Origin of the sequence: Streptomyces lacaronensis (genome assembly GCF_047337785.1) — a bacterium.
GTDB lineage: Bacteria > Actinomycetota > Actinomycetes > Streptomycetales > Streptomycetaceae > Streptomyces > Streptomyces lycopersici.
On sequence record NZ_JBLHDK010000003.1, the window covers coordinates 2,384,953 to 2,500,295 of the forward strand.

The 115,343-nt window shown below is 70.9% G+C and carries 67 protein-coding genes and 2 pseudogenes (2 of these 69 only partly in view); 24 read left to right on the forward strand and 45 right to left on the reverse strand.

From position 1 onward, the window contains the following. From ACMTAK_RS10495 to ACMTAK_RS10520, 6 genes are all read right to left on the reverse strand, one after another. Positions 1-855 carry the 5' portion of a LacI family DNA-binding transcriptional regulator gene (locus ACMTAK_RS10495; RefSeq protein ID WP_413805959.1) on the reverse strand. The gene continues 213 nt to the left of window position 1, outside the view, so the window shows 855 of its 1,068 coding nt (coding positions 1-855); its start codon is at positions 853-855; the stop codon falls past the left edge of the window. After that, positions 852-1,679, reverse strand: coding sequence for a carbohydrate ABC transporter permease (locus ACMTAK_RS10500; RefSeq protein WP_086880469.1), 828 nt, complete (start codon positions 1,677-1,679; stop codon positions 852-854). The genes ACMTAK_RS10495 and ACMTAK_RS10500 overlap by 4 nt, the downstream gene beginning before the upstream one ends. Before the next feature lie 17 nt (positions 1,680-1,696). Continuing rightward, the gene (locus tag ACMTAK_RS10505; protein ID WP_413805960.1) at positions 1,697-2,635 is read right to left on the reverse strand and encodes a carbohydrate ABC transporter permease; all 939 of its coding nucleotides are present in this window, start codon (positions 2,633-2,635) and stop codon (positions 1,697-1,699) included. 52 nt (positions 2,636-2,687) lie between these two features. Beyond that, the gene (locus ACMTAK_RS10510) at positions 2,688-3,977 is read right to left on the reverse strand and encodes an ABC transporter substrate-binding protein (RefSeq protein ID WP_413805961.1); all 1,290 of its coding nucleotides are present in this window, start codon (positions 3,975-3,977) and stop codon (positions 2,688-2,690) included. A gap of 258 nt (positions 3,978-4,235) precedes the next feature. Next, the gene (locus tag ACMTAK_RS10515) at positions 4,236-5,732 is read right to left on the reverse strand and encodes a carboxylesterase/lipase family protein (protein WP_413805962.1); all 1,497 of its coding nucleotides are present in this window, start codon (positions 5,730-5,732) and stop codon (positions 4,236-4,238) included. A gap of 40 nt (positions 5,733-5,772) precedes the next feature. Beyond that, complete coding sequence (locus ACMTAK_RS10520) at positions 5,773-6,675, reverse strand: MBL fold metallo-hydrolase (RefSeq protein ID WP_413805963.1); 903 nt, start codon at positions 6,673-6,675, stop codon at positions 5,773-5,775. Positions 6,676-7,040: 365 nt separating this feature from the next. Between ACMTAK_RS10520 and ACMTAK_RS10525 the strand changes: the two genes are divergently transcribed. Both ACMTAK_RS10525 and ACMTAK_RS10530 read left to right on the forward strand, forming a co-directional pair. Beyond that, the gene (locus tag ACMTAK_RS10525) at positions 7,041-8,435 is read left to right on the forward strand and encodes an endo-1,4-beta-xylanase (protein WP_413805964.1); all 1,395 of its coding nucleotides are present in this window, start codon (positions 7,041-7,043) and stop codon (positions 8,433-8,435) included. Between the two features lie 45 nt (positions 8,436-8,480). Further along, positions 8,481-9,230: a polysaccharide deacetylase family protein gene (locus ACMTAK_RS10530; RefSeq protein ID WP_413805965.1), complete on the forward strand. Its 750-nt coding sequence runs from the start codon at positions 8,481-8,483 to the stop codon at positions 9,228-9,230. Here ACMTAK_RS10530 and ACMTAK_RS10535 read toward each other — a convergent pair. The 11 genes and pseudogenes from ACMTAK_RS10535 to ACMTAK_RS10585 all read right to left on the reverse strand — a co-directional run bounded on the left by ACMTAK_RS10535 (position 9,217) and on the right by ACMTAK_RS10585 (position 59,343). Continuing rightward, complete coding sequence (locus ACMTAK_RS10535) at positions 9,217-10,590, reverse strand: cation:proton antiporter (protein WP_413805966.1); 1,374 nt, start codon at positions 10,588-10,590, stop codon at positions 9,217-9,219. The genes ACMTAK_RS10530 and ACMTAK_RS10535 overlap by 14 nt on opposite strands. A gap of 203 nt (positions 10,591-10,793) precedes the next feature. Further along, complete coding sequence (locus ACMTAK_RS10540; RefSeq protein WP_413805967.1) at positions 10,794-11,996, reverse strand: ABC transporter permease; 1,203 nt, start codon at positions 11,994-11,996, stop codon at positions 10,794-10,796. Continuing rightward, positions 11,993-12,757, reverse strand: a complete 765-nt coding sequence (locus tag ACMTAK_RS10545; protein WP_413805968.1) for an ABC transporter ATP-binding protein — start codon at positions 12,755-12,757, stop codon at positions 11,993-11,995. The genes ACMTAK_RS10540 and ACMTAK_RS10545 overlap by 4 nt, the downstream gene beginning before the upstream one ends. Continuing rightward, the gene (locus ACMTAK_RS10550; protein WP_413805969.1) at positions 12,754-13,908 is read right to left on the reverse strand and encodes a peptidoglycan-binding protein; all 1,155 of its coding nucleotides are present in this window, start codon (positions 13,906-13,908) and stop codon (positions 12,754-12,756) included. The genes ACMTAK_RS10545 and ACMTAK_RS10550 overlap by 4 nt, the downstream gene beginning before the upstream one ends. Continuing rightward, positions 13,905-14,510, reverse strand: a complete 606-nt coding sequence (locus tag ACMTAK_RS10555; RefSeq protein WP_413805970.1) for a hypothetical protein — start codon at positions 14,508-14,510, stop codon at positions 13,905-13,907. Before ACMTAK_RS10555 ends, ACMTAK_RS10550 begins: the two co-directional genes overlap by 4 nt. Before the next feature lie 296 nt (positions 14,511-14,806). Then, the gene (locus ACMTAK_RS10560) at positions 14,807-15,376 is read right to left on the reverse strand and encodes a hypothetical protein (protein ID WP_413805971.1); all 570 of its coding nucleotides are present in this window, start codon (positions 15,374-15,376) and stop codon (positions 14,807-14,809) included. Between the two features lie 17 nt (positions 15,377-15,393). After that, on the reverse strand, positions 15,394-25,650 hold the full coding sequence (locus tag ACMTAK_RS10565) for a non-ribosomal peptide synthetase (RefSeq protein WP_413805972.1): 10,257 nt from the start codon (positions 25,648-25,650) through the stop codon (positions 15,394-15,396). Position 25,651: 1 nt separating this feature from the next. Next, positions 25,652-46,180: a non-ribosomal peptide synthase/polyketide synthase gene (locus ACMTAK_RS10570; RefSeq protein WP_413805973.1), complete on the reverse strand. Its 20,529-nt coding sequence runs from the start codon at positions 46,178-46,180 to the stop codon at positions 25,652-25,654. Then, positions 46,177-56,997, reverse strand: a pseudogene (locus ACMTAK_RS10575) (amino acid adenylation domain-containing protein); the annotation flags it as partial. The gene ACMTAK_RS10570 and the pseudogene ACMTAK_RS10575, both read right to left, overlap by 4 nt. Before the next feature lie 87 nt (positions 56,998-57,084). Next, positions 57,085-59,082, reverse strand: coding sequence for an ABC transporter ATP-binding protein (locus tag ACMTAK_RS10580; RefSeq protein ID WP_413812849.1), 1,998 nt, complete (start codon positions 59,080-59,082; stop codon positions 57,085-57,087). Between the two features lie 54 nt (positions 59,083-59,136). Further along, positions 59,137-59,343, reverse strand: a complete 207-nt coding sequence (locus ACMTAK_RS10585) for an MbtH family protein (RefSeq protein ID WP_020866836.1) — start codon at positions 59,341-59,343, stop codon at positions 59,137-59,139. Between the two features lie 220 nt (positions 59,344-59,563). Between ACMTAK_RS10585 and ACMTAK_RS10590 the strand changes: the two genes are divergently transcribed. Beyond that, the gene (locus ACMTAK_RS10590; protein WP_413805975.1) at positions 59,564-60,217 is read left to right on the forward strand and encodes a response regulator transcription factor; all 654 of its coding nucleotides are present in this window, start codon (positions 59,564-59,566) and stop codon (positions 60,215-60,217) included. A 401-nt stretch (positions 60,218-60,618) separates the two neighbouring features. After that, a pseudogene (locus tag ACMTAK_RS10595) lies at positions 60,619-61,416 on the forward strand (sensor histidine kinase); the annotation flags it as partial. Between the two features lie 40 nt (positions 61,417-61,456). Here the strand turns inward: ACMTAK_RS10595 and ACMTAK_RS10600 are convergent. From ACMTAK_RS10600 to ACMTAK_RS10630, 7 genes are all read right to left on the reverse strand, one after another. Further along, positions 61,457-62,389 (reverse strand): alpha/beta fold hydrolase, encoded by a 933-nt coding sequence (locus tag ACMTAK_RS10600; RefSeq protein ID WP_413805976.1) that lies wholly within the window; start codon positions 62,387-62,389, stop codon positions 61,457-61,459. A 2-nt stretch (positions 62,390-62,391) separates the two neighbouring features. Then, entirely contained in the window at positions 62,392-63,885 is a 1,494-nt protein-coding gene (locus tag ACMTAK_RS10605) for a tryptophan 7-halogenase (RefSeq protein WP_413805977.1), read from the reverse strand. A 77-nt stretch (positions 63,886-63,962) separates the two neighbouring features. Next, positions 63,963-65,240 carry a (3,5-dihydroxyphenyl)acetyl-CoA 1,2-dioxygenase DpgC gene (gene dpgC, locus ACMTAK_RS10610; RefSeq protein ID WP_413805978.1) on the reverse strand — a complete coding sequence of 426 codons (1,278 nt, stop codon included), beginning with the start codon at positions 65,238-65,240 and terminating at the stop codon, positions 63,963-63,965. After that, complete coding sequence (gene dpgB, locus ACMTAK_RS10615; RefSeq protein ID WP_413805979.1) at positions 65,237-65,896, reverse strand: enoyl-CoA-hydratase DpgB; 660 nt, start codon at positions 65,894-65,896, stop codon at positions 65,237-65,239. Before dpgB ends, dpgC begins: the two co-directional genes overlap by 4 nt. A 14-nt stretch (positions 65,897-65,910) precedes the next feature. After that, positions 65,911-66,984, reverse strand: a complete 1,074-nt coding sequence (dpgA, locus tag ACMTAK_RS10620) for a 3,5-dihydroxyphenylacetyl-CoA synthase DpgA (protein ID WP_413805980.1) — start codon at positions 66,982-66,984, stop codon at positions 65,911-65,913. An 80-nt stretch (positions 66,985-67,064) separates the two neighbouring features. Continuing rightward, positions 67,065-68,438 carry an aminotransferase-like domain-containing protein gene (locus tag ACMTAK_RS10625; protein WP_413805981.1) on the reverse strand — a complete coding sequence of 458 codons (1,374 nt, stop codon included), beginning with the start codon at positions 68,436-68,438 and terminating at the stop codon, positions 67,065-67,067. Between the two features lie 148 nt (positions 68,439-68,586). Then, positions 68,587-69,732 carry a prephenate dehydrogenase gene (locus ACMTAK_RS10630; RefSeq protein WP_413805982.1) on the reverse strand — a complete coding sequence of 382 codons (1,146 nt, stop codon included), beginning with the start codon at positions 69,730-69,732 and terminating at the stop codon, positions 68,587-68,589. A gap of 190 nt (positions 69,733-69,922) precedes the next feature. Here ACMTAK_RS10630 and hppD point away from each other — a divergent pair, with 190 nt between their 5' ends. Further along, a complete protein-coding gene (hppD, locus tag ACMTAK_RS10635; RefSeq protein WP_413805983.1) occupies positions 69,923-71,059 on the forward strand; it encodes a 4-hydroxyphenylpyruvate dioxygenase in 1,137 nt (378 codons plus the stop codon). Next, positions 71,043-72,188: an alpha-hydroxy acid oxidase gene (locus tag ACMTAK_RS10640; protein ID WP_413805984.1), complete on the forward strand. Its 1,146-nt coding sequence runs from the start codon at positions 71,043-71,045 to the stop codon at positions 72,186-72,188. The genes hppD and ACMTAK_RS10640 overlap by 17 nt, the downstream gene beginning before the upstream one ends. 199 nt (positions 72,189-72,387) lie before the next feature. Here the strand turns inward: ACMTAK_RS10640 and ACMTAK_RS10645 are convergent, their stop codons facing one another. Together ACMTAK_RS10645 and ACMTAK_RS10650 are read right to left on the reverse strand one after the other, a co-directional pair. Further along, positions 72,388-73,362 (reverse strand): ParB/RepB/Spo0J family partition protein, encoded by a 975-nt coding sequence (locus ACMTAK_RS10645; protein ID WP_413805985.1) that lies wholly within the window; start codon positions 73,360-73,362, stop codon positions 72,388-72,390. A 541-nt stretch (positions 73,363-73,903) separates the two neighbouring features. Continuing rightward, on the reverse strand, positions 73,904-74,506 hold the full coding sequence (locus tag ACMTAK_RS10650) for an LmbU family transcriptional regulator (RefSeq protein ID WP_413805986.1): 603 nt from the start codon (positions 74,504-74,506) through the stop codon (positions 73,904-73,906). 213 nt (positions 74,507-74,719) lie between these two features. Between ACMTAK_RS10650 and ACMTAK_RS10655 the strand changes: the two genes are divergently transcribed. Then, complete coding sequence (locus tag ACMTAK_RS10655; protein ID WP_413805987.1) at positions 74,720-75,085, forward strand: DNA gyrase inhibitor YacG; 366 nt, start codon at positions 74,720-74,722, stop codon at positions 75,083-75,085. Here the strand turns inward: ACMTAK_RS10655 and ACMTAK_RS10660 are convergent. The 6 genes from ACMTAK_RS10660 to mhpD all read right to left on the reverse strand — a co-directional run bounded on the left by ACMTAK_RS10660 (position 75,075) and on the right by mhpD (position 81,546). Continuing rightward, positions 75,075-76,118, reverse strand: a complete 1,044-nt coding sequence (locus ACMTAK_RS10660; protein ID WP_413805988.1) for an LLM class flavin-dependent oxidoreductase — start codon at positions 76,116-76,118, stop codon at positions 75,075-75,077. The two genes, ACMTAK_RS10655 and ACMTAK_RS10660, sit on opposite strands and share 11 nt — an antisense overlap. A gap of 54 nt (positions 76,119-76,172) precedes the next feature. Next, on the reverse strand, positions 76,173-77,516 hold the full coding sequence (locus tag ACMTAK_RS10665; protein ID WP_413805989.1) for an MFS transporter: 1,344 nt from the start codon (positions 77,514-77,516) through the stop codon (positions 76,173-76,175). 373 nt (positions 77,517-77,889) lie between these two features. Continuing rightward, positions 77,890-78,561 (reverse strand): TetR/AcrR family transcriptional regulator, encoded by a 672-nt coding sequence (locus ACMTAK_RS10670; protein ID WP_413805990.1) that lies wholly within the window; start codon positions 78,559-78,561, stop codon positions 77,890-77,892. A 92-nt stretch (positions 78,562-78,653) separates the two neighbouring features. Next, the gene (gene dmpG / locus ACMTAK_RS10675; protein WP_413805991.1) at positions 78,654-79,754 is read right to left on the reverse strand and encodes a 4-hydroxy-2-oxovalerate aldolase; all 1,101 of its coding nucleotides are present in this window, start codon (positions 79,752-79,754) and stop codon (positions 78,654-78,656) included. Continuing rightward, positions 79,751-80,716, reverse strand: a complete 966-nt coding sequence (locus ACMTAK_RS10680) for an acetaldehyde dehydrogenase (acetylating) (RefSeq protein WP_413805992.1) — start codon at positions 80,714-80,716, stop codon at positions 79,751-79,753. The genes dmpG and ACMTAK_RS10680 overlap by 4 nt, the downstream gene beginning before the upstream one ends. Further along, positions 80,713-81,546, reverse strand: a complete 834-nt coding sequence (mhpD, locus tag ACMTAK_RS10685; RefSeq protein ID WP_413805993.1) for a 2-keto-4-pentenoate hydratase — start codon at positions 81,544-81,546, stop codon at positions 80,713-80,715. The genes ACMTAK_RS10680 and mhpD overlap by 4 nt, the downstream gene beginning before the upstream one ends. Positions 81,547-81,856: 310 nt before the next feature. On the opposite strand from mhpD, the gene ACMTAK_RS10690 reads away from it, so the two are divergent. Continuing rightward, a complete protein-coding gene (locus tag ACMTAK_RS10690; protein WP_413805994.1) occupies positions 81,857-82,099 on the forward strand; it encodes an alpha/beta fold hydrolase in 243 nt (80 codons plus the stop codon). A 47-nt stretch (positions 82,100-82,146) separates the two neighbouring features. Beyond that, complete coding sequence (locus ACMTAK_RS10695; RefSeq protein WP_413805995.1) at positions 82,147-82,398, forward strand: alpha/beta fold hydrolase; 252 nt, start codon at positions 82,147-82,149, stop codon at positions 82,396-82,398. Between the two features lie 13 nt (positions 82,399-82,411). Here ACMTAK_RS10695 and ACMTAK_RS10700 read toward each other — a convergent pair whose 3' ends face one another. Next, entirely contained in the window at positions 82,412-83,542 is a 1,131-nt protein-coding gene (locus ACMTAK_RS10700) for a 50S ribosomal protein L11 methyltransferase (RefSeq protein ID WP_413805996.1), read from the reverse strand. Positions 83,543-84,037: 495 nt separating this feature from the next. Between ACMTAK_RS10700 and ACMTAK_RS10705 the strand changes: the two genes are divergently transcribed. Both ACMTAK_RS10705 and ACMTAK_RS10710 read left to right on the forward strand, forming a co-directional pair. Continuing rightward, complete coding sequence (locus ACMTAK_RS10705) at positions 84,038-85,915, forward strand: LamG-like jellyroll fold domain-containing protein (RefSeq protein ID WP_413805997.1); 1,878 nt, start codon at positions 84,038-84,040, stop codon at positions 85,913-85,915. A 198-nt stretch (positions 85,916-86,113) separates the two neighbouring features. Then, on the forward strand, positions 86,114-87,238 hold the full coding sequence (locus ACMTAK_RS10710; RefSeq protein ID WP_413805998.1) for an alpha/beta fold hydrolase: 1,125 nt from the start codon (positions 86,114-86,116) through the stop codon (positions 87,236-87,238). Positions 87,239-87,257: 19 nt separating this feature from the next. Here the strand turns inward: ACMTAK_RS10710 and ACMTAK_RS10715 are convergent, their stop codons facing one another. The 3 genes from ACMTAK_RS10715 to ACMTAK_RS10725 form a co-directional block, all read right to left on the reverse strand. Next, positions 87,258-87,878 (reverse strand): class I SAM-dependent methyltransferase, encoded by a 621-nt coding sequence (locus ACMTAK_RS10715; protein WP_413805999.1) that lies wholly within the window; start codon positions 87,876-87,878, stop codon positions 87,258-87,260. Between the two features lie 80 nt (positions 87,879-87,958). After that, the gene (locus ACMTAK_RS10720; RefSeq protein WP_413806000.1) at positions 87,959-88,171 is read right to left on the reverse strand and encodes a DUF397 domain-containing protein; all 213 of its coding nucleotides are present in this window, start codon (positions 88,169-88,171) and stop codon (positions 87,959-87,961) included. 1 nt (position 88,172) lies between these two features. Next, entirely contained in the window at positions 88,173-89,003 is an 831-nt protein-coding gene (locus ACMTAK_RS10725) for a helix-turn-helix domain-containing protein (protein WP_413806001.1), read from the reverse strand. A gap of 255 nt (positions 89,004-89,258) precedes the next feature. Between ACMTAK_RS10725 and ACMTAK_RS10730 the strand changes: the two genes are divergently transcribed. Continuing rightward, entirely contained in the window at positions 89,259-89,570 is a 312-nt protein-coding gene (locus ACMTAK_RS10730) for a hypothetical protein (RefSeq protein ID WP_161559247.1), read from the forward strand. A gap of 7 nt (positions 89,571-89,577) precedes the next feature. Beyond that, positions 89,578-90,684, forward strand: a complete 1,107-nt coding sequence (locus tag ACMTAK_RS10735) for an NAD(P)-binding domain-containing protein (protein WP_413806002.1) — start codon at positions 89,578-89,580, stop codon at positions 90,682-90,684. Here the strand turns inward: ACMTAK_RS10735 and ACMTAK_RS10740 are convergent. After that, a complete protein-coding gene (locus ACMTAK_RS10740) occupies positions 90,655-91,665 on the reverse strand; it encodes a LacI family DNA-binding transcriptional regulator (RefSeq protein ID WP_413806003.1) in 1,011 nt (336 codons plus the stop codon). The two genes, ACMTAK_RS10735 and ACMTAK_RS10740, sit on opposite strands and share 30 nt — an antisense overlap. A 288-nt stretch (positions 91,666-91,953) precedes the next feature. On the opposite strand from ACMTAK_RS10740, the gene ACMTAK_RS10745 reads away from it, so the two are divergent. Both ACMTAK_RS10745 and ACMTAK_RS10750 read left to right on the forward strand, forming a co-directional pair. After that, the gene (locus tag ACMTAK_RS10745) at positions 91,954-93,426 is read left to right on the forward strand and encodes a sugar porter family MFS transporter (protein WP_413806004.1); all 1,473 of its coding nucleotides are present in this window, start codon (positions 91,954-91,956) and stop codon (positions 93,424-93,426) included. After that, the gene (locus tag ACMTAK_RS10750) at positions 93,423-93,782 is read left to right on the forward strand and encodes a universal stress protein (protein ID WP_413806005.1); all 360 of its coding nucleotides are present in this window, start codon (positions 93,423-93,425) and stop codon (positions 93,780-93,782) included. The genes ACMTAK_RS10745 and ACMTAK_RS10750 overlap by 4 nt, the downstream gene beginning before the upstream one ends. An 82-nt stretch (positions 93,783-93,864) precedes the next feature. On the opposite strand, the gene ACMTAK_RS10755 is transcribed toward ACMTAK_RS10750, so the two are convergent. The 8 genes from ACMTAK_RS10755 to ACMTAK_RS10790 form a co-directional block, all read right to left on the reverse strand. Further along, positions 93,865-94,884, reverse strand: coding sequence for a LacI family DNA-binding transcriptional regulator (locus ACMTAK_RS10755; protein ID WP_413812850.1), 1,020 nt, complete (start codon positions 94,882-94,884; stop codon positions 93,865-93,867). A 116-nt stretch (positions 94,885-95,000) separates the two neighbouring features. Beyond that, the gene (locus ACMTAK_RS10760) at positions 95,001-96,026 is read right to left on the reverse strand and encodes a LacI family DNA-binding transcriptional regulator (RefSeq protein ID WP_413806006.1); all 1,026 of its coding nucleotides are present in this window, start codon (positions 96,024-96,026) and stop codon (positions 95,001-95,003) included. A gap of 2 nt (positions 96,027-96,028) precedes the next feature. Continuing rightward, on the reverse strand, positions 96,029-97,450 hold the full coding sequence (locus ACMTAK_RS10765; RefSeq protein ID WP_413806007.1) for a BNR repeat-containing protein: 1,422 nt from the start codon (positions 97,448-97,450) through the stop codon (positions 96,029-96,031). Positions 97,451-97,668: 218 nt separating this feature from the next. Then, positions 97,669-97,989: an L-rhamnose mutarotase gene (locus tag ACMTAK_RS10770; protein ID WP_413806008.1), complete on the reverse strand. Its 321-nt coding sequence runs from the start codon at positions 97,987-97,989 to the stop codon at positions 97,669-97,671. Between the two features lie 11 nt (positions 97,990-98,000). Next, on the reverse strand, positions 98,001-99,074 hold the full coding sequence (gene rhaS, locus ACMTAK_RS10775) for a rhamnose ABC transporter substrate-binding protein (protein ID WP_413806009.1): 1,074 nt from the start codon (positions 99,072-99,074) through the stop codon (positions 98,001-98,003). A 29-nt stretch (positions 99,075-99,103) separates the two neighbouring features. Beyond that, positions 99,104-100,075, reverse strand: a complete 972-nt coding sequence (locus ACMTAK_RS10780) for an ABC transporter permease (protein WP_211832937.1) — start codon at positions 100,073-100,075, stop codon at positions 99,104-99,106. After that, positions 100,072-101,115 carry an ABC transporter permease gene (locus tag ACMTAK_RS10785; protein ID WP_413806010.1) on the reverse strand — a complete coding sequence of 348 codons (1,044 nt, stop codon included), beginning with the start codon at positions 101,113-101,115 and terminating at the stop codon, positions 100,072-100,074. Before ACMTAK_RS10785 ends, ACMTAK_RS10780 begins: the two co-directional genes overlap by 4 nt. Further along, entirely contained in the window at positions 101,112-102,863 is a 1,752-nt protein-coding gene (locus ACMTAK_RS10790) for a sugar ABC transporter ATP-binding protein (protein WP_413806011.1), read from the reverse strand. Before ACMTAK_RS10790 ends, ACMTAK_RS10785 begins: the two co-directional genes overlap by 4 nt. Positions 102,864-103,093: 230 nt before the next feature. Here ACMTAK_RS10790 and ACMTAK_RS10795 point away from each other — a divergent pair, with 230 nt between their 5' ends. From ACMTAK_RS10795 to ACMTAK_RS10835, 9 genes are all read left to right on the forward strand, one after another. Beyond that, positions 103,094-106,294 (forward strand): alpha-L-rhamnosidase, encoded by a 3,201-nt coding sequence (locus tag ACMTAK_RS10795; RefSeq protein ID WP_413806012.1) that lies wholly within the window; start codon positions 103,094-103,096, stop codon positions 106,292-106,294. A gap of 30 nt (positions 106,295-106,324) precedes the next feature. Beyond that, the gene (gene rhaI / locus ACMTAK_RS10800; RefSeq protein WP_413806013.1) at positions 106,325-107,485 is read left to right on the forward strand and encodes an L-rhamnose isomerase; all 1,161 of its coding nucleotides are present in this window, start codon (positions 106,325-106,327) and stop codon (positions 107,483-107,485) included. A gap of 344 nt (positions 107,486-107,829) precedes the next feature. Then, complete coding sequence (locus ACMTAK_RS10805; RefSeq protein WP_413806014.1) at positions 107,830-109,869, forward strand: bifunctional aldolase/short-chain dehydrogenase; 2,040 nt, start codon at positions 107,830-107,832, stop codon at positions 109,867-109,869. A 95-nt stretch (positions 109,870-109,964) separates the two neighbouring features. Then, positions 109,965-111,515, forward strand: a complete 1,551-nt coding sequence (locus tag ACMTAK_RS10810) for a rhamnulokinase (protein ID WP_413806015.1) — start codon at positions 109,965-109,967, stop codon at positions 111,513-111,515. After that, positions 111,506-112,258: a (Fe-S)-binding protein gene (locus tag ACMTAK_RS10815; protein WP_413806016.1), complete on the forward strand. Its 753-nt coding sequence runs from the start codon at positions 111,506-111,508 to the stop codon at positions 112,256-112,258. Before ACMTAK_RS10810 ends, ACMTAK_RS10815 begins: the two co-directional genes overlap by 10 nt. A gap of 29 nt (positions 112,259-112,287) precedes the next feature. Beyond that, positions 112,288-113,772: a lactate utilization protein B gene (locus tag ACMTAK_RS10820; protein ID WP_413812851.1), complete on the forward strand. Its 1,485-nt coding sequence runs from the start codon at positions 112,288-112,290 to the stop codon at positions 113,770-113,772. Positions 113,773-113,864: 92 nt separating this feature from the next. Continuing rightward, positions 113,865-114,515, forward strand: coding sequence for a LutC/YkgG family protein (locus tag ACMTAK_RS10825; RefSeq protein ID WP_413812852.1), 651 nt, complete (start codon positions 113,865-113,867; stop codon positions 114,513-114,515). 177 nt (positions 114,516-114,692) lie between these two features. Then, complete coding sequence (locus ACMTAK_RS10830; protein ID WP_413806017.1) at positions 114,693-114,884, forward strand: hypothetical protein; 192 nt, start codon at positions 114,693-114,695, stop codon at positions 114,882-114,884. 47 nt (positions 114,885-114,931) lie between these two features. Further along, a protein-coding gene (locus tag ACMTAK_RS10835) for a penicillin-binding transpeptidase domain-containing protein (protein WP_413806018.1) crosses the window boundary here: on the forward strand, positions 114,932-115,343 show its beginning. The gene runs 1,190 nt beyond the window's last position; only the first 412 of its 1,602 coding nucleotides appear in the window; it begins with the start codon at positions 114,932-114,934; its stop codon lies off the right edge, out of view.

Consider the following 115,343-nt stretch of genomic DNA (forward strand, 5'->3'; position numbering starts at 1 on the left):
GACGCGCAGCCCGGCGCGCTGGGCCGCGCCGATACCGCACATCGCCATCGAGTCGTTGGCGTAGACGATGGCGGTGGCGCGGTCGGCGGCGTCCAGCAGGGCCTGGGTGGCGGCGACGGCGGACACTTCGGTGAAATCGGTGTGCAAAACCGCGTAGGGCCGCAGGCCCGCCTGCCGGAGCGCGGTCTCGAAGACACCGCCGCGCAGCCGGGTGTGCCTCAGATCGGCGGGGCCCGCCACATAGGCGATCCTCCGGTGTCCGAGCCCGAGCAGATGGCGGACGACCTCCTCGACGGCGGCGTCCTGGTGGCCGAGGCCGACGCGGGGCACGGCGGCGGTCCGGTCGGGGGGACCGAGCAGCACGGCGGGCAGGCCGAGGCGGGCCAGCAGGGCGGGGCGCGGGTCGTCGGCGCGGGCGTCGGTCAGGACGGCGCCGTCGACGCGGCCCTCGGCCGCGAGCCGTTTGTAGAGGGCGTTCTCCTCCTGGGCCCCGGCCACCAGGTGCAGCAGCAGACCGTAGCCGCGCGGCGCCAGTTCGCCCTCGATACCGGTGATCAGCTCGCTGAAGTGCGGGTCCGCGCCGAGCACATCGGTGGGGCGCCGGACCACGAGGGCGAGGGTGCGGGTGCGGGCGCTGCGCAGGGCGGCGGCGGACGCGCTCGGCGACCAGCCGAGCTCCGTCGCGGTGTCCAGGATGCGCTGCCGGGTGGCCTCCGACAGCCGGCCCTTGTCGTTGAACGCCTGGGACACGGCCGCGGTGGACACCCCGGCGGCGGCCGCCACCTGTTTGATGGTGGGGCGCCGTCCGGGTTTCGCGGCGGTCGTGCTCACGCCCTGACCGGCGGTCGTGCTCACGCCTTGACCGCCCCGTTGATGAGCGCCTGCTGCATGCGTTTCTGGAGCACCGTGTAGACGACCCATACGGGGATCAGGGTCAGGACGGTACCGGCGGTGAGGACCCCGTAGTCGGTGCCGGTGATGGCCTTGAGAGTGGGCAGGGCCACCTGCACGGTGCGCTGCTCGGGGTCGGGGCCGATGATGATCAGCGAGTACAGGTATTCGTTCCAGAAGGTGAGGAAGTTCAGCAGGAGCACGGTGGCGATACCGGGCAGGCACATCGGTATGTAGATGTGGCGCAGCACCGTGTAGGTGGACGCCCCGTCCATCCGGGCGGCCTCCTCCATCTCCCTGGGGATGGTCCGCATGAACTGCACCAGGATCACCACCGACAGTGGCATCGCCGTCGCGGGCAGGAAGAAGACCATGAACAGCCGGGTGTGGAACAGTCCGGTGGCGGCGGCGAGCAGGAAGGTGGGGAAGAGCGCCGCGAACGTCGGGATCAGGAAGCCCAGCGAGAAGACCTTCTCCATCGCCGAGGCGAGCCGTCCCGTCGAGCGGGCGAGCGCGAACGCCGCGGGCAGCGCCAGCAGCAGGGTCAGCGCCAGGGCGAGGACCGTCACCAGGGCGGAGTTGACGACTGCCGTGCCCAGGTCGGCGCTGTCGTAGGCGGTGCGGAAGTTGCCGAAGCCCAACGACTCCGGCAGCGCGAAGGGATGGGCGAAGATCTCCTCGTTGCTCTTGAACGCGGAGGCGAGGAAGTAGTAGAGCGGCACGATCAGCAGTACCGCGTAGGTCCACACCAGGATGTGCGCGGGCAGCCAGCGTTTGCCGAGTTTCATGGTGAGCCGCCTTAAGGTCAGTAGTTCTGGCGGAACGCGCGGCGGATGGCGAGCAGCCCGACGAGCCCGGCCAGGAAGAGGATGACGCCGACGGTCTGGCTGTAGCCCAGGTCGGCCGCGATGAACGCCTTCTGGTAGACGAGGAACGACAGCGTCGTGGACGAGCTGCCGGGACCGCCCTGGGTGAGCAGCAGCACGTGCTGCGCCGAGCCGAAGAGGGTCCACAGGAACTGCAGCATGGTGACGACACCGACGTAGTCGCGGATCACGGGGAAGTGGATGCGCCACATGGTCCGCCAGTGTCCGGCCCCGTCCAGCTGGGCCGCCTCGCCGAGGTCATCGGGGACGCTGTCGAGCCGGGCGGCGAACAGGACGGCGGTGAAGCCGATCCCGCTCCACACATCCAGGGCGATGAGACAGGCCAGGGCCGTGGACGGCGAGGCGAGCCAGGCGTCGGTGAGCGAACCGAGCCCCACCGACTGGAGCGCGCCGTTGGCCAGCCCGTCCGGGGACAGCGCCGCGTAGAACACCATGGCCTTGGCGGGGGTGGAGATCAGGCCGGGGATGAACAGCAGATAGCGGATCACCCGGTGTCCGGGCGGCTTCTGCGCCACGTAGTAGCCCAGCATGTAGGCGCACGCGATCATGATCGGCAGCGCCACCGCCAGCTGGACGGCGGTGTTGCGCACCGCGTCCCGGAAGACGGGGTCGTCCAGGACGGTGCGGACGTTGCCGAGCCCGGCGTACGACACCGGCTGGAGCATGCCCGGCCAGTGCAGGGCGGCGATCACGAAGATGGCGATCACCGGGCCGATCATGAAGACCGCGTACCAGACCAGCGCCGGTACGGCGAGGATCGTGCCGCCCTGCCGGGGTGTGCCGATACGGCCTGTGGTGGCGGACGGTGCGGAGTGGCGGATCGCGGCCCCGCCCGGGGGCGACGTCAGCGTCGTCATGAGGTGGCTCCCGTGGAGTCGGGCTCGGGATATGAGCGAACGGGCGGGCGGTTCACGCGGAGCGGTACGCGGTCTCGAGCGCGGCGCGGACCTTCGCGGCGCTGGTGCCGCGGGTGAAGGAGGTGCTGGTCGCGGTGATCAGCGGCTGGGCGGCGGCGGGCGGGACGTACACATCGGGCAGCAGCGCCTGGCTCACCGTCGAGCCCAGCCGCTGTGCGGCCGCGACCAGCGGGAAATCGGTGCTGACGGTGTGGGAGCGGAGCGCCATGTCGCGGCCGCTCTCCTTGATGAACCGGTCGACGGTGTCGGGCCGGTACATGAAGCGCAGGAACTTCTCGACGGCGTCGATCTTCTTGGTGCCGTTCGGGCTGATCCAGAAGCCGATCAGGGTGTAGGTGCGCAGGATGGTGGGCTTGTCGTGCGCGGCGCCGTCCGCCAGCGGCCACCCGCCGACCTCGGTGTGCCGGGCCACCTTCGGTGGCACCTTGGCCAGCGCCGATGACATCGCCGACTCGATGGCCGCGGCCTGCGTGTTGAACTGCGTGGTCATCGAGTCCGAGGTGAGGCCCTGGGCCTTGTCGGCGAAGACGCCCGCGTCGCGCAGTGTCACGAAGTACTCGATGCCCTGCCGGGCGCCCTTGGCTCCGAAGTCTCCCGTGGAGTAGGCGTGCCGGGCCTCGTCCTCGGTGAGGAAGGTCTGGATGATCTGGGCGAGCAGCTTCTGCCCGGTCCAGTCGTTGCCACCGACGGTCACGGGCGCGATCCCCTTGGCGCGCAGCTTGCGGGCCGCGGCGATCAGTTCGTCGCCCGTGGTGGGTATCGCGTCGACGCCCGCCCGGTCCAGCAGGGCCCGGTTGTAGGCGATCGGCCAGTTGGTGGCGAAGTAGGGGAAGGCGCGCACTCTGCCCTTGGCGTCGGTCCACTCGGCGAGAGCCTGCGGGAGCACACGCTTCCGCAGCCCCCAGTCGTCCAGATAGCCCTTGACGTCGACCGTGGCGCCGACGTCCGTCCACGCCAGCGTCTTGTCGTAGAGGTTGACCATGACGACGTCCGGCTCCTTGCGGGCCAGCCGCGAGGTCTCGTAGACCTGCGCGAGGTCGTCGCCGTTGATGAGGTTCTTGACCTTGAGTCCCGGATTCTCCTTGCGGAACCGGTCGAGGGCCGCGAGGTAGGTGGGCGATCCCGGGGCGGTGGTGCCCAGCTGGCTGTGCACGACGAGCGTATCGGGATCGGAGTCCGCCCCGGTGAGCGCGGAGCAGGCGGAAAGGCCGGGCAGGACGGTCGCGGCGGCGAGGCCGGAACCGGCGGCGAGGAAGCCGCGCCGAGTCAGCGGTGAGTGCACTGCGGGGGTCTCCAACCAGGCGGTTAACGAGTGGTTAATCGATCTACCTCGAGGGTGTGAGGAATGTAGGAGCCACTTCGCCTCTGGTCAAGCCCTTGCCGGGGCCCAAAACGCGTCGGACCCGCGAACCCCATCCGCCGCGGGGAGCGGATGGGGTGCGGGTCGCGTGTGCCGCGGTTGGGTGGGGGCGCGCGTGGTGCGGGTCGCCCGTGATGCGGTTGGGGGCGGGTCGCCCGTGCTGGCGCGCCCGTAGTGGCGCTATTCCCAGGCCAGCCGTACCTGGGCGCCGGGGTCCGCCACCTGCGTCCATGTCTCGGCGATGCGCATGGTCGTCCTGCGCACGCTGTCGTACGGCGGCCAGCCGGGGTCGCCCGTCCTCGCGAACCGGATCCAGGTGGAGTGGACACGGGAGGCGAGGTCGGCGGGCGGCTCGGTCGGGCCGAGGATCGCCTCGGGTCCGTGCAGCCGCGCCGGCTCGGTGCGGTCGAACACGAACGGCAGCTCCATGACGTGCGAGGCGCCGAGCCGGCCGTCCAGCGCCTCCGACCGCCAGGCGAACTCGTAGACATGGGTCCGCGACGAGGGGTGCTGGGCGTGGGCGGTCGCGAGCCGCCGGGTGCCCGCGCCGAACAGGGCGTCCGTCATGATCGCGGCCCGCAGCTCACCCGGGGACGCCCCGGGCCGCTCCCGGCGGTAGACCTCCACCAGCTTCTCGGGGACGGGGTGGGAGCGTGCCGCCGTGGCGTGGACGTCCTCCTCGGTCGAGGATGTGAGGTGGCCCGACGGGGCCAGATAGAGGTTGCCCTCCTCGGCGGTCGTGCCGAGCAACAGATCGATGCCCGCGCCACGTCCGGTGGCCACGGCCTCGGCCGGCTGCTGGTCCAGGACGAGGCTGAACGTGCTCAGGCCGATCAGCGGGTCGAAGCGCCCGTCGACCGCGAGATCGATCCCGGCGAGTTGGGGCATGGCCTCCACGAAGCGCTCGTCGGGGATCGACGCCAGCGCCTCCGCGGTCCCGGTGGTCCCCAGGACGCGGGCGAGGGCCTGGGTGACCCGGCTCGCCTGGGCGCGGCTGAACGCCCCCAGGCCGCTGCCGCTCTGGATGATCGCCCGCTGGAAGAGCCCCTCGGCCCGTGGGTCGGCCACCACCGCGCCCACGATGGTGGCGCCCGCCGACTGGCCGAAGAGCGTCACCCGGGACGGGTCGCCCCCGAAGGCCGCGATGTTCTCCCCGACCCAGCGCAGCGCGGCGATCACATCCAGCAGGCCCCGGTTGTCGGGGGCGTCGGGGAGGTGCAGAAAGCCGGGTATCCCGAGCCGGTAGTTGAGGGTGACCAGGACGACGCCGTCCCGGGCGAAGGCGGTGCCGTCGTAGAGCTCGGACCGGGTGGACCCGGCCACGAAGCCGCCGCCGTGCACGAACACCATCACGGGCAGGTCGTCGCGTGTGGTGTCGGGCGTCCAGATGTTCACCGCGAGGTAGTCCTCGCCCGGGACCCAGCCCTGTCCGAAGTACGGGGACATGTCGAGGCGGCCGAACGCGTCGCGTCTCGGCTGCGGTGCCGTCGGGCCCGCGGCGGTGGCGTCCCGGACCCCGTCCCAGGGCGGGTGCGGCCTCGGCGGGGCGAACCGGGCGGCGCCCTGTGGTGGGGCGGCGTACGGGATGTGCCGGAAGACGGCGGCGTGCTCCTCCTGGCGGCCGCGGACCGCGCCGTGGGAGGTCGCGACGACGGGGGCGGTGGTGTGGTTCGTCATGCGTGGTGTGTCTCTTCCTCGGTATCGCTCCGGCCGCCGGTCACAGCGTTGCGAAGGCGGCCCATTCCTTGACGGCGAACGTGCTGCCCTCGCGGCGCACCTCGGCGGCGCCGTGGCCGCCCAGGTGGGCCGGGAAGACCAGGTGGTTCTGATCGGCGGCCCGGCCGAGGATCCGGCGGCGGGTGGCACGGGATTCCGCCGGGTCCTCGCAGAAGCAGCTGTTGGTGTCGGGATCCGCGATCTGCACCGGGCTGTGCAGCAGGTCCCCCACGAAGAGCGCGCGGTCGCCTCGGGAATCGAGGGCGAGCACGGAGGATCCCGGTGTGTGTCCGGGGGCGAGCTCCAGACGGAGATTGGCGTCGATATCGAGGCCGCCGTCCCACAGCAGCGCCTTGCCCGCTTCCCGGATGGGGGCGACGGAATCCTCGAAGACATTCTGATTGCCCCTGCCGAGCAGCGGCTTGTGCTCATTCTCCGGATTCCAGAACTCGAAGTCACGCTCCGGGATGAGATACGTGGCGTTGGGGAAGGTCGGCACCCACTGCCGACCGTCGAGACGGGTGTTCCAGCCCACGTGGTCGACGTGCAGATGGGTGTTGACCACGATGTCGACGTCCTCCGGCCGCACCCCGGCCCTGGCGAGATTCCCCAGGAAGTCGGTGTTCAGATAGCTCCACACCGGTGCGTACGGCCGGTGCTTGTGGTTGCCCACCCCGGTGTCGACGAGAATGGTCTTGCCCTCACTGCGCAGGACCCAGGTCTGAATCGCGGACCGCACGCTATCGGTGCCGGGGTCGTAGAAGTCCGGGACCAGCCAGGAGGCATTGTCCTTCCAGACCTCCTCAGGGCTTTCCGGAAAGAAGGTCCGGGGCGTCAGGTCGACGGATCCGAAGTATTCCTCGACGCGTGTGACGCTGACGTCACCCAGGGTTATCTGCTGCATGGATGTCTGCCTCGTTCATGAGAAGTCCGATTCGCAGCAGAATCCTCGTCGGGGTGGGTCATGGGCGGTATCCGTCACCTGACTGCAGTCGCTGACGGAGGCGGGCAGCACGACCGATAACACGTCATCGCGACACCGAAAACTTTTCGGAGGCTGGCGGGGTGAGATCCTTTGCGGTGTCGATGACCACGCGCGCACCTCGAAGAGTCGCAGATCAGACCCGAAGTGCCAGCAGCGTCTGCGAGAGTTTCTACCGGAATCATTCCGGAAGAAGCGTTGACGTTGTGTCAGCCGCGCAGCATACTCCGCATCGATCGTCGCCCATCGGCACACCACTGCCACCCGCCCCCGAAGAAGGGACAGCAATGGTCATCGATTCCCGTCAGGCCCGTCAGGAACGGGGAGATCGCCGTCCTCGGTTACGCGTCCGAAGGGCGTTCAGCCTCGGCGTCGTCGGCCTCCTCACCGCGGCCGGTGTCCTGGCCCTGTCCGGTCCCGCCAGCGCCGCGAGCACCCTCGGCGGCGCGGCGGCGGCCAAGGGCCGCTACTTCGGCGCCGCCGTGGCCGCCAACCACCTCGCCGAATCCCCGTACGCCACCACGCTGGACACCGAGTTCAACGCCGTCACACCCGAGAACGAGATGAAGTGGGACGCCGTCGAAAGCTCCCGCAACTCGTTCAACTTCGGCAGCGCCGACCAGATCGTCGGCCACGCCCAGGGCAAGGGCATGAAGATCCGGGGCCACACCCTGGTCTGGCACTCCCAACTCCCCAGCTGGGTGGGCGGTTTGAGCGCCACCGAGCTGCGCTCGGCGATGAACAACCACATCACCAAGGTGATGCAGCACTACCAGGGCAAGATCTACGCCTGGGACGTGGTCAACGAGGCGTTCCAGGACGGCAACAGCGGTGCGCGGCGCAGTTCACCGTTCCAGGACAAGCTCGGCGACGGCTTCATCGAGGAGGCGTTCCGCACCGCGCGTGCGGCCGACCCCGGCGCCAAGCTCTGCTACAACGACTACAACACCGACGGCCAGAACGCGAAGAGCAACGCCGTCTACAACATGGTGAAGGACTTCAAGGCGCGCGGTGTGCCGATCGACTGCGTCGGCTTCCAGTCGCACTTCAACGGCCAGTCCCCGGTCCCCGGTGACTACCAGCAGAACCTCCAGCGCTTCGCCGACCTCGGCGTCGATGTGCAGATCACCGAGCTGGACATCGAGGGCTCCGGCTCGGCCCAGGCCGACAGCTACCGCCGTGTCACCCAGGCGTGTCTGGCCGTGTCCCGCTGCACCGGCATCACCGTATGGGGAGTCACCGACAAGTACTCATGGCGCGCCAGTGGCACCCCGCTGCTGTTCGACGACAACTACGCCAAGAAGCCCGCTTACACCGCGGTGCTCACCGCGCTGGGCGGCACCAGCGGCGGAGGCGGTGGCGGTGGCGGCGACGGCAAGTCGTGCACCGCGTCGTACTCCGAGACGCAGCGGTGGGGCGACCGTTTCAACGGCAAGGTGACGGTGACGGCCGGATCCTCCGCCATCAGCGGCTGGACGGTGACGGTGACCGTGCGTTCGGCGCAGAGCGTCTCCACGACCTGGAACGGCACTCCCAGCTGGGACAGCGGCGGCAAGGTCATGACGATGAGGCCCAACGGCAACGGCAACCTGGGCGCCGGGTCGGCCACCAGCTTCGGCTTCACGGTCATGGCCAACGGGGACTGGTCGGCCCCCACCATCGGCTCGTGCACCGCGTCGTAGCCGACCGGCAGGGGACCACACCACACCCGCACTTCAGGAGGGACCATGACCGGACGCGGAAAGGCCGTGGCAAGACGCGTAGGCACGAGAAGCACCCGGAAGGCGCGGCGGTTCGCACTCGTCGCCGCGGCCACGGCCGCCCTTGCGGGGTTCTCCGCCGCCCCGTCGCCCGCGGCCACGCACACCGAGAGCGCCTGGGCCAACTGCCCCAATGGGTACGTGGGTCTGACGTATGACGACGGGCCGAATCCGGGGTCGACCCAGGCGCTGCTCAACGCCCTGCGGGCGGGTGGCGCGAAGGCCACCTTCTTCATCTGGGGGCAGCACGCCGACCAGTATCCGGACCTGCTCAGGGCCGAGCAGGCGGCGGGTATGTGGATCGCCAATCACACCACCTCGCACTCCCATCTCACCCAGATCGGCGAACCGGCGGCGTACAACGAGATCGCGGGCGCCCAGAACACCATCCGGCGCATCACCGGACAGACACCCACCCTGTTCCGGCCGCCCTACGGGGAGACCAACGCGCAGGTCAGGGCCGATGAGGCCCGTCTCGGGCTGACCGAGGTGCTGTGGAGCGTGGACTCCCAGGACTGGAACGGGGCCGGCACTCAGCAGATCGTCCAGGCCGCCGCCACCATGCGGGCGGGCAGCATCATCCTCATGCACGACGGCGGATACCAGACCACGGTCGCCGCCGTGCCGCAGATCCTCAGCGGACTCGCGGCACGTGGGCTGTGCCCCGGCAGGATCACCGCCGGGGCGGGTGGCGGCGCGGTCGTCACGGCTCCCTGAGCGCCGTATCCGGCTGACCGCTTCCGGTCGCGTCGCGCGGCAGCGGCCGTGGACCTGCCTCTGCCTCCGCCGCGCCACCGGCGCCCCCGTGTTCGCCACCGCGGCAGGCGGTGCGCGACGGGGGCGCCGGCAACAGGCGCTGGAGCAGCGGGCCGGTCATCATCGTGGTGACCACGGCCATGGCCACCATCACGGTGAAGACGCGGCCGTCGATGACACCGAGGCCCAGGCCCACGTTGAGCAGGACGAGTTCGGTGAGCCCGCGCGCGTTCATCAGCACGCCCAGGGTGATGGACTGCCGTGGAGTGGCCCCGGTGAGCCGGGCGGCGGCCGCGGCGCCGATGAACTTGCCCGCGCAGGCCGCGACGAGCACGGCGAGCAGCATGGCCAGGCCCTGGCCGCCGAGTCCCTGGAAGTTGACGGACAGCCCGGTGACGGTGAAGAAGACCGGGAGCAGCAGCAGGCTCGACTGCTCGATGCGCGCGGGCGCCTCCGGGGCGTGGGCCTCGAGCAGGCGACGCGGTACGACGGCGCCGAAGACGAAGGCGCCGAACACGGTGTGCAGCCCCATCGCGTCGGTGGCCCAGGCCGACAGCAGCAGGCCGCTGAACACCACGCCTTGGACCACTGTGCCGTCCCGGTTCCAGGCCCGCTCGACCGCCAGCAGCCGGTGCAGTGCGGGCTTGACCACATACAGCATGCCGAGGACGAAGAGGGCGGACAGCAGCGCCATCCGGGCGAGCGGCCAGGAGCCGTCGGCGTTCACCACGACGACCACGACGGCGAGGATGCCCCACGCCAGCAGGTCCTGGAGGGCGGCGCAGGCGAGCGCCATGGTACCGATGCCCTCCCGGGCCAGACCGTGGTCGGTCAGAATGCGGGCGAGCACCGGGAAGGCCGTGATGGACATGGCCGCGCCCAGGAACAGCGCCGGGCCGAGCAGCCCCATCCGCCCCCGCTCGGTGAGGCCCCAGGACGCGAAGGCGACGGCCAGGCCCGTGCCCAGGGCGAACGGCAGGGCGACGGAGCTGAGCGAGACCGACACCACCTGACGGCCCCGGCCGCGCAGTTGCGCCACATCGAGGTGGTATCCCACTCCGAACATGAAGAGCACGAGGCCGAGTTGGGCCAGCAGCTGGAGGAAGGGGCGGGCCTGGTCCGGGAAGAGGACCGCGGTCGGATTCCCGGGGAGCAGCCCCAGCAGACTGGGCCCCAGCATCAGGCCCGCGGCGATTTCCCCCAGCACCGCCGGCTGCCGCAGCCGCTGGGCGATCCGCCCGCAGACGATGGCCGCGGGCACGACCACGGCAAGGCCGATCAGCACATCACGGATGGTCTCTTCCAGCACACTGCCACTCATCGCCATGGCCCTCCCCGTCACCGGTTGCGCCCAGTCTCGGGGAGCCAAACTCCCATACCGAAATGTGCACTTGGACGTCTGGACGCAGGGCCGGCGCCGACCGCGTGCCATCACGCTGGCCGTGCGCGTACATGTCCCGCCCGTATCGGGCAGCCCGAAGCCCGGCACCGGGACGGGGGATCCACGGTGCCGGGCGGCTCGGTTCAGACCGTGCGCAGCGCCTCCGTCGGTGGCATCCGGGCCGCCCGCAGCGCGGGCAGCAGCCCGGCGATCGCGCCGATGGCCACGGCCGCGCCGAGTCCGCCCGCCCAGGCGAGCACCGGGACGACGGTCTCCCAGCCCTTGACGCCCGCGTAGACGAACGTCGCCAGCGTGCCCAGCACCACCCCGACCGCGCCACCGAGCATGGCGAGCAGGATCGCCTCGGAGAGGAACTGCAACCGGATGGTGCCACGGGTGGCGCCGAGCGCCCGCCGCAGGCCGATCTCCGAGCGGCGTTCGAGCACGGAGATCACCATGGTGTTGGCGACTCCGATGCCCCCGACGAGCAGGGCCACCGCCCCCAGCCCGAGGAACAGCCCGTCCAGCGCCGACCGCGCGGCGGCCCGGGCCTCGAGCGCGGCCGACGGCTGGGTGACACTGACCTCGCTGGGGTTCTGCGGGTTGGCCGTGGCGGCCAGGACGTTGCGGACCTCCTTGACCTGGTCGGTGTCCGACCGTACGTACACCGTGGAGGGGTGGCCGTCGAAGTCCAGGTACTTCTTCGCGGCCTCGTAGCCCACCAGCACCGCAGAGTCGATCTCCGGGGTCAGCTTCGCGGGCTTGAGCACCCCGGACACGTAGAACCACTGGCCGCCGACCCAGATGCGCATGCCGGGGTGGATCCGGGAGACGCCCAGCCGGCTGGCGGCGTCCCAGCCGAGGACGGCCACCGGCTGCCGCGCGGTGGCGGCGTTGAGGTATCTGCCCTGGGCCATCGAGGTGCGCACCGCGGCCGGGAGGCGCAGGCTGGCGGCGTTCACCGAGAGGGAGTTGGTGTTGAGGCTCGGGATGTGCGGACTGCGGTACGCCTCGGCGTCGGTCTTGCCGGTGCTCTGCACCGCCTCGACCGGGCCGATCCGGGAGATCATGCCCGGCGCCTCGACGGGGAGCTTGGCATCCCCGCCACCCAGCGACTGGCCCGGAGTGACCTTCAGCAGATTGGTGCCCAGCTTGTCGATCTCGGCGAGCAGCCCGGCCTGTGAGGAGGACGACAGCCCGAGCACCGCCACCATCGCGGCGACGCCGATGGCGATGCCCAGCGCCGACAGGGCGGCCCGCATCCGGCGGGTGCGCAGGCCCACGCTGGCGGTCCGGCCCAGGTCGGCGGGGTGGAGCCGGCCGGGGGCGGGGGCCGTGGAGGTCATGGCAACCGCCTCTCGATGTCCAGCGGGTCCTCCGCCGACATGACATCGGCGACGATGTGGCCGTCGAGCACCTCGATCCGGCGCGGCAGCCGGGCGGCCAGCTCCCGATCGTGGGTGATCATGACGATGGTGGTGCCCTCGGCGTTGAGCTCCTTGAACAGCTTGAAGATCGCGGCACCCGCGACGCTGTCGAGGTTGCCGGTGGGCTCGTCGGCCAGCACGATCGCCGGATCACCGGCCAGGGCGCGGGCGATCGCCACCCGCTGCCGCTCGCCACCCGACAGCTGCGACGGCCGGTGGTGGATCCGGTGGCTGAGGCCGACCCGGTCCAGGGCCACGGCGGCCGCCGACAGCCGGGCCGGGCGCCGGACGCCCGAGTACAGCATCCCGTCGGCCACGTTCTCCAGTGCCGTGGCGTGTTCGGCCAGGAAGAACTGCTGGAAGACAAAGCCGATCCGGGTGGCGCGCAGCCCGGCCAGCGCCCGGTCGGACATCGCGGCCACGTCCTCCCCCACGACCCGTACCGTTCCGGAGGTCGGCCGGTCCAGGGTGCCCATGACCTGCAACAGGGTCGACTTGCCGGAGCCGGAGGGGCCCACGATGGCCACCAAATCACCCCGGTGGACGGTGAATCCGGCCCCGTCCAGCGCCACGACCGGGGAGGCGCCCGGATAGACCTTGGTCACGTCCTCCAGTTGCAGTACCGCCTCGCCGGTGGTCCGCACGTCGACCGGCCGCGTCTCGGTCTCCACGCCGGTCATGACGCGGGCACCGCGATCTTCTGGCCGACCTCGAGTCCGGCGCCGCTGACCTCCACCTTGCCCTCGCTGTCGTCGAAGATCCCGGTGCGCACCGGGATCAGCTTGTGCTTGCCGCCCGCGTCGACGACCTCGACGGCGTAGCCGCCCCCGGCGAGCGCCAGCAGCGCGTTCACCGGCACCGACAGCACGTCCTTCACGGTGTCGGAGACGATGGCCACCTGGACGGGCGCCTGGTCGAGCCCGCCCGTGGCCTTCGGGTCCTTCGGCTTGATCTGCACCTCGATGGTGGTCTTGTCGTCGACCTGCTTCGCCACCTTCCCCACCGACGACACCTCGCCATCGGTCGACTTGCCGTTGGGGAGGGTGATGGTCACCTTGTCGCCGACCGCCACTCCGGTCTGCTGGCTGGCGTTGAGCTCGACGGTGACCTGCCGCGTGGTCGAGGAGACCTGCAGCACGTTCTGCCCCTGCCCGGCCGGGCCGCCGCGTACGGCCCCGGACTTGATGACCCGGACCTCCTCGGCGGGCAGGAACACGGCCTGCCCGAGCGACAGTTCACCCGTCTCCTTCAGACCGACGTCGTCCTGGAGCTCCTTGAGGGCGTAGAAGGTCTGCATGCTGAAGTAGTCCGAGTCGGGGTCGATCTGCGCCTTGGTGGCGTACTTGAGGCTGACGAGCGCGGCGTTGAGCTGCCGCACATCGGCGCCCTCGGCGCCGTAGGCCAGATCGCGGTACACCGGCTCGGCGGCGCCCTGGAGCATCACCACCGGCTTGCCGCTCACACGGTAGAGCACCTCGCCCTGGCTGATCACATCGCCCACGGCGGGCAGCCTGGTGATGGTGCCCTTGGCGTTGTTGACGACGTCGTACGAGCCCGCGTAGCCGAGCGTCCCGTTCTCCAGGGTGCGGGCCGACAACGACCCCTTGGTGACCTTCGCCAGCCCGGTGGGGGCGCTGGTCCTGGCCGACGAGTCCTTCTCGGACTTCTTGAACGGATCGGCCACGACGACGCCCGCGCCCGCCGCGACCACGATCGCCACGACGACGATCGCGGTCAGCCCGCGCCGCTTGCGCCGCGCCGGTGGTGGCGCGCTCTGCCGCTCCGGGGGGCTCGCTTCCTCGTCCTCGGTCGGGGTCTGGGTCGCACTCACTCCGAGCCCCCACCGGGCTTGTTGGGCTCCATGTTGCGCAGGGACTCGGGCTGGTACTGCTTGCAGCCGTCCTCCGCCTTCTTGAACTGCGGAGTGGTCGGGTCGACTTCCAGCTTGAAGCCACCGCTCTCGTCCGGGTCGGGGAAGCTGGGCACGCCGTTCTTGCGCATGCACTTGGCGTACTTGAGCTTGTCCTCGGTCGGCCACACATCGCCCGGACCGCCGCCACCTTCCTGCGGGGGCGGGGCCGGCATGTACTGCTTGCAGGCTTTCTCGGCCTTCTGGAACTCCGACGACTGCGGGTCGATTCCGGCGCCCATGCCCTCACCGGGCTTCGGGTCCTTGAAATCGGGCAGGCCGTTCTTCCGCATGCACTCCGCGAATTTCAGCCCGTCGCCTTGTGTACCGGCCTCCGGCTTCTTCGACTGCGAGTCCTTCCCGGAGCCCACGCTGGCCACGCTCTTATCGGGTTCGTCGCTGTCGCCACAGGCAGTGGCGAGCAGGGCGACCCCGGTCAGCAGCGCCGCCAGTGCGGTGGTGCGCCGCAGCCTCTTCTTGGGTGCGGCACTGCCATCCGACGGCCGCTCCGTGATAATCACCATGCCACTGTCCCCATTCCTTCGGGATTTCCTGTACCTCCTGTTTTAGCGAGGGGGCGGTTTCGCCGAGGTTTCAGTGGGGGTTACGGCTGAGATGCGCAGGTCCCGGCGCGCCGGGCATGCGGAAGCCCTGGTCTGCCGGGCATGCGGAAGCCCCGGGCCGCCGAACGGGTGGTCCGGCGGCCCGGGGCAGAGGCGGCACCCGGCAGGGCACCGCGCGGGATTACGCGCAGAGGGCCGACGTGGGCCTGCGCGGGGCAGGGCGGGGCAGGGCGGGGCCGGGCGGGACGCGCACGGGGTTACGCCGGGCCCGGCGCCCCTGCGGGCAGGTGCTGCTGACAAGCCTTGTGGGCGTCCCGGAACTCGGGTGACTTGACGTCGATCCCGGCCTCCTCGGGGGCGAAGCCGCCGCCCTTCGGGTCGGGGAAGTCGGGCACGCCGTTCTTCCGCATGCAGTCCACGTACTTCGTCAGATCGGGCATCCCACCGGGCGGCGGGGAAGCCCGGCGCCCTTCGGGCATCAGCCGCTCACAGGCTTTCTCCGCCTTCTTGTACGCATCGCCCTTGACATCGATACCGCTGCTCGGGTCGAGCAGAATCGAGCCGTCCGCGGCGGGATCGGGAAAGTCCGGCACGCCGTTGTCCCGAAGGCATTCGACGAAGGCCATGCCTTTGGCCCTCTTGTCCCCCGCCGCGGCGCTGCCGGAGGACTTCGGGGAATCGTCGGAGCCGAGCGCGAAACCCAATCCGCCCGCCACCATAGCGATCGCCAGAGCGGCCCCCAGCGAAACGAGCAGAATGCCTAATCTGCCCTGTCGACGCGTGCCCTCGGGCGGCTCGCCCGCGGCCGCGTTCTCCTTCTCGTCCATACTCTTTCCACCCTCTCCTAATTCTTCGTCAGCAGCTGCGCGGAAATGAGCCGACCGATCGTTTCAAGGGGCTCTCCGGTGAGCATCCCGTCGTGATCGGAGGCGATCCGGACCGGTTCGACATGCCCGTCGACGTACGGCGCCCAGCTGTCCGGAGCAAGCGGCGCGGGAGCCGACGCGGGCCGACCCTCCGTGGCGACGAAGAGCAGCAGATCTCCGCGGAAGACGCCGGGCGTGTGGTGCTGGAGCAGCCGGTTGTTGTTGGCGTTGACCCTCTGGATCTCGGAGAGCATCCGCACCCGCTTGCGCCGCCCGCCGCGGGGCCCTTCGCCGGGCTCGTCGGCGGGCGCGTCGGGCTCGTCGGCGGGCGCGTCGGGCTCGTGGGGCGCGTCGGGCGCGCCGGTCGGTTCCGCCTCGTCTACGCCGGGGTAGCCATCGAGGCTGGCCAGGAGGTCCACCGTTTCGCCCCGCTGCTGGAGCAGCGCCGCCATCGCATGGGCCACGGTGCCACCGAACGACCAGCCGAGGAGGTGATAGGGCCCGGCCGGCTGCACGGTCCGAATCCTCGCCACGTAGTCCGCGGCCATCTCCTCGACCGTCCGCGGCAGTGACTCATCCGTGCCGAACCCGCGAGCCTGCAACGCGTAGACCGGGCGGTCCGGCGGCAAGTGGTCCGTGAGTTCCGCGTAGCAGCGCCCCAGTCCGGTGCTCGGGTGGACACAGAACACAGGCGGTCGGCCGCCTTCGGTCCGGAGCGGCAGCAACAGGCCGGTGCCGTCTGAGTCGGTGCGGGCGGTGCCGTCCTCCGTAGCGTCGAGCAGCCGGGCCACGTCGGCCACGGTCGGAGCGGTGAACAGCGCGCGGATGCTGACCTCGGCGCCGAGGACGGCACGGATCTGGGCGATCAGCTTCATCACGAGGATCGAGTCGCCGCCCAGCTCGAAGAACGACGCCTCGGCACCCACCTCCTCCAGACCCAGCACCTCGGCAAACAGCATGCACAGGCGCTCCTCAGTGGGCGTCTGCGGACCACGTCCCGCCGTCGCCGCGCCGGTGAAGTCAGGAGCGGGGAGGGCGGACCGGTCCAGCTTGCCGTTCACCGTAATGGGCAGCGCGCCCAGCGTCACGAACACGGCCGGGACCATGTAATCGGGCAGCCGGCCAGCGAGGAACGTCCGCAACTGCGACACATCCACCGCGTCATCCGACACGACGTAAGCAACCAGCCGCTTGTCCCCGGCACGGTCCTCCCGAGCGATCACCGCCACCTGACCAACGCCCGGGTGGGCGGCGAGGACGGTCTCGACCTCACCGGGCTCGACCCGGAAACCACGCACCTTCACCTGATCATCCACCCGGCCACCGAAGACGAGCTGCCCATCCGCGGTCCACTTGACGAGGTCACCCGTGCGATACATCCGCCCACCAGTGAACGGACACGCCACGAAGCGCTCCGCCGTCAGCCCGGCACGACCGAGATAGCCACGCGCGAGGCCCGGCCCCGCGACATACAACTCACCCAGCGCCCCAACGGGGACCGGGTGAAGACGCTCATCGAGGACGAAAGCCCGGGTGTTGGTGATGGGCCGCCCGATGGGCACCGGGCCCGATCCGGACGCCTCCAAGGGCTCACTCACCGTCGCACACACGGTCACCTCGGTCGGACCATACGCATTGACCATCCGCCGCCCCGACGCCCACCGCTCCACCAACCCCGGCGGGCACACCTCACTGGCCACCACCACCGTGCCCAGGCTCCCGGGCAACTCCTCCACCGTGGCCAGCACCGACGGCGACACCGTCACATGCGTGACACCGAACTCCGCCGCCACCTCGCTCAACGACCCATGGGGCGGAAGCCTGTCCGGGTCCGCCATCACCAGCGCGGCGCCCGAGAGCAACGCCATGAACAGCTCCCACACCGAAGCGTCAAAGCTCAACGAGGCCAGCTGCAAAACCCGCGCATCAGCACCCACCGCGAACCGCTCGATCTGCGCGCCGACGAGGTTCCCGATACCGCGATGCGTCACCGCCACGCCCTTGGGACGGCCCGTCGACCCCGACGTATAAATCACATACGCCACGTCGTCCACGCTCACGGAGACCACCGGCGCCGGGGGCGCGTCCGCCGATTGAACTGCCGACGGATCCCACATCAGGCACTCCACCCCGGCCGGAACCAACCCCCGTGTCCCCTCGGAGCAGAGGACCAGCGCAGGCGCCGAGTCCTCGACCATCCACCCGATCCGCTCCACCGGATACGCCGGATCCACCGGCACAAACCCCGCCCCGGCCTTGGCAATCCCCAGCAACACCGCCACCACATCCACCGACCGCTCCAACACCACAGCGACCAGATCACCGCGCCCCACACCCCGCGCCCCCAACACCCCCGCCACCCGCTCCGACCGCTCCCTCAACCCCGCATACGACCACTCCTCACCACCCGCACCCACCACCGCCACCGCATCCGGCGACAGCTCGACCCGCTCGTCGAACAACTCCGCCAACGGCCGCACGGGAACGTCCCGCTCGGTGGCGTTCCATCCCCCCAGCACCCGCGCCCGCTCCGCGCCACCAAGCACCTCGAACTCACTCACCCGAACGGAAGGGTCGGCCGCCACCTGCTCCAGTGACCGCACCAGCCGCTCGGCCAGCACCTCCACCGTCCGTTCGTCAAAGAGGTCGGTGGCATAGAGGAACGCGCCGCGGATCCCGCCCGGATTGCCGTCGTCGTCGCGGTGCTCGGCCAGATCCAGGGCCAGATCCACCCGTGCCGAAGCCTCCGCACCCGACTCCAACGGACGCACACCCAACCCCGGCAGATCCCACAGCCGCCCCTCACCCCCAGGCGCCCCCTGAAGCCCCAACGACACCTGAAACAGCGGATTACGCCCCAACGACCGAGCCGGATTGAGATCCTCCACCAGCCGCTCGAACGGCACATCCTGATGGGCATACGCGTCCAGATCCGCCTCCCGCACCCTGGACAGCAACTCCACAAAACTCGGGTCGCCACTCACATCACTCCGCAAGACGAGTGTGTTGACGAAGAACCCCACCAGCCCGTCCAAGGCCGCATCCCCACGCCCCGCCACCGCCGTACCAACAGGAATGTCCTTCCCCGCACCCATCCGCGACAGCAGGGCGGAGATGGCGGCGTGCATCACCATGAACATCGTCGCCCCGCCCCGTTGGGCGAGTCCCGTGAGCTGGGCATGGGTTTCCGCGGTGATGGCGACCGGCACTTCGCCACCGCGGAAGGACGACACCGCCGGCCGGGGCCGATCCGTCGGCAGGATGAGCTCCTCCGGCGCACCGGCCAGCGCCTCCCGCCAGTAGCCGAGCTGGCCACTGATCACACTCTCCGGATCCTCCAGATCGCCCAACACCTCACGCTGCCACAGCGCATAATCCGCGTACTGCACCGGCAACGGCTCCCACCCCGGCGCACGGCCCGCCCGCCGCGCCCCATACGCCACCCCGATCTCCCGACCCAACACGCCCATCGACCAACCATCAACCGCGATGTGATGCGCCACGATCAACAACACAAACTCCGACGGACCCGTCTTCAACAACCGCGCCCGCCACGGCAGATCCACGCTCAAGTCAAAGCCTCGGGCGGCATAGCCGCCGAGTACCTCCCGCAGGTGTTCCTCCGCGGTCTCCACCACGATCAGCGGCGGCCGCCCCGCCTCGCCCGTCAGCACATGCTGGCGCGGTTCACCATCGGTCTCGGGAAAGACCGTACGCAGACTCTCGTGCCGGTCGGCGACGTCCCCGAGCGCCGCCTCCAGAGCGACCCCGTCGAGCTCGCCGGAGAGCCGGAGCGCCAGCGGGAGGTTGTACACCGCACCGTCGCCGACGCCTTCGAGGCGGTTGAGGAACCACATCCGCTGCTGGGCGTACGACAGCGGCAGCACCTCCGGGCGCGGCCGAGCGGTCAGTGCCTGCTGGGCGGTGCTGTCCTCCGTAGCGTCGAGCAGCCGGGCCACGTCGGCCACCGTCGGAGCGGTGAACAGCGCACGGATGCTGACCTCGGCGCCGAGGACGGCACGGATCTGGGCGATCAGCTTCATCACGAGGATCGAGTCGCCGCCCAGCTCGAAGAACGACGCCTCGGCACCCACCTCCTCCAGACCCAGCACCTCGGCAAACAGCATGCACAGGCGCTCCTCAGTGGGCGTCTGCGGACCACGTCCCGCCGTCGCCGCGCCGGTGAAGTCAGGAGCGGGGAGGGCGGACCGGTCCAGCTTGCCGTTCACCGTAATGGGCAGCGCGCCCAGCGTCACGAACACGGCCGGGACCATGTAATCGGGCAGCCGGCCAGCGAGGAACGTCCGCAACTGCGACACATCCACCGCGTCATCCGACACCACGTAAGCAACCAGCCGCTTGTCCCCGGCACGGTCCTCCCGAGCGATCACCGCCACCTGACCAACGCCCGGGTGAGCGGCGAGGACGGTCTCGATCTCACCGGGCTCGACCCGGAAACCACGCACCTTCACCTGATCATCCACCCGGCCACCGAAGACGAGCTGCCCATCCGCGGTCCACTTGACGAGGTCACCCGTGCGATACATCCGCCCACCAGTGAACGGACACGCCACGAAGCGCTCCGCCGTCAGCCCGGCACGACCGAGATAGCCACGCGCGAGGCCCGGCCCCGCGACATACAACTCACCCAGCACCCCAACGGGGACCGGGTGCAGACACTCATCGAGGACGAAAGCCCGGGTGTTGGTGATGGGCCGCCCGATGGGCACCGGGCCCGATCCGGACGCCTCCAAGGGCTCACTCACCGTCGCACACACGGTCACCTCAGTCGGACCATACGCATTCACCATCCGCCGCCCCGACGCCCACCGCTCCACCAACCCCGGCGGGCACACCTCACTGGCCACCACCACCGTGCCCAGGCTCTCGGGCAACTCCTCCACCGTGGCCAGCACCGAAGGCGACACCGTCACATGCGTGACACCGAACTCCGCCGCCACCTCGCTCAACGACCCATGGGGCGGAAGCCTGTCCGGATCCGCCATCACCAGCGCGGCGCCCGAGAGCAACGCCATGAACAGCTCCCACACCGAAGCGTCAAAGCTCAACGAGGCCAATTGCAAAACCCGCGCATCAGCACCCACCCCGAACCGCTCGATCTGCGCGCCGACGAGGTTCCCGATACCGCGATGCGTCACCGCCACGCCCTTGGGACGGCCCGTCGAGCCCGACGTATAGATCACATACGCCACATCATCGACATCCACCGAAACCGCAGGCGCGGGCTCCGCCAGCGGATCCGACGGATCCCACACCAAGCACTCAACCCCGGCCGGAACCAACCGCCGTGTCCTCTCGGAGCAGAGGACCAGCGCAGGCGCCGAGTCCTCGACCATCCACCCGATCCGCTCCACCGGATACGCCGGATCCACCGGCACAAACCCCGCCCCGGCCTTGGCAATCCCCAGCAACACCGCCACCACATCCACCGACCGCTCCAACACCACAGCGACCAGATCACCGCGCCCCACACCCCGCGCGCCCAACACCCCCGCCACCCGCTCCGACCGCTCCCTCAACTGCGCATACGACCACTCCTCACCACCCGCACCCACCACCGCCACCGCATCCGGCGACAGCTCGACCCGCTCGTCGAACAACTCCGCCAACGGCCGCACGGGAACGTCCCGCTCGGTGGCGTTCCACTCCTCCAGCACCCGCGCCCGCTCGCCCGAGCCCAGCACGGCGACCTCACTCACCCGAGCCGCGGGATCCGAGGCGATCTGCTCCAACACCCGCACCAGCCGCTCCGCGAGCACCTCTACCGTCTGCTCATCAAAGAGATCGGTGGCATACAGGAACGCACCGTCAATCCCCCCCGGATTACCGTCGCCATCGCGGTGCTCGGCCAGATCCAGGGCCAGATCCACCCGTGCCGAAGCCTCCGCACCCGACTCCAACGGACGCACCCGCAACCCCGGCAGATCCCACAACCGCCCCTCACCCGCAGGCGCCCCCTGAAGCCCCAACGACACCTGAAACAGCGGATTACGCCCCAACGACCGAGCCGGATTGAGATCCTCCACCAGCCGCTCGAACGGCACATCCTGATGGGCATACGCGTCCAGATCCGCCTCCCGCACCCTGGACAGCAACTCCACAAAACTCGGGTCGCCACTCACATCACTCCGCAAGACGAGTGTGTTGACGAAGAACCCCACCAGCCCGTCCAAGGCCGCATCCCCACGCCCCGCCACCGCCGTACCAACAGGAATGTCCTTCCCCGCACCCATCCGCGACAGCAACAGCGCCAGCGCCGCCTGGACGACCATGAACATCGTGGCCCGCCCGCGCTGGGCGAGCGCCACCAGTCGGGCGTGGACCTGCGGGCTCACCCGGACCGGCACGGATCGGCCGCGGAAGGAGGACACAACGGGACGGGACCGGTCCACGGGCAGGATGAGCTCCTCCGGCGCACCGTCCAGCGCCTCACGCCAGTAGCCGAGCTGGCCACTGATCACACTCCCCGGATCCTCCAGATCGCCCAACACCTCACGCTGCCACAGCGCATAATCCGCGTACTGCACCGGCAACGGCTCCCACCCCGGCGCACGGCCCGCCCGCCGCGCCCCATACGCCACCCCGATCTCCCGACCCAACACACCCATCGACCAACCATCAACCGCGATGTGATGCGCCACGATCAACAACACAAACTCCGACGGACCCGTCTTCAACAACCGCGCCCGCCACGGCAGATCCACGCTCAGGTCAAAGCCTCGGGCGGAGTGCGCCATCAGGGTCTGCGGCAGTTCCTGCTCCACCGTTTCCACGACCACGAGGGACGGTCGGCCGGCGCCACCCGTCAGCACGTGCTGACGCGGTTCGCCATCGGTCTCGGGAAAGACGGTACGTAAACTCTCGTGCCGGTCGGCGACGTCTCCAAGCGCCGCCTCAAGAGCACCCCTGTCGAGCTCGCCGGAAAGCCGGAGCGCCAACGGCAGGTTGTAGCCCGCGCCTTCCCCCACGCCTTCGAGGCGATTGAGGAACCACATCCGGCGCTGGGCGTACGACAGGGGTACGGCGTCCGTCCGGGGGCACGGCAGCAGCGCGGGGCGGGCCCGGCCGTCCGCGTTGCCTTCTTCCTCGATACGGCGGGAGAGCAGGGCGACCGTGGTGGCGGTGAAGAGCTCACGGATGGTGATCCGGGTGTCGAGCACCGCCCGGAGCCTGGCGATGAGCCGCATCGCCAGGAGTGAATCACCGCCGAGCTCGAAGAACGAGGCATCAGCGCTGACCCGCTCCACGCCGAGCACCTCGGCGAAGAGCCCACAGAGGATCTCTTCGTTCGGGGTGGCCGGACCCCGGCCCGCCACGGTGGCTGTGGCGTCGGGCGCCGGGAGCTTCGCGCGGTCCAGCTTGCCGTTGACCGTCAACGGAAGCGCATCCAGCACGACGACGGTCGGGACCATGTACTCCGGCAACCGGCCCGCAGCGAACTCCCGCACGCCCGCCACGTCCAGCTCCCCATTGGGGACCACGTACGCGACCAGCTGCTTGTCCCCCGGCCCGTCCTCCCGGACCACCACCGCAACCTGACCCACACCCTCAAAGGCGGCCACCACTGCCTCGATCTCGCCGGGCTCCACGCGGAATCCACGGACCTTGACCTGCTCATCGACGCGCCCCGCGAAGACCAGATCACCCTCTTCGGTCCACTTCGCCAGGTCGCCGCTGCGATACATCCGCCCACCCGGGGCAGCGAACGGACACGCGACGAACCGCTCGGCCGATAGCCCCGGACGACCGATATAGCCCCGGGCCAGACCCGCACCGGCGACATAGACCTCGCCGATCACACCGACGGACACCGGTCGAAGGAACGGATCCAGCACGAACACCTTGTTGTTGGGCAGTGGCCGACCGATAGGGGGCGCAGCCTCCAGCCCAGTCTTCAGTGCGGTCGCGGTGGCTGTGGTGATGACGGTGGCCTCGGTCGGCCCGTAGGTGTTCCACACCCGCGCACCCGCCGACCACCGGCCGGCCAGCTCCGCACTCAACCGCTCCGCACCCAGCACCCAATTGCCCACACCCGGCACGGCATCCGGATCCAGCACCCCCAACAGCGACGGCACCACACTGGCCACCCGCGCCCCACACCGGCCGATCATCTCCGCCAGCGCCCGCGGATCCTTACGCTCCTCCGCACTCGCCACCGCCAACGTGCCACCAGCGGCCAGCGTCACCACCACATCGAGAACAGCGGCGTCAAAGCTGAACGACGCGAACTGCAACGCCACCACACCCGCGTCCATCCCCAACACCGGACGCATCGCCTCGGCCAGATTCACCACGCCACCATGCGCGACAGCCACACCCTTCGGCCGCCCCGTCGAACCCGACGTATAGATCACATACGCCAACTGCTCCGGCACAATGACCGTCCCCAGCGGCTCCGCCGAGAAGGCATCGGCGCCCTCGAGAAGGACCGCGCGAGCATCACCCAGCGGGACGCCATCAAGACAATCGACCGTGCCCAGGACCACCTCGGCACCACTGTCCGCGATCACAAACCCCAGCCGGTCCGCCGGATACTCCGGATCCAACGGAACGAACGCACCACCGGCCTTCCACACCGCCAACTCCGCCACCACCATGTCCACGGACCGCGCCAAACACAACGCAACCCGCGACTCCCGACCCACCCCCACACCACACAACAACCGAGCCAACCGATTCGCCCGCTCGTCCAACTCCCCATACGACAACGCCTCACCACCACACCGCACCGCCACCACATCCGGCGCCACCCCAACCCACGCCTCAAACCGCTCCACAACCGAACCGCCGGACACCGCAGCCCCCGTGGCATTCCACTCCTCCACCACCCGAGCCCGCTCCACCTCCCCCAACACATCCAGCCGACCGACCAACGTCTCCGGATCGGCCGCCATCTGCCCAAGCACCCGGAGCACCTGGTCGACCAGCCCCTGGGCCGTCTCCTCGTCGAACAGGTCCGGCCGGTAGCTCAGCCGCATGCCCAGGCCGCCGCTCGGGCCGACCACCAGGCCGAGCGGGTAATTGATCGACTCCCGGAGTCCATGCTCGGTGAACTTCAGGCCGCCCGGTCCGCGTCGTTCGACCTCATCGCCCGAAGGCTTGTCGCCCGAAGGCTTGTCGCCGGGCGGCTTCCGGGCGTTCGTGCCCGAGGGGAAGCTCTCGAACGCCATGATGGTGTCGAACGTCGCCCCGGGTCCGGCCTGCCGCTGGATGTCACTGAGGCTCAGGTACTGGTAGTCAACCAGCGCCGCCTGCTCGGCCCGCAGCTCCGCCAGCAGTTGGGCCACCGACTGCGCCGGGTCGAAGCGGACGCGTACGGGCACGGTGTTGATGAAGAGCCCCAGCATGCTCTCCATGCCCGGCAGGTCCAGCGGCCGTCCGGCCACGCTGGCGCCGAACACCACATCCCGTCGGCCGGTCAGCTTGCCGACGACGAGAGCCCAGGCGACCTGAACGACGGTGTTCAGCGTGAGGCCGTGGAGGCGGCGCGTCAGGTCGCGCAGCGCCTGGTCCAGCTCCTCGCTCGCCCTGCCGGACACCATGGCGGAGTGGGCCGGCGCCCCGTTGTACTCGGCCGGAGCCACCAGCGTGGGCTCATCCGCCCCGGCCAGCGTCTTCCGCCAGGCCGCCATGGCCTCTTCCTTGTTCTGGCGGGCGAGCCAGGCCAGATACTCGCGGTACGGGGTGACGGGCGGCAGACCGTGTGCGCTGCCCCCGGCCTCGTAACACGTCCACAACTCCCGCATCAGCACCGGCAGCGACCAGCCGTCCAAGAGGATGTGATGCAGCGTCACCATCATCCGGTACTCGTCCGGCCCGACCCTGACCAGCAACACCTTCAGCAACGGCGGCACCGCCAGGTCGAAACGCCGCTCCCGCTCCTCGATCCCCAACCGCTCCGACTCCGCACGGGCGGTATCCGCGTCCAGCCCGGACAGATCCTCCTCCCGCCACGGCAGGGTCACCCGGCGCATGACGAGCTGGACCGGGGCTCCGGAGGCGCGCCGCTGGAATCCGGCGCGCAGGCTCTCGTGGCGGTCGAGCAGCGCCTGCCAGGACGCCCGCAGCACCGCGGAGTCCAGCTTGCCCTCCAGGCCGGTGATCATCTGCTCGACGTAGACGTCGATGCCCTCCTCGTCGTACACCGCGTGGAACAGCAGGCCCTCCTGCAGCGGCGACAGCGGCCATACCCCCACCAGAGCGGAGTCGGTCATCTCAAGCTCCTTCGTCCATCTGCTGCGCTGTCGCTTCGAACTCGTCCAACTCGCTCTGGCTGATGTCCACCAGCGGGAAGTCGGAGGGGGTGTAACCACCGATACCGGTGTCGGCGTCGACGTCCGTGGTGTGCGTGGCCAGTCCGGTGAGCATCGCGGCCCAGCCGTCCAGCAGGCTCCGGGCGGCGGACTCCGCCAGCAGCTCGGACGGCCAGGACACGATGAGGGTGAGCCGGGGGCCGTCGGGCAGGTCGTGGACGACGCCCATGACCTCCAGGGCGTGCATGACCGGGATCCGGTCGTTGGCGCCGCCGCCTCGGCCGCCGTCGCCGACGGTCTGCCAGGCATGGTGCTCGACGTGCTGCTGACCCTGTTTGCTCTGGTTCTGCCGGCCGGGGAATCGGCCCAGGTAGTTGAAGCCGATCTGGGCGGTGGGCAGGGCGGCGAGCGCGGGCGCGGTCTCGGGGTTGAGATACCGGAGCATGCCGTAGCCGAGCCCATCGCCGGGGACGGCGCGGAGCTGTTCCTTGATGCGCTTGATGGCCCGTCCCGCCGCGGCCCCGCCGGAGCGCAGCTCCATGAGGTCGGCGACGCCGATGTCCAGCCGCACCGGGTAGCCGCTGGTGAACCAGCCGACCGTGCGCGTCAGATCCACACCCTCCGCCAGCGGGACCCGGCCGTGGCTTTCGAGATCCAGCAGGACCCCGGCCGTGTCCTGGCCCTGGCGGCGGCGCCACTCGGCCAACGCCGCGGTCAGGCCGGTTAGCAATACATCGTCGACGCCCGCGTGGAACGCGGTCGGCACGCTGGTCAGCAGCGCTGATGTGACCTCCGTGGACACCTTCACCGACAGCTGCCGGACGGTGGCGCCGAGGTCCCGCTCCGGATCCACGGGTCGCGAGGTGAGGAGGGGGTCGTGGCCGCCCAATTGCCGGGTCCAGGCGGCGAGTTCGGCGAGCCGCGGTTGGCCGGTGGCTTCGGTCCGCAGGGCGCGGGCCCAGTGCCGGAAGGAGGTGGGCACCGGCTCCAGCACGACCTCACGGCCGGCGGCCAGCTCCGTATACGCCTCGGCCAGATCGGGAACCAGGACGCGCCAGGAGACACCGTCCACCACCAGGTGGTTGAGGAGTATCAGCAGCCGTCCGGGGGTATCCGGTCCGAGGTCGAACCAGACCACCTGCATCATCACACCCGCTCGCGGATCGAGCCGGTCCGCGGCCGCCCGCGACTGCTCGGCGATCAGGCGATCGAGGTCAACCCCAACCGTACTGGCATCGATCCGGTGTATCCACGGGGCCACGGACACGGTCGAGGGGACGAGGAGTCGGGCGGCGGGCTCGGTCTCCAGTCGCGCCCGCAAAATGTCGTGGTGATCGACCACCGCCTGAACGGCAGCGGTCAGCGTCTCCAGCCGCGTCCCCGCCGGAGCCACCACCGCCGTGGACTGGAACACCGCACCTATACGCTCTGCTCCGGCCCGGTCCAGCAGCTCATGCATCACCGGGGTCAACGGCACCTCACCCGTGCCCGGGTCGCCACTCCCCTCCAGGCCACCGGGGGCAGAAGCATCACGGGCCACCAGCGCCAGCTCCGCCGGGGTCCGTCGCTCGAACACCTGCCGGGCGCTGACCACCAGACCGGCCTTGCGCGCCCTCGACACCAGCAGCATCGACATGATCGAGTCACCGCCGAGCTCGAAGAACGACGCGTCGGCACTGACCTCATCGAGCCCAAGCACCTCGGCGAAAAGCCCACAGAGGATCTCTTCGGCGGGGGTGGCCGGGCCCCGGCCCGCCACGGCGACCGCGGCGTCGGGGGCGGGGAGCGCGGCGCGGTCCAGCTTGCCGTTGACGGTGAGCGGCAGCGCGTCCAGCACGACGACGGTCGGGACCATGTACTCCGGCAGCCGCCCAGCGGCGAACGCGCGTACCGCCGCCACGTCCAGTTCCCCATCGGGGACCACGTACGCGACCAGCTGCTTGTCCCCCGGCCCGTCCTCCCGGACCACCACCGCAACCTGACCCACACCCTCAAAGGCGGCCACCACTGCCTCGATCTCGCCGGGCTCCACGCGGAAGCCACGGACCTTGACCTGCTCATCGACGCGCCCCGCGAAGACGAGGTCGCCATCGGCGGTCCACTTCGCCAGGTCGCCACTGCGATACATCCGTCCGCCCGGGGCAGCGAACGGACACGCGACGAACCGCTCGGCCGATAGCCCCGGACGACCGATATAGCCCCGGGCCAGACCCGCACCGGCAATATAGACCTCGCCCGCGACGCCCACCGGGACCGGCTTGAGGAACTGGTCGAGCACGTAGACGCGGGCGTTGGGGAGGGGACGGCCAATCGGCGGGGCCTCCTCCAGCGCGGCGTCCAGCGCGGTGGCGGTGGCTGTGGTGATGACGGTGGCCTCGGTCGGCCCATAGGTGTTCCACACCCGCGCACCCGCCGACCACCGCCCCGCCAGCTCCGCACTCAACCGCTCCGCACCCAGCACCCAATTGCCCACACCCGGCACAGCATCCGGATCCAGCACCCCCAACAGCGACGGCACCACACTCGCCACCCGCACCCCACACCGGCCGATCATCTCCGCCAGCGCCTGCGGATCCTTACGCTCCTCCGCACTCGCCACCGCCAACGTGCCACCAGCGGCCAGCGTCACCACCACATCGAGAACAGCCGCGTCAAAGCTGAACGACGCGAACTGCAACGCCACCACACCCGCGTCCACCCCCAACACCGGACGCATCGCCTCCGCCAGATTCACCACCCCACCATGCGCGACAGCCACACCCTTCGGCCGCCCCGTCGAACCCGACGTATAAATCACATACGCCAACTGCTCCGGCACAATGACCGTCCCCAGCGGCTCCGCCGAGAAAGCCTCGACACCCTCCAGAAGGATGGCGCGAGCATCACCGAGCGGAACCCCATCAAGGCAATCGCCCGTGCCCAAGACCACCTCGGCACCACTGTCCGCGATCACGAACCCCAACCGCTCCCCCGGATACTCCGGATCCAGCGGAACGAACGCCCCACCCGCCTTCCACACCGCCAACTCCGCCACCACCATCTCCACCGACCTCGGCAGACACAGCGCAACCCGCGACTCCCGACCCACCCCAGCCCCGCTCAACAACCGCGCCAACCGATTCGCCCGCTCGTCCAACTCCCCATACGACAACGCCTCACCACCACACCGCACCGCCACCACATCCGGCGCCACCCCAACCCACCCCTCAAACCGCTCCACAACCGAACCGCCGGACACCGCAACCCCCGTGGCATTCCACTCCTCCACCACCCGAGCCCGCTCCACCTCCCCCAACACATCGATCTCACTCACCCGCACCCCCGGATCAACCGCCACCGCCTCCAACACCCGCACCAACCGCCCCACCAACCCCCGCGCCGTACCCTCATCAAACAAATCCACCGCAAACAGCAACGCCCCACCCAACCCCGCCGGCGCCCCCACACCATCACGGTGCTCGATCAGCGTGACCGACAGATCGAAGCGGGCCACGGGGTCCGCGGTCGACGGCAGCGTGTCGACCTCAAGGCCGGGCAGCTCCCACTCCTCCGGCGCGGCGCCCTGGAGCGCCAGCATGACCTGGAACAGCGGGTTGCGCGCCAGCGACCGCTCCGGGCTCAGCACATCCACCAGCCGCTCGAACGGCACGTCCTGATGCGCGTACGCGGCCAGATCGGCTTCCCGCACCCGCGCCAGCACCTCGTTGAACGTCGGGTCGGCGCTGACATCCGTCCGTAAGACCAGCGTGTTGACGAAGAACCCGGCCAGGGCGTCCATGGCCTGGTCGCCACGGCCTGCGATCGCGGTGCCGATGGGGATGTCCGTGCCCGCGCCCAGCCGGGTCAGCAGCACGGCCAGTGCGGCCTGGGCGACCATGAACATGGTGGCGTTGCCCTGCTGGGCGGCCGCCACCAGCCGGGCGTGGGTCTCGGCGTCCACACGCAGGGGCACCGTGCCGCCTCGGAAGGAGGACGTGGGCGGGCGCGGCCGGTCGGTCGGCAGCGTCAGCTCCTGGGGGGCGTCGGCCAGGGCCGCGCGCCAGTAGTCCAGCTGACCGCTGATCACGCTGTGCGGGTCCTCGATGTCGCCCAGCACTTCGCGCTGCCAGAGCGCGTAGTCCGCGTACTGCACCGGCAGCGGCTCCCACCCCGGCGCGCCACCCGCCCGACGGGCGGCGTACGCCACGCCGATGTCCCGCGCGAGTACCCCCATCGACCAGCCGTCCACCGCGATGTGATGTGCCACGAACAGCAGCACGTACTCCATGGGCCCGGTCGCCAACAGGCGGATGCGCCACGGCAGATCGGCGCTCAGCTCGAAGCCGCGCCCGGAGTGCGCCGCGAGTGTCGTTCCGAGCTCGTCCGGTGTGGTCTCCACGACGATCAGCGGCGGCCGACCCGCGTCACCCTCCAGCACCTGCTGCCGGGGCTCACCGTCCGTCTCGGGGAAGATCGTGCGCAGGCTCTCGTGCCGGTCGGCGACATCGCCCAGCGCGGCCTCCAGGGCGGCGATGTCCAGGTCTCCCGATATCCGCAGCGCCAGCGGCAGGTTGTAGCCCGCGCCTTCGCCGACGCCTTCGAGCCGGTTGAGGAACCACATCCGCTGCTGGGCGTACGAGAGCGGCAGCATCTCCGGCCTCGGCCGCGGCGTCAGCGCCGCCCGGGTGGCGCCGTCCTCGCGGGCGTCGAGCAGCCGGGCGACCCCGGCCACCGTCGGCTCCGTGAACAGCCTGCCGATCCCGATGTCGGAGTCCAGCACCGACCGGATCCGGGCGAGCAGCCGCATGGCGAGCAGAGAATCGCCACCCAGCTCGAAGAAGGAGTCCTCCGCGCCGACCCGCTCCAGGCCCAGCACCTCGGCGAAGAGCCCGCAAAGGATCTCCTCGGTCGGAGTGGCCGGGCCCCGGCCGGAGGTGCTACCGGCGAAGTCGGGGGCGGGGAGTGCGGCACGGTCCAGCTTGCCGTTGGCGGTGACCGGGAGGGCGTCGAGGGGGACCAGGGCGGCCGGGACCATGTACTCGGGCAGCCGCTCGGCCATGTAATCCCGCAGCCCGGCCAAGCCACTTTCGCCGTTGCCGTCGGGTACGACGTAGGCCACGAGCCGCTTGTCGCCCTGCCGGTCCTCACGCACGACGACCGCGACCTGGCCCACGCTCCCGTACGCGGCGAGCACGGCCTCGATCTCACCCGGCTCCACCCGGAAACCACGGATCTTCACCTGCTCATCCACCCGACCCGCGAACACCAGCTCACCATCGGCCGTCCACCGCGCCAGGTCGCCCGTGCGATACATCCGCCCACCCGTGAACGGGCACGCTACGAAGCGCTCCGCCGACAGCCCCGGCCGACCGAGATAGCCGTGAGCGAGCCCGGCACCCGCGAGATAGAGCTCGCCCTTGACGCCCGGGGGCACGGGGTTGAGGTACTCGTCGAGGACGAAGGCCTTGGTGTTGTCGCGCGGCCGACCGATCGGCAACACCGCCGGAGCCACCGCCTCCGGAGCCACCGCGTACGTCGTGGCACACAGCGTGGCCTCGGTCGGACCGTACAAATGCCGGACCACGATCCCCGGGCAAGCGGCCTTCACCTGAGCCACCGCACCAGCAGGCACCACATCGCCACCCGTCAACACCTCCGCCAGCCCCGACAGACACTCCGGCGACTCCTCCGCCAGCACACCGAACAAACCAGCCGTGACATGCACAGCGGTCAACCCATACGCCTCCACCAAACCCGCCAACACCACCGCATCCACCCGACCCGGCGGCGCCACCACCACCCGACCACCACTGACCAACGGCACCCACACCTCAAACACCGCCGCATCAAACGCATGCGGCGCATGCATCAACACACGCCCACGCGCCGCCTCACTCCAACACCCATCCACCACCAACGCGGCCACCGCACCATGGCTGACCGCCACACCCTTCGGCACACCCGTCGAACCAGACGTGAACATCACATACGCCACATCCTCCGCCGAAACCACCACCCCCGGCACACCCTCCGCCCCACCAAACAACTCATCCACCACCACCGCACCCGGCACCCCAAGACCCCGATCCGCCACCACCAAACCCACCTGCCCCAACACCAACCCCCGCCGCACCACCGGCCACCCCACATCCACCGGCACAAACCCCGCCCCCACCCGTGCCACACCCAGCCACACCGCCACCAACTCCACCGACCGCTCCATCACCACACCCACCAGATCACCCCGCCCCACACCCCGCGCAGCCAACGCACCCGCCACCCGATCCGCACGCTCAGCCAACTCGCCATACGACCACTCCCGGCCATCCACCCCCACCACCGCCACCGCATCCGGACAAGCAGCCACCCGCGCCACGAACAACTCCACCAACGACACCCCGGACACCAAACGCTCAGTGGCATTCCACTCCCCCACCACCCGCGAACGCTCACCCACACCCAACACATCAACCCCACTCACCCGCACCCCAGAATCCACCGCCACCTGCTCCAACACCCGCACCAACCGCCCCGCCAACAACCGCACCGTCCCCTCATCAAACAGATCCGTCGCATACAGCAGCCCACCCACGAGCCCGGCCGGATCGCCTTCGCTGTCGCGCCGTTCGGCCAGGGTCAGCGACAGGTCGAACTTCGCGGTGGACTCCTTCGAGGTGGCCTCCAGCGGCCCGACCCGCAACCCGGGCAGATTCCAACGGCCCTGGGACGCGGGCAGGTTCTGGAGGACGAGCATGATCTGGAACAGCGGGTTTCGGGAGAGCGATCGGGTGGGGTTGAGATCCTCGACCAGCCGCTCGAACGGCACATCCTGATGCGCGTACGCCGCCAGATCGGCCTCCCGCACCCGGGCCAGCAGCTCATCGAAGCCCGGGTCGGCGCTCAGATCGGTGCGCAGCACCAGCGTGTTGACGAAGAAACCGGCCAACCCGTCCAACGCGGCGTCACCACGGCCCGCGGTCGCCGTGCCGATGGGGATGTCCGTACCAGCGCCCATCCGCGACAGCACAACCGTCAGCGCCGCGTGTACGACCATGAACATCGTCGCCCGGCCACGCCGCGCCAGCTCCACCAGCCGGGCGTGGGTCTCCGCGTCCACCTCCACCGGCAGGGTGCGCCCGCGGAACGACGGCGCGGCCGGTCGGGGCCGGTCCGTCGGCAGGTCCACCTCCTCCGGTGCGCCGGCGAGCGTCCGCCGCCAGTGGTCCAGCTGGCCGCTGATCACACTCTGTGGATCGCCCAGGTCACCGAGCACCTCACGCTGCCAGAGCGCGTAGTCCGCGTACTGCACGGGCAGTGGCTCCCAGCCCGGGAGTCGGCCCTGGTGGCGGGCGGTGTAGGCGGTCTCCAGGTCCTGCGCGAGCACGCCCATCGACCAGCCGTCCACCGCGATGTGGTGCGCCACGATGAGCAGGACGCAGTCCGTGGGGCCGGTCCTGAGCAGCCGGATCCGCCAGGGCAGATCGACGCTGACATCGAAGCCGCGGCCCACATGGGCCGTAAGGGCGTCGGCGATCTCGTCCTCGGTGGTGTCCACCACGACCAACGGCGGCCTGCCCGCGGCACCTTCGAGCACCTGCTGACGCGGGACGCCTTCGCTCGCCGGATAGACCGTGCGCAGGCTCTCATGCCGCTCGGCGACGTCGCCCAGCGCGGCCTCCAGCGCCGCGAGGTCCAGTTCGCCGGACATCCGCAGGGCCAGCGGGAGGTTGTACGCGGCCCCATCGCCCGAGCCTTCGAGCTGGTTGAGGAACCACATGCGCTGCTGCTCGAACGACAGCGGCAGCACCTCCGGCCGGGGCCGCGAGATCAGTGCGGCGTGCGTCTGCCCCGTTGCCGCGTCGACCAGCCGGGCCACACCGGCGGCCGAGGAGGCGGCGAAGAGCTCCCCGATGCTGAGCTCCGCGCCCAGGACGGCGCGGATGCGGGCGATGAGCCGCATGGCGAGCAGGGAGTCGCCGCCCAGCTCGAAGAAGGACGCCTCCGCGTCCACCCAGTCCAGCCCGAGCACCTCACCGAAGACCCCGGCGACGATCTCCTCGACCGGGGTGGCGGGGCCGCGCCCGGTGGCGCCGCCGAACTCCGGGACGGGAAGCGCGGTGCGGTCCAGCTTGCCGTTGGCGGTGACGGGGAGGGTGTCCATGGCCATCACGGCCGCCGGGACCATGTACTCGGGCAGCCGCTCGGCGACGTACTCCCGCAGCCCGGCCAAGCCACTTTCGCCGTTGCCGTTGGGTACGACGTAGGCCACGAGCCGCTTGTCGCCCTGCCGGTCCTCACGCACGACGACCGCGACCTGGCCCACGGCCTCATGCGCGGCGAGCACGGCCTCGATCTCACCCGGCTCCACCCGGAAACCACGGATCTTCACCTGCTCATCCACCCGACCCGCGAACACCAGCTCACCATCGGCCGTCCACCGCGCCAGGTCGCCCGTGCGATACATGCGTGCGCCCGGCTCGGCGAAGGGCGCGGCCACGAAGCGCTCGGCCGTGAGGCGGGGGTGTCCCGTGTACCCACGGGCGAGTCCGGCTCCGGCGAGATAGAGCTCGCCCCTCACTCCGACGGGTACGGGCTTGAGGTACTCGTCGAGGACGAACGCCTTGGTGTTGTCGCGCGGCCGACCGATCGGCAACACCGCCGGAGCCACCGCCCCCGGAGCCACCGCGTACGTCGTGGCACACAGCGTGGCCTCGGTCGGACCGTACAAATGCCGGACCACGATCCCCGGGCAAGCGGCCTTCACCTGAGCCACCGCACCAGCAGGCACCACATCGCCACCCGTCAACACCTCCGCCAGCCCCGACAAGCACTCCGGCGACTCCTCCGCCAACACACCGAACAAACCAGCCGTGACATGCACAGCGGTCAACCCATACGCCTCCACCAAACCCGCCAACACCACCGCATCCACCCGACCCGGCGCCACCACCACCCGACCACCACTGACCAATGGCACCCACACCTCAAACACCGCCGCATCAAACGCATGCGGCGCATGCATCAACACACGCCCACGCGCCGCCGCACTCCAACACCCATCCACCACCAACGCGGCCACCGCACCATGGCTGACCGCCACACCCTTCGGCACACCCGTCGAACCAGACGTGAACATCACATACGCCACATCCTCCGCCGAAACCACCACCTCCGGCGCACCCTCCGTCCCACCGAACAACTCATCCACCGCCACCGCACCCGATACACCCAACCCTCGATCCGCCACCACCAAACCCACCTGCCCCAACACCAACCCCCGCCGCACCACCGGCCACCCCACATCCACCGGCACAAACCCCGCCCCCACCCGTGCCACACCCAGCCACACCGCCACCAACTCCACCGACCGCTCCATCACCACACCCACCAGATCACCCCGCCCCACACCCCGCGCAGCCAACGCACCCGCCACCCGATCCGCACGCTCAGCCAACTCGCCATACGACCACTCCCGGCCATCCACCCCCACCACCGCCACCGCATCCGGACAAGCAGCCACCCGCACCGCGAACAACTCCACCAACGACACCCCGGACACCAAACGCTCAGTGGCATTCCACTCCCCCACCACCCGCGAACGCTCACCCACACCCAACACATCAACCCCACTCACCCGCACCCCAGAATCCACCGCCACCTGCTCCAACACCCGCACCAACCGCCCCGCCAACAACCGCACCGTCCCCTCATCAAACAGATCCGTCGCATACAGCAGCGAGCCCATCAGCCCCCTCGGCGAGCCCTCCTCGTCGCGGCGCTCTGCCACCGTCGCCGACAGATCGAACCGGGCCGCCGGAGAGGCGGCCGGGAGACCGCTCACCTCCAGACCGGCCAGCTCCCACGGCCGACGGCCCTGCGGCAGGTTCTGCATCGTGAGCGACACCTGGAAGAGCGGGTGCCGGCCCAGCGACCGGGTGGGGTTGAGATCCTCGACCAGCCGCTCGAACGGCACATCCTGATGCGCGTACGCCGCCAGATCGGCCTCCCGCACCCGGGCCAGCAGTTCGGTGATCGACGGGTCGCCGCTCAGGTCGGTGCGCAGCACCAGCGTGTTGATGAAGAACCCGGCCAACCCGTCCAGCGCCGCGTCACCACGGCCCGCCGTCGCCGTGCCGATGAGGATGTCCGTACCCGCACCCATCCGCGACAGCACAACCGTCAGCGCCGTGTGCATCACCATGAACATCGTCGCCCGGCCACGCTGGGCCAGCTCCACCAGCCGGGCGTGGGTCTCCGCGTCCACCTCGAACGGCATTTCGCCGCCGGTGAAGGAGGACACCGCGGGTCGGGGCCGGTCCGTCGGCAGGTCCACCTCCTCCGGTGCGCCGGCGAGCGTCCGCCGCCAGTAGTCCAGCTGTCCGCTGATGACACTCCGCGGGTCGCCGAGGTCGCCCAGCACCTCGCGCTGCCACAGGGCGTAGTCCCCGTACTGCACCGGCAGCGGCTCCCACCCGGGCGGTCGGCCCGCGCGCCGGGCCGCGTAGGCCGTGCCGATGTCGCCCGCGAGGATGCCCATCGACCAGCCGTCGGCGGCGATGTGGTGGACGGCGCCCATGAGGACGTACTCGGCGGGACCGGTCACCACAAGCCGTACGCGCCAGGGCAGTTCGGCGCGGACGTCGAACGGCTGGTTCGCGTACGCCGTGAGCTGCGCGGGCACCTCGTCCGCGGCGGTGTGCAGCACCGTCAGCGAGGGACGGCCCGCCGCGCCGTGCAGGATCCGCTGGCAGGGGACGCCCGCGGTCTCCGGGAAGGTCGTGCGCAGGCTCTCATGCCGGTCGGCGACATCGCCGAGGGCGGCTTCCAGCGCGGGGATGTCGAGGTCGCCGGAGAGGCGGAGGGCCAGGGGGAGGTTGTACGCGGCTCCCTCACCGGTGGTTTCGAGCCGGTTGAGGAACCACATCCGCTGCTGCTCGAACGACAGCGGCAGCACCTCCGGCCGGGGCCGCGCCGTCACCGGCGCCCGGGACTCGCCCCCGAGTTCGCCCACCAGCTGGGCGACGCCGGCGACGGTGGGGGTGGCGAACAGATCGCCGATGCTGACCTCTGTGTCGAGGACGGCGCGGATGCGGGCGATGAGCCGCATGGCGAGCAGGGAGTCGCCGCCCAGCTCGAAGAAGGAGGCGTCGGCGCCGACCCACTCCAGGCCGAGGATCTCGCCGTAGAGGCTGCTGAGGATCTCTTCGGTGGGCGTGGCCGGACCGCGCCCCTCGGCGGCCTCGGTGAAGTCCGGTGCGGGGAGCCCGGCATGGTCCAGCTTGCCGTTGACGGTGACCGGGAGCGCGTCCAGGGCGACGACCGCGGCGGGGACCATGTGGTCCGGCAGGCGCTCGGCCACGTACTCCCGCAGCCCGGCGGTATCCACATCCCCATCAGGGACGACGTACGCCACGAGCCGCTTGTCGCCGGGGCGGTCCTCCCGTACGACGACGGCGACGTGGCCGACGCTCCGGTGTCCTGCGAGGACGGCCTCGACCTCACCCGGCTCGACGCGGAAACCACGCACCTTGACCTGGTCGTCCGCACGGCCGCCGAAGACGAGTTGGCCGTCCGCGGTCCACTTGGCGAGGTCGCCGGTGCGATACATCCGCTCATGCGTGAACGGGCAGGCGACGAACCGCTCCGCGGTCAGCCCGGCGCGGTCGAGGTAACCGCGCGCGAGCCCCGGCCCCGCGACATACAGCTCACCCAGCACACCCACGGGGACCGGCCGGAGTTGCTCGTCCAATACGTAGACGGCGGTGTTGGCGATCGGACGGCCGATCGGCACCGGGCCGGACGGCTCCAGAGGAGCGCTCATCGTCGCGCACACGGTCACCTCGGTCGGCCCGTACGCATTGACCATCCGCCGCCCCGGCGCCCACCGCTCCACCAACGACAACGGGCACACCTCACCCGCCACCACCAGCGTCCGCACACTCCCCGGCAACTCCTCCACCGTCGCCAACACCGACGGCGGCACCGTCACATGCGTAACACCGAACTCCGCCACCACCTCACCCAACGACCGCTTCGGCGGCAACCCGTCCGCACCCACCATCACCAACGCGGCACCCGACAACAACGCCATACACATCTCGGACACCGCCGCGTCGAAACTCAACGACGCCAACTGCAACACCCGCGCATCAACACCCACCGCAAACCGCTCAATCTGCGCCGCCGCCAGATTGCCAACGCCACGATGCGTCACCGCCACACCCTTCGGCCGCCCCGTCGACCCCGACGTGTAGATCACATACGCCACATCATCGAGGTCCACGGACACCGCGGGCGCCGGTCCACCCTCCGCTGACGAGTCCCACACCAAGCACTCCACTCCGGCCGGAACCAGCCCCCGGGTCTTCTCCGAGCACACGACGAGCGCAGGCGCCGAGTCCTCGACCATCCACCCGATCCGCTCCACCGGATACGCCGGATCCACCGGCACAAACCCCGCCCCCGCCTTCACCACCCCCAACAACACCGCCACCGCATCCGGAGACCGCTCCAACACCACACCCACCAGGTCACCGCGCTCGACACCCCGCGCGGCCAACACCCCTGCCACCCGATCCGACCACTCCCTCAACTCCGCGTACGACCACTCCTCACCACCCACACCCACCACCGCCACCGCATCCGGGGAGACGGCCACCCGCTCGTCGAAGAGCTCGCCCAAGGGCCGCACCGGCACATCAACAGCGGTCGCGTTCCACTCCTCCACCACCCGCCCCCGCTCCCCACACCCCAGCACCTCAACCCCGCTCACCCGAACCGCCGGATCCAAGGCCACCTGTTCCAGGACCCGCACCAGCCGCTCCGCCATCGCATGCGCGGTGTCCTCGTCGAAGAGGTCCGTGGCATACAGCAGATCGCCGTCGATTCCCGCCGGGCTGCCCTCGCCGTCCCGGTGTTCGGCCAGGGTCAACGACAGGTCGACCCGGGCCGCCGCGGCCCCGGGTGTCATCGGCCGCACCTCGACGCCCGGCAGTTTCCACTGCTGGGGCGGCATCGTCTGCACGGAGAGCATCACCTGGAACAGCGGGTGCCGGGCCAGTGAGCGGGTGGGGTTGAGTTCCTCGACGAGGTGCTCAAAGGGCAGATCCTGGTGTGCGTAGGCGGCCAGGTCGGTCTCCCGCACCCGGGCCAGCAGCTCCGCGAAGGTCGGGTCACCGCTCACATCGGTCCGCAGGACCAGCGTGTTGACGAAGAAGCCGGCCAGCCCGTCCAGCGCCGCGTCACCACGCCCCGCGACCGCCGTGCCGATCGGAAGGTCCTTCCCCGCGCCCATCCGCGACAGCAACAGCGCCAGCGCCGCGTGGACGACCATGAACATCGTGGCGTCGCCGCTTCGGGCGAGCTCCACGAGCCGGGCATGGGTGGGCACCTCGATCCGTACCCCGGCCGCCCCACCACGGTGCGAGGACACCGCGGGCCGGGGACGGTCGGCCGGAAGCGCCAGCTCCTGGGGCGCGTCGGCCAGGGCCCGCCGCCAGTGGTCCAGCTGGGCGCTGATCAGGCTGTCGGGGGTCTCCAGATCGCCGAGGAGACGGCGCTGCCAGAGCGCGTAGTCGGCGTACTGCACCGGCAGCGGCTCCCACACCGGCGCCCGACCCTCCCGACGGGCGGCGTACGCCACTTCCAGGTCCCTGACCAGCAGGTCCATCGTCCAGCCGTCCACCGCGATGTGATGCGCCACGATCAGCAGGACGTACTCCGCGGGAGCGGTCTTCAACAGCCGGATCCGCCACGGGAGGTCGGTGCTGAGGTCGAAGCGCTCCTCGGTCTGCTCGGCGAGCACCTGCTCGACCCGGTCGGCGGAGGTGTCGAGGACGACCATGCGCGGGCGTCCGGCCGAGAGTTCGAGGACGTGCTGGCGCGGCACACCGTCCGTTTCGGGGTAGACCGTGCGCAGGGACTCGTGCCGGTCGGCGAGGTCGCCCAGGGCGGTTTCGAGGGCGGGCAGGTTGAGGTCTCCGGAGACGCGGTGGCGCAGTGGCAGGTTGTACGCGGCCTCGCCGCCCTCTTGGGCCTCCTCCATCTGGTTGACGAACCACATCCGCCGCTGCCCGAACGACAGCGGTACGACCTCCGGCCGGGGCTGCGGGGTGAGCGCGAGCCGCGTACCGCCCCCATCGGTGAGCTGCCGGGCGACCCCGGCGACGGTCGGTTCGGCGAACAGTTGCCGGATGCTCAGCTCGGTGTCCAGGACGGCGCGGACCCGGGCGATCAGCCGCATGGCCTGCAACGAGTCTCCGCCCAGCGCGAAGAACGACGCGTCGACGCCGACCTGGTCGAGGCCGAGGATGTCGGCGAACAGCCCGCACAGCGCCTCTTCGATGGGAGTGGCGGGGGCGCGGCGGCCGGTCAGGCCCGCGTAGTCGGGGGCGGGCAGGGCGTCGCGGTCGAGCTTGCCGTTCACCGTGACGGGGAGGGAGTCGAGCGTCATCACGGCGGCCGGAACCAGGTGGTCGGGCAGCCGTTCCGCCACGTACTCCCGCAGTCCGGCCGTGTCCGCGTCCTCAACGGGGACGACGTAGGCGACGAGGCGACGGTCCCCGGGGCGGTCCTCGCGGACCACGACGGCGGACCGGCGGACGGCCGGGTGGGTGGCCAGGACGGCCTCGATCTCGCCGGGTTCCACCCGGAAGCCGCGGATCTTGATCTGGGTGTCGGCCCGTCCGACGACGACGAGTTGGCCGTCGGGGGTCCAGTGGGCCAGGTCCCCCGTGCGGTACATCCGCCCGCCGGGGGCGCCGGGTTCGCCGACGGCGGCGAACGGGCAGGCCACGAAGCGCTCGGCGGTCAGCGCCGAGCGGCCGAGATAGCCGCGGGCCAGGCCGGGGCCGGCGAGGTAGAGCTCTCCCGTGACACCGGCGGGGACGGGCTGCAGGAACTCGTCCAGGACATACGTCTGCCCATTCTCGAGCGGGCGCCCGATCGGCACCGGGGCGTCGGCGTCGGCCGGGGTGAGCGGGTCGCTCAGGGTGACGCAGACGGTGGCCTCGGTGGGACCGTACGCGTTCAGCATCCGCCGACCCGGCGCCAGCCGTGCCACCAGCGCGGGCGGGCACACCTCGCCCGCGGCGGCGACGGTGGTCACGGTGGCGGGCAGCTCGTCGGCGGCGGCGAGCACGGACGGCGGCGCGGTCAGATGTGTGACGCCGAACTCGGCGGCGACATCGGCCAGCGACCCGTACGGCGGCAGCATGTCCCGGTCCGCCATGACGAGAGTGGCCCCGGCGGGCAGCGCGGTGCAGAACTCGGCGAACGCGGCGTCGAAGCTGGGCGAGGCGAATTGCAGAACGCGTGCGCCGGGCCCGGACCCGAACCGGGTGATGTGGCTCGCCGCCAGGCTGCCCACTCCGCCGTGGGTGACCACGACGCCCTTCGGGGTGCCGGTGGAACCGGAGGTGTAGATGACGTAGGCGGGGTGCGCCAGCCGCTGCGGCCGGACGCGGTCGGCGTCGCCGGGGGCGGTGGCCGGGCGTGTCGCCAGCGCGGCGGTCACCTCCGGGGCGTCGAGGACCAGGCGGGGCGGCGTGTCGGCGCCCAGCACCGCCTCGGTCCCGTCCGTGCACAGCAGCAGCTTCGGCCGGGCGTCGGCCAGCATGAACGCGATCCGCCGCGCCGGATACCGGGGGTCTATGGGCAGATAGCCCGCGCCCGCCTTGACCACGGCCAGCAGCACGGCCATCAGCTCGACGGACCGCTCCATGGCCACGCCGACCAGATCCTCGGGGCCGATGCCACGGGCGATCAGCTCATGTGCCAGCCGGTTGCCGCGCTCCTCCAGCTGTGCGTACGTCAGGCCGTGCTCCGCCGCCCCGACGACGGCCAGGGCATCGGGGGTCCGCCGCACCTGTGCCTCGAACAGCGCGGCCAGCGTGCCCTCCGGCACGCTGCGGGCCGTGTGGTTCCAGTCCTGGACGACGGTGCGCCGCTCGGCCGGGTCGAGGATCCGAAGCCGGCTGAGGGGCACGGTGGGATCGGCGGCGATCTGCTCCAGCACCGCCGCCAGCCGCCGGGCCAAAGCCTGGGCGGTGGCCTCGTCGAACAGTTCGGTGGCGTAGAAGATGTCGCCGCCGATTCCGGCCGGACGGCCGTCCTCGTCGCGGTGTTCGGACAGGTCGACGGACAGATCGAAGCGAGCGGCGAGGGAACCTGGCGGCGTGGGCCGGACCTGGAGGCCGGGCAGGTCCCACTGCGCGGGCGGGACGTTCCGCAGCGACAGCATGACCTGGAACAGCGGGTTGCGGGACAGCGAGCGCGAGGGCGCGAGATCCTCGACGAGATGCTCGAAGGGCACGTCCTGGTGGGCGTAAGCGGCCAGGTCGGTCTCGCGCACCCGGGCCAGGAGTTCGGTGAAGGCGGGGTCGCCGCTCAGGTCGGTGCGCAGCACGAGCGTGTTGACGAAGAAGCCGGTCAGCCCGTCCAGCGCGGCGTCGCCCCGGCCTGCGGTGGCCGTGCCGATGGGAATGTCCGTGCCCGCGCCCATCCGGGCGAGGAGCGCCGCCAGCGCGGCGTGCACCACCATGAACACCGTGGCTCCGCCGCGCTGGGCAAGGCCGACGAGGCGGGCGTGGGTGGGGGCGTCGATCCGTACGGGCACCAGGCCGCCCGCGTACGAGGACACCGCCGGACGCGGCCGGTCGGCCGGAAGCGCCAGCTCCTGCGGCGCGTCGGCGAGGGCGTCGTGCCAGTAGGCGAGCTGATCGCTGAGCAGGCTGTCCGCGTCGCCCCGCTCCCCCAGCAGCCGCCGCTGCCAGATGGCGAAGTCGGCGTACCGCACCGGCAGCGGCTCCCAGACCGGCGCCCGGCCCTGCCGACGGGCGGCGTAGGCCGTGCTGAGGTCCCGGGCGAGGACGCCCATCGACCAGCCGTCGGCGGCGATGTGGTGCGCCACGATGAGCAGCACGTACTCGGTGGGTCCCGTGACCAACAGCCGTGCCCGCCACGGCAGTTCGGTGCCGAGCTCGAAGCCGCGGCCGGCGTGTGCGCTCAGCTCCGCCTCGACTTGGTCCGCGGGGAGGTCGACGATCACGAGTGGCGGATGCGCCGCGGGGCCGTCCAGCACCCGCTGCCGCGGTACGCCGTCCGTCTCCGGGAACACCGTGCGCAGGCTCTCGTGGCGGTCGGCGACGTCGGCGAGGGCGGCTTCCAGCGCGCCGGTGTCGAGATGGCCGGAGAGGCGTAGCGCGAGGGGCATGTTGTAGACGCCCCCGGCGCCCCTGGCGGCCGCTCCATCCTCCGCCCCCTCGGCTCCCCCGGCGGCCTCCGCCCCCTCGGCGCCCTCCGCGTCCCCTGTGCCCAGGCCGGTGGTCGCGAGCCGGTTGAGGAACCACATCCGCTGCTGCCCGTACGACAGCGGCAGGTGCTCGGGGGGCTGGGGGCGCGGCTGTGGCTCCAGCGGTGGCCGTGCGTCGCCGTGCTCGGCGTCGATCCGGCGGGCGGTGTCGGCGACGGTCGGGGTGGCGAACAGATCGGCGATGCGGAGTTCGCTGTCGAGGACGGGGCGGATGCGGGCGATGAGCCGCATGGCGAGGAGGGAGTCGCCGCCGAGCTCGAAGAAGGAGGTGTCGGCGGCCACTTGGTTCAGCCCGAGGACTTCGGCGAAGAGCCCGCAGAGGATCTCCTCGGTGGGCGTGGCGGGCGCGCGGCCCTCGGGGGCGCCCTCGGTGTCGGGGGCGGGGAGTGCGGCACGGTCCAGTTTGCCGTTGACGGTGAGCGGCAGCGCGTCGAGCGGCACGATGGCAGGGATCATGTACTCGGGCAGCCGGTCGGCGGCGAGGCGGCTCAGGCCCGCCAGGTCGAGTTCGCCGCTGGGGACCACATACGCGACGAGGCGCCGGTCCCCGGGGCGGTCCTCGCGGATGACCACGGCGGCCTGGGCCACGGCCGGGTGACCGCTGAGGACGGCCTCGATCTCGCCGGGCTCGACACGGAGGCCACGGACCTTGACCTGCTCATCGACCCGTCCTGCGAAGACCAGATCACCCTCTTCGGTCCACCTGGCCAGATCGCCGCTGCGATACATCCGGCCGCCCGGGGCGGCGAAGGGGCAGGCGACGAATCGCTCGGCGGACAGGTCCGGTCGACCGATATAGCCCCGGGCCAAGCCCGCACCGGCGATGTACACCTCGCCCGTGACGCCCACGGGCACCGGCTTGAGGAACTGGTCGAGCACGTAGACGCGGGCGTTGGGGAGGGGACGGCCAATCGGCGGGGCCTCCTCCAGCGCGGCGTCCAGCGGAGTGGCGGTGGCGGTGGTGATGACGGTGGCCTCGGTCGGCCCGTAGGTGTTCCACACCCGCGCACCCGCCGACCACCGGCCGGCCAGCTCCGCACTCAACCGCTCCGCACCCAGCACCCAATTGCCCACACCCGGCACAGCATCCGGATCCAGCACCCCCAACAGCGACGGCACCACGCTCGCCACCCGCACCCCACACCGGCCGATCATCTCCGCCAGCGCCCGCGGATCCTTACGCTCCTCCGCACTCGCCACCGCCAACGTGCCACCAGCGGCCAGCGTCACCACCACATCGAGAACAGCGGCGTCAAAGCTGAACGACGCGAACTGCAACGCCACCACACCCGCGTCCACCCCCAACACCGGACGCATCGCCTCGGCCAGATTCACCACGCCACCATGCGCGACAGCCACACCCTTCGGCCGCCCCGTCGAACCCGACGTATAAATCACATACGCCAACTGGCCCGGCACAATGACCGTCCCCAGCGGCTCCGCCGAGAAGGCCTCGGCATCCTCCAGAAGGATGGCGCGGGCGTCGCCGAGGGGGATGTCGGTGAGGCAGTCGGCCGTACCGAGGACCACTTCGGCACCACTGTCCGCGATCACGAACCCCAACCGCTCCCCCGGATACTCCGGATCCAGCGGAACGAACGCACCACCCGCCTTCCACACCGCCAACTCCGCCACCACCATCTCCACCGACCTCGGCAGACACAGCGCGACCCGCGACTCCGGACCGACGCCCACTTCGGTCAGAAGCCGCGCCAAGCGATTCGCCCGCCGGTCCAACTCCCCGTACGACAGCGCCTCTTCACCGCACCGCACCGCCATCACATCCGGCGCCGCCGCAACCCGCGCCTCGATGCGCTCCACGATCGAACCGGCGGGCAGTGTGGTCTCGGTGGCATTCCACTCCGCCACTCGCGACCACTCCGCCTCCCCCAGCACATCGAGCCGACCGACCAACGTCTCCGGATCGGCCGCCATCTGCCGCAGCACCCGCACCAGGCGGTCAAGGAGCCCCTGAGCGGCCTCGGGGTCGAACAGGTCCGGGCGGTAGTCCAGCCGCAGCCGCAGCGCCTCCGTCGGGTGGACACCCAGCGACAGCGGGAAGTTGGTGGACTCCCGCATCGCCGTGCCGGTGATCCGCAGCCCAGCGGTCGCCGCCGTGGAGTCCTGCGCCCCAAGGGGGTGGTTCTCGAACGCCATGATGGTGTCGAAGGTCGCGCCGGGCCCGGCCTGCCGCTGGATCTCGGTGAGGCTCAGATGCTGGTGGTCCAGCAGCCCCGACTGCCGCTCCTGTAGCTCCGCGAGCAGCTCGGCGACCGTACGCGCCGGGTCCAAGCGCACCCGAACGGGCAGCGTGTTGATGAAGAGCCCCAGCATGCTCTCCATGCCGGGCAGGTCGGCGGGGCGCCCCGCCACCGTCGCGCCGAACACCACATCGCGGCGGCCGGTGAGCCGACCGAGCACAATGGCCCAGGCGGCCTGGATCACGGTGTTCAGGGTCAGGCCGTTGCGGCGGGCGAGGTCCCGCAGCCGGCCGGCGAGTTCCGCCCCGGCGTCGGTGGCGGCCTTGCCGGAGGCGACCGGGGCAGTGGACGGTCCGCCCGGTGCCACCAGCGTCGGCTCGTCCGTGCCCGTCAGCTCCTGTCGCCATGCGCTCCGCGCGGCTTCCTTGTCCTGGCGGGCGAGCCAGGCGAGGTAGTCGCGGTACGGGGTGACGGGCGGGAGGCCACGGGTGCCGCCCCCGGCCTCGTAACACGTCCACAACTCCCGCATCAGCACCGGCAGCGACCAGCCGTCCAGCAGGATGTGATGCAGCGTCACCATCATCCGGTGCTCATCCGGCCCGACCCTGACCAGCAACACCTTCAGCAACGGCGGCACCGCCAGGTCGAAACGCCGCTCCCGCTCCTCGATCCCCAACCGCTCCGACTCCGCACGGGCGGTATCCGCGTCCAGCCCGGACAGATCCTCCTCCCGCCACGGCAGCTCCACGCCCCGGGCGATGACCTGCACCGGCTGCGCCACCCCGGCCAGCTGCCGAAAGCCCGCGCGCAGGCTCTCGTGCCGGTCGAGCAGGGCCTGCCACGCGTCGCGCAGCACCGCGGGGTCCAGCTTGCCCTCCAGGTCAAGCACGAGTTGCTCGACATAGACGTCAATGCCACGCTCGTCGTACACCGCATGGAAGAGCAGACCCTCCTGCAGCGGCGACAGCGGCCAGACGTCCTGGACTCGCATCTGAGTCATCGTGCTCCCCCCTTGTCCGCGAGTTCCGCTTCGAGCGCGTCGATCTGGCTCTGGTCGAGCGTGATGAGTGAGAAGTCCGACGGTGTGTGGCCGCCGCCGGAGCCGGTGGTGTGGGTGGCGAGGCCGGTGAGCATCGCCAGCCAGCCATCGGCGAGTCGTCGCATGTCGTCGGTGTGGTGGAGGTGCTGGGGCCAGGCGAGTGTCAACGTGAGCAGCGGGCCGTCCGGCAGGTCGCGGACCAGGCCGACGGCCTCCAGGGCGTGCGCCAGCGGGACCTCGTCGCCCACTCCGCCGCCGAGGCCGCCTTCGGCGGCGGCGGACCAGGCGGCGGCCGTCTGCTCCGGTGTCCCGTCGGCGAAGCGGCCCAGGTAGGTGAAGCCGATCTGGGCGGTGGGCAGGGCGGCGAGGGTGGGCGCGGTCTCGGGGTTGAGATGGCGGAGCAGACCGTGGCCGAGGCCGTCGCCCGGGACGGCGCGGAGCTGTTCCTTGATGTGCTTTGCGGCCCGTCCCGCCACCGGCCCGCCGCCGCGCAGCCCGGCGAAGTCCTGTGTGGCGGGGTCGAGTCGTACGGGGTACGTGCTGGTGAACCAGCCCACCGTACGGGCCAGATCGAGACCGCCGGACGTCCGGCCGTGGCCTTCCACGTCCACGAGGACCCCGCCCTCCGTGCTCTGCCCACCGTGCCGCCGCCACTCCGCGACGGCGGAGGCGAGGGCGGTGAGCAGCACATCGTCGATCCCGGCGTGGAAGGCGGCCGGGACCGCCGTCAGCAGGGTGGCGGTGAGCTCCGACGGGGCCGTCACGGAGACCCGCCGCAGCGTGGCGCCCACGTCGCGGACCGGGTCCAGGGGCCGATCGCCGAGTGGCGCGTCGGAGCCGCGCAGCAGCCGGGTCCAGGCGGGGAGTTCGGCGAGCCGCGGTTGGCCGGTGGCTTCGGTGCGCAGGGCGCGGGCCCAGTGCCGGAAGGAGGTGGGCACGGGCTCCAGCACGACCTCACGGCCCGCGGCCAGGTCCGCGTATGCCTGGGCGAGGTCCGGGATGAGGATGCGGAGGGAGAGCGTGTCCACGGCGAGGTGGTGGACGGTGAGCAGAAGCCGTCCGTGGGTGCTCGGGCCGAGGTCGAACCAGACCACCTGCGCCATCACCCCGGCCTGCGGATCGAGCCGGTCCGCGGCGGCCCGCGACTGCTCGGCGATCAGGCGCTCGAGGTCGGCCCCGACGCCGCCGGCGTCGACTCGGCGCACCCACGCGGCCACGGAGACGGTCGGGGGGACGAGGAGGCGGGCGGCGGGCCCGGTGTCCAGTCGGGCCCGCAGAATGTCGTGGTGTTCGACCACCGCCTGAACGGCAGCGGTCAGCGTCTCCAGCCGCGTCCCCGCCGGAGCCATCACCACGGTCGACTGGAACACCCCACGTACGCGCTCCGCTCCGGCCCGGTCCAGCAGCTCATGCATCACCGGGGTCAACGGCACCTCGCCGGTGCCCGTGTCGCCGCCCTCCAGACCATCGGCAGTGGCCACATCACGGGCCACCACGGCCAGCTCCGCCGGAGTGCGCCGCTCGAACACCTGCCGGGCGCTGACCACCAGACCGGCCTTGCGCGCCCTCGACACCAGCAGCATCGACATGATCGAGTCACCGCCGAGCTCGAAGAACGACGCGTCGGCACTGACCTCATCGAGCCCAAGCACCTCGGCGAAAAGCCCGCAGAGGATCTCTTCGGCGGGCGTCCGGGCGGCCCGGCCCAGCACCATCTCGGCACTGGAGGGGGCGGGGAGCGCGGCGCGGTCCAGCTTGCCGTTGACCGTCAAGGGGAGCGCGTCCAGCGCCATGACGGCCGGGACCATGTACTCCGGCAGCCGGTCCGCCGCGAACTCGCGCACGGCCGCCACGTCCAGCTCCCCGTTGGGGACCACGTAGGCGACCAGTTGCCCATCCCCTGGCCCGTCCTCGCGGACCACCACCGCAACCTGTGCCACGCCCTCACAGGCGGCCACGACCGCCTCGATCTCACCCGGCTCGACGCGGAAACCACGGACCTTGACCTGCTCGTCCACGCGGCCCGCGAAGACGAGATCACCCTCTTCGGTCCACTTCGCCAGGTCGCCGCTGCGATACATCCGCCCGCCCGGGGCGGCGAAAGGGCAGGCGACGAACCGCTCCGCGGAGAGCCCTGGCCGACCGATATAGCCCCGGGCCAGACCGGCACCGGCGATATAGACCTCGCCCGTGACGCCCACGGGGACCGGCTTGAGGAAGGTGTCCAGCACGAACACCTTGTTGTTGGGCAGAGGGCGGCCTATCGGTGGTGCCGTACCCAGCCCGGGATCGAGAGGCATGGCGGTGGCGGTGGTGATGACGGTGGCCTCGGTCGGGCCGTACGTGTTCCACACCCGTGCCCCGGCCGACCACCGCCCGGCCAGCTCCGCACTCAGCCGCTCCGCGCCCAAGACCCAATTGCTCACCCCGGGCTCGGCATCCGGGTCCAGCACTCCCAACAGCGACGGCACCACGCTTGCCACCCGCACCCCGCACCGGCCGATCATCTCCGCCAGCGCCTGCGGATCCTTGCGCTCCTCCGCGCTCGCCACCGCCAACGTGCCACCAGCGGCCAGCGTCACCACGACATCGAGGACGGCGGCGTCGAAGCTGAACGACGCGAACTGCAACGCCACCACACCCGCGTCCATCCCCAGCACCGGACGCATCGCCTCGGCCAGGTTCGCCACGCCACCGTGAGCGACAGCCACACCCTTCGGCCGCCCCGTCGAACCCGACGTATAGATCACATACGCCAACTGATCGGGGAGGACGCCCCTCCCCAGCGGCTCGGCGGAGAAGCCGCCCGCCTCCTCCATACGCACGACACGAGCCCCACCGACCGGCATCTCGGCCAAGCTCTCCGACGTACCGAGGACCACTTCGGCGCCGCTGTCCGCGATCACGAACCCCAACCGGTCCGCCGGATACTCCGGGTCCAGCGGAACGAACGCCCCACCGGCCTTCCACACCGCCAACTCCGCCACCACCATCTCCACCGACCGCGCCAAACACAGCGCGACCCGCGATTCCGAACCGACGCCCACCCCGGTCAGAAGCCGAGCCAACCGATTCGCCCGCTCGTCCAACTCCCCATACGACAACGCCTCACCACCACACCGCACCGCCACCACATCCCGCGCCACCCCAACCCACCCCTCAAACCGCTCCACAACCGAACCGCCGGACACCGCAACCCCCGTGGCATTCCACTCCTCCACCACCCGAGCCCGCTCCACCTCCCCCAACACATCGATCTCACTCACCCGCACCCCCGGATCAACCGCCACCGCCTCCAACACCCGCACCAACCGCCCCACCAACCCCCGCGCCGTACCCTCATCAAACAAATCCACCGCAAACAGCAACGCCCCACCCAACCCCGCCGGCGCCCCCACACCATCACGGTGCTCGGCCAGGTCGAGCGACAGATCGAAGCGCGCCGGGACCTGGGCGGCCGCCGGTATCTGCCGGACCCGCAGCCCCGGCAGGCCCCATTGCGGCGCCGGTACGCTCTGCAGGGCCAGCAGGACCTGGAACAGCGGGTTGTGGGAGAGCGAGCGCGACGGGTTCAGCTCCTCGACCAGCCGCTCGAACGGCACATCCTGGTGCGCGTACGCGGCCAGATCGGTCTCCCGCACCTGCGCCAGCAGCTCGGTGAAGGACGGGTCCGCGCTGAGATCGGCGCGGACGACCAGGGTGTTGACGAAGAACCCGGCCAGGTCGTCCAGCGCCGGGTCGCCACGACCCGCGATCGGCACGCCTATCGGGATGTCGTCGCCTGCGCCCACCCGGCTCAGCAGCACGGAAAGGGCGGCGTGCACCACCATGAACAGGGTGGCGCGGCCACGGCGGGCCACGTCCAGCAGCCGGGCATGGGTCTCCGCGCTGATCCGGATCGGGACTTCGCCACCGCGGAAGGAGGACACCGCGGGCCGGGGCCGGTCGGTCGGCAGCGTGAGCTCCTGGGGCGCACCGGCCAGCGCCTCACGCCAGTAGCCGAGTTGGCCACTGATCACGCTTCCCGGGTCCTCGGGGGCGCCCAGTACCTCGCGCTGCCACAGCGCGTAGTCCGCGTACTGCACCGGCAGCGGCTCCCACCCCGGCGCGCCACCCGCCCGCCGAGCCGCATACGCCGCCCCCAGGTCCCGCGCCAGCACGCCCATCGACCAGCCGTCCACGGCGATGTGATGCGCGACGATCAGCAGCACATACTCCGACGGCCCCGTCTTCAACAGCCGTGCCCGCCACGGCAGATCGACGGTCACATCAAAGCCGCGGTCCGCGTGCGACCCGAGCTCGGCCGCGAGGAGTTCCTCGCTGGTCTCCACGACGACGAGGCGGGGTCGGCCCGCCTCGCCCTCCAGCACCTGCTGGCGCGGCTCACCATCGGTCTCCGGGAAGACCGTGCGCAGGCTCTCGTGCCGGTCGGCGACATCGCCGAGGGCGGCTTCCAGCGCGGTGACATCCAGCTCGCCGGAGAGCCGCAGGGCCAGCGGCAGGTTGTAGACCGCTCCGGCTCCCGGGTTGGTCTCCTCAAGCCGGTTGAGGAACCACATGCGCCGCTGGGCGTACGAGAGCGGCGGCGCCTCCGGCCTCGGCCGTGGTGTCAGCGCGGCCCGGACGGCCGTAGCTCCCGCCGCCGCGACGAGGCGGGCGACTCCGGCCACCGTGGGGGCGGCGAACAGCTCGCCGATGGTGAGCTCGGTGTCGAGGACGGCGCCGATCCGGGCGATGAGCTTCATGGCGAGGATCGAGTCGCCACCGATGGTGAAGAATGACACCTCGGTGCCGACCCGTTCGAGCCCGAGAACCTCGCAATACAGACCGCAGAGGATCTCCTCGGTCGGCGTGGCGGGACCACGCCCGGTGGCATCGGAGAAGTCCGGGGCGGGGAGCGCGGCGCGGTCCAGCTTGCCGTTGACGGTGACCGGGAGGGCGTCCAGGGCGACGACCGCGGCGGGGACCATGTGGTCCGGCAGCCGCTCGGCCACGTACTCCCGCAGCCCGGCGCTATCCACATCCCCATCAGGGACGACGTACGCCACCAGCCGCTTGTCGCCGGGGCGGTCCTCCCGTACGACGACGGCCACGTGGCCGACACTCCGGTGTCCTGCGAGGACGGCCTCGATCTCACCCGGCTCCACCCGGAAGCCACGCACCTTCACCTGGTCGTCCGCCCGGCCACCGAAGATCAGCTCACCATCGGTCGTCCATGTGACGAGGTCACCGGTGCGGTACATCCGCCCGCCCGTGAACGGGCACGCCACGAACCGTTCCGCCGTCAGCCCCGGACGACCGAGATAGCCACGCGCGAGCCCCGGCCCCGCGACGTACAGCTCGCCCGCGACGCCTTCGGGTACGGGCCGTAGAAACTCGTCCAGCACATACGCCCGCGTATTGGCGATCGGACGGCCGATCGGCACCGGGCCGGACGGCTCCAGCGGAGCGCTCATCGTCGCGCATACGGTCACCTCGGTCGGCCCGTACGCATTGACCATCCGCCGCCCCGGCGCCCACCGCTCCACCAACGACAGCGGGCACACCTCACCCGCCACCACCAGCGTCCGCACGCTCCCCGGCAACTCCTCCACCGTCGCCAACACCGACGGCGGCACCGTCACATGCGTAACACCGAACTCCGCCACCACACCACTCAACGACCGCTTCGGCGGCAACCCGTCCGCACCCACCATCACCAACGCGGCACCCGACAACAACGCCATACACATCTCGGACACCGCCGCGTCGAAACTCAACGACGCCAACTGCAACACCCGCGCATCAACACCCACCGCAAACCGCTCAATCTGCGCCGCCGCCAGGTTACCGATGCCACGATGCGTCACCGCCACACCCTTCGGCCGCCCCGTCGACCCCGACGTGTAGATCACATACGCCACATCATCGAGGTCCACGGACACCGCGGGCGCCGGTCCACCCTCCGCTGACGAGTCCCACACCAAGCACTCCACTCCGGCCGGAACCAGCCCCCGCGTCTTCTCCGAGCACACGACGAGCGCAGGCGCCGAGTCCTCGACCATCCACCCGATCCGCTCCACCGGATACGCCGGATCCACCGGCACAAACCCCGCCCCCGCCTTCACCACCCCCAACAACACCGCCACCACATCCACCGACCGCTCCAACACCACACCCACCAGATCACCCCGCCCCACACCCCGCGCGGCCAACACCCCCGCCACCCGATCCGACCACTCCCTCAACTCCGCGTACGACCACTCCCCACCATCCGCACCCACCACCGCCACCGCATCCGGCCACAACTCAGCCCGCGCATCGAACAACTCCCCCAACGGCCCCACCGGCACAACCCGCCCAGTAGCGTTCCACTCCTCCACCACCCGCCCCCGCTCCCCACACCCCAGCACCTCAACCCCGCTCACCCGAACCCCCGGATCCAAGGCCATCTGCTCCAGCACCCGCACCAGCCGCCGTACCACGCCCCGGGCGGCGTCCTCGTCGAACGCGTCCGGGCGGTAGTCCAGCCAGAACTTCAGCTCGTCCGCCGGGTCGACCCCCAGCGTCAGCGGGAAGGTGGTCGCCATCCGGGTCGTGCTGTCGGTCAGCCGCAGAGGAGCGGCCGGGCCGGTCTCGCCCGCGTGGAAGTTTTCGAAGGCCATCAGGGTGTCGAACGTGGCGCCCGGTCCGGCCAGGCGCTGGATCTCCTTGAGGCCGAGGTGCTGGTGGCCGAGCAGCGCCGACTGCTGGGACTGCACCACCGTGAGCAGGTGGGCGACGGAGTCTGCCGGGCGCAGCCGGATCCGCACGGGGATCGTGTTGATGAAGAGCCCCAGCATGTCCGCCATTCCCGCCAGTTCCGGCGGACGTCCGGCCACCGCGGCGCCGAACACCACATCGCTTCGGCCGGTGAGCTTGCCGACGACCTGGGCCCAGGCCACCTGCAGCACGGTGTTCAGCGTGACGCCGTGGGCGCGGGCGAGCTCCCGCAGCGCACCGGCCAGATGGTCGCCGGTCTCGGCGAGAACCTTGCGGGTGAGGACGGGTTCGGCGTTCGGGTCGAGCGCGGCGACCGTCGTCGGTTCGGACACGCCATCCAGCGCCCGTTGCCAGGCGGCGCGCGCAGCCTCCCGGTCCTGGCGGGCGAGCCAGGCCAGATAGTCGCCGTAGGGCGTGGTCGGCGCCAGTTCGCGGGTGTCGCCACCGGCCGTGTAGCCGGCCCACAGCTCGCGGATGAGGATCCGCAGCGACCAGCCGTCGAGCACGATGTGGTGCAGGGTCACGACCATGCGGTGGCGGTCAGGGCCCGTCTTCACCAGCAGGATTCGTGCCAGGGGTGGGGCCGCGAGGTCGAAGCGGCGGGCCCGTTCGGCGCTCTCCAGGCGGTCCGCCCGGTCCCGCGCCGCCTCGGCGCCGAGGTCCGACAGGTCCACCTCGTGCCAGGGCAGGGTGACATGGCGGGCGATCACCTGGACGGGTTCGTCCACGCCGACGAGGCGGCGGAAGCCGGTGCGCAGACTGCCGTGCCGTTCGACGAGCGCCTGCCAGGTGGCGCGCAACCTCCGCCCGTCCAGCGGCCCTTCGAGCTCCAGGACCTTCTGCTCCACATAGATGTCCCGCTCCCGCTCATCGAACATCGCGTGGAAGAGCAGACCCTCTTGGAGCGGTGACAGCGGCAGTACGTCGACCACGCCACCCGCCACCTCGGCCTCCAGCTCCTCGATCTGGGCCTGGTCGAGTGCCAGCAGCGGGAAGTCGGACGGCGTGTGGCCACCGCCGGAGTGTGCGGCGAGGCCGGACAGCATCTCCGCCCACGCTTCGAGCAGTCGCCGCGCGGCCGGTCCGGTGAGGAGGGGCTCCGGCCAGACCAGGCTGATGACCAGTTCGGCTCCCTCGACGCGGGCCGCCGCTTCGAGGGGATGCGTGGGCGGTCGGTCGTCATCGCCCGGGGCGGTGAAGCCGAGGCGCGGGGTGGGCAGGGCGGCGAGCGTGGCGGCGGTGTCGGGGTTGAGGTGGCGCAGCAGGCCGTAGCCGAGTCCATCGCCGGGGACGGCCCGCAGCTGTTCCTTGATCCGCTTCACGGCCCGGCCCGCGCCAGGCCCGCCGAGGCGGATCTCCGCGAGGTCGGCGGCCCCGGTGTCGAGGCGTACGGGATGATGGTGGGCGAACGAGCCCACGGTCCGGGAGAGATCGGCGCCGCTGCCCAGGGCGCCACGCCCGTGGTCCGGCACGGCCACGTCCACGAGGAAGCCACCGGTCCGGTCCTGGCCGTCGCGCCAGGCGGCGAGGGCGGCGGTCAACCCGGTCAGCAGGACCGTCTCCGCGCCGGTGTGGAACGCGTCCGGCAGGGCGGTCAGCACCGCCGCCGTGATGTCGGCCGGGACGCGTACGGAGGCGCGTCGCACCGGGACGTTCGTGTCGCGGCCCGAGTCGGCGGGCCGGGAGTTGAGCAACGGGTCCCCGGTGGCGAGGAGTTCGGTCCAGGCGGGCAGCTCCGCGCGCCGCCGCGCACTGTCGGCCTGCGTGGCCAGGGCCCGTGTCCAGTGGCGGAATGACGTCGGGACGGCCGCCGTCTCCCGCCCTGCGATCCCGGCGGCCACGTCCTCCAGCAGGATCCGCCAGGACACCGCATCGACCACCAGCCGGTCCGCCACGACGAGCAGCCGCCCCGGCGCGTCCGGCCCGCTGTCGCACCACACGGCCTGGGCCATCACCCCGGCCCGCCGGTCCAGCCGCCGTCCGGCCCCGGCCGACTCTGCGGCGAGCAGCCGCTGGAGCTGGTCGGCGGCCGTACCCGCCGTCGCCACCCGCCGCGTCCACGGTCGGACGGACACCGAACCCGCCGGGGGTACGGTCAGCCGCCGCTCAGGCGTGGTCTCCAACCGGGCCCGCAGCATGTCGTGGCGATCGACGACGGCTTGCAGCGCACGGACGACGTCGCTCAGGCCGCGCCCGGCCGGGAGGTCCAGCACGGCCGACCGGAATCCCGCGCCCACTCCGGGTCCCCCGGGCCCCTGAAGCCCCTCCCGGTCCAATAGGTCGTGCATGGCCGGGGAGAGCGGCACGTGCCCGGCACCCCGCGCCCGGTCGCCCTTCGCGGCGCCCTCGTCCAGCGGTTCGGCGACGTCGGCGAGGCGGGCCGGGGTGGCGAGCTCGAACACCTGGTACGGGGCGATCACCAGCCCGGCGCGCCGGGCCACTGACACCAGCAGCATGGTCAGAATCGAGTCGCCGCCGAGCTCGAAGAAGGATGCCTCCGCGCTGACCCGCTCCAGGCCGAGGATCTCGCCATAGAGCCGGCAGAGCAGTTCCTCGGTGGGCGTCCGCGGACCACGGCCCTCGGCGGCGTCGGCGAAGTCGGGGGCGGGGAGGGCGTCGCGGTCCAGCTTGCCGTTCACCGTGACCGGGAGCGCGTCCAGGGCGACGACGGCGGTGGGCACCATGTACTCCGGCAGCCGCTCGGCCACGTACTCCCGCAGTCCGCCGGTGTCCACGTGGTCCCCCTCGGGAACGACGTACGCCACGAGTCGCCGATCCCCGGGGCGGTCCTCCCGTACGACCACGGCGACGTGGCCGACACTCCTGTGTCCGGCGAGAACGGCCTCGATCTCGCCCGGTTCCACCCGGAAGCCACGCACCTTCACCTGCTCGTCCGCACGCCCGCCGAAGACCAGCTCACCGTCGGCCGTCCGCCGGGCGAGGTCGCCCGTGCGATACATCCGCCCGTCCGTGAACGGGCAGGCCACGAAGCGTTCCGCCGTCAGTCCCGGGCGGCGCAGATAGCCCCGCGCGAGCCCGGGACCCGCGACATACAACTCGCCCAGCACACCCTCGGGGACCGGACGCAGGCGCTCATCCAGCACGAACACCCGCGTGTTGGCGATGGGCCCACCGATCGGCACCGGCCCGGACTGCTCCAGAGGCGCGCTCATCGTGGCGCACACGGTGACCTCGGTCGGGCCGTACGCATTGATCATCCGCCGTCCAGGAACCCACCGTTCCACCAGTCCCGGCGGGCACACCTCACCCGCCACCACCAGCGTCCGCAGGCTCTCCGGCAGCTCCTCCACCGTCGCCAGCACCGACGGCGGCACGGTCGCATGTGTGACGCCGTACTCCGCCACCGTCTCGCTCAACGACCCCTGCGGCGGCAACCCGTCCGCGTCCGCCATCACCAACGCGGCGCCGGAGAGCAACGCCATGCAGATCTCGGAAACCGCGGCGTCGAAGCTCAACGACGCCAGCTGCAACACCCGCGCATCGGCGCCCACCGCGAACCGGTCGATCTGGGCGGCCGCCAGGTTGCCGATGCCTCGATGGGTCACGAGCACGCCCTTGGGACGGCCCGTCGAGCCCGACGTGTAGATCACATACGCCACGTCATCGGCGCCCACGGACACCGGGGGCGCCGATTCACCCTCCGCGGCCGGATCCCGGACCAGGGACTCCACCCCGGCCGGAACCAACGCCCGCGTCTCCTCCGAGCACACCGCCAGCACCGGCCCGGCGTCCTCGACCATCCACCCGATCCGCTCCACCGGGTACGCCGGATCCACTGGAACGAACCCCGCCCCGGCCTTCACCACCCCCAGCCACACCGCCACCAGCTCGGCGGACCGGTCCAGCACCACGGCCACGAGGTCACCGCGCCGGACCCCGCGAGCGGCCAGCGCCCCGGCCACCCGGTCCGCCCGCGCCGCCAGCTCCGCGTACGACCACTCCAGACCGTCCGCGCCGATCACCGCCACCGCGTCCGGCGACTCGGCCACCTGGGCGTCGAACAACTCGCCCAGCGGTCGCCAGGGTTCGGTCGTGCCATGCATGGATGTCTCCTCTGCTGCGGTACGCGATGGCGGTGGTCGGAGCTCCGTGCTCGGCCGTGCTCAGCCGTGGCCGGGCGGCGGGCCCCCGGGCATCGCCACCGGTGCGTGTCCAGGGGGCCCCGGCGCATGTCCATTCCCCACCGGCCCGTGGCCATGGGGCGGCACCGGCCCACGCCCATTGGGCGGCGCTTCATGACCACCCGGCCCGCCACGCCCCGCGAACTGGGTGCGGTACAGCTCCGCGTAGAGCCCACCCAGGGCAAGGAGCTCCTCATGAGTGCCGCTCTCCCGCACCCGGCCGCCGTCGATCACGAGGATCTGGTCGGCGTCGCGGATCGTGGACAGCCGGTGGGCGATCACCAGCGAGGTGCGCCCCGCGAGCGCGGTCTCCAGCGCCCGTTGCAGCGCGGCCTCGGACTCGGAGTCGAGGTGTGCCGTGGCCTCGTCGAGGACGACGACCGGTGGCGCCTTGAGCAGCAGCCGGGCCATGGCGACGCGCTGTTTCTCGCCGCCGGAGAGCCGGTAGCCGCGGTCGCCGACGACGGTGTCGAAGCCGTCGGGCAGGGACTCGATCAGGCCCCAGATCTGGGCGGCCTTACAGGCGTCGATCATCTCCTGCTCGGTGGCCTCCGGGCGGGCGTAGCGGAGGTTGTCGCCGATGGTGGCGTGGAGGAGGTAGGCGTCCTGGGTGACGACGCCGATGGTGTCGTAGAGGGACTCCAGTGTGAGGTCCCGGAGGTCGTGTCCGTCGATGCTGACGGCGCCCTCGCCGGGGTCGTACAGCCGGGGTACGAGATGGGTGATGGTGGTCTTGCCGGCGCCTGAGGGGCCGACGAGGGCGGTGAGCTTGCCGGCGGGCAGCCGGAAGCTCAGCTCGCGCAGGGTCCAGTCGTTCCTGCTGCGCTCCGTCCGCGGTATGGCGATCGATTCGAGGGAGGCGAGCGAGACGTCCGCGGCGGCCGGGTACGAGAACGAGACGCCGTCGAAGACGATTTCGGGCGCGCCGTCGCGGGGCAGGGCGATCGCGTCGGGCTTCTCGGAGATGAGCGGCTTGAGGTCGAGGATCTCGAAGAGCCGGTCGAAGCTGACGAGAGCGGTGACCACGTTGGCCTGGGCGCCGGAGAGCTGGTTGATCGGGCCGAAGAGCCGGGTGAGCAGCGTGGCCAGGGCCACCAGGGTGCCGATCTCGAAGGCGTCGTCGATGACGAGACGGCCGCCCACGCCGTAGACCACGGCGGTGGCGAGCGCGCTGAGGAGGACCATCGACAGGAAGAGCAGCTTGCCGTTGACGGCGGTCAGGACGCCGAGGTCGCGGACCCTTCCGGCCAGCTTGGTGAACTGGCGCAGCTCCCGGCTGGGCCGGCCGTACAGCTTGGCCAGCAGCGCCCCGGCCACGTTGAACCGCTCGTTCATCAGCGCGCCCATTTCGGCGTTCTGTTCCATCTGGGAGCGCATGAGCCGCTGCAGCCGACGCCCGACGACCTTGCCGGGGAGGATGAAGAAGGGCAGCACGACCAGGGAGATCAGGGTGATCACCCAGGACAGGTAGAACATCGTGATGAGGACGAACAGCAGGGTGAGCGCGGCCGAGACGACCGTGGACAGCAGTGAGGTCAGGGCCTGCTGGGCCCCGACCACATCCGCGTTGAGCCGGCTGACCAGGGCGCCGGTCTGGGCCCGGGTGAAGAACGCCAGCGGCTGGCGCTGCACATGGTCGAAGACCTCGGTGCGCAGCTCGTAGACGAGTCCTTCACTGACCCGGGCCGAGTACCACGCCTCGCCGAACCCCAGCAGCGTGCCGAGGACAGCCAGTCCGCCGACCGCCACGGCGATACCCACGACGACATCGGAATCATGTTCGGCGATGCCATTGTCGATGAGGTATTTGAAGAGGATGGGGACGGCCACCACAATCGCGGCGTTCGCCAGGGTCATGAGCAGCAGCAGACAGACGCTGACGCGGTACGGCCGGGTATACGGAACTATCCGTTTCGCGGTCCCTGCTTTTATTTTCTGCTTGGTCACGGATGGGTCGGGGCCCACCGCACGAATCATCATCGGCCCTGGGCCGCCTATGGACACGACGCTCTCCTCGGCTTGGGTCGTTCCGACCTATGTGAGCTGGTCGATGAGGCTCTTGGGGCGCATGTCGCGCCAGTTCTCCTCGATGTAGTCCAGGCAGTTCTTGCGGGCGTCCTCGCCGAACACGACGCGCCAGCCGGCCGGTACCTCGGCAAAGGCGGGCCACAGCGAATACTGGCCCTCGTCGTTCAGCAGGACCAGAAAGGAACCGTTTTCGTCGTCGAACGGATTGGTCATCTTCACTCCCTCCAACTTCCCCGGAACGGGCCGGAATTCAAGGTAACGAGGGGCCATCGGGAGCGGCAAGGTCGACTATTGAAGTGGCGTCCAACCGCGTATTCTCTGCACTTGGACAACGGGTGAAACCTCGCGGAAACCGGAGCCGGGGCATTCTGGATCCCGCTGTCCAGGGGGCAGGGCCGAAGGGCCGGTTGGACAGACCGAGGAGGGGGAGCGGGTGCGCGTGCTCGTGGTGGAGGACGACCAGGAAATGGCGCAGGCGGTGGCCGTCGGCTTACGGCGGGCGCAGATGGCCGTCGATGTGGCGTTCGACGGGGAGAGCGGCCTTGAGCGGGCGCTGTTCAGTGACTACGACGTGATCGTGCTGGACCGGGATCTGCCCGGGACGCACGGCGACGCGATCTGCTCCGAGCTGATCGCGTCCGGCTGCCGCAGCAGGGTGCTGATGCTGACCGCGGCGGCCTCGGCGGAGGATCTGGTCGACGGGCTCAATCTGGGGGCCGATGACTATCTGGCGAAACCGTTCGACTTCCCGGTGCTGATCGCGCGGATCGGCGCCCTGGCGCGGCGGGCGCATCCGGCCGTGCCGCCGGTGGTGCACCACGGGGACCTGGTGGTGGACACGGCGCGCCGCAGGGCCGCCCGCGCGGGCCGGACGCTGGAGCTGGCGCCGAAGGAGTTCGGCGTGCTGGAGCTGCTGCTGTCGGCCAAGGGGCGGGCGGTGTCGGCGGAGGAGCTGCTCGAGCGGGTGTGGGACGAGGCCGCCGATCCGTTCACCAGCGCCGTGAAGATCACCATCAGCAGGCTGCGGGCCAAGCTGGGCGATCCGCCGGTGATCGAGACCGTCGCCAAGCGCGGCTACCGGATCTGAGGCCGCCGATGCCTTCGCTGCCCCGGCTCAAGTCTCCGCTGTCCCGGCTCACCGCCCGGCTGGCGCACTCGGCCCTGCCCCGGCGTACGGTGCGGCTGAAGCTGACGCTGCTGTACGGGGCGCTGTTCCTGCTCTCGGGGGCGGCACTGCTGACGATCACGTATCTGCTGGTGCTGGGGTCAGGCGGCGGTTCGCTGTCCGGCGGGCAGCCCGCACCGGACGGCGGTGGGCCACGGACGGGCGAGACCGACGGCCACTCCCCGCCGGTGCCGCCACCGCGGGGGCGCATCGGGGAGAGCACTCGCGACATCCTTCCGGCCGCGGCGCGGGAGATCATGGAGCTGCAGCGGGACGCCGTGCTGCACGACCTGCTGGTGCAGTCCGCGATCGCGCTCGGGCTGATGTCGGTCATCTCGATCGCGCTGGGCTGGGTGGTCTCGGGGCGGATACTGCGCCCGCTGCGTACGGTCATCGGCGCCGCCCGGGAGATCTCGGCGACCAGCCTGCATCAGCGCCTCGCCCTCGATGGCCCGAGCGATGAACTCAAGGAGCTGGGCGACACGTTCGACGGTCTGCTCGGCCGGCTGGAGACATCGTTCGAGGCACAGCGCCGGTTCGTCGCCAACGCCTCGCATGAGCTGCGCACTCCCCTCGCCAGGCAGCGGACGCTGGGGCAGCTGGCCCTGTCGGACCCCGACGCGGACGTGGCGTCGCTGCGTGCGGCGCACGAACGGATCCTCGCCGCGGGCGCCCAGCAGGAGCGCATGATCGAGGCGCTGCTCACCCTGGCCCGCAGCCACGCGGGGATCGAGGTGCGCAGGCCGTTCGACCTGGACCGGCTGGCGCGGGAGGTCGTGGCGGCCCGCCGGACGGACGCGGAGCGGCGGCGGGTCACGCCGCGCTGTGCGTTGGCGGCCACGGTCGCGGCGGGCCACCGGCCGCTGGCCGAACGGCTCGTCATCAACCTGGTGGACAACGCGCTGCGGCACAACGAGCCGTACGGCTGGGTGGAGGTGGCCACCGCGGACGAGCCCGGCCGGGCCGTCCTGACCGTGGCCAACTCCGGTCCGGTGGTGCCGCCGAGCGCGCTGGACCAGATGTTCCAGCCGTTCCAGCGGCTCGGCGACCCGCGGACCAACAAGGACGGCCTGGGACTTGGGCTGTCGATCGTGCAGGCCATCGCGGTGGCGCATGACGCCACGCTCGCCGTGGAGGCCCGCCCGGAGGGGGGCCTCGTCTTCACGATCGGCTTTCCGCACCCACCGGGCCACCGGCCGGGACCGCCGACGGACCACCGGCGGGAAGGGCCACCGGGCCACCGGAAGGAACCGGCACCCGCCCACCGCCCGGGGCCGCCGCCCCAGCGACGAGGGGAGCGGTGAAGAAGTCGACGAGCGCGGCGTTCACCGCGGCCGGCTTCTCCAGATAGCCGTAGTGTCCGCAGCCGGGGATCTCGGTGTAGCGGGCGCCCGGGATGGCGTCGGCGACCTCCCGGGTGAGTTGCGGCCGTACGATCAGGTCGTGCTCGAAGCCCAGGACCAGGCACGGGCAGCGGATGGCCGCGTACGCGGGCAGCCGGTTGGGGATCAGTTGCAGGCCGAGCTGGCCGCGGACCGAGGCCAGGTCGATGGCGGAGATCTCGAAGATGTCCAGCCAGTCGCGCAGCCGCTGCTCATCGGCCAGGGTCTGCGGGGACAGGCTCTGCAACGCGTTGACATAGGCGGCATAGCGGGGCGGCAGCTTCACCCCGCTGTCGGCCAGGTCCATCTCCGCGATCGCCTGGGCGGTGGCGAAGGTGTCGGCCCGGCCGCTGGTCGCCATCAGCACGGCCGACCGGACGAGTTCGGGCCGGGCCAGGATCAGCTCCTGGACGATGATGCCGCCCAGGGAGAAGCCCACGATCCGGCACGGGCCCGCGCCGAGGTGCTCGATGAGGCCCGCGATGTCCGCCGCCATGTCGTCGAGGGTGAAGCCCTCGGCGCAGAGGTCGCTCGGCGGGATCCCGCGGTTGTCCACGGTGATCACCTTGAAGCCGGCCGCCTTGAGCGCGGGCACCTGGTGGGTGCGCCACATCCGGCCGGGGGCCCCGGTGCCGGTCACCATGACGACCGGGTCCCCCGTTCCGTGCTCCTGGTAGTTCAGCTGGACCCCGTTGATCCGGACGACAGGCATCGTCAGGCCGGCCCCGGCTGCCAGAGCATGCCGTCGTCGGAGGTGACGAGCCCGCCGGGGAACATCGGCACATCGGGGCCGAGGTCCTCGCCGAGGAAGGCCCGGCTCTGCACCTGCGCGCCCTCCTGCATCGCCTGGCGCACCGCGGTGGAGCGGAACAGCGGCGTCATGTTCCCCTCCGCGTCGGCGGACATCTCGTCGATGGCGGAGACGAACTCGGCCGACTTGGACTTCATGCGCAGCGCGGCCGACTCGGCCCCGTCGAGGTCGAATTCCGAGGACGACACGCCCGCCACCAGCTCGACGAACGACTCCAGCTCGGTGTGCTGGTTGCGGGTGACCTTCTTGGCCGACCAGAAGTAGGAGTCCTCGTCCACGTGCATGTCGTAGAAGGACATCAGGAACTCGTAGAAGACGCCGTACTCCCGGCGGTAGCGGGCCTCGAACTCGGTGAACGCCGCCTCCTCGGACACGATCCCGGCCAGGCTGCTGCTGATCGAGCGGGCCGCCAGCAGGGCGCTGTAGGTGGCCAGGTGGACGCCGGAGGAGAACACCGGGTCGACGAAGCAGGCGGCGTCGCCGATGAGCACGAGGCCGGGCCGCCAGAACTTGGTCTGGTGGTAGGAGTAGTCCTTGCGCACCCGGAGCTGGCCGTACTGGCCCTCCGTCACCCGGGTGGCGTCCGACAGATACTCCTTGATGAGCGGGCATTCGTCGATGAGCGCCAGCAGGGCGCGCTCCGGATCGCCCTGGATCTTGTCGGCGTTCTCCCTCCGGACGACGGCGCCGACGCTGGTGAGGTCGGGGGTGAGCGGGATGTACCAGAACCAGCCGCTCTCGAACGCCACGGACAGGATGTTGCCCGAGTTGGGTGCGGGCAGCCGCTTGCCGCCCTCGAAGTAGCCGAACAGCGCGAGGCTGCGGAAGAACTGCGAGTACTCCCGGGTACCACCCACCCGCTTGTGCAGCCGGCTGCCGTTGCCCGACGCGTCCACGACGTACGTGGCGTGCACCTCGTGCTCGGTGCCGTCCGCGTCGCTGTACCGCACGCCGGTGACCCGCTCACCGTCCTCGATCACATCGGAGACCGACACCCGGAAGCGCACCTCCGCGCCCTTCTCCACCGCGTGCTCCAGCAGGATGGTGTCGAACTTCGAGCGCTCGACCTGGTACGCGTGCGAAGTGGCCCCCGCGATCTTCGGGGACACCGAGAAGGAGAACGTCCACGGCTCGGCGTTGGCACCCCAGCGGAACGTGCCGCCCTTCTTCGGGGTGAACCCGGCCGCGGCCAGCTTCTCCGCCACCCCCGTCATCCGGCAGACGCCGTGGATCGTGGACGGCAGCAGCGACTCGCCGATCTGATACCGCGGAAACGTCTCCTTCTCCAGAATCAGGACTCGGTGGCCCCGCATGGCGACGAGCGCGGCCAGCGTCGCCCCACCGGGACCGCCCCCGACCACCACGACGTCATACTGATCACGACCCTCACTGCTCATTGCTTCCCCCTCCTGGCGTTCATCGCTCTTCTCGCTCTTCTCGCTCTTCTCGGTTGCGCACCGGGGCGCGGCCACCGTCATGCGCCCCGCCCCGCGAACCGGCCGACCTCGCCGATGACGTCCTCGCCGTACAGGCGCAGGGCCTGTTGCAGCGCGAACTCGGCCATATAGCGGCGGAACTCCTCGACCGGCTCCTCGGCCCCGCCCAGCATCCGCCGGTTGGGCACGACCGCCGGGCCGCCGAGCCGCTCCACGGCGCCGGCCACGGCCGTGTCCATCTCCTCCGGCTCGACCACCTCGTCTATCAGCAGCCGGGCGTCGGGTTCGGTGGCCCGGATCCGGCGGCCCCGCAGGATGATCTGCCGGGAGATCCGGGGTCCGGTGTGCCGGCCGAGCCGGAAGTTCGCGGCCCCCGGCACGATGCCCTCCCGGGCCGCGGGCAGGCTGAGATAGGCGTCCGACGCGGCGAGCACATGGTCGAAGACGAGCAGCAGCTGGGTGCCCCCGCCGATGGCGAACGTCTCGACGGCCGCGACCCACGGCTTTTCGACCGTCGGGGAGTGCCAGGGCGCGGTGTCCGTGCGCACGCCCCTGACCAGCTTGTGGAGATAGCCCAGCTCGCGGCGGAGCAGAAAGCCGACCAGCGAGATGGTTCCGGCGTGCAGGCTCTTGAGGTTGATGCCCGCGCTGAACACCCGCCGGCCCCGATACCGGGGATGGCTCATCGGGCCGCCGCGCACCACCCCGACCCTCACCTCCGGGTCGAGCAGCGCGAGGTCGACGGCGGTCTCCATGTCGTCGACCTGCCGCTCGTCCTCGGCGTTCAGGCAGTCGTCCCGGCACATCGTCAGATATGCCGCGCCGTCGCGCCGCTCCATCCGTACGGACGCCGTCTCGAGGACGCCGGTCCTCGTGAACTCCGGCAGCAGCCGCAGCGCCCGTGGTGTCGGCCGCAGCATCGCGTCGAGCAGATGCGGCCCGGACCGGGGCGAGCCCAGCACGGCGCGCAGGAAGATGCCCTGATCGATCTCGTACCCCTCCTTGTCCGCCTGCCGCCGGGCGCGGTCGGCCGCGAGCTGCCCGGCCGTGGGCAGCAGGGCGGGGAAGGCGACCGCGGCGGCGCCGACGAGTTCGGCGATGCGGAGCTCATCGGCGCCGCCGCTGGTGAGGTGGTCGTACACGGCGTCGGCGTGGGTGTGCAGATAGCGCGTCCGCAGCGCCCGTGCGGTGTCCTTGGCCGCGGCGAGCGCGGCCCGCTCCTCAGGTCCCCGGGCGCCGGGTTCGGGCAGTTTCGCCACCAGTTCATCGACGCGGTGGGCCGCCTGCCGCAGCTCCGGCCAGAGCGGGACGGTCATGACGCCTCCACCACGGGTGGCCGCAACGCCCGGTCGCAGGCGGCCAGATGGGGGCCTAGGGCGTCCTCGAAGCTGGTCGTCGCGGCGTCGAAGAGCAGCTGCCGGCGGATCGCGACCTCCTTTCCGGCCAGCCCGCTGACCAGCCCGGCGGCGGCCGCGACCGCACCGGCCGGGTCGTCGGCCAACTCGTCGGCCACGCCGATCGCGAGCGCCTCGGGCGCCTCGATGGGCACGCCGAACAGCAGCGCCCGGCGGACCCGCGCGGGCCCGGCCAGCTGGACGAGCCGGTAGCCGGCCATACCGGGCCAGGTCGCCGTTCCGTCGCCGTGGACGAGCAGCCGGGTGCCCGGGGTGACCACTCGGATGTCACAGGCGAGGAAGGCGTCCAGAGCCACGCCGCCGCAGTCGCCCGAGGCCACCGCGACGGTGGCCCGGGGCAGCCGCTCCAGGCGGCGCAGTGTCCGCTCCCACTTGCTGACGCGCATCACATCGAGGTCGCCGGTCCAGCCCGCTGCCGGGGCCCCGCCGACCTGTACGGCGACGACTCCGCGGCCGGGGCGGTCCTCGGCCTGGTCGCACACGGCCTGTACGGCGCTCACGGTCGCGGCGGACGGCGGCTCGGCCCCGTCGATCGCCACGGTCAGCAGTTCTTCCATGCCACCCTCCGCGCTCACCACTGGACCAGCGCCGTCTCGATCGTGGAGCCGGGCCCCATGGTCATCAGCACGCCGTACTCACCCGGTTTGGCCACTCCCTCGTCCAGGAGCCGTTCGTAGGAGAACAGGAACGAGCCGCTGGACACGTTGCCGTAGTCGCGCAGCACACCGACGGTGTGCCGGACGTCGTACCGGGTGAGCCCCAGGTTGACGACCACGGCGTCGATGACCTTCTTGCCACCCGAGTGCACCAGCCAGTGGGCGATGTCGCTGCGGCGCAGCCCGGTGTCCACCAGCAGCCGGTCCACGACCAGTTCGGCGTGGGCGCCGACCACATACGGGATCTGCGGATCCAGGTAGAAGCTGAAGCGGCCCTGTTCGCGGTCCCAGTCGTAGCGCATGGCGTCGGAGGCGTCCGGGATGATGCAGCTGGCGAACTTGAGGATGCGCGGCCCCTCGGGGTCGGCCACGCCGTCCGGTCCCGAGCGGAGCGCGATCGCGCTCGCGCCGTCCCCGAAGAGGCTGTTCACGACGGCGGTGCGCATCGTGGAGTCGATCGCGTACGCGGCGGAGCAGGCCTCCGCGCAGAGCACGACGGCGAGTTCACCGGGGTGGGCGGCGGCCCAGCCCGCGACCACGCCCAGGGCGTTCAGCCCGGCGTTGCAGCCCATGCCGACGATGTCGGAGCGGCTGCAGTGCCGGTCGATGCGGAGCTCCTTGATGAGCAGGGCGCTCAGCCCCGGGGTGAGCAGTCCGGTGGAGGTCACACAGCACAGGTGGCGCAGCTCGGCCAGTTCGGCACCGGCCCGCTTGAGGCAGGCGCGCAACGCCTCCGCGCCCATCTCGATGGCCTTGGCCTTGTGCTTGTCGAGCAGGTCGCCCTGCGGTTCGGGGACGCGGCCGCCCTTGCCGTCCGGCGGCGGGAGCGTCAGATGGCGGCGGTCGATGGCGCTGTTGAGGAAGACCGAACGGATCTTGGGGTCGGTGATCTCGAAGGCGTCGAGCACCTCCCGCTGGGTGTACGACGTGGATGTCACCGCCGTGCCCACGCCGAGGGCGCGGGGCCGTAACTCGGCTGCCAGGGTCATCGGAAGGTCCACCCCCACATACGCGGCTTGCTCCGGGGTCGGCGACTGCGGCTCGGTCCGGACACGTTGCCTCACCTTTCTCACTGGGATCCGCTGGTGCTGTGCGACGCGCTGGACGCGTTGTGCGACGCGCTGTGCGCCTCGATGAAGCGCGCGAGCCTCGCCGTGCCCTCGTCGATCTCGGCGGGCGTCAGATAGCTGATGGACAGCCGGATGCCGTGGTGGCCACCGGTGCCGGGGTAGAAGTGCGCCATCGGCGTCCAGATCACGCCGAAGTCCTGTGCGGACGTGGTCAGTACGGTGTTGTCCACCCGGAACGGGACCCGCATGGTGAGGAAGAAGCCGCCCCTGGGCTCGTTCCAGCGCACCCCGAGGGCCTCCCGGCGGGCGGCGGGCAGCCGGGCGTCCAGCCGCCGCAGCATCTCCCGCATCGCCTCGCCGTAGTACGCGGCCGCCTCGGCGTTCAGCTCCGACAGCCGGCCCCGGGCGCCGAGCAGCGCACCCGCCACGGCGGCCTGGCTCAGTGACGAGGTGTTGACCGTCACCATGCTCTTGATCTTGGCGAGTTCGTCCGCCAGCAGCCGCTCACCGCCCGTGGCGTCCCGGACCCGCTGGTCGGCCACGACGAACCCGACCCGGGCGCCGGGGAAGACCGTCTTGGAGTACGAGCCCAGGTGCACCACGCGGCGGGCCCGGTCTTGGGACTTCAGCGTCGGCAGCGGAGTGCCGGGGCTCACCTGCCGGTACGGGCTGTCCTCCAGCACCAGGAAGTCATGGCGCTCGGCGAGCTCCAGCAGCTCCTCCCGGGCCTTCGGACCCATGGTGTTCCCGGACGGGTTGGAGTGGTCCGGCACCACGTAGAACGCGCGCGGACGGCGGCCGCGCGCCCGCTCCGCCAGCACAGCGGCCTCCAGGTCGGCGGCGTGGAACCCGTCCTCGCGCTCCTCCACCGGGCGCACGGTTACGTCCAGCAGCCGGGCCGCGCCGGTGATCCCCACATAGCAGGGGCTGGAGACGAGCAGGACGTCGTCGGGGCCCGCGAAGAGCGCGCGCAGCACCAGCAGCATGGCCTCCTGTGCGCCGACGGTCACCACGATGGACTCGGCCGGTACATCGGTGGCCTCGTCCGCGCGGAGCGAATCGGCGATGATCTGCCGGATCTGCCCGGCGGTCGGCCCGTACTGGTACAGCGCGGTGCGGATGTCCGCCGGTGAACTCCCCTGCTCCGCCAGGTGGTCCAGATAGCGGCGGATGTGGGTGAAGACCTGCTCGGTGTCGAAGAAGCCGTCGTACGGCCGGCCCGGGGCGAAGGAAATCGCGTCCGGATAGCGATGGGTCACCTCGTTGAGGAAGTTCATCGTGTCCAGCACCGGCTCGGAAACGCTGCCGTGCAGCTCTGCCATTTCGAGGTGTTCCCGTTGACGAATCTGCGCGGCGACGGTGGTTCCTGCCATGAATTCCCCCGGGCGGCAAATGAATGAGAGCGGCTTTATGAGGGCGGCTCGGATGCCTCAGCATCACACGCCCGTCGGCCTTTCGACAATGCCGTCCAATTGCTCGAACCGCGCACTTGGACGGGCTTGTCGGCGGCCTTGTGGAGCGCTATCGCGCGGGCATCGATTCAGCCGGGGCCCGATCCCATCCGTCGGCGCCCAGCTTGGCCCCGATCCGCTCGGCGTCGGCCGTGGGAACGGGCACGCGCACCCGCAGCCCGCTCTCCTCCGCGGCCTCCACGGCGACGTCGTCCACGGCGATGCCGAGCGCCGCGACGGCGCCCAGCAGCCGGGCCAGCTCCCCCGGGCGGTCCGGGACCAGGATCCGTAAGCCCGCCTCGGCCACGGGCGGACCGGCGCCGGGGCGCGGCAGCCCGGCGAGCCCGGCGACGCCCCGGGCCAGCAGATCCTCCAGGGTCCGTACGCCCTGGCCGTGGCCTTCGTCGTGGTCCCCGGCGAACACGTCTTCGTCGGCGAGCGCGTCTTCGGCGAGTACGTCTTCCTCGGCGAGCACGTCGAGCACCGTCGCCACCCGGGCCAGATCGGCCCGCAGCTCCTTCACCACCCCGGCCATGGCGGCCGCGTTGGACCGCAGGATGTCGCTCCACAGCCGGGGGTCCCCGGCGGCGATCCGGGTCACATCGCGCAGCCCCTGACCGGCCAGCAGCGGCATCCCGGCCGGGCCGTCGCGCAGCCGGGCGGCCATCACGCTGGCCAGCAGATGCGGTACGTGCGAGGTCAGCGCCACCACCTCGTCATGCTCCCGGCTGCGCATGACCACCGGGGCGGCGCCGCACAACTCCGCGAGCTCCAGGCCCCGGTCGAGGGCGGCGCGCGAGGTCAGCCGGTGCGGCGTCAGCGCCCAGGGGCGGCCCCGGAACAGCTCGGCCCGCGCCGCCAGTGGCCCCGATCGCTCCCGGCCGGCCAGCGGATGGCCGCCGACGTAGCGGGAGGGCTCGGGGGCGCGGGCGAGCACGGCCCGCTCCGGGCCGGCCTTCACGCTCGCCACATCGGTGTAGGCGCGGGCCAGACCGCGTTCCTGGGCCGCGATCAGCACCTCGGCGATCCGGCTCGGCGGCACCGCGAGGACGGCCAGGTCGACCGGCTCCGGCGGGTCCTCCGCCCGGCCCGCGCCGAGTGCGGCGGCGGTCCTGGCGGCGGCCCGGTTCCGGTCGGAGAGATACACCGACACTCCCTGCCCCGCGGCGGCGAGCGCGACCGACGTACCGATGAGGCCGGTGCCGATGACAGCCATCGTGTGCATCACAAGACATCACCCGTCCAAGAGGACCGCGACCCGGAAACACAAAACGCGGCACAGCTTATGGAGAAGGCCCGGCGTCCACGAGTTCCGTTGACCACCGGAATGGCGCCGATGGCTGGACGCGCTCATGGCCGCCTAGAGTTCTGCGGGCTCGGTTTTCTTCCGCATCTGGGGGGCCACCATGAGGAATTCATCAAAAGCCGCGGAGCCGCTCGCGGATCTCGCCATCGACTATGTCGAGTTGTATGTGGAGAACCTGGATTCGAGCGCGTTCCAGTGGGTCGACCGGTATGCGTTCGCCATCGTCGGCAGCGGCGGTTCCGCGGACCACCGCAGCCTGGCGCTGCGGCACGGGGAGATCACCCTGGTGCTGACCCAGGCGACCTCCTACCGCCACCCCGCCTCGGCGTATGTGCTCAGCCACGGCGACGGCGTCGCGGACATCGCGCTGCGCACCGCCGATGTGCGGGCGGCCTTCGAGGCGGCCGTGGCGAACGGCGCCGGTGTCCACCGGCGACCGGCCCGGCACACCGGTGACGGCCCGTCCGTCACCGCCGCGGTGCACGGCTTCGGGGACGTGGTCCACACCCTGGTCCAGCGCGCACCGGACGCGGGCCCCGGGCTGCCCGCGGGTTTCGTCCCGACGGACGGCCAGGACCGGCCCGACGGGCCGGGCGGCGAGGTGGGCTTGGCCGAAGCGGGGCCGGCCGAAGTGGGCCTGCTCGGTATCGACCACATCGCGGTCTGTCTCGGCACCGGCGGCCTCGGCCCGGCCGTCGCGTACTACCAGCAGGCACTGGGCTTCCGGGACGTCTTCGCGGAGCACATCGTCGTCGGCGCCCAGGCGATGCACTCGAAGGTCGTACAGAGCCCGTCCGGCACCGTCACGCTCACGCTCATCGAGCCCGACGACACGGCCCTGCCGGGGCAGATCGACGAGTTCCTGAAGAGCCACCAGGGCTCGGGCGTGCAGCACCTGGCCTTCTCCTCGCACGACGCCGTCGGGTCCGTGCGCGCCCTGTCCGACCGCGGCGTCACCTTCCTCACCACGCCCGACGCCTACTACGACCTGCTGGGTGAGCGGATCGGCCTCAGCCCGCGGCGCCTGGGCGATCTGCGCGCCACGGGGGTGCTCGCGGACGAGGACCACGACGGGCAGCTGTTCCAGATCTTCACGGCCTCCACCCACCCGCGGCACACCCTCTTCTACGAGGTCATCGAGCGGCAGGGCGCCCAGACCTTCGGCAGCGCGAACATCAAGGCGCTGTACGAGGCCGTGGAGCTGGAGAGGACCGGGCAGCGTGACTTCCGGCGCTGACCGCGCCGTTCGCGGTGCGGCCGGGGCAGATGCCGACGCCGCGGCCGGTGCGGAGTGCCTGGCCGACGCCGAGTGCCTGGCCGACCTCGAGCGCGCCGCCGCTGCCGTCCTGCCGCCCGACGTCCGGGACTTCGTGGCGGGCGGCAGCGGTGACGAGCTGACGCTCGCCGCCAACCGCGCGGCGTTCGACCGCACCTTCCTCGTGCCCCGGGTGCTGCGGGACGTCTCGCGGTGCACGACGGACGCCGTGCTGCTCGGCCGCCCGGCGGCACTGCCGCTGGCGGTGGCCCCGGTGGCGTACCACCGGCTGGTGAGCGAGGACGGTGAACTGGCCACCGCCCGGGCGGCGAAGGCCGCGGGGGTGCCGTTCGCGGTCTCCACGCTGAGCAGTGTGCCGATCGAGGAGATCACGGCGGTCGGCGGGGCGGTCTGGTTCCAGCTGTACTGGCTGCGCGACGGCGCCCGGACGCTGGAGCTCGCCCGCCGGGCGGAGGACGCGGGCTGTGAGGCGCTGATGCTCACCGTGGACGTGCCGTGGATGGGCCGCCGGCTGCGGGACATCCGCAATCGGTTCACGCTCCCCGCCGAGGTACGGGCCGCCAACATCGACGCGGGCGGAACGGCGCACATCCGGCCCGCCGGTGCCTCGGCCGTGGCCGCGCACACCAGCGAGGCGTTCTCCCCGGCGCTGACCTGGGCGACCGTGGACCGGCTGCGGGAGCACACGCGGTTGCCGCTGGTGCTCAAGGGCGTCCTGGCGCGGGAGGACGCGCTGCGCGCCGCGGAGTCCGGGGTCGACGCGCTGGTGGTCTCGAACCACGGCGGCCGTCAGCTCGACGGCGCCGTGCCGAGCCTGGACGCGCTGGCCGAGCTGGCGCCCGTGCTCGGTGGCCGCTGCGAGCTGCTGCTCGACGGCGGCGTCCGCAGCGGTACGGACATCCTCAGGGCCCTGGCCCTCGGCGCGGCCGGGGTGCTGGTGGGACGGCCGGTGATGTGGGGTCTGGCCGCGGCCGGTGAGGCGGGTGCGCGGAGGGTGTTCGAGCTGCTGGCCGCCGAACTCCGCACATCACTGGGGCTGGCGGGCTGCCCCGATGTCGCCGGGGCCCGGAGCCTGCGCACCATGCGGTGAACCGCGGCCGCGCCGCCGCATACACGATCCGGCCAGGACGGGCCCTCTCGTCCTGGCCGGATCGCTGGGTCGGCAGGTGCTTCGGCCGGGCCCGTCCAACCAGCGATTTCCTCTGGTTGGACGGGCCCGGCGGGGCGTGGTGTCCGGCGGCTCTTTCTCCCCTCCCCGCCCCTTCCCGATACCAGGGGCTCCGCAGCCCCTAGGCGAGCTGGAGGTCCACCCGGACCGCGATCTCGTCCCACATCCCCGCGCACTCACGGGCGAGGCTGGCGACGATGCTGCTGCAATGTGGCGGCACGTTCGCGATGATTTCCTGCCACTCCTCCGCGCTGAGCATATTGATGTTGAGCAGACGGAGCAGCCTGCGGCCCGTTTCGTTGAACCGCAGGGCGGGGTCCGAGGTGAGGCGGTGCACGGCCGCGAGGCGGTCGGCCATCGGGACCACCTCCGCGGTGGCCGCGCCCGCCGTGGACCGGCTCAGCGCCTCGGTCCGCCGGCCCCCGGCCCCCCCGGCCTTCGCCGCGCCGCGCGCCTTCGGCAAGGGGTCCTCGCCCCTGCTCATACGGTTCCTGACGTCCCGTGCCGTCTCCGGGGAGATCCCCGCGGCCCGGGCGATCTGGCGTAGCGACAGGCCCGGGTTCGCCGTGATCAGCCTGCTCGCCAGCTCACGCCCGGCGGCGCTGTTGATGGGACGGATCCGGCCGTCCTGACCGATGCGGCTGCCACTGACCGTCTCCTCGGCCGACGTCCGTCGGCGGATCTCCGCGACGGTACCCGCCGAGATCCCCGAGACCGACGCGATCATGCGGTCCGACCACTGGGGGTGCGACACGATGATGCGGGCGGCCGCGGACTTCCGGTCCGTCATCGACAGCGGCAGGCCATGGGTGATGTTGGAGCCGACGGCCAGGACGAACGCGTCGGCCTTGCTGCCGTCGAAGAACTTGACCTTGATCTTCTCGTCGCCGCGGAGCTCCGCGGCCCGTAGCCGGTGGGCGCCGTCGACCACCCGCATCGTGGACCGGTGAACGATGATGGGCGGTAACGTGACTTCGGTCTCCGCCAGCGCTTGGATGTGCTCCGGGTCCTCCCCTGAACTTCGCGGTGACTCCGCCGTCGAAATCGACGCGATGTCGACTTCGATGACCACTTCCTCAAGTTGCTGCTCGAACATCGCCAACCCCCCGCTCCAAGGCGAGCTCGCCTCGAAAGGAATTTCTATCCGGGGGGTGGCAGGAACACTTTGGACACGACTTCGAAGATCGCCGATCGTGGCCGATCAATATCGACCACCCCCCGTTGCTCCACTTCGCGAAATCGCGAAAGGCCGTTCAATCTTTCGACGCAGACTCTAACAGCGGTCAGGCGGTTTGACACCCCGTATCCGCGCCCGGCGCACCGCGGTTACTCAACTAGAACTCACGGTTTCGGATGGGGCGATCACCAGTGGGAGCTATGGGGTTCGATGGCGTTCTGTACGTGCTTACCGATACCAGCGGGACGAGGCGCGTCACATGAGGTGAATGCAGCTCCATTCGGCCACTCACCTGGTCTTTCGCGTTCTTCCCCGGAGCCCTGGACCACGCATTAAATGCTTTCACCGGGCATGCGGGAACGCCAAATCGGGGGAATCGCTGGAATGCCGCTCCGGAATCCATGCCGTCGTCCCGCCGGCGGGACGGAAAGCATTGGCTAGAGGTTCTACGGAGCGCTGTTTACGCCCCCAGGGCAGGCGGGTCGGCGGCGGGGCCGGGAATATGCGGGACCGGGCCGTCGGCCGCCTCATCCAGCATCTGGATGATCCAATCCATAAGCCCAAGACCGGCGATCTCCGCCGCGCGCTCCCAGCGGATTCTGCGCTCGGCGACCACGTTCACCTGCACAACGCCCGGCTCCTGTGCGGCTTCCGGCGACTGACGCCGCATCCGTATCCGCCGGCGTAACGCATTGCGGGTCCAGCCGCCCTCCTCGGCCCGGGTCAGCCACTCCTCCTGGTCGGCCTCGGGGAGGGCGGCCACTTCCGCGTGGTGCTGAAAGCTCAGCTTGCCCCGCCGCCTGCCCGGCTCGAACTTGCGTGCCACCCAGGCATAGTTGCGCAGCGTCTGATAGTCGAGCGAGGTCTGCTTCAGCGCCTGGCGGTAGCGGTCGGGGTAGTGCTCCTGGCCGAAGACGAGCCAATCGCCCAGCCACCACGCGGAGGAGTCGGCGATGACGTGGATCTGCTGGCCGAGGTGGCGCCACTCGGACAGCGGCAGATCGGGAGGGAGTGACAATCCCGTTCGCCGGGTGGTCGTCCGCCCGTTCGCGGGGATGGACATCGTGCACACCTCACCTGCCCTCGTCTTCGGCGGCCCCATCCTCCACAGAGGGGGGTTTCGGCGAGGTTTCATCGCACCTGGCCGGTTTCCATCGACCGAGAACCACATGACGCGCGGGCAACCGAGGGCGTTACGGTTCCGAAACCCACGCACCGATCTACTGGGCGGATGGATGCGGAACCAGTCTCACCGCGAGCCGGCAGAGGGGGCCACATGGACACCGCGGCCCGGCGGTGTGCCGAATGCGGCGCCGAGTTCACCTGGACCAGCAGGAACCCGACGCGCAGGTTCTGCGGCTCCAGATGCAAGACGCGGTGGTGGCGGGCCCACCACCGCGGCACGACCACCACGGACACCACGACCACTGCGGACACCACGGACGCCACGGACACCACGGACGCCACGACCACCGCGGACACCGCGGACGCCACGGACCGGGCGCACCACCGTTGGCAGGCGCCGCCGGTGCCCCCGCTCAGTACCGGCCACGAGTGCCCGAACTGCGGTCAGCACATCACCGTGCTCAATCTGATCGTCGCGGTCGACAGCGGTTCCGGCTCCGGCACGCTCACCGGCTGACCTCCGGCCGCAGGGCGGGCAGCACCGCGGAGCCCACGCTTTCGATCAGCTCGGTGGGCGGGTCGTAGGAACCGACGTGCTGGAGGAACACATCGGTCACCCCGTCGGCGTACAGCGCGGTGAGCCGTTCGGCGATCTCCTTGGCGGTTCCGAAGAGGCAGAACTCCTGGGCGAAACGCACGGCCGTCTCGTCGCTCACCCAGGCCGAGCAGATCTCGACGGCCGCGTCCCAGTCCTCGGCGTGTACGAGGTCCGGGTAGACCCCCTCCACCCGCGCCGGGACGTCCAGTTCGATCCCGGCCAGGGCGAGGAAGGGCGCGCCACCGTTCTGGGCGATCGACGCACAGATCGGCTTGAGCAGCCGGGCTTCGGATTCCACGTCGTCGGTCACCGCGCAGAACGCCGAGACCGTCAGCGGGATCGCCTCCGTGGTGCGCCCCGCGGCCTCGGCGCCCTCCCGCACCCGGGCGGTGGCACTGGCGAGCGTCGTCCGCGAGACACCGCTGAGCAGGATGACACCATCGGCGATCTCCCCGGCGAGCCGCAGATTCCGGGGGCCGCTGGCGGCCACGTGGAGCGGTATGTCCGGATCCGGGTCCCGCAGCCGGGACCGTACGCCGTTGAAGTCACACTCCTCCCCCTGGAGCAGCGCCCGCAGCGTGGCGATCCCGGCGCGCAACTCGGCCCCGGTGCTGGAGCGCAGGCCGATGGGGCCGACCGAGCTGTTGCCCACGCCGAGGCCGAGGGTGAACCGGCCGGGGGCCAGCTCGGCGACGCTGCGCGCGGCCGAGGCGACGACGGCCGGGTGCCGGGTGACGAGATTGGTGACCGCGCTGCCCAGGCCGATCCGTTCCGTGCCCAGCGCGGCGGCGGTCAGGGCCGTGAACACATCCCGCCACAACAGCTGGGAGTCGGGGAACCACACCTGGTCGAAGCCCAGTTCCTCGGCCCGCCGGGCGGTCCCGGCCAGCCGGTCCACCCGGTCGCACGGCGGTATGCGGACGCCGACGCGTATCCCGCTCTTCTCGTTCACGCTCTCCTCCTGAGGGCTTGGTGTGAGTGCTTGGTATGGCACGACGTACGGCGGTCAACCCACCTGCGCGGTATCGCTGTCGGCCACACGCGGAGCCGGAACGCGCGGTGGCTCCGCGGTGTCGTCCGCTTCCCGCAGGAACAGGCCCGCCACCACCGAGACGGCCGACATCGCGGCCATGTACACCGCGATGCCCACCCATCCGCCGGTGGTGTGCAGCAGATAGGTGGCGATGTCGGGAGAGAACGCGTTCCCGGCGATCAGCCCCACGGTGAAGCCGATCGACATGCCGGTGAACCTCAGCCGGGCCGGGAAGACCTGCGAGAAGTACGCCGGGACCACGCCGTAGTTGGCGGAGTAGCCGATGAACAGCAGGGTGAAGCCCAGCAGCATCAGCCCGTAACTCCGCGTCTGGAGCAGCGCCAGCCAGGCGAACGGCAGCACGATCAGCGAGGCCGCCCCGGCGATGAAGACCCTGCGGTTTCCGAACCGGTCCGCCAGCTTTCCGGCGAGCGGCACGCACACGATGATGACGAGGGTGGCCGGCAGCAGCACGGCGATCATGGTGTCCTTGTCCAACTGCAGCCCGGTGCGGGCGTACTCCAGGCTGTAGACGGTCGCCAGTGTGAAGGCCACCCCGGCACTCAGAATCGCGGCGGCCATCAGCAGAACCCGCCCGCCGCACTCGCGGAACACCTCGACCACGGGCAGCCGGTCCACCGTGTTCCGCGCCTTGACCGCCTCGAACTCGGGGCTCTCGTCCAGGCCGAGGCGCACGAACAGACCTACGCCGACGAGCACCGCGCTCAGCAGGAACGGAATCCGCCAGCCCCATGAGTGCAGCTGGTCGTCCGGAAGTTGGAGCACCCCGAGGAAGACGAGGTTGGCCAGGAGCAGCCCGGCCGAGGTCCCGGTATTGATCAGTGAGCCCCGGAACCCGCGTTTCCCTCGCTCCCCGTGTTCGATGGTCATCAGGACCGCCCCGCCGTATTCGCCACCGACCGAGAACCCCTGGGCGAGCCTGGCGACGATCAGCAGGATCGGCGCCGCGATCCCCACCTGACGGTAGGTGGGCAGCAGACCCACCGCGAAGGTGGCGATGCCCATCAGCCCCAATGTGGCCACCAGCGTGGACTTCCGGCCCAGGCGGTCGCCGAAGTGGCCGAACACCACCGCGCCGACCGGCCGGGCCAGAAAACCGATGGCGAAGGTCGACAGCGAGAGCAGCGTGCCCGTCACCGGGTCCGAGGTGGGGAAGAAGAGCTTGGCGAACACCACGGACGAGGCCAGTCCGTAGATGGAGAAGTCGTAGTACTCGACGGTGGTGCCGATCCAGCCGGCGACCAGCGCTCGGGTGCTCTGATTCCGGCCGGGGCCATGAACATCGGTTGCTGTCATGAGGGTCCTTTGTCCTTCAGGGACGGGCGAGGGACAGGAGAGGGACGGGCGAGGCACGGGCGAGGCACGGGCGAGGCACGGGAAGGGGGCGGCGGCGCTCCCGCAGCATCGATATGCGGCTCCACCGGGTGGCAGGCGCTCCGCCCCTGGACCCCAGGTCTGGGGGCGGAGCCCCAGTTGCGGGAAGGGGCGGGGAGGGGAGGGGAACGGCCCGCCGCGGGCGTCAAGACCCGTCGGACACGTCCCAGGGCCGAGGCAGGGTCGGCTCAGCGATCGCAAGTGTTCGTACTATGTACCGTTCGCTGTATGGCGTCAAGGTCGCCGACATACCCCGTGCCGAAGGATCCGGGGCTGGGAAGCCGGGGGGCGAGGCTCAGTCGCCGGTGTGCCGCAGTACGCCGTCGATGAGGCAGTCGAGCCCGAAGCGGAACTGTTCATCGCTGGGCAGCGTGGTCATCTCCTCGGCGAGCTCCACCATGTGGGGGAAGTCCTCGCGCGGCAGGGTCCCGTAGAAGTGCCTGCGCTGACGCCGCAGCTCCTCGGCCTCGGGATGGTCGGCCTTGCCCCACGGGCGGGGCGCCTGATAGCTGGCGAAACCCAGGCTGTACTGCACGATCAGCCCGTAGACGCGCACCGCGTCCCGGTCCGCGAACCCCGCCTCGCGCAGCCTCCCGATGACCGCCTCGAACGCGCCCCGCATGGACCGCGGGCCGGTGCTCACCCGGGTGGCGAAGAGCCGCACGATGCTGGGGTGCTCCCGCATCATCTCGAGGAAGGCCAGCGCCAGGGCCCGTACGACCGCCTCGGGCGAGGTCTCCTCGGCGGCGGGCAGCCGGAAGTTCCCCATGACGTAGTCGGCGATCCCGTCGAGGATCTCCTCCTTGCCGCGGAAGTAGCTGTAGAGCGTCATCGCGCCCACGCCGAGGTCCGCGGCGAGCCGCCGGATCGTCAGTACGTCGATGTCCTCCTCGTCGCAGATCCGGGTGGCCACCTCGATGATCCGCTCAGCGGTGAGCGCCCTGCCACGCGACCGCTGACCCGCCACTGGGACTCTCCTCTTCGCACACCACCGGGGACCGGCGACACCGACGCCGTCGTACACCACACCGTACAGGCGTCCCGCCGATCGGGCGGCGATCAGGAGGTGTTGTCCGGGCGGGAGGTGCTGTCCGGGGAGGAGGTGCTGTCCGGGTGGGCGGCCAGGTCGAGGGCGATGTCCGTGATCATGTCTTCCTGGCCGCCGACCATCCCACGGCGGCCCACCTCGACCAGGATCGCGCGGGTGTCCAGGCCGTGGCGGACCGCGGCGGCCTCGGCGTGGCGCAGGAAGCTGGAGTACACGCCCGCGTAGCCGAGGGTCAGGGTCTCGCGGTCGACGCGGACCTCGCGGTCCTGGAGGGGCCGTACGAGGTCGTCGGCGGCGTCCATCAGGGGGAACAGGTCGCAGCCGTGCTTCCAGCCCATCAGGTCGGCGACGGCGACGAACGCCTCCAGCGGGCAGTTGCCCGCCCCCGCGCCCTGGCCGGCGAGGGAGGCGTCGACGCGGGTGACGCCGTTCTCCACGGCCACTACCGTGTTGGCCACGCCGAGGGCGAGGTTGTGGTGGGCGTGGATGCCGAGTTCGGTGCCCGGGTCGAGCACATCGCGATAGGCGCGGAAGCGGTCACGGACACCGTCCATGGTGAGCCGGCCGCCGGAGTCGGTGACATACACACAGTGGGCGCCGTAGGACTCCATCAACCTTGCCTGGCGGGCGAGTTCGGCCGGTTCCGCCATGTGCGACATCATCAGGAACCCGGCCACGTCCATGCCCATCTCCCGGGCGGCGGAGATGTGCTGGGCGGAGATGTCGGCCTCGGTGCAGTGGGTGGCGATGCGCACGGAGCGGATGCCGAGGGCGTGGGCCCGCTTGAGGTCGTGCAGGGTGCCGATGCCCGGCAGCAGCAGGGTGGTGGGGATCGCCGTGCCGGTGGCCCCGACGACGGCCTCGATCCAGTCCCAGTCGGTGTGGGCGCCGATTCCATAGGTGACGCTGGAGCCGGACAGGCCGTCGCCGTGGGCGATTTCGATGGCGGCCACCCCGGCGGCGTCCAGGGCGGCGGCGATGGTGCGGGCCTGCTCGACCGTGTAGCGGTGGCGGACGGCGTGCATGCCGTCCCGCAAGGTCACGTCCTGGACGTACAGGGCGGGCGGTACGGGCGGAGTGTCCGCGGTCGCGCCGGCGTCGGTCGTGGTCATCGTGCGGCCTCCTCGCCGGAGCGATGTGCGGCCAGGCGCTCCGCGGTGCGCAGCGCGGCCGAGGTCATGATGTCGAGGTTTCCGGCGTAGGCCGGGAGGTAGTGGGCGGCCCCCTCGACTTCGAGGAAGACCGAGACCTTCACCGCGTCGGTGTGCGCGGCCTCGGCGGGCAGCAGGGAGCGCATCGGATCGTCGGACCCCACCTGGTCGAACTGCACCTTCTGCTTGAGGCGGTAGCCGGGCACATACGCCTGGACGCGGCCGACCATCTCCTCGACGGAGGCGGTGACCTCCTCGGTGGCGCAGCCCGAGACCAGGCAGTGCACGGTGTCGCGCATGATCAGGGGCGGTTCGGCGGGGTTGAGGACGATGATGGCCTTGCCGCGGGCGGCGCCGCCGACGCGCTCGATGGCGGCGGCGGTGGTCTCGGTGAACTCGTCGATGTTCGCCCGGGTGCCGGGGCCCGCGGAGCGGGAGGAGATGGAGGCGACGATCTCCCCGTAGTGGACGGGGGCGACCGCGCCCACCGCGGCGACGATCGGGATCGTGGCCTGGCCACCGCAGGTGACCATGTTGACGTTGGGCGCGTCGAGGTGGGCGTCGCCGTTGACCGGGGGCACCACATAGGGGCCGATGGCGGCCGGGGTGAGGTCGACGAGAGTGCGGCCGAGGGGGCGCAGCACCTCCTCGTGGCGCTTGTGGGCACCGGCGGAGGTGGCGTCGAAGACGATGTCCACGTCGGCGAACTCGTCCATCGACACCAGCCCGTCCACGCCCTCGTGGGTGGTGGCCACCTTCAGGCGGCGGGCGCGGGCCAGGCCGTCGGAGGCGGGGTCGATCCCGGCCATCGCGGTGATCTCCAGGGTGTCGGAGAGCCGCAGCACCTTGATCAGGAGGTCGGTGCCGATATTGCCGGAGCCGATGATCGCCACTTTGGTGCGGGTGTTGGTCTCGCTGCTCACCGGTGGTCTCCTTCCGCGGCGAAGCCGATTCCTACGGTGCCCAGGTTCGAGATACGGGCATGGAACACATCGCCCGGGGCGGCCGGGACCATCGGCCCCAGGGCCCCGGTCAGGACGAGGTCGCCCGCGCGCAGCGGATCGCCCCGCTCGGCGAGGGCCGAGGCCAGCCAGACGGCCGCGTTGAGGGGGCCGCCGAGGCAGTCGGCGCCGGTCCCTTCGGAGGCCATCTCGCCGTTGCGCGTCATGGTCATCTGTACGGAGCGCAGGTCGAGCCCGGACAGTGGTACCGGGGAGGCGCCGAGGACGTACAGCCCGCAGGAGGCGTTGTCGGCGACGGTGTCCACGATGGAGATGTCCCAGTCCCGCACCCGGCTGTCGACGATCTCCAGCGCGGGCAGCGCGAAGTCGGTGGCGCGCAGCAGGTCCACGACGGTGCAGTGGCGGTGTGGCAGATCGCTGCCGAGCACGAGCGCCACCTCGGCCTCCACCTTGGGCTGGAGCAGCCGCCCGGCGGGCACCTCGCCGCCCTCCGGTACGGCCGTGTCGGCGAACAGCGCGCCGAAGTCCGGCTGGTCCACGCCGAGTTGGCGCTGTACGGCCGGAGACGTCAGGCCGATCTTCCGGCCGACGATCCGGCGGCCGGTGGCCTGTTCGCGTCGCAGGTTGAGCCGCTGCACCGCGTAGGCGGCCTCGATGTCGCCGTCGTCCAGGAGCGTGCGCACCGGCGCGCAGGCGATCCCGTCGCGGGCGGCGCCCGCGAGTGCGTCGGCGGCCTTGACCACGGCCCCGGGGAGGGAGTCCGTCGGGACGTGGTCGGGAACATTCGGCACGGGCTACCTCCTGGAGAAGAACATGGGGCCGGGGCCCGGCGCTCCCGATGTGGCCTCCGGTATAGACGCGCCGCCCACCACGAGCCAACTTTCGTTCCGTCACACGGAACGAGGTGCGTGGCGACGTGCCGGACCAGGTGAGACTGACCTCGCGTACCCGTGTCCGTCCAGCGGCCCGTACCGCCTGACGGAACGCCTCGATCGAGGGCCCCTCCCCGGCCGAACGCCTCTTGACGGCGCCCAAAGGAGTTCCGTACAAAGTACGACCAGAGGTGCGGGCCCGCCGCCCCGCCACGTCAGGAGAGTGCGCATGCTGACCGCCCACTACGCCCCCAGCAGGTTCGGCCAGCTGCACTACGTCGAGTGCGGCGAGGGCGAGCCGGTGCTGCTGCTCCACCAGACCCCGCGGTCCTGGGCCGAGTACCGCGATGTGCTTCCGCTGCTCGGCGCCACGCACCGGGCGATCGCGATGGACACCGTCGGCTACGGGGCGTCGGCGAAACCCGCGGACGACCAGGGCGTCGAGATGTTCGCCGACGGGGTCGGAGCCTGACGCTCTCCGCGACCCCGTTCATCACCCCGGAGAAGCGCGCCCGCGCGGTGTGGAAGCGCCCGGTCGACTGGGTGTTCGCGATGGACGAGCGGCTGCCGCGGATCGCCGCCCCGGCCACGGTCATCTGCGGACAGGACGACGACCCGTCGATGCCCGGCTTCGAGCCGATGGTGCGGGCGCTGTCGGCGACGGGGCACATCGTGCCCGGGGCCGGTGTGCCGTTCCCCGAACAGCGGCCGGAGGAGTTCGCCCGGCTCGTACGGGAAGCCGTCGCCTCCGCCGAGCCGGCGGGCGGCTGACGGTGGCGCGGCCTCAGGGCCCTCCGGGCCCCGGGAACAGCGAGCGGTAGAAGGGGGTGGCGCGGAAACCGTCACCGTGGTGGGTCGAGCTCCAGCTCAGTGGCACCGCCGGGCCGCCGGCCCGGTGCAGCTCGCCGGCGAGCGCGTAGTCGGGGTGTACGCCGTCGTCGCTCAGCGTCGTGGTGAAGTCGAACTCGAACCGGTCGCCCGGCCGCACCGGCAGGCCCTCCTCCGCCAGCGGCGCGTAGACCGGGGTCCAACTGCTCGACTGCACCAGCGAGTCGATGGGCTCGTCGTCCTCGGCCACCCACAGGCGCATGCCCAGCGCGAGCCCGGAGAAGTTGCCCTCTCCGGTGAACGTCAGCTCGGCACTGTCGGTGCCCTCCGGGTCCAGGTCGCCGTTGAACTCCAGCGGCTCCACTTCGACCGGGCCGGACAGATACGACCGCTCCCGCACCTTCGGATTGTCCTGCAACCCCCCCAGGACCACCCGCAGATCGAAGGGGCGGCCCACCGAGGCGAACACCTCCTCCACATAACGGAAGACGAACGGCGGAAAGCCGGGCGGCTCACCGCGGCCCGCGCTGCCCAGGTCCAGGGCGACGGCCGTGGTGACGCTGCGGTGCGGGATGAACACCCCACCGGGCTTCACCAGCCGCTTCCGCGCGTCCCGCAGTACCGAGCCCGCACCCTCGGAGCCACCGAGCGTGCCGATGATCTCCGAGACGCACATATCGACGGGCTCGGGGAGCTCGATCTCGGTGGAGAGTCCCTCGACGACCGTGATCCGGTCGGCGAAGCCCGCCTCCTCGATGGTCTGCCTGGCGATCCGTGCCGACTTGGGGATGACCTCCAGCGCCCACACATGCCGCGCCCCGGCGCGGGCCGCGGCCAGCGCCCACACCGCGTCCTTCCCCGTGCCGATGTCGAGGACCGTCCGGCCGGGGGCGTAGCGCCGGACAGCCTCGACATACCGGTTCATCCGGCGCTCGTCCTTGATCATCGCTTCGTACGCGGCGTCGTCGTACACCGGGTACTCGCCGATCGAGGCGAATAGCCACACCGGGTTCGACTCCGGATCGCATGCCCGCACCGGCACCTTGCGCCCCGGCGCGGCTAACTCCGCGATGAAGGAATACTGCATTCTTCAACCTTTCCCTGAGTGCCTTTCCGGACCCAGCATGCCAGGCCGGAAAACCCGGAATTCCCTAGGAATGGAATGCGCCATGAGCGAATAAAGTCCACACATAGCATGGTTAAAGCGATGTAAAAGTGCCCGAGCGCGGCCCGAGCAAACGCCCCACGTCACACCCCATCTGGTCGCCGCGCGACGAACGCACGGAAGAGATGCGGGGGGGGAAATTGACATGTTCGCGATAACGCGGGGGGTTGCTTCGGGAAGTGCATTCGGCTGAATTTCGCGGATGAGTCGCCGGATCCGGCGCCGGGCCGTCCGAAAATAGTCGTCACTAATATTATTAGCGCGGCAACCTTTTAACGGAGAATGGCGTCCGGGGCAGCGACGAACCGCCCTCAACGGATCAGGTGCCGTTCATCTGGCCGCCCCCGCGTGGTCACAGGTCTGGACCACAGTGCGGACCGGGGTCACCGGTTCCTCATATGACGCGCGGGAGAGCGAATGGACGCGGCGGAACGCAGCCACCTGGGCAGACGGACACTTTTGCGAGCCACCGCCGTGATACCGGCCGCGGGCACGGTGGCCGTCGCGTCGGGGACGACACCCGGTCACGCCGCCACCCCGAAGGCGGACGGCCACCGGTACGACTCCGCGTCACCGCGGTTCAGCCTCGCGATCCTGCCGGACACCCAGTACCTCTTCGACGCCGACAGCTCCGACCCGGAACCGCTCCGGGCGACCTTCCGGTACCTGGTGTCCCGGCGCGAGGACGCCAACATCGCCTTCATGGCGCACCTGGGCGATGTCACGGAGCACGGCTCGCGGGAGGAGATCTCGCTGGCCGCGACGGTGTTCGGGACCATCCACGGCAAGGTCCCCTACAGCGTGCTCGCCGGCAACCACGACATCGACTCCGGCACCGACGACCAGCGCGGCGACAGCGCCTATCTCGACGCCTTCGGCCCACGGCGGTTCTCGTCCATGCCCACCTTCGGGGGCGCCTCGGCCGACGGCTACAACAGCTACCACGTGCTGCGCGCGGGCGGCCGGGAGTGGCTGGTCCTCGCGCTCGACTGGCGGGTCTCCGCCTCCGGGCTGGAATGGGCGCGGAAGGTGCTCCACGCGCACCCCACCCTGCCCGCGATCCTCACCACCCATGACCTGGCCTGGGCCGACGACGACGGCGCCGCACAGCTCTCGGACAACGGCCGCCGGCTGTGGGACGGCCTCATCCGCGGCAACGACCAGGTCTTCCTCGCGCTCGGCGGGCACTACTGGCCCCCGGGGCGCACGGTCCTGACCAACGACGCGGGTCACGACGTCCACGTCCACATCACCAACTACCAGGACCGGTACTACGGCGGCGCCGGGATGATCCGCCGCTACGCCTTCGACCTCGTCCGCGACGTGATCGACGTGGAGACCTTCTCGCCCTGGTTCCTCAGCCGCGATCCGGAGAAGCGCACACCTCTGGAGGCGGAGACCATCGAGCTGACCGGACCCGCCGACCGGTTCAGCCTGAGCATCGACTTCGAGCGGCGCTTCTCCGGCTTCGCGCCGGTCGTGCCGCGCAAGCCGCGCCCGGCGTCCGCGGTGATGCCGCGCGGCACCCTCGCGTACTGGCGCTTCGACGCCTCGGGAACCGCTCCCCGTGCGACGGGCGCGGACACACCCGTCGGTACGGACACCGTCATCCGCGATCTGTCCGGCCACGGCAACGACCTCCGGGTGACGCGGCTGCACGACAGCGCGCCCGAGATCCTGACGTGGTCCGGCGAACACCACGACGACCAGCCGGCCCACGCCAGCCTGCGCTTCGACGGCGGAAAGGCCCCCGACCGCGGCGCGGTCCTGACCACCTCCGCCACGGCGCCGCTGAACTCCGAGAAGTTCACGAGTGGTTACACCATCGAGACGTATCTCAAGCTCCCGGACCCCTTCGAGGGCGACCACGCATGGATGGGCATCCTCAGCTGGGAGGGCCGCAACGGTGACGCGGGCAAGACCACCGGCTGGTCGCCCGACGAGCCGACGTGCAGCCTCAATGTGACCCCCGAACGCTTCCTGCAGTTCGTGGTCTACCCCCATGTGCAGGACGCCGATCCCACTTCCTGGAGCCATGCCCTGCCGGTGGGCCGGTGGACCCATGTCGCCGTCGTCAACGACGGCCATCACACCGTGGTGTACGTCGACGGCTCGAAGATCGCCCGCAATCCGAGCCAGCCGTCGACGGGGATCGCGACCCTCGGCAAACCCTTCGTGATAGGCGCCACCCAGTTCGAGGAGAAGTTCGGCCAGGGCTTCTACGGCTGGATCGGCGACACCCGTATCGTCAAACGGGCCTTGCGACCGAGGGACTTCATGACCTCCCCCGCCTAGGGGGTGGCCGGCGGGTCTTGGCGCCTGCGGCGGGCTGCTTTCCCCTCCCCGCCCCTTCCCACAACTGGGGCTCCGCCCCAGGGGCGAAGTCCCTGCCACTCGGCGGGTGCCCCGTAGTGTCTTCCGGGTCGGAGGGGGTAGGTGGCCGTTTGTTCCATTCGATCAACGTCGCCCTCCCCCTACGGCCAGGAGAGATACATGCCCAGAGCCCTCGTCACCGGGATCGCCGCCACCGCCGTCGCCACCGTCCTGCTCACGGGCTCCGGAGCCGTGAGCGCCACCGCCACGGCCACCGCGCCACGGGAGCCGCATGCCACCGATGTCCACCGGGTCCAGATCCAGGACGACTTCGACTCGCTCGGCCCCGAGGTCCGGGCGCTGAAACTGGACTCGGGCCGCACCGCCCACTACATCGACGACGGCCCCCGGGACGGGAAGCCGGTGCTCTACATCGGCGGCACCGGCACCAGCGCCCGGGTGGCGCATATGACGGACTTCCTGCGCAGCACCCGGGAGTCCCTCGGGCTGCGGCTGATATCCGTCGAGCGCAACGGCTTCGGCGACACCGAGTTCGACAAGAGCCTGGGGAAGGCCGACTTCGCCAAGGACGCGCTCCAGGTGCTGGACCGCGTCGGAGTGCGCAAGGTCAGTGTGATCGCCATCTCGGGCGGCGGTCCGTACGCCGCCGAGCTGGCGTCCCTGGCCCCGGACCGCGTGTCGTCACTGCACCTGGCCGCCGCCCTGCCGCCGTACGGCGCGAAGCGCCCGTACTGCTCGATGTCCGACGAGGAGCTGGGCAAGTCGCTGGAAAAGCAGATCGCCGACCCCCGGGTCTGGTGGGCGCTCCCGGACGACAGCCCGACCAAGCGCGTCCCCGGCTTCGCCGACACCGCCTTCGAGGACGGCGCCCGCACCTACAACCAGCGCGGCCAGAAGGCCGACCCCGCAGCTCAGGTGCATGAGCAGAAGCTCTACTGCCAGCGGCCCGGCCCCGATCTGTCAAAGCTGACGGCCCCCGTCACCATCTACAGCGGGAAGAAGGACACGACCGTGCCGCCCAGCACGATCGACACCTGGAAGCAGCACCTGCCCGGCGACCCGGCCGTGCGCAGCTACGCCGACACGGGACACGATGTGCAGTACCGGCACTGGGACCAGATCCTCGTCGACCTCGCCGGGCACACCGACCGCACGGTCATCTGCTACCGGGGCCACAGCACGATGCCACCTGCCCGGATCGCCGACCCGCTGGTCGAGAAGGGCCGGGCCACGCTCGGCAGCTGCGCCTGGCAGAAGGCCGGTGAGGACGGGCCCACCGGCTGAGACGAGGTCCCGAGGTACGTCACGGTCGCCGCGCCCAGAACAGGGCGTGGCCGCTGTCGCCCTCGGGGGCGAACTCCTCTCCCTCGACGGTCAGTCCGGCCTGGGTGAGCCACGTCCGATAGGTCGCGGCGTCGGCGTGGCTCCACCACATCGTGGCGCCACCGCCGAGCCAGTTGTCATCGGTGCCGGTCCAGGCGGTGTGCCCGGTGGTGGCCAGGAACCAGCCGCCGGGCCGGAGCCAGGTGGCGATCCTGGCGAGGAGGGGAGGTTGTTCGTCCAGGGGGATGTGGATCAGGGCGTAGAGGGAGACCACAGCGTCGAAGGAGCCCGCCGGGAACTCCACCGCCGTGGCATCGGCCTGGCGGAACTCCGCCTCCGGCACGAGCTCCCGCGCCCTGCGGATCTGCTCCCCGCTGATGTCGACACCGGTCACCCGGTGGCCTGCGGCGCTGAGCACGCGGGCGACCGGGATGCCGGAGCCGCATCCCAGGTCCAGCACGGTGGCGGTGGGCGGGATGCGCCGCTGGAGGGCCCCGAGCCAGGGTTGGTACTTGGTCTCGGTGGCGTAGGACTGCTCGTAGTGGCGGGAGAGCGCGTCGTACCCGCGCCTGACCACGTCCTTGGGATCGTCAATGTCCACGGCGCAGCACGGTAGTTGGGGCGGGTGCGTACCGCGAACGGTTTTCGGGCGCGAGACGATGCCCGCGCCCGGCGGCGCCGTCAGACCTTGCGCACCGCGGCGACGAACTCCGCCCAGACCCCGGCGGGGACGACCAGGGCGGGGCCGTTCTTGTCCTTGGAGTCGCGGATGCCGACCTGGGCGGTGTGGGGCAGGTGGGCGATCTCCACGCAGCCGGTGCCGTTCGCCTCGCTGTAGGAGGATTTGAACCAGGCAACTTCGGGTGCGACGTTGGTTGCTATGCCGTGGGTCATGTCAGATCTCCCGTGCTAGTCGTTGCAGGAACGCCGGTGTCTCGGCAGGAGCGAGAGCCGCGGCCCGCAGGTTCTCGAACCTGCGGGAGAAGGACCAGATCGTCGTTTCCTTGTCGCTGATGTCGGATCCGTCGACGGCGTCGCTCTGCACGACGGACGGCAACGGAGTGCCGAACTCCCACAGGTTGAAGTTCGTATGAGGCCGATACGCGGGTGTGGCCATCGGAAGGATCTGCACCGTCACGTTGTCGAGCCCCTGCAAGGCCTCGATCTCCTCGTACTGCTCACGCATCACTTGGGGGCCGCCGACCACCCGGCGCAGCGAGGCTTCGTCCTGGATGACCCAGAGCTCTATGGGGTTGTCCCTGCGCCTCAGGGCCTTTTTGCGTTCCATCCGAATCTGGATGTGCCGCTCGACGAACTCGGTCGTGGTCTCCTCGACCGGCTTGGCGGCCTGGAACAGTTCCCTCGCGTAGCGATCGGTCTGCAGCAAGCCGAAGACCACGTTCGGCTGCCACGTCCGGCTGGTACGGGCTCCGCTCTCCAGGCCGATGTGCATCCCCATGCCCGACGGGAGCACACTGCGATAGATGGACCACCAGCCCCGGTTGAGGGAGTCACGGTGGATCTGCATGAGGAAGTCCACATCGTCCTCGTCCTCGACGCCGTACCGACCCAAAAGAGCCTTCAGGTCCGTGACCTTGGGCAAGGCCGAGAGGCCGTTCTCGACGCGGAACAACTTCGTGGTGGAAAAGGTCAACCCGTCCACCGCCTCCGCGAGGGTGAATCCGGCCTTGTCCCTCAACCGCTTGAGCTCCCAGCCGAGTTGCATGCGACGGACCGTCGGTCCCGTTGGTGCTGCCACGAGTATGCCTCCCGGTGGGTCGAGCCTGCCATGCCGCCGTTCGAGTTCTGAGTCTGGCAAGGGCGGCCCGGCGCATCAGGCCATTTGCCCACTCGGTCACATATGCCATCTGAAGCGGAAATTAGCTGTCATCTTGCGCGCCAGCTTCCGCGCACCTGAAGCTGTTTCCGCCACCGCCTCATCACTCGCGGTAGCCGAACCTCGAAACGCCATGGAGCCCTCATGCCTTCATCACGCCCCCGTCTGCTGCCCTGGCCCGGACTGAACGGGCAACCCTGCTTCCTCGTCACCGACGACACCGGCACCGGCTACCTCTCGCGGCTGGCCGACGAGATGGAGGCCGTACAGCTTCGGACCGGAGCCGAGCTTCTCGGACATGCGCGGCCGCTGCTCCGGGACCGCAAGGCCGACGCCTGTGAGCTGCGCTTCGTGGGGCATCGGCTCGCCGAGGCGCTGCATGACGCGCTGCGGGTGGCGGAGAGCCGGGGGCGGCGGCTGGAGGACGGGGAAGAGACCGCGACCGAGCAGAGTTAGTAGAAGCATGAACAACAGCGTGGACGTCGTGGTCATCGGTGCCGGGCAGGCGGGGTTGTCCGGGGCCTACCACCTGAGGCGGGCCGGGTACGAGCCCGGGACCGGTTTCGTGGTGCTCGATCACGCGCCCGCGCCCGGCGGGGCGTGGCAGTTCCGCTGGCCGTCGCTGACGTACGGCAAGGTGCACGGGATGTACGACCTGCCCGGTATGCGGCTGACCAGCGACGACGCGGATCCGGAGCGGCCCTCGTCCGAGGTGATCCCGGCCTACTTCGCACGGTATGAGCGCGCCTTCGATCTGCGGGTGGTCCGCCCGGTGCACGTCGCCGCCGTACGGAACGGTGACGACGGTCGACTGCTGGTCGAGACCTCGGCCGGGACATGGTCCGCGCGGGCGCTGATCAACGCGACCGGGACCTGGGACCGGCCGTTCTGGCCGCGCTACCCCGGGCAGGAGACCTTCCGGGGGCGGCAGCTGCACACCGCGCGGTACCCGGGGCCCGAGGCGTTCGCCGGGCAGCGGGTGATCGTGGTCGGGGGCGGTACGTCCGGGGTGCAGCATCTGCTGGAGGTCGCCGAGGTGGCGGCGGAGACGACCTGGGTCACCCGCCGCCCGCCGGTTTTCCGCACCGGACCGTTCGGTCAGGACCAGGGCCGCGCCGCCGTCGCGCTGGTCGAGGAGCGGGTGCGGCGGGGACTGCCGCCGCAGAGCGTGGTGTCCGTGACCGGGCTGCCCATGACGGAGGCGATGGAACGGGCCCGGGAGAAGGGGATACTCGACCGGCTGCCGATGTTCGAGCGGATCACCCCGGACGGGGTGGCCTGGGCGGATGGGCGCCATGTGGAGGCGGACACGATCCTCTGGGCCACCGGTTTCCGCGCCGCGATCGACCACCTCGCCCCGCTGCGGCTGCGCGAACAGGGCGGCGGGATCGCCGTCGAGGGGACCCGGGCGGTCCGTGATCCCCGGGTGCATCTGGTCGGCTACGGGCCCTCGGCCAGTACGGTAGGCGCCAACCGGGCGGGCCGGGCCGCCGTACGGGAGATCCAGGAGCTGCTGGGTGCCCCTTACGACAGCCAGTGGTCACCGGAGAAGGTCGCCGTCGGGCGTTGACCGGGTGCGGGCCGGGCCGGTGCTGCCCCGGGCCACGAGGGTGGGGTCGAGGACGATGTCCCGGTCGGCGGTGCGCCCCTCGTCGAGTCGTTCGGCGGCTGCCCGGACGGCGACTTCGGCCGCCTCGGCGGCGTCCTGGCGCACGGAGGTGAGATCGATGAAGGACAGCCGGGCGAGCCGGCTGTCGTCGTAGCCCACGATGGACACGTCATCGGGGACGCTGACGCCCGCGCGCAGGAACGTGCCGAGCAGACCGTGCGCACAGCGGTCGTTCCCGGCGATGACGGCCGTGGGCAACTCGGGCCGCGCGAGCAGGTCCCGGGCCACCCGGGCGCCGGATTCCTCGGTGTAGTCGCCGGGGTGGACCCGGATGTGGTCCGCCAGTCCGTGGTGGCGCATGGCGGCGCGGTATCCGCGCCGCCTCTCCTCGGCGGCGGGCATGGCGCCGCCGTCGATGTGCGCGATGGCGCGGTGTCCTTGTGCGACGAGGTGGTCGACGGCTTGGCGCATCCCACTCCGCTCGGCGGTCCGGACGACGTCCGTACCGGCGGCCCGCGTCAGCGGGTTGATCTCCACGATGGAGGGGCCGCCGACGTCCGTGGCCAGGTGGTGCCGCTCGAATGTCGTGCCGATGGTGATGATGGCTTCACAGCGCAGTCCGAGCAGTTCGTCCATCGCCTGACGCTCGTCGCGGGTGTCGACCATGGCGTTGAGCACGAGGGTGTAGCCGTGCTTCCGGGCGGCGGGGTACAGGGCCTCGACAATGCCCACGTCGTGCGGCTGACGCATGGTGAACAGCACGCCCAACTGCCGACTGCGCGTGCGGCGCAGAAGCTGGGCGGCGGTGTCGGGACGATAGCCCAGTTCCTCGGCCGCCTGGAACACGCGTCGGCGCGTATCGGGGCTCGCACCGGGCTGGTTGCGGAACACCAGTGACACCAGGGCCTGCGAGACACCGACGCGCGCGGCAATATCGGACATGGTGGGGCGCTTGGGACGCCTCACCGGGGTTCCCCGCCCGGCCGAGGGGCCGGTGCTCCCTGGATCCCCCATCCCTGCCTCCTCGCGCTTCATGTCTTGACATGCGTCACACGCCGCCCCCATAGTACGTGGCACTTGTACGTACTAGTTGTACTGACAAAAGGACAAAGGCTCTCCGCAGCCGCACGATCGTGGCTGGCTGGGCGGCCACTCACCCGACATCGGGAAACAACCGGACCTGTCGGGACGCCACCACGACCTCCGCTGCCTCCACGAGGAGACACGACGATGAACACCCGACTCGGCTCAGAGGACTCGGGCATCACACACCAAGACCCCGAACTGCCGCCGGACACCAAGGGTCCCCATTCACGACGGCTCGGCCTGGTCGCCGTCATCGTGACCTTCGGCGGGCTGCTGTTCGGCTATGACACCGGCGTCGTCAACGGCGCCCTCGATCCACTCACCGACGACCTCGGGCTGACCGCGTTCACCGAGGGAGTCGTCGTCAGCAACCTCATCTTCGGCGCCGCCTTCGGCGCCATGATCGGCGGAGTCCTCTCCGACCGGCACGGCCGCCGCCACAACATCCTGCTGCTGGCCTTGGTGTTCATGCTCGGCACCCTGGGCTGCGTGCTGTCGCCGAGCTGGCAGGTGCTCGCCCTCTTCCGCTTCGTCCTCGGCCTCGCCGTGGGCGGCGCCTCGGCGACGGTCCCGGTCTACCTGGCCGAGATCGCCCCGGTCGAACGCCGCGGCTCCATCGTCACCCGCAATGAGGTGATGATCGTGACCGGCCAGTTCGCCGCGTTCGTCATCAACGCGGTGATCTTCAACCTCTGGGGCGAGACCGATGGCATCTGGCGGCTCATGCTGCTCGTCGCCCTCCTTCCGGCGATCGGGCTGTTCATCGGGATGCTGCGGCTGCCGGAGAGCCCGCGCTGGCTGGTCTCCCAGGGCCGTGACGAGGAGGCGCTCGCGGTCCTGTCCCAGGTCCGGACCCCCGAGCGGGCCCGCGCCGAGATGGCGGAGGTCCACCGCCTCGCCGAGGAGGAGCGGGTCGCCAAGACCGCGGGCCGGGTGGATCTCGGGGTGCGCTGGGTGCGTGTACTCATCCTGATCGGGGCGGGGCTCGGATTCTGTCAGCAGTTCACCGGCATCAACTCCGTCATGTACTACGGTACGCAGCTGCTCGGCGACGCCGGGTTCTCGGGCGACTCCGCCATCATCGCGAACACCCTCAACGGCGCCTTCAGCGTCATCGGCATCTCGGTGGGCGTGTCGGTCATCAACAAGCTCAAGCGGCGCACCATGCTGCTCGGCGGGTTCGCCCTGACCACGACGTTCCACCTGCTCGTCGGGCTCTCCGCGCTGCTGATGCCCGAGGGCACCGCGAAGGCGTGGTTCATTCTCGTGTTCGTCGTGCTCTTCGTCTTCTCCATGCAGGCCACCATCGGTCCGCTGGTCTGGCTGATCCTCTCCGAGATGTTCCCGCTGAAGATCCGCAGCCTGGCCATCGGCATCAGCATCTTCGTGCTGTGGATGGCGAACGCCCTGGTGGCCCTCGGCTTCCCGCCCATCGTGAAGGCCATGGGGATCTCGAACACCTTCTTCGCCTTCGCCGCCTTCGGTGTGCTGGCCCTCCTCTTCATCGCGACCTGTGTGCCCGAGACCAAGGGCCGCTCGCTGGAAGAGCTGGAGGACGACTTCCGTGCCCGCTACTCCTCACCCGCCCCGCCCCGAGAGGAGGGCTCCACGCCATGACCGTCCTGACCGCCATCGCCGAGGGCCGCGAGGGAGACCACGCGCTGACCGCGGGAATCGCCGAGGCCCGGCTGCTGGGCACCGATCTGGTACTGGTCAATCTGCGTCTGTCGGCGCTGGACCGCTCCGGGGTGCCCGAGGACCTGCGGACCACGGTCGTCGAGCGCAGCGGTCCCGGTGACCGCGACCCGGTCGACGCCGTTCTGGACGAGATCGAGGCCCGGCCCGATGTCGACCGGCTGGTCATCGGCCTCCGCCGGCGATCACCGGTGGGCAAGGCGCTGCTGGGCAGTGTGAGCCAGCGGCTGCTGCTGGAGAGCCCCGTCCCCGTCGTCGCGGTCAAACCACCGGTCTGACCGTGGTCAAACCCCCGGCCTGACCGTGGCGACGTAACGGGCCGACGCCTTCACCGGGCCGCCGAGACCGGCGAACCCCAGGTCAGGCGCCCGGCCTGGACGCGAACGTCGAGTCCCGCACCACCAGCTCCGGCTGCAGTACGATCCGCCGGTGCTGGTGGGCGGCGGCCTCGTCGCCGGTCTCCTCGATCAGCAGCTCGGCCGCCGTACGCCCCATCCGGAACGCCGGTTGGCGCACCGACGTCAGCGGCACCGCGGCCGCCGCCGCGAACTCGATGTCGTCGTACCCCACCAGCGCCACCTCCCCCGGCACCGACACCCCGGCCGCGAAGAGGGCCTGGAGCACCCCCAGCGCCAGCAGGTCATTGGCGCAGAACACGGCAGTCGGCCGGGGTGAGATCCCCAGCAGCCGGGCGCCCGCGTCGCGGCCCGAGGCCACGTCCAGCCGCTCGGCCTCGATGTGCACCATCGCCTCCTCCGGCAGCCCCTCCTCCGCGAACGCGCCCCGCAGTCCGGTGCGCCGGTCCTGGCACTGCGGGAGCAGCATCGGGCCGCTGACGTAGACCACGGAGCGGTGGCCCTGGGCGATGAGATGGCGCCCGGCGAGCGCGCCGCCCTCGATGTCGTCGACGGACACCGAGCACCCCTCGGCGCTGGGCACCTCGCGGTCCACGAAGACGAACGGGATGTCATGGCGCCGGAATCCCTCCAGGTTGGCGCCGGTGACATCGGCCGGGGTGACGAGCACCCCGCGCACCCGGTGCTCGGCGAAGAGGCCGAGGTAGTCGGCCTCCTCCTCGGGGCTCTGCGCGCTGTTGCACACCATCACCCCAAGACCCGCCTCCCGCGCGGCACGCTCCGCGCCGCTCGCCACGTCCACGAAGAACGGGTTCGCCATGTCCAGCACCAGCAGCGCGATGATGCGGCTGCGCCCGGCGCGCAGCTGGCGCGCGGACTCCTGGCGTACATAGCCCAGGCGCTCGATCACGGCCTGCACCCGGTCGCGCGTGGCCTCGGCGACCATCTCGGGCCGGTTGATCACGTTCGAGACGGTGCCGACCGACACTCCCGCCTGCCGCGCGACGTCCTTGATCCCCACCATGCGTCCCACGACCCGGGCCTCCGCCTTCCCGCGACCCACCGCGGTCGCGGGAACATGGTAATGCGCTGTTCGACCGGTCGGGCAGGACCGGGCCGCGGCGGACCCCGGGCCCCGGCTCAGCCTCGGGAGCGCACCAGGCTCGATCCGCGGACCACGAGCTCGGGCTGGAGGACGATCCGCTGGTGGCGGTGGTCCCCGCCCCGCTCCCCGGTCTCCTCGATCAGCAGCTCGGCCGCCGTACGCCCCATCCGGAACGCCGGCTGGCGCACTGACGTCAGCGGCACCGCGGCCGCCGCCGCGAACTCGATGTCGTCGTAGCCCACCAGCGCCACCTCCCCCGGCACCGACACCCCGGCCCCGTACAGCGACTGAAGCACCCCCAGGGCCAGCAGGTCATTGGCGCAGAACACCGCCGTCGGGCGCGGGGACATGCCCAGCAGCCGGGCTCCCGCGTCCCGGCCGCAGGTCACATCCAGCCGGTCCACCTCGACATGGCGCAGCGCGGACTCGCCGAGCCCCCGCTCACGCAGGGCGCGCAGCGCGCCCTCGCGGCGGTCGCGGCACTGGGCCAGCCGCATCGGCCCGCTCACATAGGCGAAGTTGGGGTGGCCGAGGCCCAGGAGGTGGCGGGCGGCGAGCTCGCCGCCGGTGACGTCGTCGACCGACACCGAGCACCCCTCGGTGCTGGGCAGCACCCGGTCCACGAGGACGAAGGGGATGGGCTGCCGCCGGAAGGAGGCGAGGTTGCGCCCGGTCATATCGGCCGGGGTCATCAGCACCCCACGCACCCGCTGCTCGGCGAAGAGCCCGAGGTAGTCGGCCTCCTCCTCCGGGCTCTGCGCGCTGTTGCACACCATCACCCCAAGACCCGCCTCCCGCGCCGCACGCTCCGCGCCCCGCGCGACGTCCACGAAGAACGGGTTCGCCATGTCCAGCACCAGCAGCGCGATGATGCGGCTGTGGCCGGCCCGCAGCTGGCGCGCGGACTCCTGGCGTACATAGCCCAGGCGCTCGATGGTGGACAGCACCCGGGCCCGGGTCTCCTCGGACACCGAGTCCGGCCGGTTGATGACGTTGGAGACCGTGCCGACCGAGACCCCGGCCTCGCGCGCCACCTCCTTGATGCCCACGCCTGGTGCCATCGTCAGGAGGGGAGGGCGAAGTCGACGACGCGGAGGGCGGAGGGTGTGGTGCCGCTGGACTTCCGCTGGTACATAAACGACAGCACGCCGTCCTGGGCGAGCCGGGTGTCGTCCACGACGACCTCGCCGAAGGCGTTCAGCCCGCCGCCGTCGTAGAGCGTCTTCCAGTCCGTCCAGCCCGAGGACTTGGACGCGGCCACGATCCGGCCGTACGGCATCACGGCGTAGGCGTTGTCGTAAGCGTCGAAGACCAGATGGCTGCGCTGGGTGGAGCCGGGGGCCACCGGGATCTCGGTCTTCTTCCAGGCGCCTGCCGTGTCCCGGAAGACGTGGAAGGTACGGCCGTTTTTCGTCCGGTCGGCCACATAGTCGGTGGTGCACTGCCCGAAGCGGCCGGGGACATAGCTGATCAGGGCGTGGGGCGCGCCCGCGGAGTCGGTGGCCTGGCTCTCCTGGTTCATCAGCGAGTGGTCGGGGCCCAGCGGGTCGACGACCGTTCCGGCGTCGCCGACCGCCACCGTGTCGGAGCCACCGGTGGTGCCGACGACGGCGCCCGCCGCATTGCGCCAGGTGCGGCCCCGGTCCGAGCTGTGGACATAGCCGGTGTCGTGGTTGGTGAGACCGCCGCTCGCGCACATCACCGCGTTGCTCTGCTCGCGCCAGGTGTAGAAGGCGTGCAACTGCCCGTCGGGCCCGTAGTCGATGCCGTGCAGATACATGTTGCGGGCGGTGCTGGAGCCGTGCTCGCTGCTGTAGGTGCCGGTGGCGGAGGACCACTCGCCGAGGGCCCGCCACTTGGTGCCGTCGTACTCGGCGAGCGCGTTGCGGCCGTTGCCGGAGACGCCGACGCGGTAGCTGAGCTGAAGTCGGCCCTCGGGGGTGGCGATGAACTGCGGGTAGGTGAACTGGGAGGTGAGCGCGAGTCCGTCGAGGGTGGTCTGGACGGCGCCGAACTGGCCGGTGGTCCAGGGGTGTCCGGCGGGGTCGTCCACCAGCCCGGCCACGGACTTCACATAGAAGAAGCCGCTGCTGTGGGAGTCCATGTTCAGGTGCAGCCGGCCGTCGGTCCGGGAGATCCCCATGGAGATGACGTTGTGGGAGTCGTCGGCGGTGAGCCGGTGCGGCAGGGTGACGGTCTGCCAGCTCCGCTGGGTGAGGGCGCGGCGCCCGATGACCGCGCTGCGGTCGGCGGTGTACCAGACGGCGTACTGATAGCCCTTGTAGGTGAGCAGCCCGTTCTTCTGGAAGGCGTTGTTGTTGACCAGGCCGTCGTACGAGACGAAGTAGAGTGCCTTGGCGTCGAGCTGGGTGTCGGCGAGCTTGCTGACGGCCGGGCCGGGAGCGACGGCGGAGTCCGCGTTCGCGCCCGGGGTCGCGGCGCCCAGCAGGGCGGTGGCCAGCGCGACGGCGGCGAGGGGTCTCATCCGGGCGTCTCCGTTCTGCGAGGTTGGACATACGGTTGTGGCGGTCCGGGGCGGATGGCCCCGGACCGGGTTCTCAGCAGGTGCGCCCCGAAGGGGCGCGGGGCTGTGTCGATGTGCGGCTCCGCCGCGTGGGCGCGGCCAGCCACGACGGCGCCGCGGACGGCCGACGACCGACGGCCGACGACCGACGACCGATCGTGGCACCTGCAGCGGAGCGCTTACGCGAGGTGGAAGACCTCCGTCAGCGGCTTCATCGCCTCGTCCGGTTTCGCGCCGTCGAGTGCCTCGAAGAACGGCGCCATCTCAGCCTGCCAGCGGGCGTTGACCTCGGTGGCGGCCATCGCGGCCTGGGCCGCCTCGAAGTCCTCGGTCTCCAGATAGCCGACGAGCAGCCCGTCCTCGCGCAGGAAGAGCGAGTAGTTGTGCCAGCCGGCCTCCGACAGCGCCGCCCTCATCTCGGGCCACACGGCGGCGTGCCGCTCGCGGTACTCCTCGATCCGGTCCTGGCGGACCTTCAGCAGAAAACACACCCGCCGCATCGCCGACCGCCTCAGAAGTGGTACTTGTCGATGTTGGACTTCTCGAAGACGGTGGGCGGGCCGAGGATGACCTCGCCGTTCTTGCCGACCGTGTACTCGCCCAGCTTCCCGGCCTTGAACTTCTCCCCCTCGGCCCCGGTGATCCGCCCGGAGGCGAGCGCGGCCGCGGCGTACGAACCGAGGTAGCCGAGCTTCTTGGGGTCCCAGAGCGCGAACTGCTCGACGGTGCCGTCCTTGACGTACTTGCGCATCTGGTTGGGCGTGCCGAGGCCGTTCAGCACCACCTTGCCCTCGTACGAGGAGCCGCTGATGTAGCGGGCGGCGGCGGCGATGCCGACCGTGGTGGGCGCGATGATGCCCTTGAGCTTGGGGTACGCCTTGAGCAGGCCCTGGGTCTCCTGGAAGGACTTCTGGTCGTCGTCGTCCCCGTACACCGTCTTGACCAGCTTCATGTTCTTGTAGGCGGGCTTGTTCAGCTCGTCCTTCATGAAGCGGATCCAGGTGTTCTGGTTGGTGGCGTTCTGGGTGGCGGAGAGGATCGCGATCTGGCCCTTGTAGTCGAGCTGCTTGGCGAGGTGCTGGACCTGACTGCGGCCGATCTCCTCGGAGCTGGCCTGGTTGATGAAGAGCTGGCGGCAGGCCGGGGCGGTGTCGGAGTCGTACGCCACCACCTTGATGTCCTTCTTCATGGCCTGCTTGAGCGGGCCGCACACCGCGTTGGGGTCGTTGGCCGCGATCAGGATGGCGTCCTGGCGCTGCTGGACCAGGGTGTTGATGTACGACACCTGGGAGGAGGCGCTGGCGTCGGACGGGCCGACCTCCTTGCCCTTGCCGCCGAACTCCCCGGCGGCCGTGATCCCCGACTCGTCGATGAGCTTCTCGTAGGGGTTGTTGATCTGCTTGGGCAGGAAGGCCAGCTTGAGGCCCTTCTTCAGGGGGGCGCCGGGGTCGGCCTTGGCGTCGCTCTTGGCGGCGCCGCCGTTGTCGTTGTCCTCTTTGGTGGTGCCGCCGCAGCCGGCCAGGGCCACGGCCAGGGCACAGACCGCGGCGGCGGTGGCGGCGCGGCGTCCGGAGAAGCTCATCATGGAGAGACCTTTCGCGGTGCGTGGGTGGATCAGCTGGTCGAGGCGGCGGCGCGCCGGTGACGCCAGGCGCTCACGGTGGTGATCAGACGGGGGGTGAGGACGGAGGCCACCAGCAGCAGCCCGGTGACGATCACCTGGACCTCGTTGGCCACGTCGTTGAGGGTCAGCAGGTTCTTCAGGACACCGATGAGCAGCACCCCGGCGACGGCGCCGAACAGCGTGCCCTTGCCACCGTCGAAGTCGACGCCGCCCAGCAGGACGGAGGCGATGACGAGCATTTCGAAGCCCTGGCCGTTGTCGGCCCGTGCGCTGCCGTACCGCAGGGTGAACACGACCCCCGCGAAGGCCGAGATCAGCCCGCTGACCACGAACAGCAGCAGCTTGAGGCGTTTGACGCGGATGCCCGCGAAGTACGCGGCGTCCTCCTGGGCGCCGATGGCGAACAGCGACCTCCCCACGCCCGTGGCGTGCAGCACCACGGCGGCGATGGCGGCCAGCACGATGAACAGCGTCACCGGATAGGTGAGGAAGGTGCCGGGCACGGTGGTGGTGTCCACGGCCCACTTGGCGTACGTCTCGGGGAAGTCGGTGATGGCGCCCGCGCCGAGCACCACCGACGCCAGCCCCCGGTAGAGCGCGAGCGTCCCGATGGTGACGGCCAGCGAGGGCAGCCCGACCCGGGTGACCAGCCAGCCGTTGAGCAGCCCGCCGGCCACCCCGACCAGCAGCACGATCGGCACGATGGTCTCGAACGCCCAGCCCGCGTCCCAGAGTTGGCCGGTGAGCGCGCTGGACAGGCCGAGCATCGAGGCCACCGACAGATCCACCTGCCCGGCCACCACCAGCAGTGTCATCGGCAGCGCCATCAGCGCCACCTCGGCGATGTCGTTGAAGGCGAAGGCGAGGTTGTCGCGGCTGGCGAAGCCGTCCGTGGTGCCGAGGCCGGTGAGGAAGACGGCCACCAGCAGCACCCCGACGGCGGTGTCCCACCTGAGCTTCATCGGGCGCTCCTCTTCGTCAGGGCGCGGGTCATGCGCACCCGTACGATCCGGTCCACGCTGATGGCCGCCAGCAGCAGCGCACCCGCGATGGCGTCCTGCCAGAACGAGTCGACCTTCAGCACGGCCAGGGCGCTGCCGATCGTGGTGAGCAGCAGCGCGCCCAGCGCCGCGCCCCACACCGTGCCGGTGCCGCCGACGATGGCGACGCCACCGACCACCACCGCGCTGACCACGGTGAGTTCCCAGCCGTGGGCGTTGTCGGCGACCACGGTGCCGAAGCGGGCCAGCCACAGCGTGCCCGCGAAGCCCGAGACGGCGCCGGAGAACACATACGCGGCCAGCACCCGCCGCCGGATCGGCACCCCGGCCAGCCGGGCGGCCTCCGGACTGGAGCCGATGGCGTACAGCTCACGGCCGCCACGGTAGGTGCGCAGGACGTACGCGGTCCCGGCGAGCACCACGAAGGCGATCAGCGGGAGATACGGGATGCCCAGCACGCTGCCGCTGCCGAGGTCCAGCACGGATTCCGGCACATCGGCGGCGTTGATCTGCTCGCCTTGCGCCCACCAGTAGTCGACGCCCTGGATGACGTAGAGCATCCCGAGGGTCACCACCAGCGCGGGCACCCGTCCGAAGCTCACCAGCGCACCGCTGACGATGCCGCAGCCCGCGCCGACGAGGAGGCCGAGAGCCAGGACCGTCAGCGCCCCGTGGTCGGTGCCGGAGACGAACTTCCCGCAGGCGAAGGCGGACAGGCCCACCACGGAGCCGACCGACAGATCGATGTTGCGGGTGATGACCACGACCGACTGCCCGACCGCGAGCAGCACCAGGATGGCGGCGTTGAGCAGCAGGTCCTTGATGCCCTGGTCGTCGAGGAAGCGCGGTTCGGCGATCCAGGTGAACAGCACCAGCAGCACGAGGGCCCCGGCGATGCTGATCTCCCGCGCGCGGAAGACGGCGTCGACGAGCGAGCGCGCCGAGCGGGCCGTCTCCGGCGCGGCGGCGTATTTGTCGGGTTTCTCGATGGTCACGCTCACGTGCGGGTCCCTTCTGCGGTGGCGCCAGTGGGCCCGGTGGCGCCCGTGTCACCGGTGGCGCCGGTGCGCCCGCTCGCGCCGGTGGCGCCGGTGCGCCCGCTCGCGCCGGTGGCGCCGGTGCGCCCGCTCGCGCCGGTGGCGCCGGTGCGCCCGCTCGCTGCGGCGTCATCGGTGGGCCTGATCGCGTCGGCGTCGCGGGGGAGTTCGGTCTCGGCGGCCTCACCGGCGCCATCGGCGCCATCCGTGAGCCCGGTCGCGGCGGCCATCACGGACTCCTCGGAGGCCTCATCGCGCGGGATCTCGGCCACCAGCCGGCCCTCGTGCATCACCAGGACCCGGTCGGCCATGCCCAGCACCTCGGGCAGGTCGGAGGAGATCATCAGCACCGCGAGCCCGTCGGCGGCCAGCGACGACAGCAGCCGGTGCACCTCGGCCTTGGTGCCGACGTCGATTCCGCGCGTGGGCTCGTCGACGATGAGCACCGTGGGCTCGGTCGCCAGCCACTTGGCGAGCACGACCTTCTGCTGATTGCCGCCGGAGAGCACCCCGACGTGGTCGGCGAGACTGCCGTACTTCAGCTGGAGCCGGACCGCCCAGTCGGCCGCGCGGCCGCGCTCCAGCGCCCGTTTCACCAGCCCCGCGCGGCCCAGCCGGTCCAGGCCGGTCAGCCCGATGTTCCGCTCGATGGACATCTCCATCACCAGCCCCCGCTGGCGCCGGTCCTCGGGGACGAGTGCGAGCCCGGCGTCCATGGCGGCGGTCGGCGAACCGGGCCGGAGCACCGCCCCGCCGACCCGCACCTCGCCCGCGTCCGCCCGGTCCACGCCGAAGACGGCCTGGGCGACCTCGGTGCGTCCGGCGCCGACCAGCCCGGCGAGCGCGACGATCTCACCGCGCCGCACCTCGAAGGAGACGTCCCGGAAGACGCCCTCACGGGTCAGCCGCCGCACCTCCAGCGCGGTCTCGCCGACCCGGCTGTCCTGCTTGGGGTAGAGCTCGGCCAGGTCCCGGCCGACCATGCGGCGGACCAGAGCGTCCTGGGTCAGCCCGGCCAGCGGCTCGGAGGCCACCAACCGGCCGTCCCGCAGGGTGGTGACCCGCTGGCAGAGCTCGAAGATCTCCTCCAGGCGGTGGGAGATGAAGAGCACGGCGGCGCCCTCGGCGCGCAGCGTCTCGACGACCGAGAACAGCCGGGCGGTCTCGCTCCCGGTGAGCGCCGCCGTCGGCTCGTCCATGATCAGCACCCGGGCGTCGAAGGAGAGCGCCTTGGCGATCTCCACGATCTGCTGGTCGGCGATGGACAGGCCCCTGGCGGGCCGGTCCGGGTCGAGTTCGACGCCGAGCCGTGCCATCAGGGCGGCGGTGGAGGACCGTACGGCCTTGTGGTCGATCCGGCCGAGGGCCCGGCGGGGCTGACGGCCCATGAAGATGTTCTCGGCGATGGACAGATCGGGGAAGAGCGTCGGCTCCTGGTAGATGACGGCGGTGCCGACGTCACGGGCGTCGGCGGGGCCGTGGAAGACCGCCGGCTCGCCGTCCAGCAGCACCCGGCCGGAGTCGGGCCGGTGCACCCCGGCGAGGATCTTGATGAGCGTCGACTTGCCCGCCCCGTTCTCACCGGCCAGGGCATGGGCCTCACCGGCGAAGAGCTCGAGCGAGACGTCCCGGAGGGCCCGTACGGCGCCGAAGGATTTGTTCACCCCCTCGAGGGCGAGGACCGGCACACCGGTCGAAGCAGGCTGGCTCACGGAGTCTCCTGACGCGTACGCAGGGGCAGTAAATGAAATGTTTCAATGCCGGATTCCGGGAAGCTAGCCGCGCCCTATGCGGCCGTCAAGGGGGTGTGCACGGGATATACCCACATCGTTTCAGCCCCCTTGACGCACCCTGAGCCCCGGCCCTACGGTCCAGGCGCCTTGAGTTGAATCGTTTTCAGCGATCGTTTTCATCCAGCCGTCCCTGGCCCTGGAGGAAGCTCGTGATCAGCAGACGCCACCTGCTCGCCACCACCGCTGCCACCGGTACGGCCCTCACGGGTCTGCCCGCCCTCACCCCGTCCGCCGCCGCCGAGGACCGCCCCGGCGCGGGGCTGCGGGTCCGGAGCACCACGGTGGAGTACGCGCCCCACCCGCTCGGCCTCGACACCGCCCGCCCCCGGCTGAGCTGGATCCTCGACTCGGACGCCCGCGACCAGCTTCAGAGCGCCTACCACATCCGGGTCGCCACCTCCCCCGACCGGCTCGGCGAGCCGGACGTCTGGGACAGCGGCAAGACGGCATCGCGCCAGTCGGTCCTGGTCCCCTACGACGGCCCGGCCCTGCGTCCGCGCACCCGCTACCACTGGTCGGTGCGGGTCTGGGACGGCCACGGCCGCCCCTCCCCGTGGTCCGCCCCCGCCTGGTGGGAGACCGGGCTGCTCAACTCCGGTCAGTGGCAGGCCCGTTGGATCGCGGCGCCCGCCGCACTGACCGCGCCCCCGTCCCTGGAGGGCGCCTCCTGGATCTGGTTCCCCGAGGGGGATCCGGCCACCGAGGCCCCGGCGGCCACCCGGTGGTTCCGTACCTCCGTCCACGCCCCGGGCACCGTCCGCCGCGCCCGGCTGGTGGTGGCGGCCGACGACGGCTTCACCGCCCATGTGAACGGCACCGAGGTCGCCGCCCGCGAGGCAGTGGGCGTCCTCAAGGCCTGGAGCCATCCGGTCACCGTCGACGTGACCGAATTCCTCGACCGGGGCGCCGCCACCCTGGCCATCGCGGCCACCAACGCCGAGAAGGGCCCGGCGGGGCTGCTCGCCACCCTGGAGCTCACCACCGAGGACGGCACCACCCGCCACCACACGGACGCCACCTGGCGCACCACCGACGCCGAACCCCCCGCCGCCTGGGCGGACCCGGACTACGACGACGGCGGCTGGGCCACCGCCAAGAAGCTGGCGGCCTGGGGCGGCGGGCCCTGGGGCGAAGTGCTCCCCCTCCAGTCCCCCGCCCAGCTGCGCCGCACCTTCCGGCTCACCAAGCCCGTGGCGCGCGCCCGGCTCTACTCCACGGCCCTGGGCCTCTACGAAGCCCACCTCAACGGCGTCCGCGTCGGCCGCGACCAGCTGGCACCCGGCTGGACCGACTACCGCAAGCGCGTGGCGTACCAGACCTACGACGTCACCGACGCCCTCCGCCTAGGGACGAACGCCCTCGGGGTGACCCTCGCACCCGGCTGGTACGCCGGGAACATCGCCTGGTTCGGCCAGACCCAGTACGGCGACCACCCCGCCCTGCTCGCCCAGCTGGAGGTCACGTACACCGACGGCGGCACCGAGCGCATCACCACCGACCAGCAGTGGCGCGCGGCCACCGGTCCGCTGCTCACCGCCGACCTGCTGATGGGCGAGGAGTACGACGCCCGCGCGGAGACCCCCGGCTGGACCTCACCGGGCTTCGACGACACCGGCTGGCGCCCCGCCGTCACGGCCTCGGACATCACGGCCGAGGTGGTGGCCCAGACCGACGCCCCGACCCGGGTGGAACGCGAGATCAAGCCGGTCAAGGTCACCGAACCCGCCCCCGGTGTCCACCTCTTCGACCTGGGCCAGAACATGGTCGGCAGCGTCCGCCTCACGGTCTCCGGCCCGGCCGGCCACAAGGTCCGGATCCGCCACGCCGAGGTGCTGGGCCCGGACGGCACCGCCTACACGGCCAATCTGCGCACCGCCCGTCCCGTCGACACCTACACCCTCAAGGGCGGCGGCCAGGAGACCTACGAGCCGCGCTTCACCTTCCACGGCTTCCGCTACGTCGAGGTCACGGGCTACCCCGGAACGCCCTCCCCCGACGCGATCACCGGCCGGGTGATGCACACCGCCGCCCCGTTCACCCTGTCCTTCCACACCGACTCGGCGATGCTCAACCAGCTGCACTCCAACATCACCTGGGGGCTGCGCGGCAACTTCCTGTCCATCCCCACCGACACCCCGGCGCGGGACGAACGGCTCGGCTGGACCGGCGACATCAACGTGTTCTCCAGCACCGCCGCGTACACCATGGAGTCCGCCCGCTTCCTCACCAAGTGGCTCCAGGACCTGCGCGACGGCCAGACCGACGAGGGCTCCTTCCCCGATGTGGCACCCCACCTCGGCGACGTCGGCAACGGCGTGGCGGGCTGGGGCGACGCCGGGGTGACCGTGCCCTGGAACCTCTACCAGGCGTACGGCGACACCCGGGTGCTGCGCGAGAACTGGCCGGCCATGCGCCGCTGGATCACCTACCTGGAACAGCACAGCACCGGCCTGCTGCGGCCCGCCGAGGGCTACGGCGACTGGCTCAGCGTCGAGGCGGACACCCCCAAGGACGTCATCGCCACCGCCTACTTCGCCCACGCCACCGACCTCGTCGCCCGCACCGCACACGTCCTGGGCGAGGACCCGGCCCCGTACGAAGACCTCCTGACCCGTATCAAGGCGGCCTTCAACCACGCGTACGTGTCCGCCGACGGCAGGGTCAAGGGCGACACCCAGACCGCGTACGTCCTGGCGCTCTCCCTGGACCTGCTCCCGGCCGGCCTCCGCACACCCGCGGCCGATCGCCTCGTCGCCCTCGTCAAGGACCGCGACTGGCATCTGTCCACCGGGTTCCTCGGCACCCCGAGGCTGCTTCCGACCCTCACCGAGACCGGCCACACCGACGTCGCGTACCGCCTGCTCCACCAGCGCACGTTCCCCTCCTGGGGCTACCAGATCGACCGGGGCGCGACCACCATGTGGGAGCGCTGGGACTCGATCAAACCGGACGGGAGCTTCCAGGACGTCGGGATGAACTCGTTCAACCACTACGCCTACGGCTCGGTCGGCGAGTGGATGTACCAGAACATCGCCGGGATCGCCCCCGCCGCCCCCGGCTTCCGCGAGATCCTCATCCGGCCCCGCCCCGGCGGCGAGGTGCGCTCCGCCGAGGGCCGCTACGACTCGCTCTACGGCCCGGTCACCACCCGCTGGTCGCAGGGCGAGGACTTCACTCTCACGGTGTCCATCCCCGTCAACACCACGGCTCAGATCTGGGTCCCGGCACACCGCGAGGCGGACGTGACCGCTCGCGGCGCCCGCCTGCTGCGCATGGCGGACGGCTGCGCGGTGTTCGCCGTGGGGTCGGGGACCCACCACTTCTTGACGCGTGGCCGACCGCGCGGCTAGGTTTCTTGAATCGTTTCATGAAGGAGATTCATGTCTGACGTTCCAGCCGTGAAGGCGGCCCTCAAGAGCCAGGCGGTCGAGACGCCGTCATGGGCGTACGGCAACTCCGGAACCCGCTTCAAGGTCTTCGCCCAGCCCGGCGTCCCGCGCTCCCCCCAGGAGAAGCTGGACGACGCCGCCCAGGTGCACGCCGCGACCGGGGTCGCCCCCACGGTCGCCCTGCACATCCCCTGGGACACGGTCGAGGACTACGGGGCGCTCGCCAAATACGCGGAGGAACGCGGACTGAAGCTGGGCGCCATCAACTCCAACGTCTTCCAGGACGACGACTACAAGCTGGGCTCGGTCACCCACCCCGACCCGGCGGTCCGCCGCAAGGCGCTGGGCCACCTCCTGGAGTGCGTCGACATCATGGACGCCACGGGCTCCCGCGACCTCAAGCTCTGGTTCTCCGACGGCACCAACTACCCCGGCCAGGACGACATCGCGGCCCGCCAGGACCGACTCGCCGAGGCGCTGAGCGCGGTCTACGAGCGCCTCGGCGAGGACCAGCGGATGCTGCTGGAGTACAAGTTCTTCGAGCCCGCCTTCTACACCACGGACGTCCCGGACTGGGGCACCGCCTACGCCCACTGCCTCAAGCTGGGACCCAAGGCCCAGGTGTGCGTGGACACCGGCCACCACGCGCCCGGCACCAACATCGAGTTCATCGTCGCCCTTCTGCTGCGCGAGAAGAAGCTCGGCGCCTTCGACTTCAACTCCCGCTTCTACGCGGACGACGACCTGATGGTCGGCGCCGCCGACCCCTTCCAGCTCTTCCGGATCATGTACGAGGTGGTCCGGGGTGGCGGGCTGACCTCGGGGGTCGCGTTCATGCTCGACCAGTGCCACAACATCGAGCCCAAGATCCCGGCGATCATCCGCTCCGTGATGAACGTCCAGGAGGCCACGGCCAAGGCCCTCCTGGTCGACCGCGACGCCCTCGCCACGGCCCAGCGCGAGGGCGATGTCCTCGGCGCCAACGCGGTCCTGATGGACGCGTACAACACCGACGTACGGCCGCTGCTGGCCGAGGTCCGGGAGGAGTCGGGCATCGCCCCGGACCCGATGGCGGCGTACCGGGCCTCGGGGTGGGCGGAGCGGATCGTGGCGGAGCGGGTGGGGGGAGAGCAGGCGGGGTGGGGTGCGTAACGCCTGGCGGCGCGCCTCGCCCCACCCCGCCCCGCCCCGAAACCGGGGGCAAGCCCCCGGACCCCCTCCCGGGGCCCTGCCCCAGACCCCACGGGGCTCCGCCCCGAACCCCGCCGGGCCCCGCCCGGACCCCTCGGGGGCTGCGCCCGGCTCCGCCGGGGCCCTGCCCCAGACTCCCGGGGCTCCGCCCGCCGACTCCAAGGCTTCGGCACGGGCCCCGGGGCCCTGCCGCCAGCCTCCTCGGAGCCTTCGCCCCAAGCCACTGATCCCATCGGGCGCGCCCATGTGGGGCGCGCTTCTCGTCACCGCATCCCGCTGAGACCGGTCCACACGCAGAGGACGACATGACCGCAGAACCGCATCCCGAGGCGGGCGCGCTGTTGGGGCGCTCGCATCGGTTGGGCGCTGATCCGCGCAATACCAACTACGCGGGGGGCAATACCTCCGCCAAGGGCACCGCGACCGATCCCGTCACGGGCCAGGACGTCGAGCTGATGTGGGTCAAGGGCTCCGGGGGCGATCTGGGTACCCTCAGCCACTCCGGGCTCGCCGCGCTCCGGCTGGACCGCCTTCGTGCGCTCACCGAGGTCTACCCCGGAGTGGACCGCGAGGACGAGATGGTCGCGGCGTTCGACTACTGCCTGCACGGCAAGGGCGGGGCCGCGCCGTCCATCGACACCGCCATGCACGGCCTGGTGGACGCCGCCCATGTCGACCACCTCCACCCCGACTCCGGTATCGCCCTCGCCTGCGCGGCCGACGGCGAGGCGCTCACCAAGGAGTGTTTCGGCAACCAGGTCGTCTGGGTGCCCTGGCGCCGCCCCGGTTTCCAACTGGGCCTGGACATCGCCGCCATCAAGAAGGCCAATCCGCAGGCCATCGGCTGCATCCTCGGCGGCCACGGCATCACCGCCTGGGGCGACACCTCCGACGCGTGCGAGGCGAACTCGCTCCGCGTCATCCGCACCGCCGAGGAGTTCCTCACCGCACGCGGCAAGGCGGATCCGTTCGGCCCCGTCATCCACCCCACCCTGCCCGAAGCCGAGCGCCGCGCCCGTGCGGCCGCCCTCGCCCCGGTGATCCGGGGTCTGGCCGCCACGGACCGCCCCCAGGTGGGCCACTTCACGGACAGCGACACCGTCCTGGACTTCGTGTCCCGCGCCGAACACCCCCGCCTGGCGGCCCTCGGCACCTCCTGCCCGGACCACTTCCTCCGTACGAAGGTCCGCCCGCTGGTCCTGGACCTCCCCCCGGACGCACCCCTCGACACGACGATCGACCGCCTCAAGGAACTCCACGCCGCGTACCGCACCGACTACGCGGCCTACTACGACCGCCACGCCACCCCCGACTCCCCGCCCATGCGCGGCGCGGATCCCGCCATCGTGCTGATCCCCGGAGTCGGGATGTTCAGCTACGGCAAGGACAAGCAAACGGCCCGCGTGGCAGGCGAGTTCTACGTCAACGCGATCAACGTCATGCGCGGCGCCGAAGCGGTTTCCACCTACTCCCCCATCGAGGAGTCGGAGAAGTTCCGCATCGAGTACTGGGCACTCGAAGAAGCCAAGCTCCAGCGCATGCCCAAGCCGAAGCCCCTCGCGACCCGCGTCGCCCTGGTGACCGGCGCGGGGTCCGGCATCGGCAAGGCGATCGCCCACCGCCTGGTGGCCGAGGGCGCATGCGTCGTCGTCGCGGACGTCAACGCGGAATCGGCGCACGCCGTGGCCCAGGAGCTCGGTGGCCCGGACAGGGCCACGGCCGTCACCGCCGATGTCACCTCGGAAGAGCAGATCAAGGCGGCGTTCGATCAGGCGGCGCTGGACTTCGGCGGCGTGGACATCCTCATCAACAACGCCGGGATCAGCGTCTCCAAGCCGCTCCTCGACACCACCACCGCCGACTGGGACCTCCAGCACAACATCATGGCGCGAGGCAGTTTCCTGGCCTCCCGCGAAGCGGCAAGGACCTTCATCGCCCAGAACATGGGCGGTGACATCGTGTACATCACGTCCAAGAACGCCGTGTTCGCGGGCCCGAACAACATCGCCTACTCCGCGACCAAGGCCGACCAGGCGCACCAAGTCCGGCTCCTGGCGGCGGAATTGGGCGAGCACGGCATCCGGGTCAACGGCGTGAACCCCGACGGCGTAGTCCAGGGCTCCGGCATCTTCGCGGGCGGCTGGGGCGCACAGCGCGCGGCCGTCTACGGCGTCCCCGAGGAGAAGCTGGGCGAGTTCTACGCCCAACGCACCCTGCTCAAGCGCGAAGTGCTCCCTTCCCATGTGGCGAACGCGGTCTTCGCCCTCGTCGGCGGCGACCTGACCCACACCACGGGTCTCCACGTACCGGTCGACGCGGGCGTCGCGGCGGCGTTCCTGCGCTGACACGCGTATGAGGGGGACGGGGCCGGAGGCCCCGGCCCCCGCCCCGTACGAACCACAGCAATCACCACGCACCCACCACCCACCACGAGGTCCACGTGCCCACCACAGAACACCGCTTCGCCGCCGTAGACCTCGGCGCCTCCAGCGGCCGCGTCATCGTCGGGGAGGTCTCCCCCGAACGGCTGACCCTCCACGAGGCGCACCGCTTCCCCAACCGGCCAACCCGCGTCCTGGGCACCCTGCACTGGGACATCCTGTCGCTCCACCAGGGCGTCCTGAACGGCCTCAAGGCAGCTGCCGCGCATACCGGCAACAGCAACCTGACCAGCGTCGGCATCGACACCTGGGCCGTGGACTACGGCCTGCTCGCCGCCGACGGCACCCTGCTGGCCAACCCCGTCCACTACCGCGACACCCGCACCACCGGCGCCGCCGAAAAGGTCGCGGCCGCGCTCCCGCCCCAGGCCCTCTACGGCGCCACCGGCATCCAGCGCCTCCCCTTCAACACCATCTACCAGCTCATCGCGGCGCGAGGCACGCCCGCCCTCACCGCCGCCCACCGCCTCCTCCTCATCCCCGACCTCATCTCGTACTGGCTGACCGGCGAGCTGGGCACCGAGCTGACCAACGCCTCCACCACCCAGCTGATCGACCCCCGCACCCGCGACTGGGCCGCCCCGGTGGCAGAGGCCCTGGGCATCGACCTCTCGCTCTTCCCTCCCCTGCGCCGCCCCGGCGATCCCGCCGGAACGCTGCGCCAGGACGTTCTCACCGAGACGGGCATAACGCACCCCCTCCCCGTCACCGCCGTCGGCTCGCACGACACCGCGTCCGCCGTAGTCGGCGTCCCGGCCATCACACCCGACTTCGCCTACATCGCCACCGGCACCTGGTCCCTCGCCGGGCTGGAGCTGGACGCGCCGGTGCTCACGGAGGAGAGCCGCGCGGCCAACTTCACCAATGAGCTGGGCGTGGACGGCACGGTTCGCTATCTGCGCAACATCATGGGCCTGTGGATGCTCCAGGAGTGCGTCCGCACCTGGAACACCGAAACCGCCCGCACAGGCGATACGAACAGCACAGACCTCACCGCCCTGCTCCAGGCCGCGGCCCAAGCCACCCCCCTCCGCTCGGTCGTGGACGCCGGCGACCCCGCCTTCATCGCCCCCCACCACATGCCCGACCGCATCGCCGACGCCTGCCGCCGCACCGGCCAGCCCGTCCCCCGCACCCCGGCCGAGACCACCCGCTGCGTCCTGGACTCCCTCGCCCTGGCCCACCGCCGCGCGATCGAGGACGCCACCCGGCTGTCCGGCCGTACGGTCAGCGCCGTACACATCGTCGGCGGCGGTGTGCACAACACGCTGTTGTGCCAGCTCACCGCCGATGCCTGCGGCCTTCCCGTGATCGCGGGCCCGGCCGAGGCGGCGGCCCTGGGAAACATACTGGTGCAGGCCCGGACGGCCGGAGCGATCACCGGTGGTCTGCCCGAGTTGCGCGCCCTGCTTCACAGCACCCAGCCACTGAGGCAGTATGAGCCCACAGGTGATCATTCGGCGTGGGACCGGGCAGCCGCCCGGCTCGGAGACGCACCGGTCACAAGGGCCGCCACCGGCCAGGGCGACGAGGAGGAACCGTGCGCGTAGCGCTCTTCATCACCTGCGTCAACGACACCCTCTATCCGCGCACCGGCCAAGCCGTGGTCACGCTCCTCGAGCGGCTCGGCGTGGAAGTCGGCTTCCCGGAGGCGCAGAGCTGTTGCGGGCAGCCGCAGTTCAACACCGGCTACCGCCATGAGACCGAACCGCTGATGCGCCGCTACGCCACGGCGTTCCGCGACTACGAATACGTGGTGACCCCCTCGGGGTCATGTGCGGCGATGGTGCGGGACAACTACCCCCGGATGGGCGCGAAGGCCGCCGCCGAGGGGCGGGGCCAGGAGCTCGCGGACGCGGCGGCCGAGGCGGTCCCCAAAACGTACGAGCTCACCGAATTCCTCACGGATGTCCTGAAGGTCACGGATGTCGGCGCGTACTACCCGCACACCGTGACCTACCACCCCACCTGCCACGGCCTGCGGATGCTGAAGCTCGGCGACCGCCCACGCTCGCTCCTCGCCGCCGTGAAGGGGCTGAACCTGGTGGAGCTGCCGGGCGCCGAGGAGTGCTGCGGCTTCGGCGGTACGTTCGCCGTCAAGAACGCGGCCGTATCGGCGGCCATGGGGGCGGACAAGGCGCGCAACATCACGGCGACCGGCGCCGAGGCGGTGTGCACCCTCGACAACTCCTGCCAGCTGCACATCGGCGGCACACTCGCCCGCCAGGGCTCCACGGTCCGCCCCGTCCACCTCGCCGAGATCCTGGCCAGCACGGAAGGAGACGTCTGGTGAGCGGAACCCACCAGGCCACCTACCTGGGGATGCCCGCCTTCCCGCGGGCGGCCGACGCCTCGACCCGGAACACCCAGCTGCGTGCCAACCTCCGCCACGCCACCCACACCATCCGCGCCAAGCGCGCCACGGCCGTGGCCGAACTGGACGACTGGTCGCTGCTGCGCGCCGCGGGCGCGGCCATCAAGGACCGTACGCTGCGCCATCTCGACCAGTATCTGGAGCAGTTGGAGAGCGCGGTCACGGCGGCCGGCGGCCAGGTCCACTGGGCGGCGGACGCGGACGAGGCGAACCGGATCGTCACCGAGCTGGTACGGGCCACGGGCGAGCGCGAGGTCGTCAAGGTCAAGTCGATGGCCACGCAGGAGATCGGCCTGAACGGGGCCCTCGCCACGGCCGGGATCACGGCGTACGAGACCGATCTCGCCGAGCTGATCGTGCAGCTCGGCGACGACCTCCCGTCGCACATCCTGGTCCCGGCGATCCACCGCAACCGGGGCGAGATCCGCGACATCTTCACGGAGAAGATGTCCCAGTGGGGCCGCCCGGCCCCGGAGGGGCTGACCGACGCGCCCGCCGACCTCGCCGAGGCCGCGCGGCTCCACCTCCGCGAGAAGTTCCTGAACGCCAAGGTGGGGATCTCCGGCGCCAACTTCATGGTCGCGGAGACCGGAACGCTCGTGGTCGTGGAGTCCGAGGGCAACGGCCGGATGTGTCTGACCCTGCCCGAGACGCTGATCTCCGTCGTCGGCATCGAGAAGGTGGTCCCCACCTTCCAGGACCTGGAGGTCTTCCTCCAGCTGCTGCCGCGGTCCTCGACCGCCGAGCGGATGAACCCGTACACCTCCACCTGGACCGGCACCACGGACGCCGACGGCCCGCGCGCCTTCCACCTCGTCCTGCTCGACAACGGCCGCACCGACACCCTCGCCGACACCGTGGGACGGCAGGCGCTGCGCTGCATCCGCTGCTCGGCGTGTCTCAATGTGTGCCCGGTGTACGAGCGGGCGGGCGGCCATGCGTACGGATCGGCGTACCCGGGCCCGATCGGCGCGATCCTCACCCCCCAACTGCGCGGTATCCAGAGCGAGCTGGACGCCTCGCTCCCGTACGCCTCGTCCCTGTGCGGGGCGTGCTACGAGGTGTGCCCGGTCGCCATCGACATCCCGGAGATCCTGGTCCACCTGCGTGAGCGGGTGGTCGAGGGCGGCCCCGCCTCCGTCCGTGGCACCCGTACGGTCATCAAGCCCGCCAAGGGCCACGCCGCCGAGCGCGCCGCGATGCGCGCCGCCCGCTGGGCCCTGGACCACCCCCGGCTGCTGCGCACCGGCCAGCGGCTGGCCTCCCGCACCCGCCGCTTCCATCCGCGCCGACTGCCCGGTCCGGGGCGGGCGTGGAGCGATACTCGGGAGCTGCCGAAGGTGCCGGAGGAGTCGTTCCGCGACTGGTGGCAACGCACCCGGGGCGGGAGCGGCACCGGGAGCCGCCCGGAGGGAAGGAAGAAGACCACATGACCTCGCGAGACCCCGGCTCCCGGCTCCCCGGCGCGCACCAACCCGCCGCCCAGAACCCGAGCACCCAGGGCCCGGACTCGCGCGCCCTGGTCATGGCCCGCGTCCGCCGCGCCCTGGCGGATGTGCCGCGTGCCGAGACACCCGGCGAGGTGCCGGTCGAGCGCACCTACCACCGGGTCCACGGCGACCGCACCGCCGCACAGACCGCGGACCTCCTCGCGGAGAACCTGGCCGACTACCGCGCGCTCGTCCACCGCGCCGACGCCCCGTCGGCCCTCCCGGCCCTGATCGCCCGCCTCCTCGCCGACCGCGGCGCGACCAGCGTGGCGGTACCCCCGGGCCTCCCCGACTCGTGGCTGTCCGACGTCCCCGACGCGGTGCGCCGGGTTCCGGACACGGCGGAGCTGACCCCGCACGACCTGGACGCGGTCTCCAGCGTGGTGACGGGCTGCGCGGTGGCCATCGCCGAGACGGGCACCGTGGTCCTGGACGCCGCCCCCGACCAGGGGCGTCGCCGCATCACCCTGGTGCCCGACCACCACATCTGCGTGATCCGCGTCACCGACCAGGTCGTGGGTTCCGTCCCCGAGGCGCTCGAACGCCTCGACCCGGCCCGCCCGTTGACCTGGATCTCGGGACCGTCCGCGACCAGCGATATCGAACTCGACCGGGTGGAAGGCGTCCACGGCCCCCGCACCCTCGAAGTGATCCTCATCGGGCCGGAATCCGCTGGTCAGAGCTGATGGAACGCCAGGGGAGCCCAGGAGGCATATCTCCACCGTGGCGGGGCATATGCCACGGGGACATAGAGGGGAACACCTGCGCGGGGGATGCGGTCTTCCTCACATACCGCCGGTAACACCGCTGTTGGGCGGTTTACGCCGGTGCCATTGTCGGTAGGGCCCTCTACTCTTATGGTCATGCGTCCGACTCCTACTCACCAACCTGCCTTACTGACCACTCCCGCCACCGACCAGGCCAACGAGGCGATACGCGTCTTTCTCCGGGCCCGGGCCGGCCGGGCACTGCGGCCTTCGGAGCGGGCCGAGTACAGCCGGTTGCTGAAGGTCTACACACGGGCGTTGCGCGGCGAGGTGGGAAAGGCCGCCTGAGCGGCAACGTCGCACGAGCTGATCCAGGTGAAAATCGGGGGGACGCCATGCGGGCGGTGGGGAAGGTCGTCTTAGGGGCTCTGTCAGTGGGGCTCCTGGGGGTCGCCGGCTACGGCGGATACAACCTCTACACGGGCGTGACCGGCGGCGACACCACCGCGGCCCATGACGGTCCGGTGACCGGGGACGAGGCCCGGCGGACCGCGCGGGAGTTCCTGGACGCGTGGGCGGACGGCAATGACATGCTCGCCGCCGGGCTCACCAACGACGCCGAGTCGGCCATCGGCGCCCTCAGCGGCTATCGCGACGACGGGCATGTGAAGAGGGTGACGGCCACCCCGGGCGCGGCGCGGGGCACCACGGTCCCGTTCACCATCAAGGCGGAAGTGGTCTTCGGCAAGGCCCGATCCAGCTGGACCTACACATCACGGCTGACCGTGGTGCGCGGCCGGACGACCA

What these genes read in the sequence shown, in the direction of transcription:
- dmpG (WP_413805991.1), bottom strand. Translation starts at nt 79,754, where the DNA reads ATGACCACGACCGACGCCGGCGCGACCGCGGACACTCCGCCCGTACCG.
- ACMTAK_RS10560 (WP_413805971.1), bottom strand. Translation starts at nt 15,376, where the DNA reads ATGGACGAGAAGGAGAACGCGGCCGCGGGCGAGCCGCCCGAGGGCACG.
- ACMTAK_RS10555 (WP_413805970.1), bottom strand. Translation starts at nt 14,510, where the DNA reads ATGGTGATTATCACGGAGCGGCCGTCGGATGGCAGTGCCGCACCCAAG.
- hppD (WP_413805983.1), top strand. Translation starts at nt 69,923, where the DNA reads ATGAGGAATTCATCAAAAGCCGCGGAGCCGCTCGCGGATCTCGCCATC.
- ACMTAK_RS10745 (WP_413806004.1), top strand. Translation starts at nt 91,954, where the DNA reads ATGAACACCCGACTCGGCTCAGAGGACTCGGGCATCACACACCAAGAC.
- ACMTAK_RS10545 (WP_413805968.1), bottom strand. Translation starts at nt 12,757, where the DNA reads ATGACCGGCGTGGAGACCGAGACGCGGCCGGTCGACGTGCGGACCACC.
- ACMTAK_RS10765 (WP_413806007.1), bottom strand. Translation starts at nt 97,450, where the DNA reads ATGAGACCCCTCGCCGCCGTCGCGCTGGCCACCGCCCTGCTGGGCGCC.
- ACMTAK_RS10515 (WP_413805962.1), bottom strand. Translation starts at nt 5,732, where the DNA reads ATGACGAACCACACCACCGCCCCCGTCGTCGCGACCTCCCACGGCGCG.
- dpgC (WP_413805978.1), bottom strand. Translation starts at nt 65,240, where the DNA reads ATGACCGTCCCGCTCTGGCCGGAGCTGCGGCAGGCGGCCCACCGCGTC.
- ACMTAK_RS10780 (WP_211832937.1), bottom strand. Translation starts at nt 100,075, where the DNA reads ATGAAGCTCAGGTGGGACACCGCCGTCGGGGTGCTGCTGGTGGCCGTC.
- ACMTAK_RS10750 (WP_413806005.1), top strand. Translation starts at nt 93,423, where the DNA reads ATGACCGTCCTGACCGCCATCGCCGAGGGCCGCGAGGGAGACCACGCG.
- ACMTAK_RS10630 (WP_413805982.1), bottom strand. Translation starts at nt 69,732, where the DNA reads ATGGCTGTCATCGGCACCGGCCTCATCGGTACGTCGGTCGCGCTCGCC.
- ACMTAK_RS10500 (WP_086880469.1), bottom strand. Translation starts at nt 1,679, where the DNA reads ATGAAACTCGGCAAACGCTGGCTGCCCGCGCACATCCTGGTGTGGACC.
- rhaS (WP_413806009.1), bottom strand. Translation starts at nt 99,074, where the DNA reads ATGATGAGCTTCTCCGGACGCCGCGCCGCCACCGCCGCCGCGGTCTGT.
- ACMTAK_RS10760 (WP_413806006.1), bottom strand. Translation starts at nt 96,026, where the DNA reads ATGGCACCAGGCGTGGGCATCAAGGAGGTGGCGCGCGAGGCCGGGGTC.
- ACMTAK_RS10665 (WP_413805989.1), bottom strand. Translation starts at nt 77,516, where the DNA reads ATGACAGCAACCGATGTTCATGGCCCCGGCCGGAATCAGAGCACCCGA.
- ACMTAK_RS10740 (WP_413806003.1), bottom strand. Translation starts at nt 91,665, where the DNA reads ATGTCCGATATTGCCGCGCGCGTCGGTGTCTCGCAGGCCCTGGTGTCA.
- ACMTAK_RS10770 (WP_413806008.1), bottom strand. Translation starts at nt 97,989, where the DNA reads ATGCGGCGGGTGTGTTTTCTGCTGAAGGTCCGCCAGGACCGGATCGAG.
- ACMTAK_RS10505 (WP_413805960.1), bottom strand. Translation starts at nt 2,635, where the DNA reads ATGACGACGCTGACGTCGCCCCCGGGCGGGGCCGCGATCCGCCACTCC.
- ACMTAK_RS10820 (WP_413812851.1), top strand. Translation starts at nt 112,288, where the DNA reads ATGCCCGCCTTCCCGCGGGCGGCCGACGCCTCGACCCGGAACACCCAG.
- ACMTAK_RS10540 (WP_413805967.1), bottom strand. Translation starts at nt 11,996, where the DNA reads ATGACCTCCACGGCCCCCGCCCCCGGCCGGCTCCACCCCGCCGACCTG.
- ACMTAK_RS10585 (WP_020866836.1), bottom strand. Translation starts at nt 59,343, where the DNA reads ATGACCAATCCGTTCGACGACGAAAACGGTTCCTTTCTGGTCCTGCTG.
- ACMTAK_RS10535 (WP_413805966.1), bottom strand. Translation starts at nt 10,590, where the DNA reads ATGAGTGGCAGTGTGCTGGAAGAGACCATCCGTGATGTGCTGATCGGC.
- ACMTAK_RS10700 (WP_413805996.1), bottom strand. Translation starts at nt 83,542, where the DNA reads ATGCAGTATTCCTTCATCGCGGAGTTAGCCGCGCCGGGGCGCAAGGTG.
- ACMTAK_RS10525 (WP_413805964.1), top strand. Translation starts at nt 7,041, where the DNA reads ATGGTCATCGATTCCCGTCAGGCCCGTCAGGAACGGGGAGATCGCCGT.
- ACMTAK_RS10755 (WP_413812850.1), bottom strand. Translation starts at nt 94,884, where the DNA reads ATGGTGGGGATCAAGGACGTCGCGCGGCAGGCGGGAGTGTCGGTCGGC.
- ACMTAK_RS10725 (WP_413806001.1), bottom strand. Translation starts at nt 89,003, where the DNA reads ATGCAACTCGGCTGGGAGCTCAAGCGGTTGAGGGACAAGGCCGGATTC.
- ACMTAK_RS10805 (WP_413806014.1), top strand. Translation starts at nt 107,830, where the DNA reads ATGACCGCAGAACCGCATCCCGAGGCGGGCGCGCTGTTGGGGCGCTCG.
- ACMTAK_RS10730 (WP_161559247.1), top strand. Translation starts at nt 89,259, where the DNA reads ATGCCTTCATCACGCCCCCGTCTGCTGCCCTGGCCCGGACTGAACGGG.
- ACMTAK_RS10655 (WP_413805987.1), top strand. Translation starts at nt 74,720, where the DNA reads ATGGACACCGCGGCCCGGCGGTGTGCCGAATGCGGCGCCGAGTTCACC.
- ACMTAK_RS10580 (WP_413812849.1), bottom strand. Translation starts at nt 59,082, where the DNA reads ATGATGATTCGTGCGGTGGGCCCCGACCCATCCGTGACCAAGCAGAAA.
- ACMTAK_RS10605 (WP_413805977.1), bottom strand. Translation starts at nt 63,885, where the DNA reads ATGAGCAGTGAGGGTCGTGATCAGTATGACGTCGTGGTGGTCGGGGGC.
- ACMTAK_RS10570 (WP_413805973.1), bottom strand. Translation starts at nt 46,180, where the DNA reads ATGACTCAGATGCGAGTCCAGGACGTCTGGCCGCTGTCGCCGCTGCAG.
- ACMTAK_RS10720 (WP_413806000.1), bottom strand. Translation starts at nt 88,171, where the DNA reads ATGACCCACGGCATAGCAACCAACGTCGCACCCGAAGTTGCCTGGTTC.
- rhaI (WP_413806013.1), top strand. Translation starts at nt 106,325, where the DNA reads ATGTCTGACGTTCCAGCCGTGAAGGCGGCCCTCAAGAGCCAGGCGGTC.
- ACMTAK_RS10825 (WP_413812852.1), top strand. Translation starts at nt 113,865, where the DNA reads ATGGCCCGCGTCCGCCGCGCCCTGGCGGATGTGCCGCGTGCCGAGACA.
- ACMTAK_RS10565 (WP_413805972.1), bottom strand. Translation starts at nt 25,650, where the DNA reads ATGACCGACTCCGCTCTGGTGGGGGTATGGCCGCTGTCGCCGCTGCAG.
- ACMTAK_RS10530 (WP_413805965.1), top strand. Translation starts at nt 8,481, where the DNA reads ATGACCGGACGCGGAAAGGCCGTGGCAAGACGCGTAGGCACGAGAAGC.
- ACMTAK_RS10520 (WP_413805963.1), bottom strand. Translation starts at nt 6,675, where the DNA reads ATGCAGCAGATAACCCTGGGTGACGTCAGCGTCACACGCGTCGAGGAA.
- ACMTAK_RS10690 (WP_413805994.1), top strand. Translation starts at nt 81,857, where the DNA reads ATGCTGACCGCCCACTACGCCCCCAGCAGGTTCGGCCAGCTGCACTAC.
- ACMTAK_RS10705 (WP_413805997.1), top strand. Translation starts at nt 84,038, where the DNA reads ATGGACGCGGCGGAACGCAGCCACCTGGGCAGACGGACACTTTTGCGA.
- ACMTAK_RS10735 (WP_413806002.1), top strand. Translation starts at nt 89,578, where the DNA reads ATGAACAACAGCGTGGACGTCGTGGTCATCGGTGCCGGGCAGGCGGGG.
- ACMTAK_RS10830 (WP_413806017.1), top strand. Translation starts at nt 114,693, where the DNA reads ATGCGTCCGACTCCTACTCACCAACCTGCCTTACTGACCACTCCCGCC.
- dpgB (WP_413805979.1), bottom strand. Translation starts at nt 65,896, where the DNA reads ATGGAAGAACTGCTGACCGTGGCGATCGACGGGGCCGAGCCGCCGTCC.
- ACMTAK_RS10650 (WP_413805986.1), bottom strand. Translation starts at nt 74,506, where the DNA reads ATGTCCATCCCCGCGAACGGGCGGACGACCACCCGGCGAACGGGATTG.
- dpgA (WP_413805980.1), bottom strand. Translation starts at nt 66,984, where the DNA reads ATGACCCTGGCAGCCGAGTTACGGCCCCGCGCCCTCGGCGTGGGCACG.
- ACMTAK_RS10710 (WP_413805998.1), top strand. Translation starts at nt 86,114, where the DNA reads ATGCCCAGAGCCCTCGTCACCGGGATCGCCGCCACCGCCGTCGCCACC.
- ACMTAK_RS10645 (WP_413805985.1), bottom strand. Translation starts at nt 73,362, where the DNA reads ATGTTCGAGCAGCAACTTGAGGAAGTGGTCATCGAAGTCGACATCGCG.
- ACMTAK_RS10600 (WP_413805976.1), bottom strand. Translation starts at nt 62,389, where the DNA reads ATGCCTGTCGTCCGGATCAACGGGGTCCAGCTGAACTACCAGGAGCAC.
- ACMTAK_RS10625 (WP_413805981.1), bottom strand. Translation starts at nt 68,438, where the DNA reads ATGGCAGGAACCACCGTCGCCGCGCAGATTCGTCAACGGGAACACCTC.